At 54.8% G+C, this 115,343-nt stretch carries 104 protein-coding genes, 1 other RNA gene and 1 pseudogene (1 of these 106 running past the window's edge); 36 read left to right on the top strand and 70 right to left on the bottom strand.

Annotated elements, in window-relative coordinates; all coding sequences use genetic code 11:
- On the top strand, window positions 1–68 hold the end of the coding sequence (locus tag ONV78_RS23690; protein WP_279506896.1) for a DUF2214 family protein. The gene continues 379 nt to the left of window position 1, outside the view; only the last 68 of its 447 coding nucleotides appear in the window; the start codon falls outside the window, past its left edge; the stop codon is at window positions 66–68.
- A 6-nt stretch (window positions 69–74) separates the two neighbouring features.
- Here ONV78_RS23690 and ONV78_RS23685 read toward each other — a convergent pair whose 3' ends face one another.
- Complete coding sequence (locus ONV78_RS23685) at window positions 75–509, bottom strand: Lrp/AsnC family transcriptional regulator (protein WP_279506894.1); 435 nt, start codon at window positions 507–509, stop codon at window positions 75–77.
- A gap of 221 nt (window positions 510–730) precedes the next feature.
- On the opposite strand from ONV78_RS23685, the gene yjeH reads away from it, so the two are divergent.
- Window positions 731–1,990, top strand: coding sequence for an L-methionine/branched-chain amino acid transporter (gene yjeH, locus ONV78_RS23680; RefSeq protein WP_279506892.1), 1,260 nt, complete (start codon window positions 731–733; stop codon window positions 1,988–1,990).
- 27 nt (window positions 1,991–2,017) lie between these two features.
- On the opposite strand, the gene glcF is transcribed toward yjeH, so the two are convergent.
- From glcF to ONV78_RS23665, 3 genes are read right to left on the bottom strand one after another with little or no spacing between them, the layout of a single operon-like run.
- On the bottom strand, window positions 2,018–3,235 hold the full coding sequence (gene glcF / locus ONV78_RS23675; protein ID WP_279506890.1) for a glycolate oxidase subunit GlcF: 1,218 nt from the start codon (window positions 3,233–3,235) through the stop codon (window positions 2,018–2,020).
- Between the two features lie 48 nt (window positions 3,236–3,283).
- The gene (gene glcE / locus ONV78_RS23670) at window positions 3,284–4,342 is read right to left on the bottom strand and encodes a glycolate oxidase subunit GlcE (RefSeq protein WP_279506889.1); all 1,059 of its coding nucleotides are present in this window, start codon (window positions 4,340–4,342) and stop codon (window positions 3,284–3,286) included.
- A 40-nt stretch (window positions 4,343–4,382) separates the two neighbouring features.
- Entirely contained in the window at window positions 4,383–5,834 is a 1,452-nt protein-coding gene (locus ONV78_RS23665; protein WP_279506887.1) for an FAD-linked oxidase C-terminal domain-containing protein, read from the bottom strand.
- 389 nt (window positions 5,835–6,223) lie between these two features.
- Here ONV78_RS23665 and ONV78_RS23660 point away from each other — a divergent pair, with 389 nt between their 5' ends.
- The 7 genes from ONV78_RS23660 to ONV78_RS23630 all read left to right on the top strand — a co-directional run bounded on the left by ONV78_RS23660 (window position 6,224) and on the right by ONV78_RS23630 (window position 13,042).
- Window positions 6,224–7,243: an amino acid ABC transporter substrate-binding protein gene (locus tag ONV78_RS23660; RefSeq protein WP_279506885.1), complete on the top strand. Its 1,020-nt coding sequence runs from the start codon at window positions 6,224–6,226 to the stop codon at window positions 7,241–7,243.
- A gap of 95 nt (window positions 7,244–7,338) precedes the next feature.
- Complete coding sequence (locus ONV78_RS23655) at window positions 7,339–8,526, top strand: amino acid ABC transporter permease (RefSeq protein ID WP_216736799.1); 1,188 nt, start codon at window positions 7,339–7,341, stop codon at window positions 8,524–8,526.
- Window positions 8,527–8,531: 5 nt separating this feature from the next.
- Window positions 8,532–9,629, top strand: coding sequence for an amino acid ABC transporter permease (locus ONV78_RS23650; protein ID WP_216736798.1), 1,098 nt, complete (start codon window positions 8,532–8,534; stop codon window positions 9,627–9,629).
- Window positions 9,630–9,650: 21 nt separating this feature from the next.
- Window positions 9,651–10,418 carry an amino acid ABC transporter ATP-binding protein gene (locus ONV78_RS23645; protein ID WP_279506883.1) on the top strand — a complete coding sequence of 256 codons (768 nt, stop codon included), beginning with the start codon at window positions 9,651–9,653 and terminating at the stop codon, window positions 10,416–10,418.
- A 9-nt stretch (window positions 10,419–10,427) separates the two neighbouring features.
- Window positions 10,428–10,862, top strand: coding sequence for a GNAT family N-acetyltransferase (locus ONV78_RS23640; RefSeq protein ID WP_279506881.1), 435 nt, complete (start codon window positions 10,428–10,430; stop codon window positions 10,860–10,862).
- Entirely contained in the window at window positions 10,859–11,659 is an 801-nt protein-coding gene (locus ONV78_RS23635; RefSeq protein WP_216736796.1) for a PhzF family phenazine biosynthesis protein, read from the top strand. Before ONV78_RS23640 ends, ONV78_RS23635 begins: the two co-directional genes overlap by 4 nt.
- A gap of 408 nt (window positions 11,660–12,067) precedes the next feature.
- Window positions 12,068–13,042: an SGNH/GDSL hydrolase family protein gene (locus ONV78_RS23630; protein WP_279506878.1), complete on the top strand. Its 975-nt coding sequence runs from the start codon at window positions 12,068–12,070 to the stop codon at window positions 13,040–13,042.
- A 3-nt stretch (window positions 13,043–13,045) separates the two neighbouring features.
- Here ONV78_RS23630 and ONV78_RS23625 read toward each other — a convergent pair whose 3' ends face one another.
- Together ONV78_RS23625 and ONV78_RS23620 are read right to left on the bottom strand one after the other, a co-directional pair.
- Window positions 13,046–14,785, bottom strand: a complete 1,740-nt coding sequence (locus ONV78_RS23625) for a bifunctional protein-serine/threonine kinase/phosphatase (RefSeq protein ID WP_279506876.1) — start codon at window positions 14,783–14,785, stop codon at window positions 13,046–13,048.
- A gap of 61 nt (window positions 14,786–14,846) precedes the next feature.
- On the bottom strand, window positions 14,847–16,319 hold the full coding sequence (locus ONV78_RS23620; protein ID WP_216736793.1) for a NarK family nitrate/nitrite MFS transporter: 1,473 nt from the start codon (window positions 16,317–16,319) through the stop codon (window positions 14,847–14,849).
- 481 nt (window positions 16,320–16,800) lie between these two features.
- Between ONV78_RS23620 and nirB the strand changes: the two genes are divergently transcribed.
- The 3 genes from nirB to ONV78_RS23605 all read left to right on the top strand — a co-directional run bounded on the left by nirB (window position 16,801) and on the right by ONV78_RS23605 (window position 22,410).
- Complete coding sequence (gene nirB / locus ONV78_RS23615; RefSeq protein WP_279506874.1) at window positions 16,801–19,251, top strand: nitrite reductase large subunit NirB; 2,451 nt, start codon at window positions 16,801–16,803, stop codon at window positions 19,249–19,251.
- Window positions 19,252–19,311: 60 nt separating this feature from the next.
- Window positions 19,312–19,641 carry a nitrite reductase small subunit NirD gene (nirD, locus tag ONV78_RS23610; protein ID WP_127968691.1) on the top strand — a complete coding sequence of 110 codons (330 nt, stop codon included), beginning with the start codon at window positions 19,312–19,314 and terminating at the stop codon, window positions 19,639–19,641.
- Between the two features lie 99 nt (window positions 19,642–19,740).
- Window positions 19,741–22,410, top strand: coding sequence for a nitrate reductase (locus tag ONV78_RS23605; RefSeq protein WP_279506873.1), 2,670 nt, complete (start codon window positions 19,741–19,743; stop codon window positions 22,408–22,410).
- Between the two features lie 236 nt (window positions 22,411–22,646).
- Here the strand turns inward: ONV78_RS23605 and ONV78_RS23600 are convergent, their stop codons facing one another.
- Window positions 22,647–23,033, bottom strand: a complete 387-nt coding sequence (locus tag ONV78_RS23600; RefSeq protein ID WP_279506872.1) for a VOC family protein — start codon at window positions 23,031–23,033, stop codon at window positions 22,647–22,649.
- Window positions 23,034–23,370: 337 nt separating this feature from the next.
- On the opposite strand from ONV78_RS23600, the gene ONV78_RS23595 reads away from it, so the two are divergent.
- From ONV78_RS23595 to ONV78_RS23550, 10 genes are all read left to right on the top strand, one after another.
- Entirely contained in the window at window positions 23,371–24,159 is a 789-nt protein-coding gene (locus ONV78_RS23595; protein WP_279506871.1) for a transporter substrate-binding domain-containing protein, read from the top strand.
- 162 nt (window positions 24,160–24,321) lie between these two features.
- Window positions 24,322–25,935, top strand: a complete 1,614-nt coding sequence (locus ONV78_RS23590; protein ID WP_279506870.1) for an alkaline phosphatase — start codon at window positions 24,322–24,324, stop codon at window positions 25,933–25,935.
- Between the two features lie 553 nt (window positions 25,936–26,488).
- Window positions 26,489–27,250, top strand: a complete 762-nt coding sequence (locus ONV78_RS23585) for a response regulator (protein ID WP_216736788.1) — start codon at window positions 26,489–26,491, stop codon at window positions 27,248–27,250.
- Between the two features lie 3 nt (window positions 27,251–27,253).
- Window positions 27,254–27,616, top strand: a complete 363-nt coding sequence (locus ONV78_RS23580; protein WP_216736787.1) for a response regulator — start codon at window positions 27,254–27,256, stop codon at window positions 27,614–27,616.
- Between the two features lie 28 nt (window positions 27,617–27,644).
- Window positions 27,645–28,265 carry a chemotaxis protein CheW gene (locus ONV78_RS23575; RefSeq protein ID WP_216736786.1) on the top strand — a complete coding sequence of 207 codons (621 nt, stop codon included), beginning with the start codon at window positions 27,645–27,647 and terminating at the stop codon, window positions 28,263–28,265.
- Window positions 28,266–28,443: 178 nt separating this feature from the next.
- Window positions 28,444–29,655 carry an ABC transporter substrate-binding protein gene (locus ONV78_RS23570; protein ID WP_216736785.1) on the top strand — a complete coding sequence of 404 codons (1,212 nt, stop codon included), beginning with the start codon at window positions 28,444–28,446 and terminating at the stop codon, window positions 29,653–29,655.
- 49 nt (window positions 29,656–29,704) lie between these two features.
- On the top strand, window positions 29,705–31,666 hold the full coding sequence (locus ONV78_RS23565) for a HAMP domain-containing methyl-accepting chemotaxis protein (RefSeq protein ID WP_279506863.1): 1,962 nt from the start codon (window positions 29,705–29,707) through the stop codon (window positions 31,664–31,666).
- A gap of 131 nt (window positions 31,667–31,797) precedes the next feature.
- Window positions 31,798–35,253, top strand: coding sequence for a response regulator (locus tag ONV78_RS23560; protein WP_279506862.1), 3,456 nt, complete (start codon window positions 31,798–31,800; stop codon window positions 35,251–35,253).
- Window positions 35,250–35,735, top strand: a complete 486-nt coding sequence (locus ONV78_RS23555) for a hypothetical protein (RefSeq protein WP_216736781.1) — start codon at window positions 35,250–35,252, stop codon at window positions 35,733–35,735. Before ONV78_RS23560 ends, ONV78_RS23555 begins: the two co-directional genes overlap by 4 nt.
- Window positions 35,689–36,180, top strand: a complete 492-nt coding sequence (locus ONV78_RS23550; RefSeq protein WP_216736780.1) for a chemotaxis protein CheW — start codon at window positions 35,689–35,691, stop codon at window positions 36,178–36,180. Before ONV78_RS23555 ends, ONV78_RS23550 begins: the two co-directional genes overlap by 47 nt.
- Window positions 36,181–36,270: 90 nt before the next feature.
- On the opposite strand, the gene ONV78_RS23545 is transcribed toward ONV78_RS23550, so the two are convergent.
- The 13 genes from ONV78_RS23545 to ONV78_RS23485 all read right to left on the bottom strand — a co-directional run bounded on the left by ONV78_RS23545 (window position 36,271) and on the right by ONV78_RS23485 (window position 49,417).
- On the bottom strand, window positions 36,271–37,689 hold the full coding sequence (locus ONV78_RS23545) for an AarF/ABC1/UbiB kinase family protein (protein ID WP_279506861.1): 1,419 nt from the start codon (window positions 37,687–37,689) through the stop codon (window positions 36,271–36,273).
- 33 nt (window positions 37,690–37,722) lie between these two features.
- The gene (gene lipA / locus ONV78_RS23540; protein WP_216736778.1) at window positions 37,723–38,721 is read right to left on the bottom strand and encodes a lipoyl synthase; all 999 of its coding nucleotides are present in this window, start codon (window positions 38,719–38,721) and stop codon (window positions 37,723–37,725) included.
- Complete coding sequence (gene lipB / locus ONV78_RS23535; protein WP_279507039.1) at window positions 38,714–39,382, bottom strand: lipoyl(octanoyl) transferase LipB; 669 nt, start codon at window positions 39,380–39,382, stop codon at window positions 38,714–38,716. Before lipB ends, lipA begins: the two co-directional genes overlap by 8 nt.
- Before the next feature lie 27 nt (window positions 39,383–39,409).
- On the bottom strand, window positions 39,410–39,685 hold the full coding sequence (locus ONV78_RS23530; RefSeq protein WP_127968676.1) for a DUF493 domain-containing protein: 276 nt from the start codon (window positions 39,683–39,685) through the stop codon (window positions 39,410–39,412).
- Window positions 39,686–39,824: 139 nt separating this feature from the next.
- Window positions 39,825–40,985, bottom strand: a complete 1,161-nt coding sequence (locus tag ONV78_RS23525; RefSeq protein ID WP_279506860.1) for a D-alanyl-D-alanine carboxypeptidase — start codon at window positions 40,983–40,985, stop codon at window positions 39,825–39,827.
- Window positions 40,986–41,125: 140 nt separating this feature from the next.
- Complete coding sequence (locus ONV78_RS23520; RefSeq protein WP_279506859.1) at window positions 41,126–42,028, bottom strand: septal ring lytic transglycosylase RlpA family protein; 903 nt, start codon at window positions 42,026–42,028, stop codon at window positions 41,126–41,128.
- Window positions 41,982–43,037 (bottom strand): lytic murein transglycosylase B, encoded by a 1,056-nt coding sequence (mltB, locus tag ONV78_RS23515; RefSeq protein ID WP_279506858.1) that lies wholly within the window; start codon window positions 43,035–43,037, stop codon window positions 41,982–41,984. Before mltB ends, ONV78_RS23520 begins: the two co-directional genes overlap by 47 nt.
- Window positions 43,038–43,092: 55 nt before the next feature.
- Window positions 43,093–44,244, bottom strand: coding sequence for a rod shape-determining protein RodA (gene rodA / locus ONV78_RS23510; RefSeq protein WP_279506856.1), 1,152 nt, complete (start codon window positions 44,242–44,244; stop codon window positions 43,093–43,095).
- 98 nt (window positions 44,245–44,342) lie between these two features.
- Window positions 44,343–46,208 carry a penicillin-binding protein 2 gene (mrdA, locus tag ONV78_RS23505; RefSeq protein WP_279506853.1) on the bottom strand — a complete coding sequence of 622 codons (1,866 nt, stop codon included), beginning with the start codon at window positions 46,206–46,208 and terminating at the stop codon, window positions 44,343–44,345.
- 290 nt (window positions 46,209–46,498) lie between these two features.
- The gene (gene rlmH / locus ONV78_RS23500) at window positions 46,499–46,969 is read right to left on the bottom strand and encodes a 23S rRNA (pseudouridine(1915)-N(3))-methyltransferase RlmH (RefSeq protein WP_279506852.1); all 471 of its coding nucleotides are present in this window, start codon (window positions 46,967–46,969) and stop codon (window positions 46,499–46,501) included.
- 40 nt (window positions 46,970–47,009) lie between these two features.
- The gene (rsfS, locus tag ONV78_RS23495) at window positions 47,010–47,363 is read right to left on the bottom strand and encodes a ribosome silencing factor (RefSeq protein WP_011399554.1); all 354 of its coding nucleotides are present in this window, start codon (window positions 47,361–47,363) and stop codon (window positions 47,010–47,012) included.
- Window positions 47,364–47,470: 107 nt separating this feature from the next.
- On the bottom strand, window positions 47,471–48,130 hold the full coding sequence (gene nadD / locus ONV78_RS23490) for a nicotinate-nucleotide adenylyltransferase (RefSeq protein WP_279506850.1): 660 nt from the start codon (window positions 48,128–48,130) through the stop codon (window positions 47,471–47,473).
- Window positions 48,131–48,160: 30 nt separating this feature from the next.
- Window positions 48,161–49,417, bottom strand: coding sequence for a glutamate-5-semialdehyde dehydrogenase (locus ONV78_RS23485; RefSeq protein WP_279506848.1), 1,257 nt, complete (start codon window positions 49,415–49,417; stop codon window positions 48,161–48,163).
- Window positions 49,418–49,539: 122 nt separating this feature from the next.
- Here ONV78_RS23485 and ONV78_RS23480 point away from each other — a divergent pair, with 122 nt between their 5' ends.
- The 3 genes from ONV78_RS23480 to ONV78_RS23470 all read left to right on the top strand — a co-directional run bounded on the left by ONV78_RS23480 (window position 49,540) and on the right by ONV78_RS23470 (window position 53,175).
- Entirely contained in the window at window positions 49,540–50,544 is a 1,005-nt protein-coding gene (locus ONV78_RS23480; RefSeq protein ID WP_216736769.1) for a GGDEF domain-containing protein, read from the top strand.
- Window positions 50,534–51,520 carry a GGDEF domain-containing protein gene (locus ONV78_RS23475; RefSeq protein ID WP_216736768.1) on the top strand — a complete coding sequence of 329 codons (987 nt, stop codon included), beginning with the start codon at window positions 50,534–50,536 and terminating at the stop codon, window positions 51,518–51,520. The genes ONV78_RS23480 and ONV78_RS23475 overlap by 11 nt, the downstream gene beginning before the upstream one ends.
- Before the next feature lie 221 nt (window positions 51,521–51,741).
- Window positions 51,742–53,175 (top strand): bifunctional DedA family/phosphatase PAP2 family protein, encoded by a 1,434-nt coding sequence (locus ONV78_RS23470; protein WP_279506844.1) that lies wholly within the window; start codon window positions 51,742–51,744, stop codon window positions 53,173–53,175.
- A gap of 35 nt (window positions 53,176–53,210) precedes the next feature.
- Here the strand turns inward: ONV78_RS23470 and ONV78_RS23465 are convergent, their stop codons facing one another.
- Complete coding sequence (locus ONV78_RS23465; RefSeq protein WP_279506842.1) at window positions 53,211–53,792, bottom strand: LON peptidase substrate-binding domain-containing protein; 582 nt, start codon at window positions 53,790–53,792, stop codon at window positions 53,211–53,213.
- 218 nt (window positions 53,793–54,010) lie between these two features.
- Between ONV78_RS23465 and ONV78_RS23460 the strand changes: the two genes are divergently transcribed.
- Window positions 54,011–54,868, top strand: a complete 858-nt coding sequence (locus tag ONV78_RS23460; RefSeq protein ID WP_279506841.1) for a potassium channel family protein — start codon at window positions 54,011–54,013, stop codon at window positions 54,866–54,868.
- On the opposite strand, the gene ONV78_RS23455 is transcribed toward ONV78_RS23460, so the two are convergent.
- Window positions 54,865–56,130, bottom strand: a complete 1,266-nt coding sequence (locus ONV78_RS23455) for an HDOD domain-containing protein (protein WP_216736764.1) — start codon at window positions 56,128–56,130, stop codon at window positions 54,865–54,867. The two genes, ONV78_RS23460 and ONV78_RS23455, sit on opposite strands and share 4 nt — an antisense overlap.
- Before the next feature lie 167 nt (window positions 56,131–56,297).
- On the opposite strand from ONV78_RS23455, the gene ilvD reads away from it, so the two are divergent.
- Window positions 56,298–58,142, top strand: coding sequence for a dihydroxy-acid dehydratase (gene ilvD, locus ONV78_RS23450; protein ID WP_279506839.1), 1,845 nt, complete (start codon window positions 56,298–56,300; stop codon window positions 58,140–58,142).
- A 128-nt stretch (window positions 58,143–58,270) separates the two neighbouring features.
- Here ilvD and hrpB read toward each other — a convergent pair whose 3' ends face one another.
- From hrpB to ONV78_RS23425, 5 genes are read right to left on the bottom strand one after another with little or no spacing between them, the layout of a single operon-like run.
- Entirely contained in the window at window positions 58,271–60,799 is a 2,529-nt protein-coding gene (gene hrpB, locus ONV78_RS23445; protein ID WP_279506837.1) for an ATP-dependent helicase HrpB, read from the bottom strand.
- Window positions 60,750–61,247: a dihydrofolate reductase gene (locus ONV78_RS23440; protein WP_279506836.1), complete on the bottom strand. Its 498-nt coding sequence runs from the start codon at window positions 61,245–61,247 to the stop codon at window positions 60,750–60,752. Before ONV78_RS23440 ends, hrpB begins: the two co-directional genes overlap by 50 nt.
- Window positions 61,248–61,258: 11 nt before the next feature.
- Window positions 61,259–62,053, bottom strand: coding sequence for a thymidylate synthase (thyA, locus tag ONV78_RS23435; protein ID WP_279506835.1), 795 nt, complete (start codon window positions 62,051–62,053; stop codon window positions 61,259–61,261).
- A gap of 10 nt (window positions 62,054–62,063) precedes the next feature.
- On the bottom strand, window positions 62,064–62,885 hold the full coding sequence (gene lgt, locus ONV78_RS23430; RefSeq protein WP_279506834.1) for a prolipoprotein diacylglyceryl transferase: 822 nt from the start codon (window positions 62,883–62,885) through the stop codon (window positions 62,064–62,066).
- Window positions 62,882–63,682: a sulfite exporter TauE/SafE family protein gene (locus tag ONV78_RS23425; RefSeq protein ID WP_279506832.1), complete on the bottom strand. Its 801-nt coding sequence runs from the start codon at window positions 63,680–63,682 to the stop codon at window positions 62,882–62,884. Before ONV78_RS23425 ends, lgt begins: the two co-directional genes overlap by 4 nt.
- A 116-nt stretch (window positions 63,683–63,798) precedes the next feature.
- Between ONV78_RS23425 and ONV78_RS23420 the strand changes: the two genes are divergently transcribed.
- Window positions 63,799–64,587, top strand: coding sequence for an NRDE family protein (locus ONV78_RS23420; protein ID WP_279506830.1), 789 nt, complete (start codon window positions 63,799–63,801; stop codon window positions 64,585–64,587).
- Here ONV78_RS23420 and ONV78_RS23415 read toward each other — a convergent pair.
- The 3 genes from ONV78_RS23415 to pomA all read right to left on the bottom strand — a co-directional run bounded on the left by ONV78_RS23415 (window position 64,529) and on the right by pomA (window position 66,992).
- Window positions 64,529–65,116: a hypothetical protein gene (locus ONV78_RS23415; protein WP_279506828.1), complete on the bottom strand. Its 588-nt coding sequence runs from the start codon at window positions 65,114–65,116 to the stop codon at window positions 64,529–64,531. The two genes, ONV78_RS23420 and ONV78_RS23415, sit on opposite strands and share 59 nt — an antisense overlap.
- Window positions 65,117–65,238: 122 nt before the next feature.
- The gene (locus tag ONV78_RS23410; protein ID WP_279506826.1) at window positions 65,239–66,219 is read right to left on the bottom strand and encodes a flagellar motor protein MotB; all 981 of its coding nucleotides are present in this window, start codon (window positions 66,217–66,219) and stop codon (window positions 65,239–65,241) included.
- 14 nt (window positions 66,220–66,233) lie between these two features.
- Window positions 66,234–66,992, bottom strand: coding sequence for a flagellar motor protein PomA (pomA, locus tag ONV78_RS23405; protein WP_279506824.1), 759 nt, complete (start codon window positions 66,990–66,992; stop codon window positions 66,234–66,236).
- Between the two features lie 245 nt (window positions 66,993–67,237).
- Between pomA and ONV78_RS23400 the strand changes: the two genes are divergently transcribed.
- From ONV78_RS23400 to dxs, 3 genes are all read left to right on the top strand, one after another.
- Window positions 67,238–67,516 (top strand): exodeoxyribonuclease VII small subunit, encoded by a 279-nt coding sequence (locus ONV78_RS23400; protein ID WP_279506822.1) that lies wholly within the window; start codon window positions 67,238–67,240, stop codon window positions 67,514–67,516.
- Complete coding sequence (locus ONV78_RS23395; RefSeq protein WP_216736754.1) at window positions 67,500–68,399, top strand: farnesyl diphosphate synthase; 900 nt, start codon at window positions 67,500–67,502, stop codon at window positions 68,397–68,399. Before ONV78_RS23400 ends, ONV78_RS23395 begins: the two co-directional genes overlap by 17 nt.
- A 131-nt stretch (window positions 68,400–68,530) precedes the next feature.
- Window positions 68,531–70,462: a 1-deoxy-D-xylulose-5-phosphate synthase gene (gene dxs, locus ONV78_RS23390; protein WP_279506820.1), complete on the top strand. Its 1,932-nt coding sequence runs from the start codon at window positions 68,531–68,533 to the stop codon at window positions 70,460–70,462.
- Between the two features lie 84 nt (window positions 70,463–70,546).
- On the opposite strand, the gene ribA is transcribed toward dxs, so the two are convergent.
- From ribA to ONV78_RS23350, 8 genes are all read right to left on the bottom strand, one after another.
- Window positions 70,547–71,170: a GTP cyclohydrolase II gene (ribA, locus tag ONV78_RS23385; protein WP_216736752.1), complete on the bottom strand. Its 624-nt coding sequence runs from the start codon at window positions 71,168–71,170 to the stop codon at window positions 70,547–70,549.
- 132 nt (window positions 71,171–71,302) lie between these two features.
- Complete coding sequence (gene moaA, locus ONV78_RS23380) at window positions 71,303–72,289, bottom strand: GTP 3',8-cyclase MoaA (protein ID WP_279506819.1); 987 nt, start codon at window positions 72,287–72,289, stop codon at window positions 71,303–71,305.
- 105 nt (window positions 72,290–72,394) lie between these two features.
- A complete protein-coding gene (locus ONV78_RS23375; RefSeq protein ID WP_279506818.1) occupies window positions 72,395–72,646 on the bottom strand; it encodes a MoaD/ThiS family protein in 252 nt (83 codons plus the stop codon).
- 3 nt (window positions 72,647–72,649) lie between these two features.
- Window positions 72,650–73,129 carry a cyclic pyranopterin monophosphate synthase MoaC gene (moaC, locus tag ONV78_RS23370; RefSeq protein ID WP_127968646.1) on the bottom strand — a complete coding sequence of 160 codons (480 nt, stop codon included), beginning with the start codon at window positions 73,127–73,129 and terminating at the stop codon, window positions 72,650–72,652.
- Window positions 73,130–73,150: 21 nt separating this feature from the next.
- A complete protein-coding gene (gene mutT, locus ONV78_RS23365) occupies window positions 73,151–73,555 on the bottom strand; it encodes an 8-oxo-dGTP diphosphatase MutT (protein ID WP_279506816.1) in 405 nt (134 codons plus the stop codon).
- A 30-nt stretch (window positions 73,556–73,585) separates the two neighbouring features.
- A complete protein-coding gene (gene argJ / locus ONV78_RS23360; RefSeq protein WP_279506813.1) occupies window positions 73,586–74,806 on the bottom strand; it encodes a bifunctional glutamate N-acetyltransferase/amino-acid acetyltransferase ArgJ in 1,221 nt (406 codons plus the stop codon).
- Between the two features lie 5 nt (window positions 74,807–74,811).
- Window positions 74,812–77,538, bottom strand: coding sequence for a preprotein translocase subunit SecA (gene secA / locus ONV78_RS23355; protein ID WP_279506812.1), 2,727 nt, complete (start codon window positions 77,536–77,538; stop codon window positions 74,812–74,814).
- 318 nt (window positions 77,539–77,856) lie between these two features.
- Window positions 77,857–78,792, bottom strand: a complete 936-nt coding sequence (locus ONV78_RS23350; RefSeq protein WP_279506810.1) for a M23 family metallopeptidase — start codon at window positions 78,790–78,792, stop codon at window positions 77,857–77,859.
- Between the two features lie 172 nt (window positions 78,793–78,964).
- Between ONV78_RS23350 and ONV78_RS23345 the strand changes: the two genes are divergently transcribed.
- Window positions 78,965–79,375, top strand: coding sequence for a DciA family protein (locus tag ONV78_RS23345; protein WP_279506809.1), 411 nt, complete (start codon window positions 78,965–78,967; stop codon window positions 79,373–79,375).
- 5 nt (window positions 79,376–79,380) lie between these two features.
- On the opposite strand, the gene lpxC is transcribed toward ONV78_RS23345, so the two are convergent.
- The 18 genes from lpxC to rsmI form a co-directional block, all read right to left on the bottom strand.
- Entirely contained in the window at window positions 79,381–80,289 is a 909-nt protein-coding gene (gene lpxC, locus ONV78_RS23340; protein ID WP_127968640.1) for a UDP-3-O-acyl-N-acetylglucosamine deacetylase, read from the bottom strand.
- 93 nt (window positions 80,290–80,382) lie between these two features.
- Window positions 80,383–81,546, bottom strand: a complete 1,164-nt coding sequence (gene ftsZ, locus ONV78_RS23335; RefSeq protein ID WP_127968639.1) for a cell division protein FtsZ — start codon at window positions 81,544–81,546, stop codon at window positions 80,383–80,385.
- A 91-nt stretch (window positions 81,547–81,637) separates the two neighbouring features.
- On the bottom strand, window positions 81,638–82,870 hold the full coding sequence (gene ftsA / locus ONV78_RS23330) for a cell division protein FtsA (RefSeq protein ID WP_216736744.1): 1,233 nt from the start codon (window positions 82,868–82,870) through the stop codon (window positions 81,638–81,640).
- Window positions 82,871–82,899: 29 nt separating this feature from the next.
- On the bottom strand, window positions 82,900–83,730 hold the full coding sequence (locus ONV78_RS23325; protein ID WP_279506808.1) for an FtsQ-type POTRA domain-containing protein: 831 nt from the start codon (window positions 83,728–83,730) through the stop codon (window positions 82,900–82,902).
- A gap of 123 nt (window positions 83,731–83,853) precedes the next feature.
- Window positions 83,854–84,801 carry a D-alanine--D-alanine ligase gene (locus tag ONV78_RS23320; protein WP_279506807.1) on the bottom strand — a complete coding sequence of 316 codons (948 nt, stop codon included), beginning with the start codon at window positions 84,799–84,801 and terminating at the stop codon, window positions 83,854–83,856.
- 39 nt (window positions 84,802–84,840) lie between these two features.
- Window positions 84,841–86,259 carry a UDP-N-acetylmuramate--L-alanine ligase gene (gene murC, locus ONV78_RS23315; protein WP_216736881.1) on the bottom strand — a complete coding sequence of 473 codons (1,419 nt, stop codon included), beginning with the start codon at window positions 86,257–86,259 and terminating at the stop codon, window positions 84,841–84,843.
- Between the two features lie 7 nt (window positions 86,260–86,266).
- Window positions 86,267–87,349: an undecaprenyldiphospho-muramoylpentapeptide beta-N-acetylglucosaminyltransferase gene (murG, locus tag ONV78_RS23310; RefSeq protein WP_279506806.1), complete on the bottom strand. Its 1,083-nt coding sequence runs from the start codon at window positions 87,347–87,349 to the stop codon at window positions 86,267–86,269.
- On the bottom strand, window positions 87,346–88,539 hold the full coding sequence (gene ftsW / locus ONV78_RS23305) for a putative lipid II flippase FtsW (RefSeq protein ID WP_279506805.1): 1,194 nt from the start codon (window positions 88,537–88,539) through the stop codon (window positions 87,346–87,348). Before ftsW ends, murG begins: the two co-directional genes overlap by 4 nt.
- Entirely contained in the window at window positions 88,536–89,876 is a 1,341-nt protein-coding gene (gene murD / locus ONV78_RS23300; RefSeq protein ID WP_279506804.1) for a UDP-N-acetylmuramoyl-L-alanine--D-glutamate ligase, read from the bottom strand. The genes ftsW and murD overlap by 4 nt, the downstream gene beginning before the upstream one ends.
- A gap of 7 nt (window positions 89,877–89,883) precedes the next feature.
- A complete protein-coding gene (mraY, locus tag ONV78_RS23295; protein WP_127968633.1) occupies window positions 89,884–90,966 on the bottom strand; it encodes a phospho-N-acetylmuramoyl-pentapeptide-transferase in 1,083 nt (360 codons plus the stop codon).
- 47 nt (window positions 90,967–91,013) lie between these two features.
- A complete protein-coding gene (gene murF / locus ONV78_RS23290) occupies window positions 91,014–92,345 on the bottom strand; it encodes a UDP-N-acetylmuramoyl-tripeptide--D-alanyl-D-alanine ligase (RefSeq protein WP_279506803.1) in 1,332 nt (443 codons plus the stop codon).
- 42 nt (window positions 92,346–92,387) lie between these two features.
- Window positions 92,388–93,905, bottom strand: a complete 1,518-nt coding sequence (locus ONV78_RS23285) for a UDP-N-acetylmuramoyl-L-alanyl-D-glutamate--2,6-diaminopimelate ligase (protein WP_279506802.1) — start codon at window positions 93,903–93,905, stop codon at window positions 92,388–92,390.
- 1 nt (window position 93,906) lies between these two features.
- Window positions 93,907–95,679, bottom strand: coding sequence for a penicillin-binding transpeptidase domain-containing protein (locus tag ONV78_RS23280; protein ID WP_279506799.1), 1,773 nt, complete (start codon window positions 95,677–95,679; stop codon window positions 93,907–93,909).
- Window positions 95,676–96,071: a cell division protein FtsL gene (gene ftsL, locus ONV78_RS23275; protein WP_279506797.1), complete on the bottom strand. Its 396-nt coding sequence runs from the start codon at window positions 96,069–96,071 to the stop codon at window positions 95,676–95,678. The genes ONV78_RS23280 and ftsL overlap by 4 nt, the downstream gene beginning before the upstream one ends.
- Window positions 96,071–97,000, bottom strand: a complete 930-nt coding sequence (gene rsmH / locus ONV78_RS23270) for a 16S rRNA (cytosine(1402)-N(4))-methyltransferase RsmH (RefSeq protein ID WP_279506796.1) — start codon at window positions 96,998–97,000, stop codon at window positions 96,071–96,073. The genes ftsL and rsmH overlap by 1 nt, the downstream gene beginning before the upstream one ends.
- A gap of 4 nt (window positions 97,001–97,004) precedes the next feature.
- Window positions 97,005–97,460 (bottom strand): division/cell wall cluster transcriptional repressor MraZ, encoded by a 456-nt coding sequence (gene mraZ, locus ONV78_RS23265; RefSeq protein ID WP_041598950.1) that lies wholly within the window; start codon window positions 97,458–97,460, stop codon window positions 97,005–97,007.
- A gap of 385 nt (window positions 97,461–97,845) precedes the next feature.
- Window positions 97,846–98,211, bottom strand: an RNA gene (gene rnpB / locus ONV78_RS23260) — RNase P RNA component class A.
- A 72-nt stretch (window positions 98,212–98,283) separates the two neighbouring features.
- On the bottom strand, window positions 98,284–99,132 hold the full coding sequence (gene rsmI, locus ONV78_RS23255; protein ID WP_279506794.1) for a 16S rRNA (cytidine(1402)-2'-O)-methyltransferase: 849 nt from the start codon (window positions 99,130–99,132) through the stop codon (window positions 98,284–98,286).
- Window positions 99,133–99,314: 182 nt separating this feature from the next.
- Between rsmI and ONV78_RS23250 the strand changes: the two genes are divergently transcribed.
- The 3 genes from ONV78_RS23250 to ONV78_RS23240 are packed head-to-tail and all read left to right on the top strand — an operon-like array spanning window position 99,315 to window position 102,187.
- Window positions 99,315–101,171 (top strand): penicillin-binding protein activator, encoded by a 1,857-nt coding sequence (locus ONV78_RS23250; protein ID WP_279506792.1) that lies wholly within the window; start codon window positions 99,315–99,317, stop codon window positions 101,169–101,171.
- Complete coding sequence (locus tag ONV78_RS23245; protein ID WP_216736731.1) at window positions 101,171–101,545, top strand: YraN family protein; 375 nt, start codon at window positions 101,171–101,173, stop codon at window positions 101,543–101,545. Before ONV78_RS23250 ends, ONV78_RS23245 begins: the two co-directional genes overlap by 1 nt.
- A gap of 48 nt (window positions 101,546–101,593) precedes the next feature.
- Window positions 101,594–102,187, top strand: a complete 594-nt coding sequence (locus ONV78_RS23240) for a phosphoheptose isomerase (RefSeq protein WP_279506789.1) — start codon at window positions 101,594–101,596, stop codon at window positions 102,185–102,187.
- 70 nt (window positions 102,188–102,257) lie between these two features.
- On the opposite strand, the gene ONV78_RS23235 is transcribed toward ONV78_RS23240, so the two are convergent.
- The 13 genes from ONV78_RS23235 to ONV78_RS23175 all read right to left on the bottom strand — a co-directional run bounded on the left by ONV78_RS23235 (window position 102,258) and on the right by ONV78_RS23175 (window position 113,275).
- Window positions 102,258–102,680: a ClpXP protease specificity-enhancing factor gene (locus ONV78_RS23235; RefSeq protein ID WP_279506787.1), complete on the bottom strand. Its 423-nt coding sequence runs from the start codon at window positions 102,678–102,680 to the stop codon at window positions 102,258–102,260.
- 61 nt (window positions 102,681–102,741) lie between these two features.
- Window positions 102,742–103,374: a glutathione S-transferase N-terminal domain-containing protein gene (locus tag ONV78_RS23230; protein WP_011399606.1), complete on the bottom strand. Its 633-nt coding sequence runs from the start codon at window positions 103,372–103,374 to the stop codon at window positions 102,742–102,744.
- A 111-nt stretch (window positions 103,375–103,485) separates the two neighbouring features.
- A complete protein-coding gene (locus tag ONV78_RS23225) occupies window positions 103,486–104,244 on the bottom strand; it encodes a cytochrome c1 (RefSeq protein ID WP_279506784.1) in 759 nt (252 codons plus the stop codon).
- Window positions 104,244–105,476: a cytochrome bc complex cytochrome b subunit gene (locus ONV78_RS23220; RefSeq protein ID WP_279506782.1), complete on the bottom strand. Its 1,233-nt coding sequence runs from the start codon at window positions 105,474–105,476 to the stop codon at window positions 104,244–104,246. Before ONV78_RS23220 ends, ONV78_RS23225 begins: the two co-directional genes overlap by 1 nt.
- Entirely contained in the window at window positions 105,476–106,057 is a 582-nt protein-coding gene (gene petA / locus ONV78_RS23215) for a ubiquinol-cytochrome c reductase iron-sulfur subunit (protein ID WP_279506780.1), read from the bottom strand. The genes ONV78_RS23220 and petA overlap by 1 nt, the downstream gene beginning before the upstream one ends.
- Before the next feature lie 248 nt (window positions 106,058–106,305).
- A complete protein-coding gene (gene rpsI / locus ONV78_RS23210; protein WP_127968618.1) occupies window positions 106,306–106,698 on the bottom strand; it encodes a 30S ribosomal protein S9 in 393 nt (130 codons plus the stop codon).
- Window positions 106,699–106,709: 11 nt separating this feature from the next.
- On the bottom strand, window positions 106,710–107,138 hold the full coding sequence (gene rplM / locus ONV78_RS23205) for a 50S ribosomal protein L13 (RefSeq protein ID WP_011399611.1): 429 nt from the start codon (window positions 107,136–107,138) through the stop codon (window positions 106,710–106,712).
- A 230-nt stretch (window positions 107,139–107,368) separates the two neighbouring features.
- Window positions 107,369–108,151: a TatD family hydrolase gene (locus tag ONV78_RS23200; RefSeq protein WP_279506777.1), complete on the bottom strand. Its 783-nt coding sequence runs from the start codon at window positions 108,149–108,151 to the stop codon at window positions 107,369–107,371.
- A gap of 11 nt (window positions 108,152–108,162) precedes the next feature.
- Window positions 108,163–109,740, bottom strand: a complete 1,578-nt coding sequence (prfC, locus tag ONV78_RS23195; protein ID WP_279506775.1) for a peptide chain release factor 3 — start codon at window positions 109,738–109,740, stop codon at window positions 108,163–108,165.
- Window positions 109,741–109,806: 66 nt separating this feature from the next.
- Window positions 109,807–110,466 carry an energy-coupling factor ABC transporter permease gene (locus tag ONV78_RS23190; protein ID WP_279506773.1) on the bottom strand — a complete coding sequence of 220 codons (660 nt, stop codon included), beginning with the start codon at window positions 110,464–110,466 and terminating at the stop codon, window positions 109,807–109,809.
- A 3-nt stretch (window positions 110,467–110,469) separates the two neighbouring features.
- Window positions 110,470–110,904 carry a ribosomal protein S18-alanine N-acetyltransferase gene (gene rimI, locus ONV78_RS23185; RefSeq protein ID WP_279506772.1) on the bottom strand — a complete coding sequence of 145 codons (435 nt, stop codon included), beginning with the start codon at window positions 110,902–110,904 and terminating at the stop codon, window positions 110,470–110,472.
- A gap of 28 nt (window positions 110,905–110,932) precedes the next feature.
- Window positions 110,933–111,709, bottom strand: a complete 777-nt coding sequence (locus tag ONV78_RS23180; protein ID WP_279506771.1) for a hypothetical protein — start codon at window positions 111,707–111,709, stop codon at window positions 110,933–110,935.
- A 21-nt stretch (window positions 111,710–111,730) separates the two neighbouring features.
- A complete protein-coding gene (locus tag ONV78_RS23175) occupies window positions 111,731–113,275 on the bottom strand; it encodes a 2-isopropylmalate synthase (RefSeq protein WP_279506770.1) in 1,545 nt (514 codons plus the stop codon).
- Window positions 113,276–113,830: 555 nt separating this feature from the next.
- Between ONV78_RS23175 and ONV78_RS23170 the strand changes: the two genes are divergently transcribed.
- Complete coding sequence (locus ONV78_RS23170) at window positions 113,831–114,865, top strand: PEP-CTERM sorting domain-containing protein (protein ID WP_279506769.1); 1,035 nt, start codon at window positions 113,831–113,833, stop codon at window positions 114,863–114,865.
- A gap of 43 nt (window positions 114,866–114,908) precedes the next feature.
- On the opposite strand, the pseudogene ONV78_RS23165 reads toward ONV78_RS23170, so the two are convergent.
- Window positions 114,909–115,150, bottom strand: a pseudogene (locus ONV78_RS23165) (integrase core domain-containing protein); the annotation flags it as partial.
- Between the last annotated feature and the right edge of the window lie 193 nt (window positions 115,151–115,343).

The following is a 115,343-nucleotide window of genomic DNA, read 5'->3' as shown; positions in this document are numbered from 1 at the left end:
ATGCGCAAATGCTTTTGGTCCTGCTGATTCCGTTATGCGGCGTGCTCATGGCGCGTGGGTATGGCTAAGCGCCCTCAGGCATTAAGAAATTCATTGATGTACTCGGACATCACAACGTGGGTTTTGATTTTCCCCACCCCCTGAATCGCGGTAAGACGGTCGCGGACTTCATGAATCCGCGCCATGTTCGGCGCCTTCAGGAACAGCATCATATCCGTATCCCCGGCGACCCCATGACACACTTTGATTTCAGGAATGGTTCTGAGTATCTGCGCCATTTCCGTACACTGAATTTCGTTATAGCTGATCTCCAGATACACCGAGACCTGGTCCTCCCGAGCCTGAGTGACGAGCACCTGGTAGCCGCGGATAATTCCCGTCTCTTCCATTTTGCGGATACGATCCGTCACCGCCGAGCGGGACAGGCTTACTTTCTCCGCGATGGCGGATACTGGCTGTCTCGCATTTTCACGCAATGACTGAAGAATTTTTTCATCGAATTTGTCCACAGGCTCTCCCACTAAAATACTCGACAAATCAAATATCAAGCGCCGTTTCACCCGCATTTTGGCGACGCGCCGACGTTATGCCGATCAAACCGGCATTTTGGCGGCGTAAAGCCGCAATTTGCAACGAGGGATTTGATTATTATTACAAAGGTCCGTCGCCGTTTCGTCATTGACAGCACGACGCTGTCCATAGACCCCGCAACACCTCAAGGAAAATTATCATGCAGTCGCTCCACCGCTCGCTCAGTTTCAGTCAGGGTCTTGGCATCTTGGTGTCCGCCCTCTTGGGGACCGGCGTCTTTATCGTTCCCGAGCTCACCGTCAAACAGTCCGGCGCCAACGCGCTGTGGGGATGGGGCTTGCTGGTGTTCGCCATTATTCCCATCGCCTTCGCTTTCGCCAGACTGGGTAAACGTTATCCTCACGCCGGCGGCGCCTCTCACTACGTGCATTCCGCCTTTGGCGCGACTCAAGGCCGCATCGTAGGTTGGGTTTTACTGGCCCTGGTGCCGGTAGGGTTGCCCGCGGCGATGGAAATGGCGGGCTGGTTTCTCACCTCTCTGGTGGCGCTGACGCCGGCGGAGCTCCTCGTCGTCAAACTGGCGCTGGTGGCAGGCATGCTGTGGGTCAACCTGAGAGGCGTCAAGCTGTCAGGCTCATTACAAACCACCATCGCCTTCAGCGTCGGCGGCATTGTGGTGCTACTGTCGGTACTGGCCTGGTTTGACGTCATTCCGCCAATCCCTGCTGAACCGACCTCTTTCAACTGGGGCCAGATTGGCGCGGCGGCGGGACTCGCCTTCTGGAGTTTTATCGGCATTGAAACCCTGGCTCACCTATCGACGGAGTTCAAAAATCCCGAGCGGGACTTTCCTCTGTGCCTGATTATCGGCGTGGCGCTGGTCGGACTGGTGTATTGGATGGGCAGCTGGGTGACGCTGCACTACGCGCTGGGCGCAGATTATTCCGGTCCCGCCATGGTTTATCTGTTCGATGCGCTGATCGGCGGACACGGCAAGCTGCTGATTGGGCTGTTTGGTTTCCTGTCCTGCGTGGCAACCATGAATATCTATCTGGCTGGCTCTTCCCGCATGTTATGGAGCCTGGGTAAGGATGGCGCGACCTATCCCGCTTTGGGCAAGGTCAACCGCCATGGCGCTCCCGCGAATGCGGTGTTCGCCATGTCCATCGCCAGCGTGGCGAGCCTGCTTGTGTTCTCCGTGTTACAGGTTCCGTTGGAAGAGCTGATTCGCATGGCTAACGGCATGATCGTATTGGTTTACCTGCTGACGATGCTGTCCGCCGTGCGCCTGTTTCAAGGCAAGGACCGTGTGTTGCCAGGCCTGGGAGTGTTGGTGTGCCTCTATCTGGCGTATACGCTGATGAGTTCGCTGTGGTGCATCGCGGTGGTTTACACCGGTATCTTCATTGTTCTGAAATTACGTAAACCTAAGCAGACGCTGATGGGAGCGCAGGCGTAACGCCTGCATCCCCACTTTAATTCTGGCTTATCCCAGCGCTTCATCCATGATCTCAATCCAGTGCCTGACCGGCACCCTCGCCTCGGACGCCAGATGCAACTGACACCCCACATTCGCGGTGACGATGGTGTCAGGATCATCCTGCACCAGCGCCGCCACCTTCTTCTTTAAAAGCTGACGGCTCATTTTCGGTTGCAGCAGCGAATAGGCGCCGGCGGACCCGCAACAGAGGTGCTTGTCGCGCGCTGAAGCGAGATCAAACCCTACATCGGTCAGAATCTTTTCTACGATCCCCGGCAATTTTTGTCCATGCTGCAACGTACAAGGACAATGCACGGCGATTTTCGAGTAGTTCCTTTTTATAGACAGGACGGACAGGTCCTCCGCCGCCACCACCTCGCTAAGATCACGGGTCATTTTCGACACTCGATGGGCCTTTTCCGCGTACTCGGGATCATCCTTTAAGATGTGCCCGTACTCCTTCACCAGCTCACCGCACCCTGAAGCAGTAATAACAATGGCTTCCAATCCTGATTCGATGGCCGGCCACCAGGCGTCAATGTTCTTTTTCATCAGACGCTTGCCTTCATCCTGCGCGCCCAGATGATAACTGACCGCGCCGCAACAGCCCGCCTCGTTTGAGGCGATCAGACTGACGCCAAGCCGGTCCAGCACCCGCGCCGCGGCTGCATTGGTGTTGGGCGTGGTGACGCTTTGGGCGCAGCCGTGCAGTCCCATCATCACTCTGGGCTGACGCTGGGGCGGCCAGGTGATCGGCACCTGCTTCTCAGGAATTTTCTTGCGCAGATATTCCGGGAGCGCCGGCCTCACCCATTGTCCGACGACAATCAGGAAGCCAAACCGCTGCGGGTAAGGTAAAAGCAGAAGCAATATTTTGCGCAACAGACGCTCACGCCAGGTTCGGGGCGCTTTCTTTTCCACCACGCCACGGCCGATATCCAGCAGCTTGCCGTATTCAACGCCGGAGGGACAGGTGGTTTCACAGCTTCGACAGGTCAGGCAACGATCCAGATGCAGGCGGGTGCTTTCCGACGCCTCATCCGTCTCCAGCATTTGTTTGATTAAATAGATGCGTCCCCGAGGGCCATCCCGCTCATCGCTCAGTTCCTGATAGGTAGGGCACGTGGCGTTACAAAAGCCGCAGTGCACACAGGAACGAATAATCTTTTCCGCTTCATCGCCTTCTGGCGTGTTCTTATATTTAGCGTGGATTTCGGTTTTCATCAGTGACCTTTGAGTCCCGGACTCGCTCGCTTCAAATCCGGATAAATACTAAAGCCAGGAATACAGCCTGCCTGGATTGAATATGCCGTCGGGGTCCAGCGCCGCTTTTAATCTTTGATGCAACGCCCGCAGCGGCGGAGAGAGCCGGTGATAGACTTCGCCGTTACGGTCGCCATGACGATACAGGCTGGCCTGACCCTGAGCGGAAACCGCATAACGCTCCATGGCCGTTAACGATGATTCAGCCCGCACCCATCTTAAAGCGCCGCCCCAATCCAGCAGCACCGGCGCGTCATTTCCTAACGGCGGCGCGGAAGGTTTGACGGATAAGCGCCATAAAGGCGTCTCGCCTTCAAAGAATTCATGCGTCTGCTCCTGAACCTGGCGCCAGAAGTCCGCCGCCCGCTCCAGCAATTCGCCGCCCCAATAACCGATAGTGCTGGCTACCGCCTGCTCTGCGCCGGACAGGCGCAAGTACAAGCGTCCGCCCGTCCAGCACACGGCTGATAACGGACGCGGCTGTCGGCACAATTCCACCATTTTAGTGATAGCCGTGGCCTCATTGCATTCCTGCACCAGCGTGGTTTCCAGTTCCGGTTTGGGAATCAGCCGGATACTGAGTTCCGTAATGACGCCCAGCGATCCCATGGCGCCGCACTGCGCCCGCGACAAGTCGTAACCCGCGACGTTTTTCATGACTACGCCGCCGAATCGCAGGTGTTCGCCTTTGCCGTTGATAATACGGGTTCCCAGCAGAGCATCTCGTACAGAGCCGCACCAGGGGCGGGCGGGCCCTGAAGTATTGGCGGCCAAAGCGCCGCCCAGCGTCGCGCGTCCCTCATATTCAGGCGGCTCAAACGGCAGCATCTGGCCTTGCTCATCCAGTGTTCGCCTCACGTCAGCGATGCGTGTGCCAGCTCTGGCGGTGATCACCAGTTCAGAAGGCGAGTAATCCACCACGCCGCTATGTTCGCTTAGGTCCATCGCCTCGCCGGCGACGGCGCGCCCCATGAAAGCTTTACTGCCGCCGCCACGTATCATCAGAGGCCGACTCGCCGCTCTGGCGGTCATCACTTGGTCGACCAGTCTGTCAGCTATGTCCGTCATTTATATATGTTCATCCGGGACGGAACTTCCGCCCACACTATTAATTGCCTATCGAGCGATATTCCTGACATCGGCGCAATATGGGAACGCCTTTGCCTGGGTTCAAAACCCCGCCAGGATCAAAGGCTTCTTTTACGGCGTGAAACTGCTCCAACTCCGCCTCTGAAAATTGAGCGCTCATTTGCCGTATTTTCTCCAGGCCCACACCATGTTCACCCGTGATGCAGCCGCCGACGGCGACACACAGTTCCAAAATTCTGCCGCCAAACTCTTCCGTCTTTTCAAACTCGCCCGGCACATTGGCGTCAAACATAATCAAGGGGTGCAAATTACCATCGCCAGCGTGAAATACATTCGCCACGCGCAGCCCATATTCTTCCGACATTTCCCGCATTCGCGTCAGCACATAAGACAACTGACTGCGGGGAATGGTGCCGTCCATGCAATAGTAATCAGGGGAAATACGCCCTACCGCTGGAAACGCGGACTTGCGCCCCTTCCACAACAAAGCGCGCTCCGCATCGCTTTGGGACGTCCGCACGGCGACGGCCCCGAGCTCACGAAACAGGCCTTCCACCTGCTCCACATACTCCACCACCTCTTCTCTCACGCCATCAATTTCACAAAGCAGGAGCGCTTCCGCGTTGGTTGGATAGCCGGCGCGTACGAAATCCTCCGCCGCCTGAATAGCGTAACGATCCATCATTTCCAGCGCGGCGGGAATTATCCCTTTGGCGATAACCCCCGCGACCGCGTCGCCCGCCTTCTCCACACTGTCGAACGCCGCCATGATCACCTGTGCGGCGTCTGGAGAGGGCAGCAGCTTAACGGTAATCTCGGTGATGACGCCCAAAAGTCCTTCTGAGCCAATGATTAACGGCAACAGATCGAAGCCGCAATTATCCAGCCCCTGCCCGCCGACGCGCACTCTTTCGCCTTCTGCGGTGAGCATTTCAAACGCCAGCACGTTATGAACGGTCAGTCCGTATTTAAGACAGTGGGCGCCGCCGGAATTTTCCGCCAGATTACCGCCAATGGTGCAGGCGATTTGCGAGGATGGATCAGGCGCGTAAAACAGCCCCATAGGCTCCACCGCCTGGCTTATCGCAAGGTTCCGCACGCCGGGCTGCACCGTCGCGGTGCGCGCTTCCGGGTCAATGCGCAGTATCCGGTTAAAGCGAGCCAGGGACAGCAAAATCCCATCCGGGCTCGGTGTGGCGCCCGCCGACAAGCCTGTTCCGGCGCCGCGGGCGACCACCGGCACGCCCCAGCGGTGGCAAAGTTTGAGAATCTTTTGCACGTCCTCCACAGAGTCCGGCAATACAGTCAGCAACGGGCGTTCGCAGTAAGCGGACAAGCCGTCGCATTCATAAACCCGCAACGTTTCCTCATCGGCGATGATGGAATCCGAAGGCAAGAATTTCGCCATTTCTTCAATGAGCAATTTTTTGCGGGTTTCAAATGAACTTGCGGAAGTAACGGATGAATACATGGAAAGCCGATTATGATGGAAGGTCTCTCGCCAACAGTTTTCCCTTCGGAAAACACGTATTTTTTAGCATAAAAACGGACTGGCTTGCACCGAAATTTAATCTTTTTCCGTATCGCGCACCAACATTAAGCACAACCGTATTTCATCATCTACACTTTACTTTGGAATTAGTCCGTGGTCTGCAGCCATATTTATGATGCGCCACGATATCAATAAAATCATGGAGTTACGGCATTACAATTGCATTAACCAAGGCGAAGTTCATTGGATACGTAATTACCGAAACGCCGGAATTTTTGTGTTTACGCATTCTCGTTTTTGCGAAAACACTATGCTAAGTTAAATCCGGTAATAACAATGAACAACAAACAACCAACCGAGGGTAAAAAATGAAGAAGACATTCGTTTCTGCAGTTGCAGCGCTTGGGTTTATGACGGCTACCAGTGCAGCGATGGCTGACGGCACACTGGACGCTGTAAAGAAAAAAGGGTTTGTTCAGTGTGGCGTGAGCACTGGTCTTCCCGGCTTCTCCAACCCGGATGACAAAGGCAACTGGATGGGCCTCGACGTTGATCTGTGCCGCGCAGTTGCAGCTGCGACGCTAGGCGACGCTTCAAAAGTTAAATACATCCCACTTACCGCCAAAGAGCGCTTCACAGCTCTGCAATCCGGCGAAATCGACCTCCTCTCCCGTAACACTACCTGGACACTGACTCGCGACGGCTCACTGGGCCTTAACTTCGCTGGCGTCAACTACTACGACGGTCAAGGCTTCCTGGTAAGTAAAGATCTGGGCGTGAAGAGCGCGAAAGAACTGGACGGCGCAGCCGTGTGTATCCAGGCGGGAACCACTACCGAATTGAACCTGGCCGACTACTTCCGTGAGTTCGGCATGAAATACCAGCCAGTGGTATTCGATACTTCCGACCAAACTGTAAAAGGCTTCGAAGCTGGACGTTGCGACGTTCTGACTTCTGACCAGTCTCAGCTGTACGCCCTGCGCATTCAGCTTTCCAACCCAGACAAAGCGATGGTTCTGCCGGAAGTTATCTCTAAAGAACCTTTGGGCCCTGTGGTTCGTCAAGGCGACGACCAGTGGTTCAACATCGTGAAGTGGTCTCTGTTCGCAGCGATTACCGCTGAAGAACTGGGCGTGTCTTCCGATAATGCAGACAAAATGAAATCCAGCACCAACCCGAACGTACAGCGTCTGTTGGGCACTGAAGCCGGCCAGGGCAAAAACCTGGGTCTGGACGATGCATGGGCTTTCAACATCGTTAAGCAAGTCGGTAACTACGGCGAAATGTTCGAACGCAACGTTGGTAAATCCTCTCCGCTGGGCATTGAGCGCGGTCTGAACGCACTGTGGACCAAAGGCGGTCTGCAATACGCTCCACCTATCCGCTAATAAAAGCCTTAGTGTCTGGGCGCACATCCGTGCGCCCTATCCTGTTCTAAACACCCAATTTAATAACTCCTTGCCGATCTTCTGGAGAACATTGAGTGGATATTCAAAGCAAAGGACAGGATAAAGCGAAAACAAAAATCTGGAACGATCCTGCAGTACGCTCTGTATTTTTCCAAGTACTTGCTGTGGGCGCCGTAGTCGCTTTTTTCCTGTACATAATTAATAACGCGCTAACCAATATGGAACAGCGCGGAATAACTACCGGTTTCGCCTTCCTTGGCGACCAAGCCGGATTCGGAATACTTCAATCTCTTATCGATTACGACGAAACAAACTCGTTCGGCCGCACCTTTTTCGTAGGTCTGTTGAATACTGTGTTGGTCGCCGTGCTCGGTATTATCATGGCGACTCTTCTCGGCTTCTTTATAGGTATCGGGCGTCTGTCGCATAACTGGTTAATCTCAAAACTGGCCACCACCTATATTGAGACTTTCCGTAATATCCCTCTGCTGTTGCAGATTTTCTTCTGGTATTTCGCTGTACTGCAAGGTCTTCCGAGCCCTCGCAACAGTATGCAACTGGGCGAATCCGTATTCTTTAATATCCGCGGGCTTTACCTGCCCAAACCGGTTTATGAAGACGGCTTCGGCGTTGTCGCTGCCGCAATCGTCATCGCCATAGCGATCGTTATCGGTCTGGTGAAGTTCGAGCATAAAAGACAGCGTGACACAGGAAAGACATTCCCGTTATTCCTGCCGTCACTGGGCGTGCTGGTCGGTCTTCCCCTGATCGTGTTCTTCATCGCCGGCTCTCCCATGCACTGGGATTACCCTGCGCTGGCGGGCTTCAACTTCAAAGGCGGTTTGACCATCATTCCTGAGTTGATCGCTCTGTTGATCGCTCTGACCGTTTACACCGCGGCGTTTATCGCTGAGGTTGTACGTTCGGGCATTGAAGCGATTCCCAGAGGACAAAGCGAAGCGGCCAACGCACTGGGCCTGTCGAATGGACAGCGTCTGCGTCTGGTTATCGTGCCTCAGGCGATGCGGGTCATTATTCCTCCGATGACCAACCAATACCTCAACCTGACCAAAAACTCCTCGCTGGCTACCGCTATCGGTTATCCCGATCTGGTATCCGTGTTCATGGGCACGACCCTGAACCAGACAGGTCAGGCGATTGAGATTATATTTATGACAATGGCCGTCTATCTGTTCCTCAGCTTGAGCACCTCCGCTCTGATGAACTGGTACAACAGCCGTATTGCATTGGTTGAGAGGTAATCGACATGAGCAATAAATTTGTTCCATTGCCCGACTTGCCCCCTCCATCCAATACGGTGGGAGTCGTCGGCTGGCTCAGAACCAATCTGTTCAGCAGTCCAACGAACAGCATTCTGACCATTATCGCCTGTTATCTGATTTATTCAGCGCTCTCCTGGTTTGTGTCCTGGGGGATCATTAATTCAGACGTTATTGGAACCTCTCGGGAAGACTGCACCTCAGGCGGCGCCTGTTGGGTATTCATATCCGTCCGTTTGCCTCAGTTCATCTACGGCTTCTACCCGTCTGATGAAGTCTGGCGCATCAATCTGATGTTCGCGATCGCCATCATCGGCATCGCAGCGTTAATCATCGACAAGACGCCCAAGAAAGGGTGGATTGCGCTGTTTATGCTGGTCATCTTCCCGATCATTGCGTACTTCCTGTTGTATGGCGGCGCGTTCGGTCTGGAAGTGGTGGAAACCCATAAATGGGGCGGCCTGACTCTGACGCTGGTTATCGCCACCGTCGGCATCGTGGTCTCCTTGCCGATAGGCATCGCGCTGGCGCTGGGACGCCGCTCGGAAATGCCCATCGTGAAGAGCATCAGTGTGGTCTATATCGAGTTCTGGCGCGGCGTTCCTTTGATCACCGTGTTGTTCATGGCGTCGGTTATGCTGCCGCTGTTCATGAGCGAAGGCACCGAAACCGACAAATTGTTACGCGCCATGATCGGCGTCATCATGTTCCAGAGCGCGTACATGGCGGAAGTCGTACGCGGCGGTTTGCAGGCGATTCCGAAAGGTCAGTATGAAGCGGCTCACTCTCTGGGCCTGAGCTACTGGAAAATGATGTTCTTCATCATTCTTCCGCAAGCGCTGAAGCTGATGATTCCCGGTATCGTCAACACCTTTATCGCTCTGTTCAAAGACACCAGTCTGGTATTGATTATCGGCCTGTTCGACTTGCTCGCCATCGTGCAGTCAGCATTGCACGATCCCAAATGGCTGGGCTTCTCCGTTGAAGGTTATATTTTCGTGGCTTTCTTATTCTGGGTGTTCTGCTTCGGAATGTCCCGCTACAGCCAGGCGCTGGAGCGTAAACTGAATACCAGTCACCGATAGGCAAGTTTTCTGGAGTACGACATGAATACGAATACTAACAGCGCAGATTCCCGCAAGAGCATGATCCACCTGCGCGGCGTCAACAAATGGTACGGCAAGTTCCATGTACTGAAAGACATTAATCTGGAAGTGTACAAGGGCGAGCGTATCGTTGTGTGCGGCCCCTCTGGATCGGGCAAGTCCACCATGATCCGCTGCATCAACCGTCTGGAAGAGCATCAGCAAGGGGATATCATCGTAAAAGATATCCCTCTGACCAACGACCTTAAAAACATCGACAGCGTGCGTCGGGAAGTAGGCATGGTGTTCCAGCACTTTAACCTGTTCCCTCACCTGACAGTGCTGCAGAACTGTACGCTGGCTCCAATCTGGGTGCGTAAAGTGCCGCAGAAAGAAGCTGAAGCGACAGCGATGAAGTATCTGGAAAAGGTCAAGATCCCGCACCAGGCGCATAAGTATCCGGGACAGTTGTCAGGCGGTCAGCAGCAGCGTGTGGCGATCGCCCGCAGTCTGTGTATGAACCCTGAAATCATGCTGTTCGATGAGCCTACTTCGGCGCTCGACCCAGAGATGATCAAAGAGGTGTTGGACACCATGATCGAACTGGCGGAATCCGGCATGACCATGATCTGCGTCACCCACGAAATGGGCTTCGCCAAAACCGTGGCCAACCGGGTTATCTTCATGGACGCCGGTCAGATCATTGAAGAAAATGAGCCGCACGAGTTCTTCAACAATCCACAGAACGAGCGGACCAAACTGTTCCTCAGCCAGATCCTGCAACACTAAGGACAAAGCTTGCAAACATTGACGTTGCGCAGAGCGGAGGCGGCTGACGCCTCCGCTCTTCTACCCCTGATCGAGCAGTTGGGGTACTCCCTTACCCTGACTCAGCTTGATCGTACTCTCTCTACTTTAATCCACGATTCCCACGCGCATTTTATAGTCGCCGTCAGCGGCGATGAGCTCCTCGGCTTCATTCAGAGCAACCTCAAGCGCACTCTGGTGGCGGGCGGCTATGTTGAGATCGTCAGTCTGGTGGTTGATGAACGCGCGCGAGGACAAGGCGTCGGCGGAAAGCTGATCGAATCCGTAAAGGAGTGGGCAAAACAACAGGGAGTATTTAAAATTCGATTAGGGTCGCGAATTCATCGGGAGCAGGCTCACCAGTTTTACGAGGGTCTGGGTTTTACCCGCATCAAGACACAACACTGGTTTGAGATCACTTTATGAGTAAGCATCAGTACTTTCAGGTTGACGCATTCACTTCCAACGTATTTTCCGGAAACCCCGCCGGGGTTTGCAGCCTGGACGACTGGCTGCCGGACGATACGCTCTGCAAAATCGCCGCCGAGAATAACTTATCGGAAACGGCGTTCTACGTACCCCGCACCAACGGCTTCGACCTGCGCTGGTTCACGCCGGAAGCGGAAGTGGATTTATGCGGCCACGCTACGCTGGCCACCGCATTTGTTCTTTACGAATTGAAGGGGTTCAAGGGACCTCGCATTCAGTTCCATACCCGCAGCGGCACGCTGGAGGTGTCTCCTCACAAGCATGGCGGCTACGCCATGTTGTTCCCCAGCCGCAAAGGCGAAGTGGTTGAACCGGAGCAGGCCCTGCTGGAAGCGCTTGGCGGCGTAAAACCGCTGGAGGTGCTTAAGTCCAGGGACTATATGGTCGTACTGGAAAACGAAGCCGCCGTACGCGCCGTCTATCCTGACATGCGCATGCTGAAACTTGTCGACTCCCTGGGCGTCATCGTCACCGCCAAAGGCGACAAGGTCGACTTCGTCTCCCGCTTCTTCGCCCCCAAAGTCGGCGTGCCGGAAGACCCCGTCACTGGCTCCGCCCATTGCACACTGACGCCTTACTGGTCAGAAAAACTGGGCAAAGTGGAGCTGACCGCCCGCCAGATCTCCCAACGCGGCGGCGAAGTCATGTGCCACTACCGCGGCCCGAATGTGCTGCTGGTCGGCCAGGCGCGACTCTATCTCGAAGGAGTGATTAACGTTCCTGGCGAGAGTTGATAGCGCGCTTCCATCGCAGTCTTTTTTAACAAAGCCAGCACTCGTCTGGCTTTGTTTTTTACCAGCCAAGGCCGTCTAAGCTCCGGCTATACATGCCCTTCCCATCCTCAACTTCCTTCCAATTCCTTCCAACTTTACAAATTCCAGTAGCCGTTTTTACAAAAAACTGAATAGCGTTCAGTAAAACAAGTTCTTGTTCTTCATCATTAATTTCCTCTCAGCCCAATGATTTCGGGGGATTACAGTCAATCAGTGGGTTATTTCTCATTTCAGGCATGGTTCCTGCGATAAGGGGGTAACGACTCAAGTTCACGCGGAGCGTTGGAATTGAGACGGACGGACGCTGAAGGCCCGGTTTTGGCGGCCGCAGGAATAAAGAGAGCTAACTGTAGAAATAGGATGAGCATAATGAACATGGTGAAAGGAACCTGGAAACAAACTTTTTTGGCGCCGTTGGCGTGCGCAATCGCCCTGTCGGGCTGTCAACTGAGCGATGATGAAGAGAAGGAGACCTCTGAGTCCCGCCCCTACAGCGCGCTCTATGTGTTTGGAGATAGTCTGTCTGATACCGGGAATATCGGCGGCTACCTCTCTCTGGAGACAGACCTGCCTTCCCCCTTTTACAACAACCGGATTTCCAACGGTAAGTTGATTGTGGATTACGTGGCGGAGTCCCTGAACCTGGAGGTGGAGCCATCTCTGTATCTGGGCGAAATCACTGACGGCACCAACTACGCCGTGGCCGGTGGGCAGGCGGACGCAGATCAGAATATCGACCTGGATTTCCAGGTGGACACTTATATGGAGTATCACTCAGAAGAAGCGTCCCCGAAAGCGCTGTACCTGTTCTTTATCGGCGGCAACGATATTCTTGAACAGCGCGGAGAGACCTCCCCTAACAACACTAACGCCCTGAATCTTGCCGCAGACAAAGTGGCCGCCAACGTTCAGGAAGTGATCGACAAAGGCGGAAAAAACATCGTCGTGCTGACGGTCCCGGATGTGGGCAAAACCCCCAAAGTGTTGAAAGAGTCAGCGGAGCCCGGACAGGAAGGCCGTTCGCAACTGGTCAGCGATCTGACGAATTACTTCAACAGCCAGGTGGAGCTGAAACTGTCTGAATTGAATATGGGCGATGCGAAAGTCACCATGATCAACTCTTATCAGATTGCTCTGGATATCCTAAACAACGCCGCCGACTACGGCTTCACCAACACCACCGACGGCTGTTACGTAACGGAAGACCTTGAGTTCAGCGATATCTGTAGCGAAGAGCAGTTCGACAGTTTCTATTACTTCGACAGCATTCACCCTTCTGGTAAAACCCATCAATTGATCGGAGAGAAAGTGGCGGCGGAAATTCCCGCTCCGGCGGGTTCCTGAGCGCTATCGCCACAGATGCAGCAACCACAGTAAAGTGGCCAGCTGTGTAAGCAGTAGAATCCCGCTCAGCGTACGCCAGAAGGCCAAAGGATTGCGCTCGATGATGGGAAGCGCGTTATCCGGCATAAGCCGGGAGTTGGGATGAGTCATGTCCTGCAACCATTCGGAAAAGCTGTCGTAGCGACGACGCGGGTCCAGTTGCAGGGCTTTCTTCAAGGCCCCGTCCATCCACACCGGAACCATCGGGTTGTGATGATAGGCGGGGGTATATTTTAATTTGGCCAACGCCGTCGGCGACGCGGCCTTTTCATAGGCTTCGCCGTACGGCAAATGCCCGGTCAACATTTCATACCCGATTACCGCCACGGAAAACAGCTCGGATCGCGTTGTGGCTTTCGTCCCCAACACATATTCCGGCGCGCTATAGCTGGCGGTGCCCAGCGCCCTTTCCCGGGCAATGGGCAGATACATTTCCTCCACACCCGGAATACGACAGGAACCAAAATCCACCAGCGTGACGTGATCCTCATTAGTAATCAGGAGATTGTCCGGCTTGATATCCTGGTGCAAAGTCTCTTTGCGATGTAACGCCCGCACGCCTTTGACTATCTGTTCCAAAATACGCGTCACCCGATGAATATCCGGGCGGGAGTTGTCGCGAATCCATCGTGACAAGGGCGCGCCCGGCACGAACTCCGTCAAATAATACAAACAGCTGCGCGCTCGTTTGCAGGGAATCAGGCCCGCCACATGGGGATTCTGGACGCGCCGGGCAATCCATTCCTCCATGGTGAAACGTTCGATATAGGCGGGATCGTCCACAAAATTAAGTGACGGGGTTTTCATTACCGCGCGCATCCCGGTTTCTATATCAGTAACCTGATAGACCTGACTGCGCGCGGTTTCGTGCAGAATGCGCTCGACGCGATAGCCGTCCAGACTCTGTCCCACTTCCAACGGCGGGGGAAACGGCAGGCGACTGAGCTCGCGGCAGCAGGCGTCCGCATCGCGCAAGCCGAGGCTGTCCACCCGGAGTATCTGACAACTCAGGTTATCGTCACTGCCCATCTGCAGCGCTGTCTGTATAAGGTCCGCCGCAAGCCCCTGAAACGTCGTTTGCGCTGCGCCTCGCAGCCGCTCCCGCAATTGATTGTGCGAGATAAAATCATGCAGACCATCCGTGCTCAACAAAAACACATCTCCGGCCTGCACGTCCATCACGCGGTAATCGATATCCAGATTGGGGGAAAAACCCATCGCCCGGGCCAGATAAGTGCGCTCTGCATCGACGCGGGCGGTATGATCCGTTGTAATCTGCTCCAGCTCGCCCTGCCGATAGAGATAAATCCGGCTGTCGCCCACATGAAAGATATGCGCCTGCGTCGACTTCAATACCAGAATGGACAACGTGCATACGTAACCTTTGTCGTCATTCAGCGTGCGCAGGCTTTGTCCATAAAGCCAACGATTCAACGCCTGCAGCACTTTCTGCGCGGCGTTTTTCACCGACCAGGAATCCGGGGTGCAGAAGTAATCGCTCAGGAAATTGGTGACGCAGGCTTCGCTGGCTTCCTTGCCCGCTTCCGCCGCGCTGACGCCATCCGCGATGACCGCCACGGCGCCTTTCAGTTGCAACGTTTCCCGGTCAGGAATTCGCACGCCGATGCAGTCTTCATTGCGGGGTTTCACGCCCGCCATGCTGTGTTGATCAACAGATAGCGACAAATCGCTGGCGAATATCATGCGCCACTATTCCAGCTGTGAAAGTTAAAGGTAGTACGCCGCAGCGATACGCCCATGTCAATCAGTTCACTTCAATCAGCTGCACGCTGCCGTCTTCGCCCACTTCGACCATATGACCTTCTGGTTCATCCAGAAACTGCACGGCGAGAAAACAAACCGCCGCCGCTCCTGCGATGACCATAAAGAATGTGGATGCGTCGACGAATGAATACACCGTCAGGAAAGTCACGCCGCCCACATTGCCGTATGCGCCCGCCATGCCCGCGATTTGTCCGGTCATACGGCGCTGCACCAGCGGCACCATGGCGAACACGGCGCCCTCCCCCGCCTGCACGAAGAAGGAACAGAACATCACCGAAGCCACCGCCGCGGCGATCATCCAGGTTGAGGAAATCTGACTCAGCAACAGATACCCCACCGCCAAGCCCGCAATCAGAATGGACAAGGTTTTTTTACGGCCAAAACGATCCGACAACAGACCTCCGCCGGGCCGCGCCACCAGGTTCATCAACGCGAAGGCCCCGCCCAGCAAGCCAGCCTGAACCGGAGACAAGCCAAAGGTCTCCATAAAGAAAGCGGGCAACATCGACACCACCGCCAACTCTGATCCAAAAGTCACGAAATACGCCCAGTCCAGCACCGCCACCTGCTTGAACTTGTAGCGCTGCATTTCCGGCACGCCCTGCTTCAGACGCTCATGATTGACGTTGTAGATCTGCCAGAACTGCACGATGAACAGCGCACCCAGGCCCGCCCACAAGATCAGCGCCGTGGAGTCGGATAGCAGCCCCAGTCCGGCGGGAGACAGCTTCCAGGTCAGCACCGCCAAAGCGATATACATGGGCAGATTCATGGCGATGTAAAACCAGAAGTCTTTCCAGGAGCTGACTTCCAGCCCGCCGCTCTTTTTGGGTTTGAAATAGGTGGAGCCTTTCGGGGTGTTGCGGACTTTGCGATAAAACAGCAGTCCATAGAAGAAAGCGACGACGCCCGTGGTGGCGATCGCATAACGCCATCCTTCATCGCCGCCATAGATATAGGCGGCGATTGAAGGCAACGTCCAGGCCGCCGCGGTGGAGCCGAAGTTACCCCAGCCGCCATAGACGCCTTCCGCCACACCGACGGTTTTAGCGGGAAACCACTCCCCCACCAGACGAATGCCGATGACAAAACCAGCGCCAATAAACCCACACAGAAAGCGGAACAGAGCAAGCTGCTCAAAGGTAGTGGAAAACGCAAATCCCCAGCACAGGAAAGCGGAAATCATCAGCAACAGACTGTACACCGCACGCGGGCCGAACTTATCCACCAACATGCCGATAACGATACGCGCAGGAATGGTCAGCGCCACGTTCAAAATCAGCAGCGCCTTCCACTGCTCATTGGACATATTGAAGGCTTCCACAATGAAAGGCTTCATCGGCGCGTGGGAAAACCACATGACGAACGTGAGGAAAAACGCGAACCAAGTGTAATGCAAGGTTCGGACGCCCCCTTGGGACAGATCCAGAATATTGAGTTTATCGGATGACATAAATCTTCCTGTCTTATTGGCAGTTGAGTTCTTATAGAAAAGCACTCACAGGAACTACAAAAGCTGTGCCAACCGACAAATCGAGCCTGTCCAACCTCCTTTCAACCTGCCTGGATATTTCGTTCGCAACCGGGAAAAATCGTAAATACCTATGTATATCAGATAATTAAATTTATCAGGCAGGGCGTTAGGCGTTTTACCCGCCATAAAAACGCACCAAATATGCGCAACACAAAAACCCCAAGTCGCACCAAATTAATCACTCTTGTTGGGCGCCAGCTAAAATTTGCGCACTTTTTTAGATCAAAACTCGCTCTAAAATCCGCACCATCAAAATGCGCAACGTCCTATAAAACCTCCAAAACCGAAAATTACTCTTTTATTTACAGCCACTTAAAAATCCAACCTGGCCGATTGGCGCCATTCATGCTCTACCAGGGTCAATTAGCCTGTAGCGGATTCAGTGAGCTGGAGAAGGTCCATGAAAGAAAAATTAGTCGTCGTCGGAAATGGAATGGCTGGAATGCGGACGGTCGAGGAGTTGCTAAAAATAGCGCCGGATAAATACGACATCACCGTGTTCGGATCAGAGCCTCACGGCAATTACAACCGCATCATGTTGTCACCGTTGTTGTCTGGAGAAAAGACGCTCGAAGACATCATGATCAACGACATGGAATGGTACAAAACCCACCAGATCACCTTGCACGCCGGCTGGGAAAAACGGGCGTTGAAAGTGGATCGCCGCAACAAGGTTGTGTATGCGGCGGACGGAACGGAAGCGCCCTATGACAGGCTGCTGCTGTCCACCGGCTCCAATCCCTTCATTATTCCTGTGCCAGGCAAAGACCTGAAAGGCGTCATCACCTTCCGGGATATTTCCGATGTAGACACCATGCTGTCCGCCGCCAAATCCAAACAGCACGCTATCGTGATCGGCGGCGGCCTGCTTGGTCTGGAAGCCGCCAACGGATTGTTGAAACACAGCATGGACGTCACGGTCGTGCATAACTTGGAAATTCTGATGAACCGCCAGCTGGACGGTCCTTCCGCCCGCTTTCTACAGGCGGCATTGGAAGAGCGCGGCATGAAATTCCGCATGTCCGCCAACACGTCTTGCCTGGAAGGCGATGAACATGGCGGCGTCAAAGCGATCAAGTTCGACACCGGCGAGACGCTGCCTGCGGATATCGTAGTGATGGCGGTCGGTATTCGTCCCAACACCGAGCTGGCGCAATCCTGCGGTTTGTATTGTGAGCGCGGAGTGGTGGTCAATGACACCATGCAGACCTTCGACCCCAGCATCTACGCCATTGGCGAGTGCGTGCAACACCGAGGGGAATTATTCGGCTTAGTCGCCCCCATTTGGGATCAGGCCAAAGTCTGCGCCAACCATCTGGCAGGCTACGGCATTGGCATCTACAAGCAGAAAGAAGTCTCCACCAAACTCAAAGTCACCGGCATTGATGTGTTTTCCGCCGGCAATTTCCTGGGGGACAACGACAGCGAAAACATCGTGTTTCAGGACCCCAAACGCGGCGTCTATAAAAAGGTGGTGATCAGAGAGGACAAAATCATCGGCTCCGTCATGTTCGGCGACACCGGAGACGGCTCCTGGTACTTCCAACTGATGCGCGACAAAACCAACATCAGCGACTTCCGCGACACCTTGCTGTTCGGCCAACACCTGGTGGGCGATTCCGGCCGCCAGGGCATCAACGCCGTCGCGGAGTTGCCTGACGACACAGAAATCTGCGGTTGCAACGGCGTCTGCAAAGGCGACATCGTCAAAGCCATCACCGACAACAAACTCTACACCCTGGACGACGTACGCGCCGCCACCAAGGCCTCCGCCTCCTGCGGCTCCTGCACCGGGCTGGTGGAACAGGTTCTGGCGGCCACCGTGGGCGGCGACTACAGCACCGCGCCCAGCGAAAAGCCGCTTTGTAAATGCACTGGCTACGGCCATGACACTGTCCGCAAAACCATTCTCGATAACGGCCTGAAAACCTTTCATGAAGTCGCCGCTTTCATGGAATGGGACAAGCCGGACGGCTGTCATGTCTGCCGCCCGGCCATCAACTATTATCTGGTTTGCGCCTGGCCGGACCAGAAAGTGGATGATCCACGCTCCCGCTTCATCAACGAGCGGGTGCACGCCAATATTCAGAAAGACAATACTTACAGCGTCGTACCGCGCATGTGGGGCGGCCTCACTACACCCAACGAACTGCGCGCCATCGCCGATGCGGCGGACAAATACCAAGTGCCCTGCGTGAAAGTCACCGGCGGCCAGCGTATCGACCTGCTCGGGGTCAAGAAAGAAGACCTGCCCCACATCTGGAAAGACCTGAACAACGCCGGCATGGTGTCCGGCCACGCCTACGGCAAAGCCTTGCGCACCGTGAAGACCTGCGTCGGCTCGGAGTTCTGCCGCTTCGGCACCCAGGACTCCACCCGTATGGGCGTCAAACTGGAGAAGATGACCTGGGGCTCCTGGACGCCAGCCAAAGTGAAAATGGCGGTATCCGGCTGCCCGCGCAATTGCGCCGAAGCGACGATCAAGGACTTCGGCGTGGTAGCGGTGGACTCCGGCTGGGAACTTTACGTAGGCGGCAACGGCGGCATGAAAGTGCGCGTATCCGACTTCCTGGTCAAAGTGTCCACCATGGACGACGTCATGGAGTACGCCGGCGCCTTCATGCAGATGTACCGCGAGCAGGGTCACCACAACGAGCGCACTGCGCCCTGGGTGGAGCGCGTCGGTCTCAGCTATATCAAGACCGAGCTGGTGGACAACCCGGAACAGCGCAAAGCGTTTCACACCCGCTTTCTGGCGTCGCAGACACTGGCGCAGATCGATCCCTGGGCGGAACGGGCGGCTCAAGGCGTAGAAAAACAGGAATTCATTCCTCTCACGCAATTGAACTGAAACCGCGCAGATACCTGAATCTGAGTACCACAGAGACGTAAGACAGAAGAGATATCAACTATGACACAGTGGATCGAGGTAGGCAGTCTTGAAGAAATACCGCGTCTTGGCGCCCGCGTAGTGCAATCCCGTTTCGGCGACCTGGCGGTGTTTCGCACCAAGGACGACAAAGTGTTCGCCCTGCGCGACAAATGCCCGCACAAGGGCGGCGCGCTGTCCCAGGGAATCGTGCACGGCGACAACGTCACCTGCCCGCTGCACAACTGGGTGATCAGCCTGCAGAACGGCGAAGCCCAAGGTTATGACACCGGCTGTACGCGCACATTCCAGGTGCGCATGGAAGGCCGGCAAATATTCGTGGCCCTCACCGCCACGGAAGAGAGCGATTGAAAATGGTGAGCTTGGGGACTCTTTTCCCATTGAAACGGCGGGACCGCACTCCCCGCCGCGGTTTCGCCGTTTCACCCTTTTTGCATCAGGCCCGAGTTTATGACTTCTAATCGCACTCTAAACACCACTTGCGCTTACTGCGGCGTGGGTTGCGGCATTAAGGCGCAAGTGCTCGATGCGGCGACGCGGCAGACCCGCATTACCGGCGATCCCAGCCATCCCGCCAACTTCGGTCGTTTGTGTTCGAAAGGCGCCGCGCTGGCGGACACGCTGATCTTGCAGGGCCGCCTGTTGCATCCCGAGGTCAATGGCGAAACCGTATCCTGGGACGCCGCGCTGGACCTTGTCGCAACCACCCTCAGCGCCACCCTGCGTGAACATGGCCCTGAGTCCATCGCGTTCTATCTCTCCGGCCAATTGCTGACGGAGGACTATTACGTCGCCAACAAGCTGATGAAAGGCTTCCTTGGCTCCGCCAACGTGGACACCAATTCACGCCTGTGCATGTCCTCCTCCGTGGCCGGACACAAACGCGCTTTCGGCGCGGATGTCGTACCAGGATGCTACGAAGACCTGGAGCTGGCCGACCTGATTATCCTGACCGGCTCCAATACCGCCTGGTGTCATCCTGTTGTGTATCAACGCATCAAAGCCGCCAAGCAGCAGCGACCGCAAATGAAAGTGGTGGTGATCGACCCCCGTCGCACCGCCACCTGCGACATCGCCGACCTGCATCTGCCGCTGCAGCCGGGAACTGACGCCTGGCTGTTCAACGGCTTACTGGCCTATCTGGCGCGCCTGGGCGCGCTTGATTACGAATATCTTGAGCAACATACCGAGGGATTCGGCCGCGCGATCAAGGCCGCCCGCGCTGAAGACACCGCAGACATTGTCGCCGTGGCGCGACATTGCGGCCTGAAAGAAGGCGAAGTCGCGGCGTTTTACGACTGGTTCCGCAGAACGCCAAAAACCGTGACGGCCTATTCCCAGGGCGTCAATCAGTCCAGCAGCGGCAGCGACAAGGTCAACGCCATCATCAACTGTCACCTGGCCACTGGCCGTATCGGCAAACCCGGTATGGGGCCATTTTCTCTCACCGGTCAGCCCAACGCCATGGGTGGCCGCGAAGTGGGCGGACTGGCCAATCAGCTCGCCGCGCATATGGATTTTACCCCGGACAATGTCGAGCGGGTGGGCCGCTTCTGGAACGCCGCGCGCATGGCCAGTCAACCCGGTCTGAAAGCGGTGGACCTGTTCGACGCCGTGGCGGATGGCCGCATTAAAGCCATCTGGATCATGGGCACCAATCCTGTGGTCAGCATGCCGGATGCGGACAAAGTCGCCCAGGCGCTTTCCCGCTGCGACAAAGTGATCGTGTCCGACTGCATGCAACGCACTGACACCACGGAGTACGCCAACATTCTGTTGCCAGCGCTCGGATGGGGCGAAAAAGACGGGACCGTCACCAATTCCGAGCGACGCATCTCCCGTCAACGCGCCTTCCTGCCCGCTCCCGGCGAGGCCAAAGCGGACTGGTGGATTGTCAGCGCGGTGGCGCAACGCATGGGCTTCGGCGCCGCCTTCAATTATCGCAACAGCCGGGATATTTTCATTGAGCACGCGGCCTTGTCCGGGTTCGAAAATACGCCAGAACAAACAGAGCGCGTTTTCGATATATCCGCTCTGGAAACTCTGACCGACGCCGCTTACGACGCGCTGGAGCCGATACAGTGGCCGGTTAACGCCGCCACGCCCCAAGGCGCCGCCAGATTGTTTGAGGACGGCGGTTATTTAAATCCGAATCACAAGGCGCTGCTGCTGCCGATTACACCGCAACCGCCGCAGGGAAAACGGGATGAGCGCATGCCCTTCGCACTCAACACCGGCCGCATTCGCGATCAATGGCACACCATGACCCGCACCGCTCTGGCGCCGCAACTGAATGCACACCTTTGCGAACCTTATTGCGCCATGCATCCGCAGGACGCGCAGCGACTTGGGGTCGCGCAAAACGATCTGGTCAGACTCCGCTCTCACTATGGCGCTCTAATCGCCAGAGCCGATCTGACGGATGAGCAACAGCCCGGACAGCTATTCGTTCCCATGCACTGGACGGCGCAATTCAGTGCGGCGGGACGGGTCGGCGCCCTGGTTAATCCGGTGACCGACCCTCACTCCGGTCAACCCGAGAGTAAACACACGCCAGTGACGCTGGAACGCTTTGAGGCGGCCTGGCACGGTTTTATTTTCTCCCGGGAAGAATTGAACCTGGAGGGCGCGCCCTACTGGACCAAAATCCGCGGGGCCCGCTTCTATCGCTATGAGATCGCCGGGGTTGCGTCCATTGCAGACTGGAGCCAGTGGGCGCGCGCCCTGCTGAGTCCGTCAGATCAGAGTGAAGGCGAATGGCTGGAGTATCAGGACAGCGCGTCGGGTAAGTACCGCAGCGCCTGTTTTGCCGGCGACCGTCTGACGGCGTGCCTGTTTATCGGCCCTACGCCGGATTTGCCTGAACGTTCCTGGCTGGCGAGTCTGTTCGATCTGGAAGCGCTGACCCACAACGACCGCCTTGGCTTGCTCGCCGGCGTTCCGCGCTCCGACGCCGCCCATGCCGGTCGCACTATCTGCGCCTGCTTCGGCGTAGGAGAAAATACCCTGCGCCAGACGATTAAAGACAAAGGGCTGCAAACGGTGGAGGCCATTGGCCAATGCCTGAATGCGGGCACTAACTGCGGCTCCTGTATCCCCGAACTGCAAAAGCTGCTGTAGCGCGCCCCTCAGGACGGACAAGCTATCGTTGGAAGAGACATTCGGTTTGAGGAGAAACCCTCACCTCGGTTGAGGAGAAGCAAAAGCAACGACCCTTGCTCCTCTGCGTTTGGGAGCCTTAGCGCTCCCTTTTTTAATCTGTTTTAACCTGTTTAGTCTGATTTAACCTGTTTAGTCTGATTTAACCTGTCGCAAACCTGACTTCCCCGCTTTGCATCCATGCCCAGACCACACGCTCAGGCTTCATATAATTCCAGCGGCAGATCATCCGGATCGGCGAAGAAAGTGAAACGCTTGCCGGTGTACTCGTCCACTCGGATCTCCTCCACCGCCACGCCTTGAGATTCCAGATACGCCTTGGCGTCCTCCACCGAGGGCGTGACAAAAGCCAGATGTCGCAGTCCACGCGCTTCAGGATAACTGGGGCGAGGCGGCGCCTCTGGAAAGGAGAACAACTCGACCTGAGAGCCGTCCGGCAGTTGCAGGTCCAATTTGTATGAATTTCGTTGCGTGCGGAAATTCTCAGCCAGGATTTTCAGCCCCAGCACTTCCGTATAAAAACGTTTCGACGCCGCATAGTCCGAACAAATAATAGCGGCATGATGAATGGCGGTGAGTTTCATATAACGCGAAGTCCCGAAATAGAATGTCAGACAAGCCTCTTATTCTCGCGACTTTAGCAACGCTTTTCAAAATTCCCGCCAGCAAGCGTCTTACCCGCGACGCCCTAAACCGGAAGCGCCCTGTCGCCCCTGCCGCGAAAATCTAACGTCCACCCCACGCATTTCATTCAAGGTAACACTGTGTAACTTATCCCCAACAAGCCCTTGCCATTAGACCTACATCAGCTAACATGTCGAAATAAATAATAAAATCAGCGTATGTGCAGAATAATAATCAGATCTCAAAACAGAGCCTGCTAAGACACAATCTGTATTCACTTTCCCATAAGGAAAACATATGTCGACATACAATGCCTTCAGAGCGCTGGCGCTTTTTCTTACTACTCTCTTCCTTTCCAACCTCGCCGCCGCGCAAACAGATATCGTCTTCTGTAGCGACAACAACTACTGGTACCCGTTCACCTACGTTGACGAACAAGGCGAAGCCGCAGGCATGCATGTGGACATCGTGAAAAAAGCCGCCGAAAGCCTGGGCTATAAAGTCGAATTCAAACCCATGCTGTGGCAGGAGTGTCTGGATTCCGCCCGCGGCAACCTGGTGCATGGCGTCGTCACCGCCTCCTACAAAAAAGAGCGCGCGGGATACATGAACTATCCCGCCGACGCCGCCACCGAGCAACGCTCCGCCTCGCGGGTAGCGCAAGTGGAATATATTGTCGTGGTGTCCAGCGACGCCAATTACGAATACAAGGGCGATCTCAATACGCTGCCGGAACCGGTGCGCGTCGCCCGCGGTTACTCCATCGTCAGCACACTGCGGGAGTCCAACCGGCGCATATACGAAAGCCAGACCGGGGAGCTGCGCAACATCGAAAAGCTGGCCAAACTGGGAAGCGGATCGGTGATCACCACCCCGGAGGTCTATCAGCATCTGATGCGGCAGGCGGAATACAAAACCAAACTGAAATCCGACCTCAACCCCCTCAGCAGTAAATCCTACCATCTTACTTTCGCCAAAGGCTCACCCCTCACCACCGCAGAACAAACCGCTATCTGGAAAGAGATTTCGCGTCTGCGGGACGACCCTGAATACATGAGCGCGCTGACGGCCAAGTACCTGAAATAATTAAACCCGATCAACACGCATCAGGATCGACAGGGATAATGTCATCCCGATGCGTGTATGCTGTGACCGGATCATAAGAATTGGGCGATAACAACAAAAACGCCTGACTAAAGGGGCGCAAGCTCCATTATCACATCAATCGACTATGCAATAAGGAAGTCTATGCTAAGAAGAATACATTCTTGGAAATTATTGGCCAGCGCAGCAGCAATTTCGGCCTTGATGGCGGGATGTCAGTCCACCATGGACAAGAAAACCACCGCCAAGGAAACCGAAGTTAAAAACGTGATCATGATGATCGGCGACGGCATGGGGCCGCAGCAGATCGGCTTGTTGCACGAATACGCCATCAATGCGCCGGATTCCATTTACCACGGTCAACTCACCGGCATGCAGAAGTTTATGGACGCCGGCGTGATTGGTCTTTCCCGCCATACCCCTGCTTATAACCTGGTTGTCGACTCCGCCTGTTCCGCCACACAGCTGGCGACTGGCGAACCTGCGCCATCCGAAGTCATCGGCGTGGACAAAGTGGGCAACCACGTTGAAACCGTACTGGAAAAAGCCAAGCGTATGGGCAAATCCACGGGTCTGGTTTCCGACACCCGTCTGACTCACGCCACGCCTGCGTCTTTCGCCGCTCACCGCGCGCATCGCTCCATGGAGAACCAGATCGCGGAAGACATGCTGGCCGACGAGGTGGACGTCATGCTGTCCGGCGGTCTGCGTCACTGGCTGCCCAAGTCCGTGAACGACAAAGGCGAGCTGTATCAGCAGTTGGAGAAAAAAACCGAAGGCGCCGTGCAGTTGAAGTCCAAGCGTAAGGACGACAAAAACCTGCTGGCGGAAGCGGAGAACAAGGGTTACCAGTTGGCGTTCAACCGCCATCAGCTGGACGCCGCCAAAGGCGACAAGCTGCTGGGCCTGTTCAACTACTCCGGCATGATGAACGGCATCCGTTACACTCAGACCAAAGACGATCCCAAGCGCACTGAGCCGTCATTGAAAGAAATGACCATGAAGGCCCTGGACATTCTGTCCCGCAACGAAAAGGGATTCTTCCTGATGATCGAAGGCGGTCAGATCGACTGGGCGGGCCACGACAATGACGCCGGCACCATGCTGCATGAGATGCTCAAGTTCGACGAAACCATCAACTACGTTTACGAGTGGGTGAAAAACCGTCAGGACACGCTGGTCATCATCACCGCCGACCACGAAACCGGCGGCTTTGGTTTCAGCTACTCGCGCTCCAACATCCCGGAAGGCGAGAAGCTGACTGGCGAAGCGTTCAAAGAAGCGGCTTACGCGCCTAACTTCAACTTCGGCTCTTTCGAGACCCTGAGCAAACTGTACCAGCAAAAAATGAGCTTCCCTGACCTGTTCGCACAGTTCGATGGCGGCAAACCGTCCCCAGAAGCCCTGATGAAGCTGGTTAACGCCAACAGCGCCTTCCCTATCACACTGGAGCAGGCCAAGGCGGTTCTGGAGCAAGAGCCTAACTACTATCAGGTTGACGGCCACGACTATCTGAGCGCCAAGATGTTCCCGAAAGTAAATGACTTCAAGTCGTTCTACGTGTACGGCCAGGAAGTGCGTCACGACCTGCTGGGTCGCGCCATGTCCGAAAGCCAGAACGTCGTCTGGGCTACCGGCACTCACACCAGCACGCCAGTGCCGGTGATGGCGTTCGGTCCCGCCAGCGCGACGGAAGGCTTCTCCAAGCTGCTGCACCACACTGACATCGGCAAACTGGCCAAGAGCGCGATTCACTAATTCGCGCTGAGGTTGATAAACCGATAAGGGGACCTTGGGTCCCCTTTTTCATGTCCCTCTCTCCCTTTTTTCTTCTTCGGAATAAGGCTTTTTCCAAGTTTATTTTCGCTTGCCGGCGTCGCTCGTCTGTTCCCGGCGAACGCTAAAAAACCCTCTTCCAAACCTCATTTTCGGGCGAAATCCTGTATTTAATTTTGCAAACTTTTTCACCGCAATGTACGGCGAATTTGGGCGATTTCTCACCCGCCGTTTTCCTTTGCCTTCTCGACTCAAGCAAAATCAGAAGCTTAGCTGCATATGTGAATATGGGCACGCTTTCACCATTCGTAACAATTTTCCCTCTCCAATTACATCCCGCAAAGGGAACCGCGAATTGAAACGTCAATTTGTCGACGTTCATTACTATTGTTTACGAGCATGTTTTTGACAAATTTAACATTCATTCCAATAATCCAGCCAATAGTGATTAGTTTTTAATCACATCGGAGCAGTTCACTTAGTCGTTTCGTAATCAGACCCAAAGGAAAGACCGCAAGGTCGAGGAGAGGGTTTCATGGACAAGATTATTATTTCGCATGTGGGGCTAATGGAGAAAGACTTGGTCCTGCTTCGGAACCTGTCTCATCTGGACGAAACCTGGTTCGGAAACTTCCAGCTGGCCAGCGAGGCCGGCACCATGGAAGGTCAGATTCTACTGGTGGATGTGGATAAGCCAGAAAGCCGCAGCCTTTGGCAACGTATGAAGGCCGCCACCCATTTCGAAAAGACCATCGTCATCAGCCGCAGCAAACAGCCTGTGGACGACGGCGCGATTCATCTGACCCGTCCCCTGATTTTTCGTCGCCTGCGCGAAGCATTGCAGCAGGCCACCCAGTCGGATCAACAAGAAGCGAAGACCCACGTAAAGAACATTCTCGTTGTCGACGACAACTTGCCGGTGCGCACCTTCATGAAACAGAAGTTGCACGAAATCCTGGATTTCGAAGCTGGTGTGGATGTGGCGGAAAGCGGTGAGGAAGCGCTGCTGAAAGTGCGCGACTGCCGCTACGACCTGGTGTTCATGGATGTGATGATGCCTGGCATGGATGGTTATCAGGCTTGCCGCTCAATCAAGCAACAAGTGAAAACCAAAGTGGTGATGCTGACCAGCAAATCATCCACGTTAAACCGCGTCAAAGCAAAAATGTCCGGGTGCGACGGTTATATCACCAAGCCCCCGGAGGACCGGGAACTGGCGGAAGTCGTACGCCGCTATCTCGGCGCAACCAAAACGGAAACGCTCATATTTCCACAATTAGCAGCTCTAGGGAGATAACCTATGAACAAGAAAGTACTTATCGTCGATGACAGCGAAACCGATCTGAAACATTTGGAGCAGATCGTCTCCGGCGCCGCCTATCAAACGGTGACCGCCCGTTCCGGCGAAGAAGCCATCAGCAAGGCGCGCAAAGAAAAGCCCAGCCTGATTCTGATGGACATCATCATGGGAGACATGGATGGATTCAGCACCTGTCGGGAAATCGCCCAGGACCCTGAGCTGTCTAAAATCCCCGTGGTGTTCGTCTCCAGCAAGAATCAGAAAGTGGACCACATCTGGGCGGCCAAGCAAGGCGCCAAGGCGTTGGTGTCCAAGCCTTACAAAAATGAAGAAATCATCAGTCAACTCCACAGCTACGCCTGAAGCCGATTCAGGGACGAGGTGAGACGCAATGAACAGCGTGTCAATCCCGGTAGAGAGCAAGCGAATACTGCGGCCTTCCGAAGCATTCGCCCTGCTCCGGCAAATTAACGCGGAAACCCGGGAGGAAGTCCGCGAAAATCAGGCCACCGCATGGTTCGCCCTGCGGCTGGCCGTCAAGGAAGCCGACGCGGAAACGGCTGATCAGGGCAACCTGGGTCTGCTGATTCGCGAGGACTGCTACAAGGAGCTGCTGGAGTCCCCGGAAATCTGCCCGGTCCCCTACGCTCCCAAGTGGTTGAGCGGTTTCGTGAATGTCCGCAGCCAGGTCACGCCGGTTGTCGACCTGGAGATATTTTTCGGCCTGCGCGAAGACGCGGAAGCCGCCGCGCCGCAACGTAAAGTCGTGCAGCGGGCCAGCCCCTCTTACCTGTTGTATTTCGATCAGGGGCAGGAATCCTTCGCCATAAAAGTGCGTCGTTTTCCCAACAAACTGATGATGACGGCGGATGAGCGCATGACTCAGCCCCCGCCCCTTTCCAACGCTCTGATGGCCTGCGTCAATGCGGTCTACAGACAGAACGGCATTTGGTGTGAATGGAATCTGGAAACATTCAAAAGGAGGCTGACCGATATGCTGAGCACGAGTTAAGCCTTACCCCGATAGACAAGCCTGTCAGCGATAGCAGTAAACATCCGCCCCTCAAGGCGCAGGCTGAACCCTGGTTGCTTAAACGGAATTTCCGGGAAAGTCAGGACCGGAGAGGGTTGGCTACGCCCAAAAACCCACTTCGGAAGCGTTATTAAAAGGAGTCCCATGGGAGGATAACATGAGAAAGACCATCTCACTCTTATTCGGTCTGGCCCTGAGCCAACTTGTCGCCGCACAATCACCCGGCGTCTATGGAGATCGCATTGTCGTCGGCGGCGTACTGGACCTGGAAGGTCAGTCCCGCGGTCTGGGCCTTAACATGCGCGACGGCGTGCTCGCGGCATTCGAAGGCGTCAACATCAAGGGCAGACGCCTTGAGTACGTCACCCTCAACGATTCATACACCCCGGATCTTACCGTTGAGCAGACCAACCGTCTGATCAGGGACGGCGTGTTCGCCATGATCGGCAATGTCGGCACCCCGACCGCACAGGTGGCGCTGCCGATCCTGGCCGATAACAAAGTACCCGCCGTCGGCTTCTTCACCGGCGCAGGTCTGCTGCGTCCCGGCATCGGCGACGTTATCAACTTCCGCGCCAGCTATGTACAGGAAACCGCCAAGGTCATCGAACAAGGTTTCCGCGCCGGTCTGCAAGCGTCTGAAATCTGCGCTTACGTGCAGAACGACGCCTACGGCATGGCGGGGGTGGAAGGCATCAAGCTGGCCCTGCAAAACAATGTTCGCTCCCGCGACATCGTGGAAAAACTGGACACTATCCTGGCCAAATCCGGCGATTCCCCTGAACGCAACGGCATCGGCCCTGTCGGCGTCTATCAACGCAACACTCTGACTTCCCGCGCCGGCTTCGAGTCTCTGAAAGACTGGGAAAAAGCCAGCAACAGCCGCTGCCGTCTGGTGGTTACTGTAGGCACTTACAACGCCATCGGCCGCTTCGCCGCCTACTCCAAACAACGTGGCGAGGACTGGTTGATCAGCGCCGTATCCTTCACCGGCGCGGAAAACCTGCGCGATACCCTGGACCGCTTCGGGGTAACCGACAAAGTCATCCTGACCCAGGTAGTGCCTGATCTGGAATCCGATCTGCCGATCGTCAAAGAAGCCAGATCCGCCCTGGGCGAACGCCTGAACGTGGTGAGCCTGGAAGGCTACATCGTCGGCAAGATGTTCGTGGCCATCATGCAAAGCATTAAAGGCGACCTGACCCGGGAAAGCTTTGTGCGCGCCACTCGCAACGCGGAATTCAACATCGGCGGCGTCGCCCTCGACTTCCGCGGCGACAATCAGGGGTCGGACTTGGTGACGATGACCTATTTCAACAACAAGTCCTACCTCCCCATAGAAGGCTCGCAATTGGCCAGATTGTTCTGAATGGCATGAAGCAACGGGTTATACAGGCTCGATAAGCAGGAGCATTATCATGAAATTGAACCGTACTTTTTCTCTCAGCAAACTCAGCGTCGGCCAACGACTGCTGTCGCAAACGCTGGTTATGGCGTTAACGCTGGTGGTCATCGGATCTCTGGCCTTCTTCGCCCTGACGTATGCAAGAAACTCATCTGAGAAATTACATAACCAGGTCAACGAAACATCACGACTGACGCACTTGATCAACACCCTGCAGGAAGGCATGGTGGAGACCATCAACAGCCTGAACACCGGTGTGGTCACCTGGGCGGACGCCGACGCCAAACTGGCGGTTGCCCGCAAGCAGTTTGAATCGGACTGGCAGGCTTTGAGCGCCTCCACCACCTCACAGGGCGGCGATCAGCAGTCCGGCTTCACCGACATGCAGAGAACCGTCGCTGGCGTATTCTCGGCCTTCGATCAGTTCAAAGCCATGGGCGGCAACCAGTCCCGCGCCGACTTGGAACTGTTCCTGTTGAACGACCTGTCTGAGTTTATCGGTCCCTTCAACGACGCTTCCACCGCTTATGCGGACCAATTGACCCAACAAGCGCAGGTCGCATTTGAAACCTCCGAAGGCGTATTGAACATCGCTCTGATCGCCGGCTCCGCCATCATCCTGTTGAGCCTGGGCGGCGCTATCGGTCTGTCGCAGTACATTCGTCGCTCCATCCTGCGCCCGGTCAACGTCATCGCGGAAACTGTGGACAAGGTCAAGCAAGGCGACTCCGAAGCCCGTACCGCCCTCACCGGCACCGACGAGCTGGTGACTCTGGGCCAGGCCCTCGACCAGCTGCTGAACGAGAAAGTGGCCACGTTGATTCGCATCGAGAGAGAGAACGAAGTCCTCAACAACTCGGTTATCGAGCTGCTGGAAGGCACCTCCAAACTCAGCGATCGCGACCTCACCACCAAACTGATCGTACGCGAAGACATCACTGGGCCGGTTGCGGACGCCTTGAACCTGGTTACCAAGGAAACTTCCGAAGCCTTGGGCAAAATCCGTTACGTCAGTAACCTGGTCAGCGCCTCCAGCGTCATGGTGGATGAGCAGACCCGCAAGGTTGTCGGCGTCGCCGATCAAGAGCGGAAACTGATCGAGCAAACTATCCAGAAACTGGATGGCGTAGCCAAACACATGGCGCAAATCGCCAAGTGGTGTCAGTCCTGTAACCAGATCGCGCAAAGCGCTTCTTCTTCCACTGACAAAGCCTATGAAGCGGTAGGAAATACCGTCGAGAGTATGGACGAGATTCGCGACTCCATCAGCGAAACAGAAAAACGCATCAAGCGTCTGTCAGAACGTTCTTTGGAGATCAGCGGCATCATCGACATCATCAACAGCATCGCGGAACGTACTCACGTACTGGCCTTGAACGCCAGTATGCAGGCGGCGGCGGCAGGTGAAGCCGGTCGCGGATTTGCGGTGGTTGCGGACGAGGTGCAGCGTCTGGCGGAAAGCTCACGTAACGCCACTTCTCAGATCAGCAGCTTGATTCGCAACATCCAGACCGAAACGGCGGATGCGGTGGACACCATGAACAACAGTATCACTCAGGTGGTCAACGGTTCCAAACGCGCCACCCAGGCTGGTTCTCAGATGCAGGAAACGCAGAAGACTACTCGCGAGCTGGTAACAGCGGTAGAGAAGATCGCGCAGAACTCTCTGGCCCAGGCCAAAGAAACCCAGAGTGTGTGTCAACAGACCGGCGAAATCGAAGCCAGCACCCGCGTCACCGACATGGAGCTGAAACGCCAGTCCTTGCACACAGAAAGACTGCGTACTGCTTCTGGCGTACTGCAACAAACGGTGGAATTGTTCACCTTGCCAGCTTCCGTATCCACCAATATCCGGATACCGGAGCTGTCCACAGAGTCGCTGGAAACCAGCGCCTCTGCGCCAAGCAAGCTGATGATTCCCAGCGCAGGCGCTCCAGCGAAAGAAGAGCCGGGACGCCTCAAGCAGGCCAGCTAGGAAGTAGGAGGATTGCGGCTGGCGTTATCGCAAGATGCGCCGGCCGCCGGGAAAAGGTTGCTGTTTAAACCTGATGTTTGGCGCGCTTCCCTTGAAGCGCCCGCAACCACTAACCAGGATGGATTCCGTCTATGCACAAGCAAGACCCTGTTTCACCCACCGTCGAACTCATTCGCACCTTTACTGCGGAACTGGAGGATGTGGCGGCGACGCAACGGACCGTCGATGCGGAATTAGTCTTCGCCGCTCTGGAAAACGTCAATGACGCTTTGGAGATGGCGGCCATGCCGGAATTGCAGGCGCGCCTGCAACGCCTGTATGCGAACATCGCCAGTGACGGCCCCAAAGATCCGCGAAGCAATGAGACCATGCCGAATTTCCCGGTTGAGGCGAAAAAGGTCTGGTCCATCATCGACTGGCTGCACAGACTGGAACCCCTGGCGGAAGAACAATTATCACTGCAAGCGCAGCAAAACGCCGCCGGCCCCGAAAGTTGGAATGACTATAGCGCATCGCAACCAGAGGGCGCCGTAGCGGACACAACCGCCTCCGCCGAGGCTATCCCCTCGATGGAAGTCACGGAAACCGAAACGGACAACGCCGACGAGTTGGTCGCGGAAGTCTATGAAGAAGATTTCGTCGACATTGCGACCGAACTCGGCGTCACCTTGCCGGCGATGGATGTGGCGGAAGTCACGGAAGAGGAACCGGAAATAACATTCGACCTCTCCGACTTCACTCCCCCCGCGGACCTTCCCGAATCTCACCAGGAAATCCTGGCGTCGCTGTGGGAAGAAACTGTCGCCCTGCTGCCGGAATTCGCCAAGCAGGCTGGAAAAATGCGGGATTCCATCAAAGCCCGCCATTGTTATTGCGAGCTGCTGCAAACCCTGGGCGAAACCTGCGCCTATCTGGGACTGTCCGGCCTGCAACTGCTTTTCGATATGGTGGCGATTCGCTTGCAATCCATCGATCAGGTGGACCCGGAACTGGCGGATTTACTGGAGCAGTGGCCCGCCCTGCTGCATGAATATCTGCAAAGCGGCGCGTCAGAAGAAAGCTGCCTGTGTCTGATGCAGTTTATCGACGACGCTACCTGGGGCGAGCGTCTGGACGAAGAGACACAGCAAGCGATTCTGGAAAATCTGGTGGACTTCCAGCTCAGCGACGACGAATTTATGGACGAAGCCGTGGAAGACGCCGTGTTAACGCCTGACGATATCTCTCTGGTTCCGTCTGACGGCGCCAACCAGGAGGTATTCCAGGCGTTTTTGCTGGATTCTCCCAACCATACTCATGCGCTGTTCCATGCGCTGTCCTCCCTGCATGGCGATCTGTCTGACAAGAAAGCCTTCCTGCAGCAGGCCCAACGCGCCAGCCATACCTTGAAAGGCGCCGCCAACCTGATCGGCATCAAGGGCGTCGCCAATATCAGCCACGCCATGGAGGAGATCTTTGAAGCCCTGGCGGACGGCAAGGCGGAGTGGAGCCTGGAGATGAAAGACATGCTGCTCAGCGCCGCGGATTGCGTCAGCAGCATGATCGACCACCTGCTGGGGCGCGATCAACCGCCGGAAGACGCCCTTCCCCTGCTCAACGCGCTGGTGCACTGGCGCTCTCCAGAGAAAGCCGAAGCCGCCTGGGCGGCGATGCAGGAGCATCATGCAGACACTGACGTCGACGCCTCCCCGGCGGATGACAAAGTGGTGGCGCTGCCTTCCCGCGATAACGCTGCGGAACGCGCGCCGGCTGCCCCCGCACAGGAAGAAGCCTCCGCCGCTCCCGCGCAGCAACAGTTTGCCGCGCCTCAGGACAACGCCGGTCTGGAGCAGTTGCTGCAGTTGGCGGAAGAGATGAGCATTAACACCGTACAGGCGCAGGAACTGTACAAGCGCGTGCAGCTCACCGGCTTTGATCTGAAAGGCCACGACACCCGCTTGAACGAAACCCGCCTGGAGCTGGAAGGCCTGATCGACAGCCGCAGCATGGCGCGCAAACTGCGCCCGGACAGCGAACATGCGCAGGATCTCGACCCGCTGGAAATGGACCGCTACGATGACATGCATCGCTGCTCCCACCAGCTGTTCGAAGCGATCGCCGACGTACGCGAGTTGAACCAGAAGCTGCAGGACCAACTGGCGATGATGGATGCGTTGATGCGCCAGCAGCACCGTCATATCGACACCTTGCAGCACCAATTGCTGTCGCGCCAACGGGTCGCCGCGCAAGTACTGAGCGGCCGTCTGCAGCGCTGTGTGCGTCAAGCCTGTCGCGCCGCCGGCAAACTGGCGGACCTGACCATTGTCGGCGAAGACATTCAGGTGGACCGGGAGTTGGTGGAGAAAATGGCCGACCCACTGATGCACCTGCTGCGCAACGCCGTCGACCACGGCATCGAAGACGAACAAAGCCGTCTCAACGCCGGAAAATCCGGACAGGGTTCAATCAATCTGAACTATCGCCAAGACGGACGTTTCCTGGAAATCAGCCTGAGCGACGACGGTCGCGGTCTCAATTTCGACAGCATCTATGAAAAGGCCAAGCAACGTGGCCTGTTGCCCGCCGATGGCGGACGCCCGGACAATCAGTCTCTGGCGCAGCTGGTGTGGCTTCCGGGCTTCAGCACCAAAGACAAAGCCACTCAATTGTCCGGCCGCGGCATTGGCATGGACGCCGTACGCAGCCAGGTTGAACTGCTCGGCGGCACGGTTCGCTTCAGCTTCGATAGCGAAGGCGGCTGCCGCCTGCTGATCCGGGTGCCGGTGAAAGAAATCACCCAGTACATGTTGCTGGTGCTGGTGGGCGCGCAACGCTTCGCGCTGCCCACTGCCGTGCTGAAGCAAATTCTGCCGACTCACACCGGTGAACTGGAAGAAGTGGCCGGCAAGCCCTATCTGGAATATGACGGTCAACTTTACCCTTATATCGATCTGGCGCAACGTCTGTACGGACAGCCTGCGCCGCAGGGCGCCGGTAAGCCGGTGGTGATTGCCGAACTCAACGAGCGCACCGTGGCTATCGCCGTGGACATGCTGCTCACCGGCGAGCAACTGGTCGTGCGGACGCCGGGCAAACTGATCCCCGGTCTGCGCGGCGTCTTCGGCCTGACCATCCTGGGCGACGGCTCGCTGGTGCCGGTGCTGAACCTGTCGGATCTGTTGCAACAGAATCAATCCAAACAGGCTTATCAAACCGCTCATATCATCACCGAGAGCCAGGTTGATTCCCCGAAAATACTAGTGGTGGACGACTCCCTCAGCGTCCGCAGCACCCTGAAGCAGCTGCTGCAGGACTGTGGATTTGAAGTCGTCACCGCCAGCGATGGCCTCGACGCAGTCGAGAAACTGCGGCACATCACCCCCAACCTGCTGTTGGTGGATATGGAAATGCCGCGCATGGACGGACTGGAGTTGACCCGACACCTGCGTCAGCAGCAGGACTGGGCCAACATGCCTGTGGTTATGCTGACCTCACGCAGCCACGAAAAACATCGTAGTCTGGCCCACAAGGCCGGGGTGACGGCTTACGCCACGAAACCCTACAACGACAACGAGCTCATGGATACCATCAGGGAGTTGCTGACATGATTGGAGAAAAGTCGAGCTTAACCGCGTATTACTCATTGGTCGTCGCGGGCAGGACCTTGTACCTGCCCGCCAGCGACATTCTCTATCTGGCGGGAAAGGAAGAAGTGCTGGATATAGAACATATTCCATGTATCCGTTTTAACGGGGAGCTGTATCCCGTCTACGGATTTCGCGAAGGGTTCATTCCCCAGCCCGGGCTGCAAGGCGGCGATTCCCGCGCCGCGTTGATATGCAGCCCCGAAAGTGGGACCGAACCGGCATTGGCGCTGTCCTGCCGCGCTATTTATAAGCTGCGCGCCAACCACCGACCGCGTCGCCTGCCGGACTTCATGGTCGGCTCCAGTCCGATAGAAGGCGTCCTGCGCCACAATACCGGCTGGGAGTGCTACACCAGCGCCCATCAACTGATCGAATACTTTGAGAAGGCATTACGCTATGAACTCCCCCAATTCCAATTTCAAAATGTTCGTTTGGTTAGCTGACGCCGGCGAGCGCCAAAGCATCGCCTTTGTCGCCGATACGCTTTGCGAATATCTGCAGGATGTGGAAGTGCAGGATTTGCCTACTTCTGCGCCGAGCTGCTCGCATGTGGTGGAGTGGATGGGGCATGTGGTGCCGGTGTTTCGTCTGCGTCCCGGCAATAGCAACGAGCACGTCAATGTAGTGGTGCTGCGCGCCGCCGCCAACCAGGAAAACGGCTATATCGCACTGGAAACCCGTAACGCGCCGGTAAAAGTGGAGATCACCGACGGCCAGTTTGAAGCATTTGACGCCAACGAGCGCCCATTGTGGCGGGAGGCGCTGATCTCCGGCTTTGTCCACGACGGCCAATCCATTCCCATCGTGCACCCGGATTTGCTGTGCTCCAAAGGCTTCGTCAGCACCGCTAACTCATACTTCATTAAACATTTGCGCCTGACGGCGTGAAGCGCTTCCCGGCTCCCGCGTTCTATTTTCAGGGTGGACGACGCGGGGGCCTTTTTTACGCCCTGGCTCTGAACTGAATAGAGTTGAGGTTCATACCCCTTGCTCGGCGGTATGCGGATAGAGATAGCGTTCGAGAATGGCGCTGCCGTTGAACTCCGCATCCAGCACAGAGACGAAGGTGTAAACTCCCACCAACTTGCGATTAAGGAAGACAAATTCCTTCGGCGGAATCTGGAAATAACGATTAATCGCCGATTTCGCGGCGCGTTTGGCGATACGGGTCGGCAGGTCGCTGCGTCGCCAGCAGTATTCGTTGTCCGCGTTCAGGGCGAAGTCAGGTACGTCCTCCGCCTCCGCCGCCAACGGCTCCAGCACCGCCATGCAGACTTTGCCGAATTCATCCAGTACGCTGACCGGCCAATCGCGACGCATGAAACGCAGTTTCACCGCACCCTCGATCACCCGTTCAAGGTCCCGCTCATAGGAGGCTCGGATCATGTCGCATACGGGACGGATAAAAGAATCGGGGTATTTCTGCACAGCGCCGAAATCCAACAGCACTATGCGGTCCGGCTCGCCCGGGTTGGCGCCGAGACGAATGCGGTAGTTGCCAAAGTTGGGATCGGTCTGCAACTCGCCCCAGACAAACAGCTCGCGGAAAAATAATTCCAAAGCCGCCTGCGCCAGATGATTGCGCCGCGCCAGGGACAATTCCTGCACCTGCGCATGAGTGACGCCCAGACCCGGCTCATAGGAAGTGGCCATGACGTGAGACGTGGAGTATTCGGGGAAAACCTCGGGAACCACAAAACGGTCGTCATCTTTGAGCATCTCGCCGAAGCGGCGGGTGGTTTCCAGCTCAAGACTGTAATTCACTTCCCGGTGCATCATGACGCGGACTTCTTCCAGCCACTCGTCGAAGTCAGGTCCGAAGGAGACCATGCGGGCGACTTTCAACAAGCGGGCGACGGAATCCAGATCCGAATCCACCGCTTCCGCAACACCGGGATATTGAATCTTAAGACATAGCTCTCGGCCGTCGGACTTGCGCCGCGCCCGATGCACCTGCCCCAGCGAGGCGGCGCCGATGGGCTCATGCTGGATATCCAGCTCCTTGAGCTTATCCGCGCCCAGCTCCTGTAACAGGACTTGATGAATCTTGCTCCATCCCAGAGCGGTAGTGCGGTCTTCCAGAGTATGCAGGGCCTCGGTCACTTCCACAGGCAGGAAGTGTTCCCCATACAACGCCATGACCTGGCCGATTTTAACCACACTGCCTTTGAGCTGTCCCAGCTCCTCCACCAGATACTGAGCCTGACGGGACAGCGCTTCGCGACGGCTTTCCTCACGTTTTTCACGGGACTTGAACAGATTGGCGGCCATATTGCCCGCCAACCGCGATCCCGCGACCAAACCCGCCCGCGTCAGGCTGAGGCGTCGTTCAAAGCTTCCTGTCTTGATACGGTCAACCTCCCGGGCATTGTTCTTGGCGTTTGGTTTATCACTCATGCCGCATTCAATATTCCCTTTAAAAGTTTCGCGTCAGGAGATGCTCTCGCCGGCGGCCTGCTTGTCCGCGTGATAGGAAGATCTCACCAACGGGCCGCTCGCCACCTGCTTAAAGCCGATTTCGTAACCATAATCCGCCAGTTCCTTGAACTCATCAGGATGCACGAAACGCACGACCGGCAGGTGATCTTTGGATGGAGCCAGATACTGGCCCAGAGTCAGCATATCGGTATTGTGCGCGCGCAGATCTCTCATGACCTGCTTAACTTCTTCAATTTCTTCGCCAATACCCAGCATCAGGCCAGATTTGGTCGGCACGTCCGGCGCCGCTTCTTTGAAACGCTTCAACAACAAAAGAGACCAGGCGTAATCAGCGCCGGGGCGCGCCTGCTTGTACAAGCGGGGCACCGTCTCCAGGTTATGGTTGAAAACGTCAGGCGGAGACTCGCGCAGAATATCCAGCGCCACGTCCATGCGACCACGGAAGTCAGGCACCAGCACTTCGATTTTCAGATTTGGGCTGTATTTGCGGGATTCGCTAATGCACTTGGCGAAGTGCCCTGCGCCGCCGTCGCGCAGATCGTCGCGGTCCACCGAAGTGATGACCACGTACTTAAGATTCATTTCAGCAATGGCTTGCGCCAGATGCGTCGGCTCGTTTTCGTCAAGCGCGTTAGGGCGGCCATGGGCCACGTCGCAGAAAGGACAACGGCGCGTACAGATGTCCCCCATGATCATGAAAGTAGCGGTGCCATGGCTGAAGCACTCGCTCAGGTTAGGGCAGGACGCCTCTTCGCAGACAGAATGCAGGTTCAGCTTACGCAGCTTTTGCTTGATGGCTTCCACACTGGGGGAAGAGGACAGGCGCACCCGAATCCAGTCCGGTTTTCTGGGCACAGCGTCAGTCGCGATAATCTTGACGGGATTGCGGGATACTTTGTCGTAACCGCGCAGCTTAACGCCCTGCTCCACCCGCTTGACCGCCGCTTTCGGCGTCTCAGCCAGAGAACCTTGTACGTTGGTTTCACTCATCTCCGGGTAACCCTCTCTGCTCTACAACTGATTGGAAGCCCGCTGCGCGGACAAATTGGCTCAGCCACGCATCGGCGACTGATGCCCAGCTCACATCCGGTACGAATTCTTTTATCTGCGTCATTCGCAACCCCTGATAGCCGCAGGGATTAATGCGCAAAAAGGGCTCCAGATCCATATCCACATTCAAGGCCAGACCATGGAATGAGGAACCGCGTCGAATTCTCAACCCCAGGGACGCTATTTTGGCGTCGCCCACATACACGCCGGGCGCATCTTTGCGGGCATGGGCTTCGATACCGTATCCCGCCAGCGTATCCACCAGCGTGTTTTCGATCATTGTCACCAGATCTCGGGCGCCCATTTTGAGACGCCGCAGATCCAAAAGTAAATACACCATTAGTTGGCCGGGACCGTGGTAGGTCACCTGACCGCCGCGATCCACCTGCACGACAGGAATATCGCCGGGAAACAACACATGTTCGGCGTCGCCAGCCTGTCCCTGGGTGAAAACAGATTCGTGCTGCAACAACCAGACTTCGTCAGTGGTCTCAGCGTCACGCTGTTGCGTAAAGTCCTGCATCGCTCGCCAAACCGGCTCATAAGGCATCAGGCTAAAACGTCGCACGATCAGCGTTTGCGTCGACGCTACAGTTTCCATCTCGACAGAGTCCTGCTGCATCACGACTTACAGCACCATTTGCACAGCGCTGTGCGCTTTCAGGTCCAGGAACAGACGACGAATATGCTCTTCGCTCTGGGCCTGAATACTGAAACGCAATGAAAGATATTTACCGTTGCGGCTGTCGAGCACGTCAATCGAAGACGCATCAAACTCAGGCGCATGGGCGCGTACAATTGTCGCCACGGTTTCCTGAAAATCAGGCCCCGCCACACCGATGACTTTCAACGGATAGTCGCAGGGAAATTCAATTTTGGGAGCCTCTTTTTGGCTATCGGTCATGAGAGCACCTTTAACAGCAACCAAGACAAACCGCCTGGGTTAAAAATGAACAAAACCTCTGGTCGCCACGCGGCCAGAGGTCTGCTTATTATACGCTTTTACAGGGCGTTTTGGCTCGCCCTTGTCCCGGCGTTTGCGCTTATTCAAATAATCCCATAAAGAACAGCACGATAGCATGCCAGATACGCTTGAAGAAGCCAGCTTCCTCAACCGCTTCCAGGGCCACCACCGGCTTTTCCAGCAGCAACTCGCCGTTCAGCTTAACGGTTAGTTTGCCCAGCTCCGCGCCCACTTCAATCGGCGCCTTGATGACTTTGTCGATATCGACCGTGGCTTCCAGCGCGTCTTTCTTGCCGCGTGGGATCGTCACCACAATTTCCTTGCTCAGGCCAAGCGGAACCGTATCGGCGGAGCCGGCCCAAATGTCGCTGTCCACCAGCTTTTGTCCGGCGGAGTACAGCTTATGGGTTTCAAAATAACGGAAACCATAGTTCAGCAGCTTCAGCGTCTCGCGAGCGCGGGCTTCTTCGCTCTTGGTGCCCATCACTACACTGATCAGACGCATGCCGTCGCGCACAGCGGAGGACACCAGACAATATCCCGCTTCTTCCGTATGGCCGGTTTTCAGACCATCCACGGACTTGTCGCGCCACAACAGCAGGTTGCGGTTCGGCTGACGGATATTGTTGTAAGTAAAGTATTTTTCTGAATAAAGCGGATATTGTTTAGGGAAGTCGTTGATAATTGCTTTCGCCAACTTCGCCAAGTCATGCGCGGAGGAGTAATGGTTCTCCGAAGGCAGGCCAGTGGCGTTTTCAAAATTGGTGTTATTCATGCCCAGACGCTGCGCGTGCTGGTTCATCATGGAAGCAAACGCGTCTTCACTGCCGGCGAGAAACTCCGCAACAGCGACGCTGGCGTCGTTGCCGGACTGAATGATAATGCCCTTGATCAGATCACCCAGACGAACGCTGGTGCCCTCACGCACGAACATTTTAGAACCGCCGGTCTTCCAGGCTTTCACGCTGATCGGCGCTTCGTCATTGAAGTTGACGTTGCCCTGATTAACTTCGTAATCCAGCACATAAGACGTCATCATCTTGGTCAAGCTGGCGGGAGGAAGGCGTTCTTCAGAATTTTTCTCAACGATAATGGCGCCGCTTTCAGCGTCCATCAGGATGTATGAAGAGGCTGCGATTTGCGGAGCCGAAGGAATCAGGGAAGCTTGGTCCGCCCAGGCTGCGCTAACGGCCCAGCACAGGAAAAATGCAATATAAACTCGCATCCTTGGTAATGACATGATTGGTTCTCTGGCTTTTACTTGGATTTGTGTGTGATTAGGTCGCGGTTTTGCTGCTGAATAGTAACGGAAAGCCGGGGTTAATTCACCCCGAACTGAAACTCTGTCGCATTAACTTGCGGTAACCCGTAACCCCGCGTTCAAATGCTGGGATTATTCAGCGACCGCTTGATCAGCATGGTTTCCGGATAGGCTGCGCGCTGCAGAATATCCAGAAAACGAGCGGCTTCTTCCTCTTTCACGAACGGCCCTACTCTCACCCGATAGATCGAGTCTGTTTCCGGCTTGCTAACGAAGACCGGCGCATCCAGCAGCGAGCTGATGTGGTTGCGCACTTTAATCGCCCCCAGTTCCGTGCTGAACGCTCCCACCTGTAAAAAATATCCTTGCGCCGCGCCTGAAGATGTTGGTGTTGGCGCTGGCGCCGGAGCCGACGTCACAACGGGCTTGGAAGTCGCCGCGTGCGCTACCTGCGCCGGCGTCGTGGCTTCCGTCACCACTTCCACTCTTACGCGGGCGGTGCCCTTCTTGTCGTAACCCAGCTTTTTCGCCGCCGCGTAGGATAAATCAATCAGTCTACCGCCATGGAACGGCCCACGATCATTCACCCGCACGATCACGCTGCGGCCATTTTCCAGATTAGTCACCCGCACATAAGTAGGCAAAGGCAGGCTTTTATGGGCGGCGGTATAGTCATACATGTTGTATGTTTCGCCGTTGGACGTCTTATAGCCGTGAAACTTGGTTCCGTACCAGGAGGCCACGCCTTCTTCCACATAGCCGTCGCTGGTGTTCATCACGTAGTAGGTTTTACCCCAAACAGAATAAGGGCTTTTGTTACCGCCGCGACTACGCGGCTCTTTGCGGGGAGTCGGCTCTTTCAGGTGGCTCAGGTCCACATCGCCGTCCGGTCCCCGATCGTTCTGAATATGATAGCGGGAGGAAGGCGTCGTGGAGCACCCCGCCGCCAACAGGACCATCAGCAACGTCAGGGCGTTAAGCCCCAGTCGCGTCCGCTGGCCCGTCCGTATTGCTCGAATCATCGTTTCTTATCGCCTCACTGAGTTGGAACACCGCCATGGCGTATAAATCGCTGTGGTTATAGCGGGTTATCACATAAAAATTCTGTAGTCCCAGCCAATATTCCTTGCCGGATTCCGCCTCCAACGCCATCAGTCTGGCGCGAGTTTTATCATCCAATGACTCAGGGACGGGCACACCCGCCTTTTTTAATTTATCGACGCTTTGCGCCGGCTTCTGTTTCTTCGGCAATAACGAGGCTGGCGGCGCTTTTTGCATCTCGACCTGCATCGCCACGCCCTCGCCCTGACGCCAGCCATGCCGCGCCAGGTAATTGGCCACGCTGCCAATCGCATCCGTTTTGTCAGTCAGAATATCAGCAATCTTATCGTCATTAAAATCAACGGCATAGCTGCGGTAACTGCTAGGTATGAACTGCCCATACCCCATTGCGCCCGCATAGGAGCCCGTCAGGCTCATGACGTCGAAGCCCTGCTCCCGACCAAGCAACAGGTATTGCTCCAGTTCGCTGCGGAAGAACTTGCTACGCGGCGGGTAATCAAACGCCAGCGTGGATAAGGCGTCAATAACCCGGTAGCGCCCCTTATGGCGACCGTACAGAGTTTCCACGCCAATAATCGCCGTGATGACCTGCGCCGGGACGCCATATTGCGCTTCAGCCCGAAGCAACGCGTCCTTGTTCTCCTTCATAAACACCTTACCGCCGGCAATGCGCTGGTCGGTGAGAAATATCCGGCGATAATCCTTCCATTCCAGCACTTTCTCCGCCGGCCGCTTCATCGCGTCGATAATGTCCTGCTTTTTCTCCGCACCAGAGAAAATCTGCTGTAGCTGCGCCTTATCAAAGCCATGCTTGCTCGCCATGCTGGCGATAAATTTTTTGGCTTCCGGGTGAGTCTTATAGGCGACGTTTTCTTCCGCCGCATTCGCCACGCCTGCGCTCAACGCACTGAGTACAAGCATCGCCAGCGCGGACTTTTTTATTCTTTGAGGAATGTTCCAGGATTGCATAGATCCCCTTCGTCTCGGAGGAGGCCCCACCATAGAGCAGGACAGCCTTTTGAGTTTATCTGGACAGCATTTTCTTATGAGTATGAATCGACATCAGTATGCCGAACGACGCCATCAGGGTAAGCACGGACGTACCGCCGTAACTGACCAATGGCAAGGGCACGCCAACGACCGGCAGTATGCCGCTCACCATGCCCATATTGACGAAAACGTAAACGAAGAACGTCATGATCAGCGATCCCGCCAGCAGACGGGAAAACGTATCCTGACCGTTAGCCGCGATATATAGCCCGCGACCGATAATCATCATATACAGCGTAAGAATACAGGCCACGCCGATATAGCCGAACTCCTCCGCCAGCACAGCGATAATAAAGTCCGTGTGGCTCTCCGGCAGGAAGTCCAAATGGGATTGAGTGCCTTCCAGCCAGCCTTTACCGCCAAAGCCGCCGGAGCCAATCGCCGTTTTGGACTGAATGATATTCCAGCCTGTGCGTAAAGGGTCCGACTCGGGATCAAGGAACGTCAGCACCCGCTGCTTTTGGTAATCGTGCATAACGAAAAACCACATCGCCGGCGCCAGCGCCGCGACGCCCGCCAGACAGCCGAGAATCCAACGCAGTCCAAGTCCTGCGAATAACAACACGAAAACGCCTGACGCGGCGATCAGGATCGCCGTTCCCAAGTCAGGCTGCTTGGCGATCAAGGCGGCGGGGACAAAAATGATGATCAGCGCCCCGATAATATGTTTGAAAGATGGGGGTAAAATACGATCCGAGAGGTACCAGGCCACCATCATCGGTACCGCCAGCTTCATAAATTCCGATGGCTGCACCCGTACGCCAACGCCAGGAATTTTCAGCCAGCGCTGCGCGCCTTTGGCGTCGCTACCGAACACCAATACCGCCACCAAACCGGCCAGTCCAATAAAAAATACCCATGGGGCCCAGCGGCGAAATACTTGTGGATCAAATCGAGCCAGTATCAGCATCAAAGAAGAGGCGACAGCGAAGTGAATACCTTGTCTGGCCACATCAGACATGCTTTTTTCACTGCCGCTATACAGTACAAACAAACCGCCAAGCACCAGAGTCAGCAGCAAAGTAAATAGCGGAACGTCGATGTGAAGAATGCTGGCAAGCGTGCGAGGTCGACTGAAATGCGCCTCACCGCCGGGTAACTGCCTTACGAAATCGCTGCTTTTCATATCCCAGGTATCGATCTGCGTCGCCCAACTTCGGTCGGGACAAATGTTTATAGTAATAATCGCAACGGGACCCGCCCGCGCATCAATACAAATCTAGTTCAGGGCGAAGCCGCCTGCATCTGCCCTGGCTCCAGCTTAGGCCCAACCAGGTGAGCGTCAAACATCTTGCGCGCCACTGGCGCAGCTGCGCCGCTACCGCCTCCGCCGTTTTCAACCAATACCGCTACGGCGATTTTGGGGTTGTCCACTGGCGCAAACCCAACGAAAAGCGCATGGTCGCGATGACGCTCAGCGATGGCTTCCGCATCGTACACGGCATTCTGTTTGATGCCGATCACCTGCGCTGTCCCGGTTTTCCCCGCCATTTTGTAGGAGGAGTCCTTACCACTGGAACGGGCAGTGCCGTGACGCCCATGCATAACGCCTTCCATCGCCTTGATCACATAGTTCCAGTACCACTCCTGCTTGAGCGTAACGTCAGGAGGCGACTCAATATCCGCCACTTCACTTTCATTGATGGTCTTGATCAAACGGGGACGCACCCACTTGCCTCGATTAGCCAAAACCGCCGTCGCCGTGGCCAACTGCATGGGAGTGGAAAGCATAAAGCCCTGACCAATTCCCATATTCAACGAATCGCCAGGGAACCAGGGAAGTCGCCGCGCCGCACGCTTCCACTCCCGCGAGGGCAAGATGCCGTCCTGGGCTTCGTCGATGTCGTAAACCATCTGCTCGCCGAAGCCGAACTGCGCCATGTAGGCATACATATTATCGACCCCCATTTTGAAGGCCATGTCATAGAAGAAAACGTCGCAAGACTGCTCGATGGAGGCATTGAGGTCCACCCAACCATGGCCGGAGCGTTTCCAGTCGCGATACTTGCGGTCATCGTTTTTAAGTTGATACCAGCCTGGATCCCATACCCGGGAATTGACGTTGATGGTTTCCGTATCCAGTCCCGCCAGACCAAGAAATGGTTTGATGGTGGAGCCAGGCGGATACTGTCCCCGCAGAGCGCGGTTAAAGAGAGGGATGTCCGGCGAATCCTGCAACGCTTTGTAGGTCGCGGAGTCGATGCCGGTGACAAACAGGTTGGGATCAAAACTGGGCGTACTGACCAGCGCGAGAATCCCGCCAGTGGATGGCTCTATCGCCACGACCGCGCCCCGTCGGCCATCCAGCGCTTCGATGGCCGCGCGTTGTAAATTGACATCCAGATACAGTGAAATATCCGCGCCCGGGGTTGGCGCAACACGGTCAAGAACTCTCAGCACACGACCGCGCGCGTCAGTCTCTACCGTCTGATAGCCAACAGAACCATGCAGCAGGCTCTCATAATGGCGTTCCACCCCAAGCTTGCCGTAGTACTGTGTGCCGCTGTAGTTGGCGGGATCGACCTGTTTCAGTTCCCGCTCGCTGATGCGGCCGACATATCCCAGCACATGGGCCAGGGTGTCGCCCAACGGATAATAGCGGATCAACTCCGCCTCGACTTCAACCCCCGCGAGGCGGTGTCGGTTAACGGCGATGCGGGCAATTTCCTCCTCCGTCAGACGCGATTTCAGCGTCACTGACTCATAAGGCCGTCTGCGCTGCCCCATACGTTTTCGGAACGACTCCACATCGTCATCCGTAATCTCAAGAATGTCCTGCAGTTCCGCAATGGTGGCGTCCACGTCTTTGGTCCGCTCTTTCACCAGCGTGAGGGAAAATGTGGGTTGGTTATCCGCCAGCAAAACGCCGTTGCGATCATAGATCAGGCCACGAGTGGGCGTGATGGACTGCAATTGCATGCGGTTACGGTCGGAGAGGGTCTTATAGACTTCGTGTTGACTGATTTGCAGGTAGTAATAGCGGGCAAACAGCGCGATACTCAGGGCGATCACTCCCAGAGCAGCCCAAATGGCCCGATGAAAAAAAATGCGTTGCTCGCGGAAGTGGTCTTTCAGCTCTCGAGAAGCCATGGTTCTATGTGGTCAATACCGTCAGTTGCTGGTTATGTCAGGCTCCGCCGGTAGATATTATTCTGATCGCGGACGCAGGCGCTATTATCTTAGTCCTATCTATCCGAGGACGGTACTTACTATCTTTCCATTTTTCCCATACTTACCTTTTATTTTCCCTCTTCCTTAGCTTCCCTTATTTGAAAGGCAACTCAGCTCAGTCTTCAGTCCAGAATCAGGCTCAAGGGTCGGGGCCGTCAATACGACCCGCCCGCTGTCACCCTCGATCAGGCCAGACGCCAGTATAGCGATTACTCCCGGTGGTAAGGATGTCCTTGCAATATGGTCCAGGCTCGATAAAGTTGCTCTGCGAGCAGCACTCGAACCAACGGATGCGGCAGCGTCAGCGGCGACAGCGACCATTGCTGATTCGCTCTCGCTCGACACGCATTGCTCAACCCGTCCGGCCCCCCCACCAGCAAAGCGACATCCTGCCCGGACATACGCCAGCGCTCCATTTGTTGTGACAATTGAGGGGTGGACCAAGGCTTGCCTTCGACTTCCAATGCGACGACATGATCGCTAGAGCCCAGCGATTGCAAAATGCTCTCCCCTTCCTGGATCTTGAGCTTTTGCGGGTCCGCGTTCTTTTGACGCCTGGGCATGGGGATTTCGATGAGCTGCAAGGGCATGTCACGAGGCATACGTTTAACGTACTCGTTATAGCCCTGCTCAACCCAGCCAGGCATTTTACCGCCCACTGCGATTAGCTTTATCCGCACTGTAATTCTTTAATCGTCAATAAATACTTTATCGCCGGAATTACACGTGATGCGACATGGATTCCGCCACTGGCGAATCGCGCCAGAAGCGCTCCAGATCATAAAACTCCCGGGACGACGGCAGCATGACATGGACCACGATATCGCCCAGATCCACGAGGATCCAATCAGACGCCGCGCCGCCTTCAGAGCCCAGCGGACGGCCGCCGTTGGCTTTGACTTCAGCAATGACGTTATCCGCGATGGATTTAACGTGACGATTCGAGGTTCCGCTGGCGATGACCATGTAGTCCGTTACGCTAGTGCGGTCTTTTACATCCAGCACTGAGATATCTTTTGCTTTGATATCTTCCAGTGCCTTAATGACTATCTCTTTCAGATTTTCAGTCTCCATAACGCCTCATAGAGGGGGGGGTTAAAGAATATTTAAATAATGCGGCGCCCGCCGCCCGCAAGCGGTTTCCAATAACTGTCGCGTTGCAATAATTAAGGAAAAGCGCCCTAGGCATTCACAGCGCCATATAGACGATGCTGGCGAATATATCGCCACACCGAATCCGGTAGTAAGAAACGGGGGGATAGGCGCAAGCCGATTAGCTCACGCACCTTGGAACTGGAAATTCCCATTTGGGTAAGCGTAATAAATCCAACCTTTCCGGCAGGCTGGCGTATCAGGTCGTTATTGCTCTCTGCGGAGTGCTGACGCAAAAAATCTCCCAACTCACCTTGCTCACAAAATGACCAACCAGGTCTGTTAACCACCATTATATGGGCTAATTGAATAATTTCCAGCCATCTTCGCCATTTTGGCAGCGACTCAAAAGCGTCTGTCCCCATAACGAATACCAACGGCCGCTGATTACCGACCTCCTGACGCAGCTCCAACAGCGTATCCACCGTATAGCTGGCGCCGGTTCTGCGCACCTCAACTTCGTCAATGCGCAAGCCTGGTTCTCCTTCCAACGCCAGTCGCAGCATCGCCAGACGATGCTCGCCAGAGGCCTTGGGCGCGGCGCGATGGCGAGGGTCGCCACAGGGAATCAGGCGCACTTCCGCCATCTCGCCGAAGTGCTGCTGTAATTCCAGCGCCGTACGCAAGTGACCGAAGTGTATAGGGTCAAAAGTGCCGCCAAGCAGCACTATGGGAGAATGTTCCTGCATGATCAGGTAGGAAGTCTTTCCTCGCGCCCGTTACTGCCGAATATGGCCATCCCCGAGCACCACGTATTTTTGTGAGGTCAGTCCTTCCAAACCGACGGGACCGCGCGCGTGAATTTTATCGGTGGAAATGCCGATTTCCGCGCCCAGGCCATACTCGAAACCGTCTGCAAATCGCGTGGAAGCGTTGATCATCACTGAACTGGAATCCACCTCCGTCAGAAAACGACGGCCTTTGCTGTAGCTCTCTGTCACAATCGCATCAGTATGTTGCGAGCCATAGTGATTGATATGAGCAATCGCGCCGTCCAGATCTTCCACTACTTTGATGGCCAGAATCGGCGCCAGATATTCCTCAGACCAGTCCGCCTCTACCGCGCTCAACGCCTGTGGCAGGATTTCCCGGGTCCGCTCGCAGCCACGCAACTCAACGCCTTTCTCGGCGTAGGCTTGCGCCAACTGCGGCAAAATGGTTGCGGCGACAGGCGCGTCCACCAATAGCGTCTCCATGGTATTACACGTGCCATAACGCTGGGTTTTCGAGTTAACCGCAATAGTCAGGGCTTTATTCAGATCCGCATCGCGGTCAATAAAAACATGGCAGACGCCATCCAGATGCTTGATGACGGGCACCCGGGCTTCGCGACTGATGCGTTCGATCAATCCCTTGCCGCCACGAGGTACGATAACGTCGACATAGTCTGGCATGGTAATCAGTTCGCCCACAGCAGCCCGGTCCGTCGTCTTAATCACCTGCACCACCGACGCCGGCAAGCCTGCGGCTTTCAGACCTTTCTCGATACAAGCGGCGATCGCCTGATTGGAATGGATAGCTTCGGAGCCCCCACGCAGAATAGTGGCGTTGCCTGATTTCAAGCACAGGCTGGCCGCTTCAACGGTCACATTGGGACGAGACTCATAGATGATGCCCACTACGCCCAACGGCACGCGCATTTTGCCAACCTGAATTCCGCTCGGGCGATAGTTAAGGCCAGTGATTTCGCCTACCGGGTCCGGCAGCGCTGCAACCTGATGCAAACCTTCGATCATGGCGTCGATACGGGCTGGCGTCAGCTCCAGACGATCCAGCAATGCTGCATCCAGTCCATTCGCCCGACCGGATTCCAGATCCTTGCCGTTAGCGGCCATCAGTTCTTCTCGCGCGGCGTCGATAGCTTCCGCAGTAGCGATCAGCGCTTTGTTCTTGACGCCGGTGTCTGCTTTAGCAATCAAACGGGACGCCGAGCGGGCTTCGCTCCCCACTTCGTGCATGTAGGCATTTATATCCATGCAGTCTAAGACCTCTGCTTGGTATTTCCGAAACATGATGTAAACTGGCTATTATACATCAGCAAATGCTGAATAATACTGACAACTTATACTCAAATCCTCGATGCATAATATAAAACAACATGACGCCCGTTGAGCTGAACAACCAACTGCGCAGTAAAGCTTATTCTCTCGCGGCGGTGGTCGCCGCACTTCTGGCGCTGGGCGCCGCACTTTTCGCAGAGTGGTTGATGGCTGGCGTCTCCGGCGTATTCGCTGGCCTGCTGCTGGCCAACGGCAAGCTCAATCAACGCCATGGAGAGCAGCCAGCTCCGTTATGGTTGTCCCATGTGATAGTGGTATTTCTGGTGCTCATCACCCTGGCGGCTATGGTGCGCTACCCGGGCACCGCCGAACAATGGTGCTACATCGTGCCGTTGATCGCCTTTCTGATTTATCGGATTCAAGTGGCGACCATCGTCACTTCTGCTTACTCCATCGCGCTGGCGCTCGCGCTTATCGGCTACTATCAAGGGCCGGAAAAAGTGCAGATCTTCTTCATCTATCTATTAAGCCTGGCGATGTCTCTGGCTTTTGTGTATTTGCGTGAGATCAAAGAGCAGCAGCTCAAACCACTACGCCGTACCGATAACCTTACCCTCGCCTCCACTCGCGAATATCTGACTCAGGATCTCGACAAGGAAATCCAGCGCAGCGAGCGGGAGGGCACCGACTTGTCCATTCTGGCGTTGAGCATCGACAGCAACTCCCTGGAACACGCTTCCGCAGACGATAAAGACCACATCCTGCACAGGCTGGGGCGCATGTTGCACGAGAATCTACGCCTGTTCGACAGCTATTACCGCTATGAAAACGTGGACTTCATTATTCTGCTGCCTCACTGCAATTCCAGAGAGGCGGCGAAGAAGGCGTCACAACTGAGAGTAAAAGCCAAGCAGGCGTTAAGCACGCGCGAGATCACGGTCACCGTTAGCCTGGGGCTGGCGACGCTGAATGTGGGCGATACTCCGGAAACCCTGATCGCCAACGCCCGCCGCGCGCTCACATTCGCCCGTAACAAAGGCGCGAATCAACAGACTGAATTCCTGGAAATGGAATCCGAAGGAGGGGCGACACTTGCTGGCTGAGTCCTATCTACGCACCCGTACGCGTATCGCCTTATATCTGGCGACGTTATTCCTGCTGCTGTTCATGTCCGTGCAAAATGTGCGCTACGGCTTATACGACCTGTTTTACATGAGTATTCTGCTGGCGCCGGCAATGCTGTTCGGCGCTATTTACGCCTGGGCGCGACGCAGCGACCTGAACGCCTACGGCGGCCATCTCGCAGTGTTGACGGTCATGCTCGTCGTGGTCGCGCTGCAGTTAAGCGGCGGTCAAAAAGCGATCGTGCATTGGCTTTATGGCATCGGGCTGTTCAGCTTTCTGCTTCTCCCCTTGCGCCCCGCCTTCACGTTCAACATTGTCACCCTGCTTATCAGCAGCGTCGCCCTGTCCTACAGCGACTCGTTCTACAGCACGCTGCGTTTCGCCACCAGTTATGCGCTGTTAGTCGGCCTGGCCGGCGTTTACGCCTATTTGTATCACCATAAATCCCGCTTTCTGGTGCATGCCTCCATCAAGGACCCGCTCACCGGCGCCTATAACCAAAAGCACTTGGAGTTTTCGCTCAAACAGGAAATTTCCCGCTCGGAAGCCACCTCCCATCCTTTGTCTCTGGTGGTATTGGAAGTCGACTTTTTTGATCAGCAACGAGAAGTGCAAGGACAGAACTTCATTAACGAGCTGCTTTCTCAGTTTGGCGCCCAGCTTCTGCAAATGACCCGGGCTGGCGACAGCATCTATTACGTCGATAACGGCCGCTTTTTCATCATGCTGCCGATGACGCCGGAAGAAGGGCTGCTGGTGATTGCGGAGCGTTTACGCCGCAGTGTGGAGGAGCGCACCTGGCCAATCATCGACAGTCTCACTGTCAGCGTAGGCTGCCTGACGCGTAAATCCGGAGAAACGGATGATCAGGCGCTTACGGACCGTGCGCTGACCGCTTTGAAACAGGCCCAGCAGTCCGGCCATAACCGAGTGGTGCTGAGCAAGTCCAAATAACAGGGGCCGTACAGGCTCCTGCCGCCGCTTGGTAATTAAACCGCCGCCTTTTATTCTCGCCTGCTGCATACGCTTGCGTTGAAGCCGAACATTACCAGTCTTTCAGGGCGGAAAGTTAGAAAAACGGCCGTCTGCGGCATAAAATAGCCCGCCGAAAAGCGCTTTCCTGAAAATCTTACACAGGATGATGCGCCAATAGATTCAGTTGCAAAGGAAACACTGTGTCTCCGAACTCTCTTCTTATTTGGGTGCAACAACATCCTGACTGGTTAGCCATCGCCGTATTCCTGGTGGCGTTTCTGGAGTCCCTGGCTATCGCCGGCATTATTATTCCTGGCGTCGTATTGCTGTTTGGGCTGGCTGCGATTTGCGGCGGCGGCGCGCTCGCGTTGCAATGGACAATCATGGCGGCCTTCCTCGGCGCAGTCCTTGGCGATGGCTTGAGTTTCTATTTGGGTAAATACCTGGATGTCCGCGTTCGCGGGCTGTGGCCTTTGTCGAAATACCCTGACCTTCTGACTCAGGGTGAAAGCTTCTTTCAACGCCATGGCGGTAAAAGCGTCATTATCGGGCGCTTCATAGGCCCGGTCCGCCCCGTCATTCCCCTGGTGGCGGGGATGCTCAATATGAGCGCGCGCCGCTTTTTCACCTTTAATCTGCTGTCCGCTCTGGCCTGGGCGCCCTTTTATGTCGTACCCGGTTTTCTGGTCGGGGCCGCTATCGATACGCGCGCGCCACTGCCTCCACATTTCTACCCGGTATTAACAATCGTCGTTCTCATCCTGGTGAGCCTGGCCAGCTTGTTCACTCAGTTTCATTATCAACTGCGCCCCAGCGGCAAACTTTACCGCTCCCTGCTCCGTTTCGGCGCCAAGCGTCCAGGAGTCAGCCGTTTGTGGGCCAATAGTTACAGCCTTCGCGACGGCGTTAAAGAATATCCCATCAGCTCCTTTTTACTGGGTTCCTGCGCGTTGTTGCTTTTCATACTGTGGACTTTGTTGGTGATGAACACTGACGCAGTGTCGCACCTGAACGCCTGGGTCGCAGAGAATATGCAGCGCCTGCACACTCCTATTCTGGATTATCTCTTCATAGGCATGACGCTACTGGGCGACCCCACATTTCTATATATCGCCTTTGGATTCTTCGGCCTCTTATTACTGTTGCAGAAAAACCTGCGCCTGATGCTGTGTTGCGTCGGCGCGGGTTTGGTCACTCACGCCGCCACCACCGGGCTGAAACACTGGCTGCAGGTCGCGCGGCCGGAGGCGCTGCTGGCGCCGGCGTCTTTCGCCTACCCAAGCGGCCATACCAGCGGCGCAGTACTGGTCTACGGATTAGCGACATCAATGCTGGCGCGGGAGTTCAGTCCACCACGACGCTGGCCGATCTATATTTCCGGCGCGATGGCCGCCTTGCTGGTGGCGTTCAGCCGTCTGTACCTGGGCGTGCATTGGTTTTCGGATGTCGTCGGCGGCGCCTTACTGGGGCTGACGGTCTGTGGTTTCGCCCGGGTGGCGCAGAGTCATTTCGACAGAACTCCCATGTGGCGGGGCGGCTGGCGTTATGGGTTGTTATTCGGATTTGTTCTGGCGGCGTGCGCCTATCTTGGTTGGACCATGCCGGAAGCCGTCAGTATTCAAATGCAGAGATAAAGCAGAAATAAGACAAAGTCAAAAGACACCCTGGGCTACTCCGCCAACGCGTGAATAAGGTAGCGAATTTGCTCAAGCCGATAGATGGGATCGTCAAGGGTCAACAGATACTGTTTATCCTCCATCGCCAGCGGCAACAGTTCCACCAGGCGCCACCCCACATCACGGGCGTCTTGAAAGTCCACGCTCATGCCCAGCGCCTGTATCACTGGATGACGCAAAAGATCTCCCAGAAGGTCCGCCAGCTCGGAGTATTGTTCAGGGGTTTCCGTCGGCGTCTCCAGACCTAACGCTTCGACTTTAGCCACATATAATCCATCGCTTTGCCTATGTGCGTGGGAAATGCTCACCTTGCACTCGCCTTCCGCGGTGATTCCCAAGAAGCCGTTAGGCAGCTGCTGGAAGTCGACAACCCTTGCGTAGGAGCCAACGTCAAAGAAAGTACAGTCTCCGCTCGCCTCCTTGCCGTCTTTGATCAGCACAACGACGAACCCTTCGTGAGATTTCAGACAACGGCTGATCATGGACAGATAACGTTGTTCGAATATCTGCAGCGGCAATCGCCCCTTTGGGCACAACACGGAATTCAGCGGAAATATAGGGAACTCTTTCGTCATTATCGCAGCATCCACCCCGTTAAGCCGGGGAACAGCGCCTGTCTGTTCGCCTTGCGTCGCTCCTTACGCGTCAAAGCGGCCTAATCTCAGATATTAGACCGCCTATGTGAAATGGCAAGTTACTGAAACAAAAGGCCCTGACTTGCGTCGCCACGCTGGCTATATTTGTTTCATAATCATGAAAACAACGCACCAAGCAGAGTTAAACCAAGCCCAACATGTCTTTATCCGATCGCCTCCCTATCGTCACCGGTCTGGCCGGCGTATCCGCCACAGAGAATTCACGCGCCCGATTCTGGGGGCAGATTTTGGAGTGGCCAATGATGCTGTTGGCGATCTGGATCATTATCGAGTGGTATTTACAGGCCAACGATGAGTTGTCCGGCGACGCGCTGCTTATCACAGACTGGCTGATCTGGCTGTTCTTTATCGTGGAGACGCTCCTGCTCACCGCCCTGGTGGACAAAAAAACCTATTACCTGCGCAATAATTGGGTCAACCTGATCATCATTCTGTTCGGCTGCCCGCTGATTTGGTGGTTCTCGCCGCTGGCCGGCGCGTTACGCACCCTGCGGTTGCTGGTTATGTTCAGCCTGTTGCTGCAGATTTCCGGCACCGCGCGACGCCTTCTCTCTCGGCACAATCTAGGCAACACGCTGTTTATCGGTTTTATCGTGATTGTTATGGCGGGGTTTATCATCGCAGGACTGGATCCCGCCATTGAAACGCCCTGGGACGGGGTCTGGTGGGCCTGGGTCACGGTGACGACGGTCGGCTATGGCGATATAGTGCCGACCAGCACCATCGGAAGACTGTTCGCCTCCTTTTTGATTCTTCTCGGCATGGCGTTGTTTTCATTACTGACAGCGGGCTTTTCCGCCTTCTTCGTTTCTCAGGACGAAAAAGATCAAGTACGCCGCGATCTGGAAATTCTGAACAAGCTGAACGATCTGGAAATGAAGATGGAGCGGATGGAGCGCCATATCACCGTGTTAGCGGAGGAAGTTAACGTCAAAAACAATGGTCGTTCCGATGCGGCGGAAGATCCGGACCCGCAACAAACGCCGGACGTTTAGTCCGTCAACAAACGCCGCACGCTGTTGATTTCTTCTTCCGCCATTTGCAGCACCTGCAGGCTACGCTGTGGCGATAATTCACCCAGGGCCAATTTATGGAAGGCGGGAACCTGATCCAAGGGCGGTATGACGCCATGCTCCGGTTTGCCAATATATGAATGGATCTGCGCCACGATCACCAGATCCGCATAGGTGGGCGTCTCCTGGCCGGAATCGTACATGTAGTCTTCGGCATGGCGCGCCGCCGCCACAAAGGCGTCAGGAAACTCCCAGCTCTCCAGTAAGGCGCAACCGATTTCCTGCCGCAGCTCCATAATCAGGCTCTCCAGCATGTCCTCGTGAGTCCGCAGCGCCGGATGTTCTTCCGCGTACATAATCACCGGCACCACGCCGATGTCATGGAGAATGCCCGCCAGCAACGCCTGCTCCGGCTTGATGCCCGGCGTCATGCGCGCCAGCACAAATGAGATCGCGCCCACATCGGAGGAGTGTCGCCAGAGCTTGGTCATGCGTTTTTGCAGCATGGCGTTCTTGCTGCGGAAGATCTCCCGCAGCGTGAAAATCGTAATCAATTGTCGTGTGGTGTCCAACCCCAGGCGCACCACCGCGTCCTCACAGCACTCGATTTCCTTGAAGCCTCTATATAAGGGGCTGTTGGCGGAGCGAATCAATTTCGCCGTCAGCACAGGATCGCGCACGATCACTTTGGATATATCGTTGAGGTGAAAGTTGGGCTGCTCTGTGACATGACGAATACGCATCGCCATATCAGGTAAACTGGGCAAGGTCAGCCGATGCGCATTTAAATCCTGGTAAAACGAGGTGATCAACGAATAGGCCGGATGCTCCGTGCGGTCCACCTGCGACACGCCTTCGCCAATCTGATAGTCCAAAGGCGCGTCCTTCAGCATGCGGGTCAAGGTCGGCTGGTCCACCACCAGCATCACACAGGGCGACTTCGCTTTGACTTCATAGCGGCGAGGCTGCAAATGCGCGACGGGTTGGCGCGCCGCCTGAGACGCAGCAGCGATCAACGCCGTACGTCCATCTTCCGCCGTCAACGCGACTTCGCCTTCCAGCAGAAAATAGTCATAGCTGTCCTGACTTCCCAAGTCGAGAATCTTGGCGCCTTTGGAGTAGCGCCGATAATCCGCTCGGGAGGACAAAACCACCAACTGCGGGTCAGACAGCTTGGCCAGTAGAGAAAAGTGCTTCAGTCGCGACAAGTCAGAGCTTGCCTGATCAAGGGATTCTGATGACATGGGAGGCGCATTCCGGTTGGCTCACACTCTACAGTAGCAAGTCTAGACCTATATCCAAGTTGGGGCGACCTGTATCGGCAAAAGAATTTATGGGGTCAGGCAAGTTTGCTATCCTGTAGCCGATGAGTGCTTTTCGTTAGCTGTTTTAATAACCACGGAGTATAACCATGCCCGAATACCGCTCCAGTACCACTACCAAAGGCCGTAATATGGCTGGGGCTCGCGCTCTTTGGCGCGCCACCGGTATGAAGACCGAAGACTTTTCCAAACCCATTATCGCCGTTGTGAACTCTTTTACCCAGTTCGTCCCCGGGCATGTTCATTTGAAAGACCTGGGCCAGCTGGTGTGCAGGGAAATTGAAGCCGCCGGCGGCGTCGCAAAAGAATTCAACACCATTGCGGTGGACGATGGCATCGCCATGGGGCATGACGGCATGCTGTATAGCCTGCCCTCCCGGGAAATCATCGCCGACTCTGTGGAATACATGGCCAACGCCCATTGCGCTGACGCGCTGGTGTGCATCTCCAACTGCGACAAGATCACTCCGGGAATGCTGATGGCGGCGTTGCGCCTGAACATCCCCACTATTTTCGTTTCCGGCGGACCGATGGAAGCGGGTAAAACCAAGCTTTCCGAGCACAAGCTGGATCTGGTGGACGCCATGGTCATCGCGGCGGACTCCAGCGCCTCCGACGAACTGACCGAAGAGTACGAACGCTCCGCCTGCCCGACTTGCGGCTCCTGTTCCGGGATGTTCACGGCGAACTCCATGAACTGTCTGACTGAAGCCATCGGCCTGTCCCTGCCTGGCAACGGCACCACTCTGGCGACTCACTCTGATCGTGAACAACTGTTCCTGAACGCAGCGCGCCGCATCGTCGACTTGACCAAGCGTTACTATCAAGACGAAGACACGTCTGTATTGCCGCGCTCCATCGCCAGCTTCAAGGCTTTTGAAAACGCCATGACCCTGGACATCGCCATGGGCGGCTCCACGAACACCATTCTGCATCTGCTGGCGGCGGCTCAGGAAGCCGAAGTGGATTTCAGCATGACCCACATCGACCAACTGTCGCGGAAAGTCGGCCAGTTCTGTAAGGTCGCCCCCAACACGCCTAAGTATCATATCGAAGACGTGCATCGCGCCGGCGGCATCATGGCGATTCTGGGTGAGCTGGATCGCGCGGGACTGCTGCATACCGACCTTCCCACAGTGCACAGCGACACGATGAAAGACGCCCTGGACAAATGGGATGTCATGCGCAACAACGATCCGGAACTGCATAAGTTCTTTAAAGCCGGTCCGGCGGGCATCCCGACCCAGCAGGCCTTTAGCCAGTCCACGCGCTGGTCATCGCTGGATCTGGATCGCGAAAACGGCTGTATCCGCAGCGCAGAGCATGCGTTCAGCCAACAAGGCGGTCTGGCTGTGCTGTACGGCAACATCGCCGAAGACGGCTGTATCGTAAAAACTGCGGGCGTCGATGAAAGCATTCTGCTGTTCAAAGGCAAAGCCAGAATCTTCGAGAGCCAGGATGACGCCGTAAAAGGCATTCTGAACGACCAGGTAAAAGAAGGCGACGTGGTGATCATTCGCTACGAAGGCCCTAAAGGCGGTCCGGGCATGCAGGAAATGCTGTATCCCACCAGCTACCTGAAGTCGAAAGGACTTGGCAAAGCCTGCGCCCTGCTCACCGACGGACGTTTCTCCGGCGGCACCTCCGGTCTATCCATCGGCCACTGCTCTCCTGAAGCTGCGGCGGGCGGCGCTATCGGGCTGATTGAGGAAGGCGATGAAATCATCATTGATATTCCCAACCGCGGCATCAACGTCAGTCTGACGCCAGAGCAGCTCAATGAGCGCCGTCAGGCGATGGAAGCCAAAGGCGCCGACGCCTGGAAGCCTGCGCAACCGCGTCCGCGTAAAGTGACAACGGCATTGAAAGCCTACGCGCTGCTGGCGACATCCGCCGATAAAGGCGCCGTGCGTGATAAAGAGCTACTGAAGTAATCTGTAAAAGTTCAGATCTGATATCGCCCCACCCGTGCGGAGCCAGTCTCCGCACGGGCTTCACATTGACGCCGCGTCTAAAGCAACACTGCCTCCCCTCACCAACGCTTCCTTTGTTGTTCACCCTGTCAGAACTGTTGCTTCTTGGTTCCCTGCTTGGCTTCCGCCGTCAGAGGGTCTTCCGGCCAGGGATGTTTGGGGTAACGGCCGCGCATGTCTTTGCGCACATCCGGATAGCTATTGCGCCAGAAACTGGCTAAATCACTGGTCACCGCCAGCGGTCTTTGCGAAGGGGATAACAAGTGAATCACCACAGGTACTTGCCCCCCGGCCACTCGCGGCGTTTCCGTCCAACCGAACAGCGCCTGTAGTTTAGCCGCCAGCACTGGACCGCTCTCCGCCAGATAATCCAGTGTCACTTTTTGCCCGGTTGGAATCGTCAATGCGACTGGCGCCTGAGCGTCGAGAGCCTGTTGTGCGGCGTAGTCGACCAATGTTTTCAGGGCCGACAGCAAGTCCAGTTTTTGCAGTCCCGCCCAGTTGGAGACGCCATTGAGGAAAGGACCGAGCCAGTTTTCCAGGTCCGCCAGTAAGGCGTCATCGCTCAACTCCGGCCATGCGTCAGGTTGTTGCCTGCGCATTAAAGTCACGCGGGCGCGCCATTGCCGTGCGGCATCGCTCCATGGCAGGCTGTCCAGGCCTTTGCGCCGTACAGCGGTCAACAGCGCCTCCCTAATCAGCTCCGGACTCACCGCAACGGGTCGCTCTTCCAGAATCAATGCGCCCAGCCGTTTGACTCGACGCGCCACCACCGTGCCTCGCTGATCATCCCAATCCGCTTGGTCTTCAGTGACGATATGAGCGCTCAAATCCAGCTCAAAATCGCCAGGACTCAAGGCCGCCGCCAAGTATATTCGGGACTCCCGCGCCTGACCATCAAGGTCGGCCGCCACCAGCCAAGTCTCTCGCCCCAGCGAGTCTTCTTCCGCCAGCGCCGCGCCGCGTCCATTACTGAGCTGGTAACGGGGACTTGAGCAAGTGCGCCGTCGGGCGATGCGGTCTGGGTAGGCCAACGCGAGTAGCCGGCCGACCGCATCCATCCCAAGCTCGTCAGAGGCTTTGCCGTCTATAAGCTTGCGCACATCCTGACGTACGCTTTCCAAGCGTCGGCGATCCAGCCCGGCGCCTTTGTATTCCCCGCGCAGGGCTCGCACACGCTGCTGCAGATCTGCGCCGGCATCCCGCCCCAGCAGATCCCGCTCGCCCAGGAGCGCCGCGACTTCCGCCGCAAGCACCGGCGCGCCGATCGCTTTCCCCATCACCACCATATGCGCCAAACGGGGGTGGACGCCGAACTCGCGCAGACTTTCCCCATGAGAGGTAATTGCGCCAGTCTCATCCAGCGCGTCCAACCAGCGCAACATATCGACCGCCTGTCGCCAGTGCGCCATCGGCGGTGGGTCCAGCCAAACTAAGTCCTGTGGCTGACGCGCGCCCCATCGAGCCAGCTCCAGCACCAAGGGAGCCAAATCCGCTTCCAGTATTTCCGCCGGGGTAAAAGGTCTCAATCCCTGCTGCTCCGTCTCCGACCAGAGGCGATAGCATACGCCGGGCTCCAACCTGCCAGCGCGGCCTTTGCGCTGCTCCGCCGACGCTTTTGACACTCTGCCCGTCGTGAGGCGAGTCATGCCGCTGTTGGCGTCAAAGATCGCGCGACGCTGCAGGCCCGCGTCAATCACCACGCGCACGCCCTCAATGGTCAAACTGGTTTCCGCAATAGCCGTGGCGAGAACCACTTTTCGTTCGCCCTCCACACAAGGCAGAATCGCCTGATCCTGCTCTTCCGCTTTGAGGTTGCCGTACAAAGGCGCTAAACGCACCCCGTTTGGCAAGTGCTCCGCCAAGGCGTCATGAACCCGTCGAATCTCGCCTACACCGGGTAAAAACACCAGCAGCGAGCCGCTTTCTTCCGCCAGCGCCTCTCGCACCACCGCAACCGTTTTCTCTACTGGTCGCTGCTCCCGCTGCAAGGGCCGATAGCGCACCTCCACGGGATAGGCGCGCCCTTCGCTGGTCAGCACTGGCGCATTTTCCAGCAGCTTGGCCAGAGGCGCGGTATCCAGGGTCGCGGACATGACCAGCATCCGCAAATCTTCCCGCAGAGCCTGTTGGCTCTCACGCACCAAAGCCAAGCCCAGGTCCGCCTGCAGAGAACGTTCGTGAAACTCGTCGAACAGCACCGCTGCATAGTCTTCCAGGGCGGGATCAGATTGAATCAGGCGGGTCAAAATGCCTTCGGTCACCACTTCGATACGGGTATCGGCGGAAACTTTGGTGTCCTGTCGAGTACGATAACCGACTCGGCGTCCAACCGGCTCTCCCAGTTGCTTTGCCATAAAGCGAGCGGCGGAGCGCGCCGCTAACCGGCGCGGCTCCAGCATCAGAATTTTGCGGTCGTCGCGCCAGGGCGAATCCAACAGCGCCAAAGGTACCCGAGTGGTCTTACCGGCCCCTGGCGGGGCCTGCAACAGTACCGTGGAGTGAGCTTCCAGAGTGGTTAGAAGCTCAGGGATAATGTGATCGATGGGGAGCATGGAGACTGAGGCGTTATGACCGCTCAAAGACGACAAAGTCATGGGGATATTGATTTTTCTCATCCGCCGGATGCGACTCGCGAGAAGTTTCACGCCAGTCAGCAGGGTCAAGCTCTGGGAAAAACGCATCGCCCTGCACTGAGGTCTTCACCTCCGTCAGGTAAACACGCTGAGCCGCCGCCAGTCCCTGCCGGTATAATTCGGCGCCGCCAATCAGCATGACTTCCTCCACGGGCTCGCGCTCAGCCAGAGACACGGCCTCTTCCAGAGAATGCGCCACGCTGACGCCATCATGACGCCAGTCTTTATTGCGCGTCACCACGATATTGGTTCGGCCCGGCAATGGACGCCCGATCGAATCGAAGGTCTTGCGCCCCATAATAATGGGCTTACCCATGGTGACCCGCTTGAAATACTGCAGGTCATTGGATAAACGCCAGGGCAGCGTATTTTCCACGCCAATAGCGCCATTCTCGGCGCGGGCGACAACGATTGATAAAACTGCGCTCATATCTTCGCTCCTTACACTGCTACCGGCGCTTTAATATGAGGGTGCGGGTCGTATCCCGTGATCTCAAAATCTTCAAACTCATATTCAAACAGCGACGCCGGCTTGCGACGAACCTGCAATTTCGGCAGCGGACGTGGTTCGCGGCTTAGCTGCTCATCCGCCTGATTTAGATGATTGTTGTACAGGTGCACATCGCCGCCGGTCCAGATGAAATCCCCCACCTCTAGGTCGCATTGCTGCGCAAACATATGCGTCAGCAGCGCGTAGCTAGCGATATTGAAAGGCACGCCCAGGAAAATATCGGCGCTGCGCTGGTATAACTGGCAGGACAAGCGTCCTTCCGCCACATAGAACTGGAACATGGCGTGACAGGGAGGCAGCGCCATCTGATCCACAAACGCGGGGTTATACGCCACCACCATATGACGACGGGAGTCCGGATTGTTTTTGATCTGCGCCAGCACATTGGAAATCTGATCGATATGCTCACCATTCGGCGCCGGCCAGCTGCGCCACTGATAGCCATAGACAGGCCCTAAGTCGCCGCTTTCATCCGCCCACTCGTCCCAGATACTGACGCCATTGTCTTTCAGGTACTTGATATTGGTGTCGCCGTTCAGAAACCACAGCAATTCATAAATGATCGAACGCAAGTGCAGCTTCTTGGTGGTCACCAGGGGAAACCCCTGCTGCAGGTCGAAGCGCATCTGATAACCGAATACGCTACGGGTGCCGGTGCCAGTGCGGTCAGTTTTTACGGCCCCTTGCTCGCGCACATGGCGCATCATGTCGAGATACTGTTTCATATGACGTCTACTAACTCCGCGCCGCTTTTGCTTCCGCCCCATAAACGGTGCGGCCATAAATAATGAAAGCCACCCCAATCACAATCATCGGGGTTGATAATACCTGACCCATGGTCAGCCAGCCCCATGCAAGGTAGCCTAGCTGAGCATCTGGCTCACGCACGAACTCCACCAGGAAACGGAAGCAGCCGTAGCACAGCAGGAACAGGCCGGAGACGGTCATGCGCGGGCGGGGTTTGGCGGAATAGAACCATAGGATCAAAAACAGGGCGACGCCTTCCAGCGCGAATTGATAAAGCTGCGAGGGATGGCGCGCCAGATGCGTCGGGTCGCGCGGAAACACCATGGCCCAGGGAACATCAGACGCCCTGCCCCAGAGTTCGCCGCCAATAAAGTTGCCCAGGCGCCCTGCGCCCAAGCCGATTGGCACCAGCGGCGCTACAAAATCCGCTACTTGAAAGAAAGACAGTCCCAGTGAACGACCGTAAGCCCACATGGCGATAATCACGCCAATCAGTCCACCGTGGAATGACATGCCGCCAGTCCAGACTTCAAACAACCAGATGGGATCATCCAGAAACTGTTCAAAGTTATAGAAAATGACATAGCCAACACGCCCGCCCAATACGACGCCAAGCGCGCACCAGAAGATCAGGTCCGCCACTTGCTGCTCCTGCATGGGCGCATGCGGCTGGTGCGAACGGTGCTTACCCAGCATCCAGGCCGCGGCGAAGCCCAGCAGATACATCAGGCCATACCAATGCACGCTCAGCGGCCCAACGGCAAAAGCCACCGGGTCGATATTCGGATAGTCAAACCAACGTTCTGTCACAATTGTCCCCACGCTTGATATAGAAACCGGCCGCCCACAACAAACAGCAGCACTGAGAAAATTCGTTTAAGCACGTCTCCAGGCAGACGGTGAGCCAATTTAGCGCCCAGGCTCGCGAAGGGCATGCTGGTGATCGCGATCCCCGCCAAAGCCGGCAGATAGATGAACCCCAGACTATATTCCGGCAGCGACGCTTCGCTCCATCCTTCCCAGATATTAGTGACGGCGCCCATGAGCGCGATCGGCAGCCCACAAGCGGCTGAGGTGCCCACTGCCTGTTGCATGCGCACGTTACACCATGTCAGATAAGGCACCGACAGGGAGCCGCCGCCAATGCCGAATATGGCGGACGCCCAGCCGATGCCGCCGCCAACGCCTGCCAATACGCTATCGCCAGGCAGGCTTCTATGGGGTTTGGGCTTCAACGCCAACGCCATTTGCACGCCGATAGTGATGGCGAATATCCCGATGACCAGTTTCAACTGCGCCGCTGGCATCAATGAGGCCGTCTGCGCGCCCAATACCGCGCCCACCATCAGTCCTACCGCCATGGGACGGAACACGCGCCAATTCACCCCTTGCTTCTGATGATGCGCACGGATCGAGTTGATAGATGTGAAAATAATGGTCGCCAGGGACGTGCCAACGGCCAAATGCGTGGCGACGCTTGGGGCCACATTCTGTAGTTCGAAGCTGAAAATCAATGCAGGGACAATAATCAATCCGCCGCCGATGCCGAACAGTCCGGCCAACACTCCCGCTAGCGCGCCCAAAGCCAAATACGCCAGGAATACCATTTCGCCCCCATAGGATCAGGCCGCTCCGCCAGGAGCCCCGTATAAAGAAGGTGGTATGATACATAAATTAAGGACTCTGTGCTTTTCGAATTCCACGCACGTCTGGGAGCAAGCCTATGTGCCTACTATTTGTCGCTTACCAAGCGAATCCCCGGTTTCCGCTGATCGTCGCCGCCAATCGCGACGAGTTCTACGCCCGCCCCACCCAGCCCCTCACGCAATGGCCTGAGCGCCCGCGTATTTACGCCGGACGCGATTTGCAGGAAGGCGGAACCTGGATGGGCGCAACCACCAACGGCCGTTTCGCCGCCATCACCAATCACCGTTCCGGCCCCCGCGAAGCGGCGCAACTTTCTCGTGGCGCTCTGGTCAGAAGCTTTCTGGAGTCGGAATTGTCAGTGGACGATTTCGCCGCCGCCCTGGAGCCGACCAGTCACTCCTATGGCGGTTTCAACTTGATGATGCTCGCAGGCTCCACTCTGGCTTATTTCAGCAATCGCAAGGAGCCTCAATATCAGCGCTTAACGCCAGGCATATACGGTTTGAGCAACGGATTTTTGAATACGCCCTGGCCCAAGTTAACCGCCGGCAAGCGCCGATTCGCCACTGCGATCAATGGACCGAATCAGGATGAGCTCTGGACGTTACTGGCGGATGACGCCGCCGCGCCGGACTATCTGTTGCCGGATACGGGCGTTGGGGTTGAGGTCGAGCGGTTGCTGTCCTCCGCCTTTATTACCTCGAAGGATTACGGCACTCGCAGCAGTACGCTGCTGCTGCATGATGCCAACGGCGTTACGCAAATGTGGGAAAAGACGTTTGAGAAGGGCGTATACCAGAGTGAAGTCAGCCTTTCTTTTCCTTCTCCTCTCGCCGCTCCCGCAACTGCCGGGTCTGACACTTGAGGACATGCTGAATCAGGATTTCCTGATTCTGTTCTTCAATGTCCGTGAAATCCGCCCGCAGGACAAAGCCGTCTTTGTCCTCGTCGTCAGCTCTGGGCTTGTCGCAGGCAATAACGAGCGCGCGCAGGGACATGGAGATATTGCTGGGATATAAGATCATGTGGAGTTGCAGCGTCACGCCGACATCCAGGTGATCCTCCACCGGAAAAGCAATGCCACAGGCGCTGAGATTGACCCGCTTGGCCCGTCGGGGCTCCGACCATACGCCGTCACTGCGGTTTTCCAGGGTCAGCGCCAGATTGATCTTGCGGTTGAACAGCTCAAGCATGTGAGCCAACCCGGCGTTCGCCGCCCGCATGCTCTCCAGCGCTTTGGAGATATCATTCTCCAGCGTCAACAGAGAGGCCGAACTAACGTGGGATTCCGATGACTCTTTCTCCGCCGCCTCTCCACGCTGCAATACCCGATACGCCAAACCTACTGTATCGCTAATGCGAAAGAAGCGACGTCTTTCATCTAACTCAGACATAGACTCTCACCCGCGCTCATACGCCAATACTCTCATGCGCCTCCTGCTTTTTGCTCCCATCTCGTCTCTCTATTTATACGCTTTCGCCCAATCTAAAGCGAACCGCTCAACTATCAGCCAGATCAGAATATTTCGTCCGGCGCCAAGCCCTGCCACTCTTCCGATTGATCACTGGGCAAAATGCCTGGGGCGACATCTCTCGCCTTCTGAATTTCTTTCTTGGTTTCAGCATCCAGAGGCTGTTGCAGAATAATTTCCACCCGTCGGTTGCGAGCGCGGTTTTCCGCCGAGTCGTTCGGCGCCAGAGGTTTCGTGTCTGCATAACCGGCGACGCTGAAACGGGAGGGGTCCAGCTCTCCCGACTCAAACAACGCATGGGCTACTTCCAGCGCCCGAGCAGCGGAGAGATCCCAATTGGAGCGAAACCGGGCGGTGTGAATGGGAATACTGTCCGAATGCCCTTCCACCGCGATACTGCCGTCCATCGACTTGAGCAGTTCCACCAGCTTGTCTATCACCGGATAAAACTCTGGATTCAAATTCGCAGAACCGCTATTGAACGAGCCTTTCTCCTGCACACGGATGACAATCTTGCGTCCCCGGGTCTCCACTTCAACCTGATTGTTGCGAACCTCCGCCTCCAGCGCAGAAGCCAGGGTGATGGCGTCGTTCTCCGTCTCCTCCACCAACATCTTGATCTTTTCCAGCACAATATCGCTGAGCTCTTCCCCTTTTATCTTCGGACACTCTTCCTTCAAGGCGTCAGCCACCTGCTGTTCGCAGAGCTGCTCCAGGTTGGGCAGTTCCATCTGGGTTTGCTGCATGATGGTCTGCAACGGCGTTGGGTCAGGTTTACCGGGACTGAACTCCTGGGCGATGATGCTGGTGCCTTTGGGAATATTGTCCACATTGACGACAGCCTGCACGCCGAAGGCTTCCCGCATGGAGCCGGCCAGACGTTTGAACTTGAGCGCATCCATCTCCGAAAAAGACAGCAGCAGCACAAAGAAACACATCAGCAAGGACATCAAATCGGCGAAAGTCGCCATCCAGGCAGGCAGCCCGGGAGGACATTCGCACTTTTGCTCTTCTTCGTCACTCATTGGCGCAACTCCCGTCAGGCTTCTTCAGTCTGACGTTTACCTTCAGGCAGATAGGTGCGCAGCATGGTCTCAATCACGCGTGGGTTCTGCCCCGCCTGAATCGCCAACAGAGCGTCGATGATCATGGACTTGATCTGCTCTTCCTCCCCCATTCTCAATTTCAATTTATCCGCAACTGGAATCGCCAACATATTCGCCAACATGGCGCCGTAAAGCGTTGTAAGTAGCGCAACAGCCATCGCTGGCCCGATAGACTTAGGGTCATCCATATTGGACAACATCGCCACCAACCCCACCAATGTGCCGATCATTCCCATCGCCGGAGCCACATCTCCCATGGCGGTGAATACGGATGAGCCTTGCTTATGCCGGTCCACGGTAAGATTACGGTCTTTAGTCAGCAACGCTTTCACCACATCGCCATCGTGACCGTCTATCAGCAGTTGAATGCCTTTGGAGAGAAACGCGTTGGGAATTTCCTTACCTTCCAGAGAGAGCAAGCCGCCTTTTCTGGCGGCGTCCGCCAGTTCCACGACCTGCTCGATCAATTCTTCGGGCTTATCCAGCTTGAACATAAAAGCCTTGGCCGCCACCTTGCCCGCGCTAAGGAATTGACCAAGCGAAAACTTCATCAAAACAACCAATAGCGTGCCGCCAAATACAATGAGAAGCGACGGCACATCAACAAACATTCCAATTGAGCCGCCTAACATCATCGCCATCGTCACGATCGCGAAACCGCCGATGAGGCCCAAAAGCGTAGCTAAATCCACAAAGCGCTCCTTTACGGGTGGACAGTACAGAATAAACCCAGAGGACGCCGGCGCTGGAACAGGCCGCGCCGGGCTTCCCCAAAGTATAGACAGGGAATTTAAAAACTGCTGACTTATCCGGGTGTTAGTTTGTTGAAACGAACGCCTGCAAAGCCCGGCGCGACTGAATTTTAACGGCGACCGATTGACCCTGGCGACGCTCTCAGGTAGGGTGGCTCTGCGCAAAAACCCGGCATAAGAACACCATGACTGAAAAAAACGCCAACTCTGATGTAAGCCCCTCCACCAGCGGCTCAACGCCCGATTTCGAAGACGCATTACAACGTCTGGAAGTACTGGTGAGAAAGCTGGAGCAAGGCGATCTTAAACTGGAAGAGGCTCTGGTCGCTTTTGAAGAAGGCGTCCAACTTACTCGCCACTGCCAAACCGCCTTGCAGACTGCGGAACAAAAGGTTCAACAGTTAATTGAAGAGCGCGGAACCTCGCTAACCAAACCTTTTGACCAGAATGACGCCGAAGACTGATTCTCTCGACGACTTTTTCCAGCGTAACCGCGCCCAGATCGACCAAGCCCTAGCCAACCTGCTCCCCAATCCGGAAGGCCCCAAGGCCAGGCTGAATGAGGCTATGCGTTATTGCGTGCTTAACGGCGGCAAGCGCGTGCGTCCTTTATTATTGCTCGCTACGACGGAAGCGCTGGGGGGAGACCTGCAACAGGCGTTGCCCGCCTGCTGCGCGGTAGAGCTGATTCACGCCTACTCTCTAGTGCATGACGATTTACCGGCCATGGACGACGATTCTCTACGCCGGGGTAAACCCACCTGCCATATCGCTTTCGACGAAGCCACCGCCATCCTGGTCGGCGACGGCCTGCAAACGCTGGCGTTCAGCGCACTCACCGAGCCCTCTGGAGCATCCGCGGATAGCATGCTGCAAATGGTGCGGGAACTCGCCCGCGCCAGTGGACATCTGGGAATGGTTGGCGGACAAGCCATCGATATCTATTCGGAAGGCCATACACTCAAGCTCGAAGAGTTGGAGCGCATGCACCTGGAAAAAACCGGCGCGTTGATAGAGGCGAGCATCGTATTGGGCGCACTGTCCAGCGGTCGGGCTGATGCTGAAACCATTGAAGGCTTACGCCGCTTCGCGCAGGCCATTGGCTTGGCGTTCCAGGTTCGTGACGACATCATCGACGTGGAAAGCGACACCAGCGTATTGGGCAAAACCGCTGGGAAAGACGCGGAGCGTAACAAACCCACGTACACGTCTCTGTTGGGCCTTGAACCGGCGAAACTGAAAGCGCGCCAGTTGTATGACGAAGCCCTCGCGCAGCTGCAGGCGCTGGGATTGCAGAACTCCCGCTTACAGGATCTTGCCAGCTTCATGATCGAGCGCACGCATTGATCGCCAATTGCCCGTGTTCTCCACCCCAACATCGCTTATAATGGCCGATTGCTTTTATAGGCAAATTTTTTGCGTCCGAGGCTATGATCCGGCGGCTAATCCCTTAGAACCGAGCGACTACAACTGCAAGAATGCAAAAACCATACGTATTTCAAGAAATTCCAGTGCACCGGCCCAACACGCCGCTGCTCGACAAAATCGACTCTCCGGCCCAACTGCGTCTTCTCAATGAAGCCGAACTCCTGCAGTTGGCGCACGAACTACGTGCATTTTTGCTGTACAGCGTAGGCCAGTCCGGCGGCCATTTCGGCGCAGGCCTTGGCGTGGTGGAGTTAACCGTAGCCCTGCACTACGCCTTCAACACTCCCGACGACCGACTGGTTTGGGACGTGGGCCATCAGGCTTACCCCCACAAAATACTTACCGGCCGCCGTGAGCAAATGCTCACTATTCGTCAAAAGGATGGTCTCGCCGCTTTTCCTCGCCGCGAAGAAAGCCCATATGACACCTTTGGCGTTGGCCACTCCAGCACGTCTATCAGCGCCGCACTGGGCATGGCGATCGCTGCGCGCATGCAGAACCAGCCCCGGAAAGCCATCGCCGTCATCGGCGACGGCGCCATGACCGCCGGTATGGCGTTCGAGGCTTTGAACCACGCCGCCGACACCAAAGCGGACCTGCTGGTGATTCTGAACGACAACGACATGTCGATTTCCCGCAATGTCGGCGGGCTCTCCAACTATTTCGCCCGTTTGCTGGCGAGCAAGACTTACAACCAGATGCGCGACAGCGGCAAGCGTGTGCTGCAGGGCGCGCCGGGTCTGATGGAGCTGGCTCGCAAAACAGAAGAGCACTTCAAAGGCATGGTCGCTCCAGGCACTCTGTTCGAGGAGCTTGGCTTTAACTATATCGGTCCCATAGACGGCCACGATCTGCCTCGTCTGGTGGAGACCCTGAACAATATCAAGGAACTGAGCGGGCCTCAGTTTCTGCATGTGGTCACGAAAAAGGGCAAAGGCTTCGCCCACGCGGAAAGCGACCCTATTGGCTATCACGCCATCAATAAAATTGAACCTAAGCTCAAGGTGCAGGACACCGCTAAAGCGCCGAAAAAGCCGCGATACTCCAATATTTTTGGGCAATGGTTGTGCGACATGGCGGAACAGGACCCCAGTCTGGTGGGCATCACTCCCGCCATGTGCGAAGGCTCCGATCTGATCGAGTTCTCCAAACGTTTTCCTGAGCGTTATTACGATGTCGCCATCGCAGAGCAGCATGCAGTGACGTTAGCCGCAGGCCTGGCTTGCGACGGAGCCAAGCCGGTAGTGGCCATTTACTCCACCTTCCTGCAGCGCGCCTACGATCAGCTCATTCACGATGTCGCGATTCAGAATCTGGATGTGCTTTTCGCGATTGATCGCGCGGGCCTGGTCGGCGAAGACGGCCCTACTCACGCGGGCAGCTTCGATCTCACCTACCTGCGCTGCATCCCCAATATGGTGATCATGGCGCCGTCGGATGAAGATGAAACCCGCAAAATGCTGACTACCGGGCATCAATTCAAAGGTCCCGCTGCAGTGCGCTACCCCAGAGGCAACGGACCAGGCGCGGAAATCAGCCCAGGGCTTGAGTCATTGGAGATAGGCAAAGCCAACCAGCGTCGCCGTGGCGCGCAGACAGTCATCCTGAACTTTGGCGCTTTGTTGCCTGTAGCTCTGGAAGTCGCGGAAGAGAATAATTTCACCGTCGTTGATATGCGCTTTATCAAACCTCTGGATCAAAATATGATTCTGGAGATGGCGGGAAGCCATGATCTTTTGGTAACCCTTGAAGAGAATTGCATCCTTGGCGGCGCAGGCAGCGGCGTTATCGAGTTTCTCGCTTCGCAAGGCATCGCCATGCCCGTATTGCAGCTGGGTCTACCCGATGAGTTTATCGAACACGGCAAGCCTGCAGAATTGCACAAAGAAGTCGGTCTGGATACGCAAGGCATCGCCGCAGCTATCAAAAAGCGCCTGCAGAGCCTGAATCTGGCGTCGCCCAAGACTGGCGCCATCGCCTGAAAACGCAAACGGGGCGCACTATGCGCCCCGCTCAACCTTTCTCAAAACTGTCTGTCTTGAAGTCTTTTTTACTACCCGTCCGCATTATTTCGCAGCGACAACGTAATCGTCGTCTTGGTGCGTCGTCAGCAAATGCCCTAATTTGCCGGCTTTAGTGGCCAGATAGTTACGATTATGAGGATTTCTTCCCACTTCCAGAGGCACCCGCTCAACCACTTCAATTCCTAAATTAGTCAGCGAATTGACCTTGCGAGGATTGTTGGTCATCAGACGAATACGGCTTATTCCCAGGTGATACAGCATCGGTTTGCACATACTGTAGTCGCGTAAATCCGCCGCAAACCCCAGTTGCTCATTGGCTTCCACCGTATCAGCGCCCTGATCTTGCAGATTATAAGCGCGAATCTTATTCAATAAGCCAATCCCACGGCCTTCCTGGCGCAAGTACAGCAATATGCCGCGCCCTTCGGCGGCGATACTGCGCAACGCTTCGTCGAGCTGATAGCCGCAGTCACAGCGCATACTGAACAGCGCGTCACCGGTCAGGCATTCTGAGTGCGTACGCGCCAACACCGGCGCTCCGTCGCCAATATCTCCCAAAGTCAGGGCAATATGTTCTTTTTGCGTACCGGCTTCCTGGAATCCGTGCATATCGAATACACCAAAGGGAGTTGGCAGCTTGCAACTGGCGACATAGGTGACAGACACTCGATACTCTCTCTAAAACTTGGCGGGGCGGAAATTCTATCAGATGCGCCGCCCCACCCCAACACTTAGACTCATGGGCGCAATCTATGGCGTCAATAACTTACGCCAATGATTCGCCCCATAAGACTGGCGTCAACCGCCGGTCATATTCATAAAGCGTACGATCTGAGGTTCTTCCTCAAGATTAAAATAGTGCCGTTCCGGCTTAATCGCCATGGCGTCAACGATCGCCTGCTTCAATTGATCAGGTCTACCACGCAAAACTTCACGCAAATCAACGGAATGCTCATTGCCCAGACACAGCAACAGGCGCCCTTCCACGGTCACTCGAACCCGGTTACACAAATGACAGAAGTTATGGCTGTGAGGAGATATAAAGCCAATTCTGGAACCGCTATCGGACATTCTGTAATAACGAGAAGGCCCCCCTGTATTTTCACTGCAGGGAAACAGCTCATAATCCTGACTGATACGTTCACGTAATTCAGCGCTGGAAACAAAAGAAAGTTGCCGATTATGCTCTGTAATTGCGCCCAGTGGCATTTCTTCAATGAAAGAAATATCCAGCTTTTCCGCTCGCGCATATCGCACCAGGTCCATCACCTCGTCTTCATTGCGCCCGCGCAGAATCACTGCATTAAGCTTTATTCTCTCTATTCCAGCGGTTTTGGCGGCTTCGATTCCCGCCAACACTTGCTGTAAATCCCCAGTGCGGGTCAATTCTTTGAAACGATCGGGATTGAGACTGTCGAGACTGACATTGATGCGCTTGACGCCAGCTTTACGAAGATCCGGCGCCATTTTGACAAGCTGGGAGCCATTGGTAGTCAGGGTTAATTCATGCAATTCCTGCAGGCGCCCAAGCTTCTCCACCAACTCCAGAATATTACGGCGTACTAGAGGCTCTCCCCCGGTCAGCCGTAGCTTACGAACGCCAAGCTCAACAAACGCTTTGCCCACGTCATAGAGCTCTTCCAACGAAAGGATTTGTTCACGGGGAAGGAAGGTCATATCTTCCGCCATGCAGTACACACAACGAAAGTCGCACCGGTCGGTTACAGACAGCCGTACGTAATTTACTTCACGGCCAAATCGATCAATCAGGCGGGCTGAAGACATAACGAGACGCACTCCCCCTCGATAACTACCAACTCCATTTATACGCCACCTGAACTACCGAAACAAATCCGGCCCAACAGGCGGCGAACTACAAACGACGGACTCTCACCCGCCGGTCACAGGCGGAAAGAATGCGATTTCATCACCGTCTGCAACTGTCGCGCTCAAGGGAGCCATTTCCTGGTTTATGGCCGCCAGGATATTTCCCTGCCTCAAGACAGGCTCGGCTTCTGGAATCTCCGCAACCACCGCATCTAACAGCGCAGCTACATTGCTCCCGAAATCCAAAGCGGGTAACTCTATTTCAGAACGCCCCACCTGCTCCCGCAACTTCGCGAAAAACAATACCTTTATCATGGCTTACTCCTGCACCTGCCAATGGCCGCTGCGTCCGCCTTGCTTCTCCAGCAGGCGCACCGACTCGATCACCATCCCTTTATCCACCGCCTTGCACATATCATAAAGGGTCAGGGCCGCCACACTGGCCGCTGTCAGCGCTTCCATCTCCACACCAGTTTTCGCATCAAGCTTACATATCGCTTCAATGCGCACCAGGGAAGCGCTTGAATCCGCCTCCAGGTTTACTTTCACCGAAGTCAGATTAAGGCTATGGCATAGGGGGATCAGGTCAGACGTCTTTTTCGCCGCTTGAATACCTGCGATACGGGCGACAGCGAAGACATCGCCTTTCTTGTGCCGTCCTTCGGTTATCATGGCCAGGGTTTCCGGCTGCATTCGAATCAATGCCTCCGCTCGCGCTACTCTGGTTGTCGTTTCCTTATCGGAAACGTCCACCATATGCGCCGCGCCCTTCTCATCAAGATGGGTGAGTTCCGCCATCCGCACTCCTCACTCAGGTCACTAACTGGCTTGCTGCAACGCCGCGATGATCTCACGATTAGCGGCGGGAAACGCCTCGGGGTCAAGCTCATTCAGATCCAGCCAAGCAACATATTGACCTTCACGGCCTTGCGCTTCGCCAGAGAATCGGGATACGCGCCACACATCCAGCAATACATGCTTATCGGGATAGTGATGCTCTATTTGGATCAAAGGGTTTGCTGCGTCCTCAGATACATCCACTTGGACGCCAACTTCTTCAAAAAGTTCACGCTGCAACGCCGCCAAAACCGTTTCACCGGGTTCGACTTTACCGCCAGGAAACTCTAACAGCCCCCCCTGATGCAAGTGGTCAGGTCTGCGGGCCACCAACACTCTATTGTGCTGATCGAGAACCACCGCAACCGCGACATGAACAGCCTTCATTCTCCGTCTCCACAGCACCGGTCACAGCGATCAGGTGCGATATTCAGCATTGATAGTGACATATTCATGGGAGAAGTCGCATGTCCAGACAGTATCTTCTACGTCTCCGCGACCCAGATCGACTCGAATTGAAATGTCCTCAAGATCCATCACCGCTTGTCCAGCCTCTTCCGTATATGAGGCCGCCCTGGCGCCGCCCTCAACAATGCATACCTCGTTAAGGTAGATATTGATGCGATCAACCTCAAGATTCTGCAGGCCTGCGCGCCCAACCGCCGCCAGTATGCGGCCCCAATTAGGATCGCTGGCGAATAATGCGGTCTTGACCAATGGAGAATGGGCGATGGTGTAGGCGACATCAAGCGCTTCGCTAAGCGCCGCCGCGCCCTGAACGTTGACGGCGACGAACTTGGTCGCTCCTTCCGCGTCCCTGACAATAGCGTGAGCAAGCCGTTGCATTAAGCCATCCAACGCTTCCTGGAATGGCCGCCAAAGCTCAGCATTCGCCTCAGTAAATCTCGGTGCGCCGGAACGCCCTGTCGCCACCAGTACACAAGCGTCATTGGTGGAGGTATCTCCATCTACGGTGATGCGATTAAAAGATTTATTGGCGGCGGTAGTCAGCATGCGTTGCAGCAGTTCCGGCTCGATATCTGCGTCCGTCGCGACGAAGCCCAGCATTGTGGCCATATTCGGCTTAATCATCCCAGCGCCTTTACTGACGCCGCTGATATGAACCGCCACGCCATCAATTTCAAGACGCACAGTGGCGCCTTTAGGCCGGGTATCCGTCGTCATTATCCCTTGAGCAGCCTCAGCCCAGGCGTTGTCACTGAGATTACCCAGCGCGCTGGGCAACCCTGCTACGATTTTATCGACAGGCAGCGGCTCGCCAATGACCCCCGTGGAAAACGGCAATACTTGCTCAGACGCCACTTCGCCAAGCTGCGCCAACGTCTGACAGCATCGCATGGCGTTATCCAGACCTTGCCGACCCGTGCCCGCATTGGCGTTGCCAGTGTTGATCAGCAAGTAACGAGGCGCGCCCTCAGCAAGGTGACGCTTAGCCAGCGTGACCGGCGCAGCGCAAAAAGCATTATTGGTAAAAACAGCAGCGGTTTGCGCTCCTTCACATAGCTCAAACACCACTAAGTCTTTACGACCCGGCTTTTTAATGCCGGCGGACCCAACCCCGATACGAACGCCCGCAACAGGGTGAAACTCGGGTAAAGGCGCATGCCCCACAGCCATCTCAATTACTCCAGGCGACCATGACACTGTTTATATTTTTTGCCGGAACCACATGGGCAAGGCTCGTTACGGCCGACTTTCTTGTGGTCGCGGACATAAGGCGCGTCAGAGCTTTCATCCTGCTCTTCCGCATCGACATCTTCTTCTGACGCTTCAGGGTGAGTCGCCTGGGCGCGCTGCATTTGCTGCGCCAATGCTTCACGACGACGGCGCTCCAGCTCTTCCATTTCTTCCTGTTTCTGCACCCTGACATGGCAGATCACTCGGACTACGTCATGCTTGATGGTATCCAGCATGTTCTGGAACAGCTCAAAGGCTTCACGTTTGTATTCTTGCTTGGGGTTTTTCTGCGCGTAACCACGCAAGTGAATCCCCATACGCAGCAGGTCCATATTGGAAAGGTGCTCTTTCCACAAGGTATCCAGTACCTGCAGGAATACCTGCTTCTCGAAGTTGCGCATAACGGATGCGCCAACCACTTCTTCTTTCTCCCGATAAGAATCAACTACAGCCTGCAGGATTTTCTCGCGCAAGGTCTCTTCATGCAGACGCTTGTCTTCGTCCAGCCACTGCTGCACAGGTAAATCAACGCCGAAATCAGACTCCAATTGCTTCTCAAGCCCTGGAATATTCCACTGTTCGGCCAAACTTTGCGGCGGGATAAACTGGCTGACCGTAGCGTTGACCACGTCGCCGCGGATCGCATCGATCATTTCCGAAATATCGTCGGTCGCCATAATTTCGTTACGCTGTTCGTAAACGACATGACGCTGATCGTTCGCCACGTCATCATATTCCAGCAGCGATTTACGAATGTCGAAGTTGCGGCCTTCTACTTTACGCTGAGCTTTTTCGATAGCGTTGCTCACCATGCGGTGCTCAATCGCTTCGCCTTTCTGCATACCCAACGCCTGCATAATATTTTTCACCCGATCAGAGGCGAAAATACGCATCAGGTTATCTTCCAAAGACAGGTAGAAACGGGTCGAGCCAGGATCGCCCTGACGACCCGAACGTCCCCGTAGCTGGTTATCGATACGCCGAGACTCATGGCGCTCAGAGCCAACGACATGCAGACCACCCGCCGCGATTACTTGATCATGGCGCTTCTGCCAATCGGCTTTGAGTTGAGCGATTTGATCTGGTGTTGGATCTTCCAGCTCAGCGACGTCGGCTTCCCAGTTTCCGCCCAAGACGATGTCGGTACCGCGACCCGCCATGTTAGTGGCGATGGTGACTGCGCCAGGACGACCCGCTTGCGCAATAACATGCGCTTCACGCTCGTGCTGCTTCGCGTTCAAAACGTTGTGAGCGATGCCTTCTTTTTTCAGCATGGCCGACAAATATTCGGACGCCTCGATAGAGGCCGTACCCACCAACACAGGGCGATTTTGCGTCACTGTATCCTTGATATCGTCGATAACCGCCTGGAACTTCTCATCCACGGACAGATATACCAAGTCATTGTAATCAATACGCTTAATCGGTTTATTGGTAGGAATAACAATGACGTCCAAACCATAAATCTGGCGGAACTCGAAGGCTTCGGTATCAGCGGTGCCGGTCATACCGGCAAGCTTTTCATAAAGACGGAAGTAATTCTGGAAGGTAGTAGAAGCAAGTGTCTGGCTTTCAGCTTGGATTTTGATGCGCTCTTTCGCTTCAATCGCCTGGTGCAGACCTTCACCCCAACGGCGGCCCGGCATGGTTCTGCCTGTATGTTCGTCAACAATCACCACTTGGTCGTTCTGCACGATGTAGTCAACGTCTTTACTATATAAATGATGGGCGCGCAGAGCAGAACTGATATGGTGCAGTAGACCCAGGTTCGTGGCGGCGTAGAGACTGTCGCCTTCTTCCAGCAAACCGTTTTTGGTTAGCAGATCTTCTACATAGGAGTGGCCTGATTCCGACAACTCAACTGAGCGACTTTTCTCATCAACAGTGAAGTGCCCATCAACTGGCTGCCCTTCCTCTGGCTGCTCACCTTTCTTGAGCTGAGGAACCAACTCGTTAATCTTTCTGTACAACTCAGAGCTGTCTTCAGCTGGGCCACTGATGATCAAAGGCGTCCGCGCCTCATCAATCAGGATCGAGTCAACCTCGTCGACAATCGCAAAATGCTGCCCGCGTTGCGCCTTGTCGGTGAGGCTGAACGCCATGTTGTCACGCAGGTAATCAAAACCGAATTCGTTATTGGTTCCGTAAGTAATGTCTGATGCGTAAGCGGCGCGCTTGGTTTCACTGTCCTGCCCGCTCACCACGACGCCAACGCTCAACCCCAAATATTCGTACAGAGGTCTCATCCAGTCCGCATCACGACGCGCCAGATAATCGTTTACGGTGACTACATGTACGCCTTTCCCAGTCAGGGCATTCAAGTATACGGGAAGCGTCGCTACCAGCGTTTTACCTTCCCCGGTACGCATCTCTGCAATTTTGCCTTCATGCAGCACCATACCGCCGATCAACTGAACATCGAAATGGCGCATCCCCATCACACGCTTACCGGCCTCTCGCGCTACCGCAAAGGCTTCCGGCAACACTTGATCAAGCGTTTCTCCCTTCTCAAGTCGAGAGCGAAACTCCTGAGTTTTTGCTTTAAGAGCGGCTTCGTCTAATGCGCTGATTGACTCTTCCAGTTCGTTGATGCGTTTGACAACTTTGCCCATGCGCTTAATTTCGCGGGCATTTTTGCTGCCGAAAATTTTCCTGGCGATAGATGAAAACATAACTAACGAAATTACCTGTCTCTTTGAAGCGTTTATGGAGGCTCCGCTCGTGGCGGAATCGCTTACTCGTTACTTTATGGATTTGGAGCCACCTTGCCGAAGGAGATATAAATTCAGCGGGAGCGTAATTCCAAGCTCCGCATTCTAACCTCAATTTGTTACAGCAATAAAGGGATTAGTGCACACTTGTTACCCCTAGTAACAAGCAATGCGCGCGGTAGGGAGATAGGAACGCCTTAAATTGGCTAGACTGAATGTGGGGGAAAGCCAGTAATGGCATGGCCTTGACGTGGGTTACATCAAGGCCCTGAAAAAGTGTTACCGACTTGCGCGGTGAATAAATTTTGCAGGATTTGCAGAACGCCCATCCTGAAGAACTTCAAAGTGAACATGGGGGCCAGTAGAACGCCCTGTGCTCCCCATCTTCGCCAAAATTTGTCCCTTCTGCACTACATCCCCAGTTTTAACCATGAGTTTGGCGCAATGCGCATAGCGAGTAACCAAACCTCCGCCATGGTTAACCTCAACCAGATTACCGTAGCCGAAGCGCTCTTCCGAATAGGTCACAACCCCACCAGCGACCGCAACGATATCGCTGCCCTCTTTGCCAGCGAAGTCTACGCCAGAATGCCACGCCCGCTTACCAGTGAACGGATCTGAACGAAAGCCATAATGGGAAGACAACCAGCCCTTCTTGATCGGACGACCCGCGACAAACTGTTCTCGTTGAAAGCGTTGGTTGACGAATAGCTCATCCATCACCCGTAATTGTTGCTCACGGGACTCAGCCTGCTGCTCAATGGACTCCAGCACTTGCGTTAACATAGGAACAGAAAAAGATTGCTCCAAGGCAGGCTCTTCTGGCCCACCTAATGCGGGCGAAGATTCGAAGTCAAACTCCCCTTCATCCAGACCAGCGACGTCGGTAAGACGTTGCCCAAGCGCATCAAGGCGCAACAGTCTCGCCTGCAACTCGCCCATACGCAGCGTCAGGGCATCTATATTCTGTTGCGCAAGGGACTTATAAGTGCGGATTTCTTCTTTCTGTTGTTTCAGATTTTCCTGCCAGGTTTTAACCAGTTCAGGAGTGATAGAAGCGTCCGACGCGGCGGATTGCCGTCCAAGCCAAAACGCCGCCGCCGACAATGCAGCCACCAGAGACAACGCAAGGACCGTCGTCAGCACAACTGCGCGCGCGCCCATAGAACGGGCGCGTGACTGACCATGTCCATCTCTCAGGAAGATAATATTCATGCTTTTCCAGGGTTTTGAGTTGCCTGAATTATATAAACGACGGAGGTTATCTAAAAATACTATACTTGTAAATTGTAACAGATGTTGTGATAGTTGATGTCTGCAAATGTAACGAACCTTTAATCTTTGGTTAACTGTAATGCCTAATAGAGATCGAAAGCTGGGAGATATTTTGTCGTCATCCTCCCCTACGCTGGAGTCTCTTTTTCATCGGGCTCTGCATCTGGATAAGCTGCAGCAGATATTCTCACAATGCCTGCCCGACCAACTACGGGGCAAAGTAACTCTGTCATCAGTTAAAGATGGCGTTATTCGCGTAACTGTCCCCGATGCCGTCACCGCAACCCAGTTGCGCATGAATCAACACACGTCCCTGCCGGAACTACGCAAACATAAAGATTTCGATTTTGCTTATCAGTTCAAAATTCGCGTGGAGCCAACGGAAGTTAAAGCGAAGACAAAAAGGAAGGCGAAACCAATTTCGCAAAAGAATGCTGAGCTTCTCAAACAAGAAGCTCAGCTCTGTGACGACCCTGAGTTGAAGAAAGCACTGGAGGCCCTTTCAACTCATACAGCGGACTAGAAATCTTAGGCCAGCACTGGTTTCAGGTAGGAAATCGGCGCTTCACTGGCGTCCTCAAAGGTCACAACCTCCCAAGCATCCTTTTGGGAAATAAGCTCACGAAGAAGTTTGTTATTTAAGCCGTGGCCCGACTTGTGCCCTTTAAACTCACCGATCAGGCTGTTGCCTAACAGGTACAGATCTCCAATCGCGTCCAACACCTTGTGCTTGACGAATTCGTCTTCGTAGCGCAAGCCGTCTTCATTGAGAATTTTGAAGTCATCGACAACGATAACGTTATCCATGCTGCCGCCCAAAGCCAGATTCATTGCACGCAATTTTTCAATATCGCGCATGAATCCGAATGTCCGCGCACGGCTAACTTCTTTAACAAAAGAAGTGCTGGAAAAGTCGATCACTGTCTCTTGTGAGCGGCCTTTGATCACAGGATGATCAAAGTCTATGCTAAAAGTCACTTTGAAACCGTCGAACGGCACAAAGGTAGCCCGCTTGTCTTCGTCAGTCACCGTTACTTCGCGCTTAATGCGGATAAATTTCTTGGGCGCGTCCTGCTCAGCAATGCCCGCCGATTGAATCAGAAATACAAACGGACCGGCGCTGCCATCCATAATAGGCACTTCGGCTGCGCTCAACTCAACGTAGCAGTTATCGATACCAAGACCGGCCAGAGCTGACAGCAAGTGTTCAACAGTTGCTATCTTCACTCCGTTTTTTACGAGAGTCGTAGAGAGAAGGGTTTCGCCTACGTTCTCAGCACGCGCCGGGATTTCCACGATAGGATCGAGATCTGTACGGCAGAATACAACACCCGTGTCCACTGGAGCCGGTTTCAAGGTCAGGTAGACCTTTTCCCCTGAATGCAGGCCAACGCCAGTGGCTCGGATGATGTTTTTAAGTGTGCGCTGTTTTATCATTTCAATGATTTACCAAAATCTGGATAAAATTCGGCCAAATCATACCAGAAAGGTATTAGGTGCACCAACCTAAAAGACCGAACTCATTCTCATTTAATCCGCCTGACGACGCAAAAACGCAGGTATATCCAAATAGTCCACGTTTTGCTCATCCCCTACAGCCCGACGATCCACCGCCGCATTGCCCACAACTGAAGTAGCGCGTTTACGCATCACAGTCGGGCGCTCCAGCTGATGATAATCAGTAGTGCCGTTCATAGTCCGGGAAGAGTTGTCCACCACCTTGGTCGGCCGGTCATGCACACCGCCCAAACCCGTGGCGACCACTGTCACCCGCAACTCATCCTTCATTTCTGGATCGATTACCGTTCCAACAACCACTGTCGCAGCGTCGGAAGCGAACTCTTCAATGGTGGCGCCCACTTCAGAAAACTCGCCCAAAGACAGATCCATGCCTGCAGTAATGTTGACCAGAATCCCACGCGCGCCCTGCAGATTGATATCTTCAAGCAGCGGGCTGCGTACGGCTCTTTCCGCCGCTTCACGAGCGCGATTGTCGCCGCTGGAAACGCCGGTGCCCATCATCGCCATGCCCATCTCGGACATAACGGTGCGAACGTCCGCAAAGTCTACGTTTATCATTCCAGGACGGATAATCAAATCCGCAATTCCCTGTACAGCCCCCAAAAGCACATCGTTAGCCGCGGCGAAAGCATCCAGCAGACTGGTGTTTTTGCCCATGACGCTCAACAACTTCTCGTTGGGAATCGTAATCAGTGAATCGACGTGTTGTCCCAATTCACGCAGGCCGGCTTCCGCAACTTTCATGCGCTTGCCACCTTCAAACGGGAACGGACGGGTGACTACTGCAACCGTCAGGATGCCCATCTCACGGGCGATTTCCGCTACAACCGGCGCGCCGCCCGTTCCGGTGCCGCCGCCCATGCCAGCAGTAATGAAGACCATGTCCGCGCCTCTCAGCGTTTCCGCGATGCGCTCTCTGTCTTCCATCGCCGCCTGACGACCGACTTCTGGATTGGCTCCGGCGCCCAGCCCCTTGGTGACACTGCCGCCGAGTTGAATCACGTGCTTGGCGTCGACATCACGCAACGCCTGAGCGTCGGTGTTCGCGCAGATAAACTCCACGCCTTCCACCGAAGAGGCGAGCATGTGACGAACTGCGTTGCCGCCGCCGCCGCCAACGCCTACAACTTTAATGACTGCATTTTGTGGTACGTTATCTACGAGCTCAAACATTCCCCTTCTCCTTCTTCGTTATAGTACCTGCGACCTGAAACTAATTTCCGCAAGTTGGTATAGACCTTTGAGTTGACTCTATTTGGGCTGATTAAAAATTCCCCATAAACCAGTTCTTCAGCCGTTGGAACAGGTTTTCTGCAGGTTCTCCCCGGTGCTGGGAGCCCCGGCCGAGTTCTTGCTGTTTAAATCCATAGAGCAGTAATCCGACTGCGGTGGAGTACATAGGATTGCTAACCACATCGCTCAGGCCGGTGACCCACTGCGGCACCGCCAGCCTTACCGGCATGTGGAAAATCTCCTCCGCCAACTCCACGACCCCCTCCATACTGGAGGTTCCTCCAGTGAGCACGACGCCAGCGGCAATGAGATCCTCATACCCGCTGCGTCGCAACTCTGATTGGATCAAGGTGAACAACTCCTCATAGCGCGGCTCCACAACTTCCGCCAGCGACTGCCGGCTTAAGTCCCGCGACGGGCGATCTCCCACACCCGGCACCTTGATCGTCTCATCCGCGCCCGCTAGCTGAGTCAGCGCGCAGGCGTATTTGATTTTGATTTCCTCTGCATTCTGCGTTGGCGTTCGCAACGCCATCGCAATATCGTTAGTGACCTGATCGCCAGCGATAGGAATTACCGCCGTGTGACGAATAGAGCCGCCCGTGAATATTGCGATATCAGTCGTGCCGCCGCCGATATCGACGACGCACACGCCCAATTCTTTTTCATCATCCGTCAGCACCGCATAGCTGGATGCGAGCTGCTCCAAAATGATTTCGTCTACTTCCAGACCGCAGCGCTTCACGCACTTTTCGATGTTCTGATAAGCGTTGACCGCACAGGTAACCAGATGAACCTTGGCTTCCAAGCGCACGCCAGACATCCCTACAGGCTCTTTCACGCCCTCCTGGTTGTCGATGACGTACTCCTGCGGCACGACGTGAAGCACACGTTGATCAGCTGGAATCGCCACCGCCTGCGCCGCGTCCAAAACTCTTTCCAGATCCGCCTGCACCACTTCCCGGTCGCGCACCGCAACGATGCCATGAGAGTTCATGCTGCGGATGTGGCTGCCGGCGATGCCTGCATAGACGGAGTGAATGCGGCAACCGGCCATCAGCTCAGCCTCCTCCACCGCACGTTGTATGGCCTGGACCGTTGTTTCTATATTGACGACCACGCCCCGTTTGAGTCCGCGTGACGGATGGGAACCGATGCCAACGACTTCAATCGCTCCTTCCTGATTTCTCTGCCCGACAATGGCCACCACTTTGGATGTGCCAATGTCCAGCCCCACAATCATATTCCCACTCGAACTCGCCATATATTTCGACTCTGTCTTAAAGTTCACATTCAACCTTGTTCCGGAGTAACGTCTGCTTTCCATTTCACCGCCACCCCCCGGGTGTATCGTGCGTCAACACTCGCTATTTTTTCTCGCTCCTGGTGCAGTTTCTTCTCAAACAGCACAGTAAAACGGTGTAGCCGTCCCTCAACATCCTGTTTCCCCAGGTTAAGCTCCCACCCATCCGTAAAGCTGATCAGCCATGCGCCTCTGGACTCCATAATCACGCCGTTCACATCCAGTCCCACTTTGGCCAGCTCCGCCTTCCATTTCTGGAAGTTATCAAAGACCAGTCGTTCGCTGTGCGGCGGTCCAATCAGTGAAGGCAGGCCGTTCACAACGACGCCGGTTTCTTTAACGAACAGTCGCCCGGCTTCGTTGATATAACCCTGGTTGCGCCATCTGACAAAAGGCTCTTCTTCTTCCAAATCCACTTGCACAGCATCCGGCCATAATCTGGAGATGGAAGCCCGCTTTATCCAGGGATGGGTCTCCAAGCCTTTGCGCACGCCTTCCAGATCGGATGTGAAAAAGCTGGCGTTGAGTAACGGAGACAGCAGCTCTTTCACCTCTGCGCGGCTCACGTAATTCAACTCACCGACCACCTGAACCGTGGCGACCGGACGGTCCAACCATTTGACGCCGGCGATCAACGCGCTTAACACCAACAGCCAAAAGCAGAAGATCGATACGTGCAGCAGTACCCGATTCCACGGGATAAAGGCCAGCAGTCGCACGATCGCAGCCGGCCCGGTATTCCGGTTGTCGGCGCGCTCCCTTGCGCGGGTCGCAGTTGCGCCGCGTCGGGAACCAAGCGATTTGTCGAGCTGCTTCTTCATTGGCGTCATTAGCTGTAGCGACTCTCAGTTACTTGCCTTGGCGCAACTGTCGTTACGCACGTCCGTACATTTCAATTTTGTCCAGTCGTCCTTGACTGCCATCCAGGTCGATCGTCGTCCTGGTTACAATGTTGTTCCAAGTATGCTCAAAACCAGCTGTTCAAAGCTTAATCCAGAGGCTTTTGCGGCCATGGGAACCAGACTATGGTCCGTCATCCCAGGCACCGTATTCGCTTCCAGCAGCCAAGGCTGGCCGGATGCGTCGCACATGACGTCCACCCGCCCCCATCCAGAACAGCCAATGGCGCGATAGGCGCGCAGAGCCAGCGTTTTGAGCTCGTCTTCTTTGTCCTGAGGTAAGCCGCAGGGCAGAATGTAACGCGTGTCGTTCACCAGATACTTGGCATCGTAGTCGTAGAACTGGCGGTCTGTCTCCAGCTTGATGGCCGGCAGCGCGTCCTCACCCAGAATAGAGACGGTGTATTCCGCGCCGGTTATCCACTGTTCTGCGATCACGACTGAATCAAATTTCGCCGCTTCCAGATAGGCCGCCTCCAACTCTTCAGCGGACACCACTCTACGCATACCGATACTGGAGCCTTCATGAACAGGCTTCACCATCAACGGATGTCCCGCGCCCACTTCCTGCACGATGGCATTCCAGTCACATTCGGCGTCCAACACGGCATACTTGGGCGTCGGGATACCCATGGTTTCCCACAACTGTTTAGTACGCAGCTTATCCATGGCCAGGGCGGACGCGAGAACGTCGCTGCCGGTGAAGGGCTTGTTCAGCAGAGTTAACAGTCCCTGCATGGTTCCGTCTTCTCCGCCACGGCCGTGCAATACGATGAATGCGCGATCAAAATCACCGTCCAATAAGGGCTGCAAGCCATCGCGCGGATCGATATGAAAACAGTCCACACCAGCGTTACGTAAGGCCGCGAGCACTTGCCCGCCACTTTTCAAAGACACATCCCGCTCAGCGGAAGCGCCTCCGAACAGCACCGCCACTTTGCCGAAATCGGCGGGCGGCAGGTCTTTTACTTTTTCCCAACTGAGGACCGTCATATACGCTTTAATTACCTTGTTGCTTCGTTACGCCAGCCGCTACTGCAGCCCGCCTTCAGCCAATACTCCGGCCACTGAGCCGATGTCTCCCGCGCCTTGCGTCAGTAATAGATCGCCGTCCTGAAGCACGCCGCTCAACACTGCTTTTACATCCTGCCCACGTTCGATAAATATTGGGTCAAGCTGTCCACGCTGCCGGATACTACGACAGAGGCTGCGTCCATCCGCCCCGGGAATTTCTTTTTCTCCCGCGGGATAAACGTCCATCAGCACCAACACGTCCACTTTGGACAACACCTGCACAAAGTCTTCGTACAGGTCGCGGGTGCGCGTGTAACGGTGTGGCTGGAACACTGTCACCAGACGCTTATCCGGCCAGCCGTCGCGAATGGCTTTGATGGTGGCGTCCACCTCTCTCGGGTGATGACCATAGTCGTCAACCAGCATGACCGAGCCTTCGGCCACCGGATAATTTCCGTAGACCTGAAACCGGCGCCCCACGCCCTGAAATTTATTCAGCGCAGAGACAATCGCTTCGTCGGCAATCCCTTCGTCAGACGCTACCGCTATCACCGCCAGCGCATTCAGCACATTGTGCTTGCCCGGCATATTCAGGCTGATGCGCAAGTCGGGCTGATCGCCAGGGCGCTTCGCGGTAAAGGATGTCTGCATCCCCTGCTGTGCGATATCCACGGCCCGCACATCCGCTTTCTCGTTAAATCCATAGGTGATGACGGAACGCCCTACGCGAGGAATAATTTCACGCACCACCGGATCGTCGTAACACATCACCGCCACGCCGTAGAAAGGCAGGTTGTGCAGGAAGTCGACGAAGGTCTGCTTCAGCTTCTCAAAGTCGCCGCCATAGGTGTGCATATGGTCCGCGTCTATGTTTGTCACCACTGACACCATCGGCGTCAGGTGCAGGAACGACGCGTCGCTCTCGTCCGCCTCAGCCACCAGATATCGAGAAGCGCCCAGCTTGGCGTTGGTTCCTGCGCTGTTCAGACGACCGCCTATAACAAACGTTGGGTCCAGACCCGCTTCACCTAAAACGGACGCCATCAGACTGGTTGTCGTTGTCTTGCCGTGGGTGCCTGCGATGGCGACGCCATGTCGGTAACGCATCAGCTCCGCCAGCATTTCCGCGCGTGCGATGACCGGAATACGTTGCTCGTTAGCCGCCGTCACTTCCGGGTTATCTTTGGCCACGGCGCTGGATGTCACCACCACATTCGCTCCAGCAATATTCTGCGCGGTATGGCCGAAGGTGATGATCGCCCCCATATCGCTCAAACGTCTGGTCGTGGCGGACTCTTTCAAGTCTGAGCCGCTAATTTCATAACCCTGGTTCAGCAGCACTTCCGCGATGCCGCACATACCGGAGCCGCCAATGCCCACAAAATGTATGCGTCTGATACGGCGCATTTCGGGCGGTCCCCAAACGGTATTCTTCATAGTTGTCTCAGTCATTGGCGCATGCCTCCCAACAATACTTGACCACTTCTCTGGTCGCTTCGGGCTTGGCTAACGTCCGTGCGGCGTTCGCCATTTCCAGCAGTTTTTGCGGCTGCCCGAGCAGGGAAGTCAAAGTCTCAGCCAATCTTTCCACTGTTAATTGATCCTGTTGAAATATCTTCGCCGCTCCCGCCTGCTCCAAGTGTCGGGCATTCGCGGTCTGGTGATCGTCCACCGCATGTGGGTAGGGCGCCAGCAGAGCTCCCAGTCCCACAGTACAAAGCTCCGCAAGGGTCAACGCCCCTGCTCGACATAAAGCCAGGTCAGCATTTGCGTATACGCTGGCCATGTCTTGTAAAAAGTCGTGGACTTCCACCTCCACTCCCAAGCTCGCATAGAGCTCGCGACAGGCTTGGTCCTTACCCTCGCCCGCTTGATGCACAACTCGTGGACGCAAAGCCTCTGGCAAGGCCGCAATCGCTTTAGGCGCCGCTTCATTTAAAGCCAGAGCGCCGCGACTGCCGCCAAGAATAAGCAGCGTGGGTTTTCTTGAGCCGATTCCCCGCTCCTGCGGCGAGGGCAACGCCGCCAGTTCGTCTCTGACCGGATTACCCACGGTCACAACCGATTGCGCCTGAGCAAAGGTCTGCGGGAAAGCTTCCAATACATAGCGCGCGCCGCGAGCCAGCCAACGGTTAGTCATTCCCGCAATCGCATTCTGTTCGTGAATCACCAGGGGCGTACCAGTCAAACAGGCCACGATGCCGCCAGGTCCTGACGCAAATCCACCCATTCCCAACACACAATCGGGCTTTTCCTTACGGAACACGCTGAATGCCTGCCATAGGGCGCGCATCAGGTTGACCGGCGCCATCAACAATGCAGCCGCGCCTTTGCCCCGCAAGCCGCCAATAGTGATTAAACGCATGGGAATGTCGGTGCGACTGATAATACGCTCTTCCATCCCTCCGCGTGCGCCCAGCCAGACGACCTTCGCCCCCTGTTCGCGCAACGCCAGCGCAGACGCCAGCGCCGGGTATACATGCCCGCCGGTGCCGCCCGCCATAACCAGGAAAGTCTTGTCGCTCATCGCTGGGCGCCTCCCCGGTTTTTCACTTTTGGCGGCGCCTCTTCATTTTGTTCACCGCTCACCGCCTCGGAGCCAATTCGCAGCAAAATCGCCACGCACAGGCTACTGATAATCAAACTACTGCCGCCGTAACTGATCAGCGGCAACGTCAAACCTTTGGTTGGCAACAGCCCTGTGTTCACGCCCAGGTTGATCAACGCCTGACCGCCCAGCAACAGCGTGACGCCATAACCGGTGTAGGCGTTAAACAGCTGACCCGCACGCTCCGCCATCCGCGATACATGCATGCCGCGCCACAGCAACACGCCAAACAACACGATAATCAACAAGCTACCCAGCAGCCCCAGCTCTTCCGCGATAATCGCGAACACGAAGTCGGTATGCGCTTCAGGCAGATAAAAAAGCTTTTGTATGCTGTTACCCAGACCTACGCCGCTCCACTCGCCGCGCCCGAAAGCGATCAGCGCCTGAGTCAGCTGATAACCGCTGTCAAACTGATCCGCCCAGGGGTCGGTATACGCCGTCAACCGCTTCAAGCGGTAGGGCTGTGATACCGCCAACAACGCCACACTGCCCACGCAGAACATCAACAGTGCGGCGAACCGGCTTAACGCCACGCCGCTTAAGAAAATCATTCCGACCACCGCGCACATGGTGACAACCAAGGCGCCGAAGTCTGGCTCCATCAGCAACAGCAACGCCACCAGCGTCAGCACCAGCAACGGCTTGGCGAAGCCCCACCAGCTGCCGCGCACTTCGTCCAGGCGGCGCACCAGATAGCTGGCGGTGTATATTGCCAGACACACTTTGGCGATTTCCGACGCCTGGATATTGATCACTCCCAGACTGATCCAGCGGGTGCTGCCGTTAACTGTGCGCCCGATACCGGGAATCAGCACGGCCACCAGGAAACCCAGCGCCACCACCAGCAGTATCCAGCTTTGCTTGTGCCACCATTGCAGAGGCAGCCGCAAAATTACAAAGCCAACTGCAACGCCGGCCAGCAGGTACGACAAATGCCGCCACATGTAATACAAGGCCTGTCCATTAGCGTCGTCAGCGAAGTCAACCGACGCAGAGGTCACCATGATCAAGCCAATGGCCGCCAACGCCAGGGCGGAGCCCAGCAACGGCATATCCAGCGTCATCGTCTGGGTGTTTTTGGAAGCGGTAAGCGTTAACGTACTCATAACGCCCTCACCCATTGCTTGAACTGGTCGCCGCGATCCTCGTAGTTTTTGAACATGTCAAAACTGGCGCAGGCTGGAGACAGCAACACCAGATCGCCAGCAGAGGATGTTTCCGCCGCCAGCTTAATCGCCTCTTCCATCGTTTCAGCTGACAACGTCATTGCGCCGCCAGCGAGTGCTTCTTTTAATTTGGGGCCGTCTTCACCAATGATGATCAGCGTGGACACCCACTCTTTCACCGCCGGAGCCAAAGGAGCAAAGTCCTGCCCTTTTCCTTGTCCGCCGCAAATCAACACGATTCCACCGTTCGTAACAGGACCCAGTCCGGCCAATGCCGCTTGAGTCGCTCCCACGTTGGTGGCTTTAGAGTCATTGATGTAGGCGACTCCGTCTTTATCGGCCACCCACTCACAACGGTGGGTCAGCCCCGTAAATTCTCTCAACGCCTGCAGACAGGGCTCGCGCTCCAAACCTGCGGCATCCGCCAGCGCCAGCGCGGCCAGCGCGTTGCTCCAGTTGTGCTTGCCGCGAATACGCACCTGCTCCACCGGCAAAAGCTTTTCCGCGCCATACGCCAGCCAGGCGTCGCCATTTTCTTCCAGCACGCCATATTGTGCTGGCTCAGGCTTCTTCAACGTAAACCAGGTAACTTCCGCATCCCGGCTCAGGGGCGGTTGCGCCAACGCATCATCGCGATTCAGCACTTGACGACGGCAGCCGTAAAACACTCTCAACTTAGCGAGATGGTAAGCCATCATGTCCGCATAACGGTCCATATGATCTTCAGACAGATTCAACACGGTGGCCGCCAGTGCGCCCAGGCGATCAGTCGTCTCCAGCTGGAAGCTGGACAGCTCCACCACGTACAGCTCCACCCCGTCCGCCAGCAAGTCCAGCACTGGCGTTCCCAGGTTGCCGCCCACGGCGACATTGACGCCGCAAGCCTTCGCCATCTCACCGACCAGCGTGGTCACGGTGCTTTTGCCGTTGGAGCCGGTGATCGCCAAAATGGGCGCATTGGCTTCACGACTGAATACGTCTACGTCGCCACAGATCTTGACTTGCCCTTTCACCGCCTGCAGGTCTGGATGGCTCAATGGCACGCCAGGGCTCAACCAGATTTCGTCGGCGCGCGCCAACATGTCCTGATCCAGCCCGCCGGTCACCACCTGCACACCCGGATTGATCGCATTAAGCTCCGCCAGCCCAGGAGGATTTTCGCGCGTATCCATCACGCAAAAGCCATAACCGCGCCGTGTCAGATAATCCGCGCAGGACAGCCCGGTCTTACCTAACCCGATAACAGCGATATTACGGTCGCGCGCCAAAATCGACATGAACGAATTACCTGATCTTCAACGTCGCCAAACCAATCAGCACCAGCACTACGGTTATGACCCAAAACCGCACGATAACTCTCGGCTCCGGCCAGCCTTTGAGCTCAAAATGGTGGTGCAACGGAGCCATGCGAAAGATACGCCTTCCGGTCAGCTTGTATGACGCCACCTGTAGAATCACGGACACCGTCTCCATTACGAACACGCCGCCCATTACAAAAAACACCAATTCCTGACGGACAATAACCGCCACAACGCCAAGCGCGGCGCCAAGCGCTAATGCGCCAACATCCCCCATGAACACCTGCGCCGGATAGGTGTTGAACCAGAGAAAGCCCAGCCCTGCGCCAACCAGCGCCCCTAGGAATATCACTAGTTCACCGGTTCCCGGCAGATAAGGAATATGCAGGTACTCTGCAAACTTCACGTGACCGGACAAATAAGCGAACACGGCCAAGGCGCCCCCCACCATGACGGTTGGCATAATCGCCAGCCCATCCAGGCCGTCAGTCAGGTTGACGGCATTACTGCCGCCCACGATGACAAAGTAAGTCAACAGCACAAACCCCACTCCAAGCGCCAGGGTGACGTCCTTGAAGAAAGGAACGATCAACGTCGTTTCCTGCGGCAAATGGGCGGTCTTGAATAACACGACGGCCGCGCCAAAGCCGAACACGGACTGCCAGAAGTACTTCCAGCGCGCCGGCAGACCTTTAGGGTTTCTCTCGACGACTTTGCGCCAGTCATCCACCCAGCCGATGGCGCCGAACAACAGGGTCACGCCCAATGTGATCAGCACGTAGCGATTGGTCAGGTCCGCCCACAACAATGTGCTCACTGCAATCGCCACCAAAATCAAAGCGCCGCCCATAGTCGGCGTGCCGGCTTTGCTGAAATGGCTCTCAGGGCCATCGTCTCTGACCGCTTGCCCGATCTGGTAATAGCTGAGCTTGCGAATCATCACCGGACCCACCAGCAAAGAGATCAGCAGCGCCGTTAAGACACCCAGGATCGCACGCAGCGTGAGGTACTGGAACACACTGAAAATGCTGAAATACTGCGCTAGAAAATCAGCTAACCAGACTAGCATTTAGCCCCGTCTCCCATCGCGTTTGATGAACGGACGTTCATACAATTTCATTTCTCCACAATCTGCTTCACAACGTTTTCCATCGCCGCGCTCCGTGAGCCTTTCACTAGCACCGTAGTGTTAGAATCCAGGCGCTCGCGCAACCATGCGGCGATGTCGTCATGAGTAGTAACAACCGGGGACGCATCCCCGAAACCTTCACGATATTCCGCCGCCCAGCGGCCTATTCCCAATAACATGTCTACGCCATTGTCCCTGGCGTATTGAGCGACCTCCCTATGCGCTTCCTCCGCAACGGAGCCCAGTTCCCCCATGTGCCCTAGCGCAACGATTCGACGCCCTGGATAGCGGGCCAGGACGTCAATCGCGGCCTTCACTGAAGTTGGGCTGGCATTGTATGTGTCATCAAGAATGACACTCCCATTAATTCCCAGTAACTTGTTCATGCGGCCTTTTACAGGAACCGCTGACGCGAGCCCGTCGCGGACTTCATTCAAAGTCCATCCCAGCGCCAGTGCGGCGGCTGCAGCGGCCAGCGCGTTGCGCACGTTGTGCGCGCCCGGCAACGGCAGCGTCGCATCAATGTCACCCTCTGGCGCGCACAACCGGAACGTGGAGCCGTTTAGCTCCAGGTTCACGTCTTGCGCTCTCACCATCGCAGACTCGTCCATACCAAAGCTGATAACTTTGCGCGCCCCCGCCATTTCCACCCATGCGGAGAAGTTAGCGTCGTCTTTGTTCAGCACCGCCACGCCATCTTCAGGTAAACCACAGACGATCTCGCCCTTGGCTTTAACAATGCTCGCCAGATCGCCAAATCCTTCGACATGCACGGCGGCGGCGTTATTCAGAATCGCCACCTGCGGGCGCGCAAGCGCAACTGTGTAGGCGATCTCTCCCACCGCACTGGCTCCCAGCTCAAACACCGCACTCTTGTGAGCGTCAGTCAACTGCAGCAGGCTCAATGGCGCGCCAATGTGATTGTTGAAGTTGCCCTGGGTCTTACAGACCTCGCCGCGCTGGGACAATATAGAAGCCAGCAGCTCTTTCACCGTGGTCTTACCCGCGCTGCCGGTGACAGCCGCCACTGGCCCGTCAAAGCGACTCCGGTTCAGGGCGCCCAGCCGTCCCAGACCGACCAAGCTATCGGGCACGATAATCTGCGCCACGTCCGCCGCCACTTTGTGTTGCGCCAGTACAGCGACAGCGCCCTGAGAAACAGCGGCGTCTATATATTCATGGCCATCGAAGCGGTCGCCTTTCAACGCGACGAACAAAGCGCCGGAGCAATCCGCCCGGGAATCGGTCGTCACGCGCGTGAAAGCAACATTGTCGCCTTCAGCCGTTCCGTCGACCGCTTTCGCTATGTCATCTGTCAACCAGTCTCCGATCATCGTCTCTATCTCTTTTTCATCTCTTCATCAAATTTCGCCGTTGGCGGAGCTTCTCACGCCAGCGACAGAGGCCAAACAGTCGCGGGCTATCTCAATGTCCGAGAACGGCATGCGCCGCCCTTGAATCTCTTGGTAATCCTCGTGTCCTTTGCCGGCCAGTAAAATCACATCCTCCAGGGCGGCATGCTCCACTGCGAAACGGATGGCGTCATTTCGGGGACGCACCACTTGAAAGTGCGCGCCTTGTTCCGCGCCTTTCACAATCTGCGCGACAATACTTTCCGGATCTTCCCCGCGAGGATTGTCATCCGTCAGCACCACCTCATCCGCATATTGCGCAGCGACGGCCCCCATCAAAGGCCGCTTGCCTGGATCTCGGTCGCCGCCGCAGCCAAACACGCACCAGAGACGTCCAGGGCAATGCCTGCGCGCCGCCTTCAATGCAACTTCCAGGGCATCCGGCGTGTGCGCGTAATCCACCACAACGGTCGGAGCCTTATCTTCATGCAGCGGCTGCATACGTCCCGCCACCGGGGTCAATCGCGCCATCTGCTGAAGTACAGCCTGCGGCTCCGCCTTCAATGCCGACATGGCCGCGCAAGCAGCCAACGCATTGGATAAATTAAATTCACCAACCAGCGCCAAGCGTGCGGGTTCGCGGGTTGCGCCAAAATCAAGCTCAAAGCTCATTCCATCGGCGTCAAAATGTACGTCTTCCGCACATACGTTCGCCGCGGACTGATCTCGTTTTCCGACGCTAAACGTCAGTGTTTTCGGCCCTTGCAGCTCTTGCGCCCAGCGCGCGCCATATGGGTCATCCTGATTGAAGACTTTCCAGCGTACTGAGTCCGACAGGAACAGCCGCTTTTTGGCTTCAGCGTACGCCTCTAGCGTGCCGTGATAATCTAGGTGATCCCGAGTGATATTGGTCAACACCGCCACGTCAAAGTTAACGCCCGCCGCTCTGTCCTGATCCAGCGCATGGGAGGAGACCTCCATCGCCACCAGTTCAATGCCTTCATCACGCAACTCCGCCAGCACCCGGTGCAGAGACACTGCATCCGGTGTGGTATGCGTCGTCGCTTTCAGACTGTTTGGGCGACCATAGCCAAGCGTGCCGACTACCGCCGCCGACATGCCCAACCCTTCCGCCAGTTGCGCAACGTAATGGGTGACGGAGGACTTACCGTTAGTACCGGTGACTCCCACCACTTTCATGCGATGCGTCGCCTGACCAAAAAACCGATGCGCGATAATCCCGACCACTGGCCGCACATTATCGAGCTCAATAAAGACTACATCGCCTTTTTCATAAACATGCTGACGCGTTCCTGGCAGCAGCACTGCACGAGCGCCCCTGGCCAACGCATCCTCTACATACTGAGCGCCATTTGAACTGACGCCCTCAGCCGCGACAAATAAAGCGCCACTGGTGACTTTTCTGCTGTCTTGCTGGATATCAGACAGCCAGCAGTCCAAAGCGGCCGGCACTTCCGTGATTCCCTTTAACAGTTCCGCCAGTCGTTGTTGCGCGACACCCGGCATATCAGCCTCCATTCCTTTTGCTATCGGAGCCGCTTGCTCCTGCGACCATAGGGATAGCCCGATCCGGCGCCACATTCAGCAGGCGCAACGCATTGGCCACCACTCTGGCGAAAACCGGCGCGGAGACTTCTCCTCCATAATATTCCGAGCCCTGCGGTTCATTCATCAAGATCGCCATCGCCAGTCTGGGCTTCTCAACCGGAGCCAAACCTGCAAACACCGCGTTATAGGCGTCATCCGCATAGCCATGCTCGCCGACTTTGTGAGTGGTGCCGGTTTTACCCGCCACACGATACTCCGCGACATGCGCCCGGGTTCCTGTACCGCCCTTTAACACCACTGTCTCCAGCATTTCCCTGATGTGCTTGGAAATGCCCGGCGACATAACCTCCTGTGGAGAAACTCCTTGCTGTCCGCCCTTAATCAAACTTACGGGCCTGCGTACGCCATCGGCGGCGATCGCCATGTATGACTGAGCCAACTGCAGCGTAGTGACTGACAGTCCGTAACCGTATGACAGCGTCGCCAGGCGAATCGGCTGCCATTTGGTGAAATTCGGCAACACGCCTACCGCTTCCCCAGGAAACTCAATGCCAGAAGACTGTCCAAAGCCTGCTTGATAGAAAGTTTCAAAAACCGCTTCTCCGCCGATTTTCAACGCCACCTTGCTAGTTCCGACATTGCTGGACTTGGTAATGATAGAAACCAGGTCCAACGTGCCGTAGTCGCGAGCGTCGCGAATAGTCTGCCCATTCAAACGCAGGAAACCCGGACTGGTGTTGATCCGGGTTTCCGTTGTAAAACTCCCTGTCTTAAGCGCTGCGGCTATCGACAAGGGTTTGACGGTGGACCCGGGCTCGAACAAATCCGTCACCGCCCGATTTCGCAACCCCGAGGGGTTCATACTGTCCCGATTATTGGGGTTGAACGAAGGCTGGTTAACCATCGCCAACACCTCCCCGGTCCTCACATCCAATATCACCAGCGACCCGGATTTTGCGTGGTGAGCCTCAACCGCCGCCTTTAATTCCCGATACGCCATATACTGCAAACGCAAATCGATACTGAGCCGCAGGTCAGTACCGGATTGCGCGTCCTGCAGCAGGCTCAAGTCCTTAATCACATAACCGCGACGGTCTTTCAGCACCTTTTTGCTGCCATTAACGCCGCGCAGATACTCATCAAAAGCCAACTCAATGCCTTCCTGACCTTTTTCGTCGATATCCGTAATGCCGACGATATGCGCCGCCACTTCCCCAGCAGGGTAATAGCGTTTGAATTCGCGTTTTGCGTACAGCCCTTGCAGCTTCAGGTCCATCGCCAAGCGCCCGGTTTCCGGCGATAGTTGGCGCTGTACGTAAATAAACTCTTTGCCTTTATGACGGCGCAGCCGCTTCACCATCTCGTCGGACTGCATGCCAAGCAAATCCGCCAGCTTACGCCAACCTTCATCATTCTCCTGCGCTTCTTGCGGGTTCGCCCATAAGGTCACAACCGGCGCGCTGACCGCCAAAGGCTCGCCGTTGCGATCCAGTATCTTGCCGCGGGTCGCCTGAATCGGCTCAACCCGTACTGTGCGCATATCGCCTTGCGAACGCAGGAACTCATGATTAATCACCTGCAAGTCGATAACGCGCCAGACCAGCACGATAAAACACGCGACCAACACGATAGCCACAGCGTAATAGCGCCAGAGCATGGCCGGGGCTGCTTGCCCGCTCTCAGCCTGCTCCATGGCGCCTCGTTGAGCTGCCCGCCGGTCGTTGGCTTTCATCTCACAATCTCTATCTTGGTGGCGTCAGGCACATGCATGCCAAAACGCTGATCCGCAATCTGCTCCACTCGGCTGTGCGCGCTCCAGGCGCTTTCCTCCAGCAATAGCTGGGTCCATTCGCGCTCGTAGCGGTCTTTATCCCGCTGCAGCGTCTGTAGTTCAATAAACTGCTGCCGGTTCAAATGCACGGCGTACACCGTGGCGACGCCGGACACCACCAGAGCCGCCAACAATGACAAAGTGATCAACGCCCGCCCCTTGATCATGCTTGCGGCAAGGCGACACGTCTCACCCCACCACTCCAGTACGACGGGCAAAATCGGCTCACGAACCGTTTTGCTGCGTCTTGTCGTCAGTGGCGTAGCCTGACCTGTAGAACGAATCAAAATCATCAACATTTCTCCAATACACGCATTACGGCGCTGCGCGCCCGTACATTGGCCGCGAGTTCAGTTTCGCCTGCGCGGATTTTCTTACCTACCAATTTGGCTTTTGGCGGCGCATCATCCACCACCGGCAGCCATTTCGGAGTCTTGGGCCCTCGTACAATATCCCGCATGTACTGTTTGACCATGCGATCTTCGAGAGAATGGAAGCTGATAACCGTCAGGCGTCCGCCTGGCTTTAGCACTCCAAACGCCTGCTCCAGCCCCTGGGCCAGATCGTCCAACTCCCTGTTGATGTATATCCTGATAGCCTGAAACGCTCGCGTCGCCGGATTCTTGCCTTTCTCCCAGCGGGGATTAGCCGCCGCGACAATTTCCGCCAGTTGCAAGGTCCGGGTAATGGGCTGAGTCTGACGCGCCGCCACGATGGCCTTCGCCATCCGCCGCGCAAAACGCTCTTCGCCCAGGTCCCAAAGCACCTTGCTAATTTCTTCTTCTTTTGCGGTATTCACCCATTCTGAAGCAGACTGTCCGCTGTCCGGGTCCATCCGCATATCCAATGGCCCGTCCTGCATAAAGCTGAAGCCCCTTTCGGCTTCATCCAACTGCGGGGAGGAAACACCCAAGTCAAGCAGTACGCCGTCAACGCCAGGCCATTGCAGTTCCGCAACAAACGAGGCCATGTCAGCAAAGGAGCCTTGCCGGAATAGAAATCTGTCATCGCCAGAAAACCTTTCCATCGCCGTCCGCCTCGCACGTGGATCTTTGTCGATACCCAGCAGTCGCCCTTGCGGCCCCAGCGCTTTCAATATCTCCGCACTGTGTCCGCCGCGCCCGAAGGTGCCGTCTATATAAAGCCCATCCGCCTTGACGCCCAGAGCCTCAACAGCCTCGGCCAATAAAACCGTTACGTGTCCGTATTGATTACTTTCCATAGTGTTATAGCGCGATGTTCATCAGTTCTTCTGGGACATCCTGACCAAGCGCATCCTCGTCCAGATATTCATCGCGCCGCTTCGTCCAGTGATCTTCGTCCCACAACTCAAACTTCTTACCCTGACCCAATAGAATCAATTTCTTATCCAGATATGCGTATTCACGTAACGGCTGAGACAACAACACGCGTCCCGCACCGTCAATTTCAAGTTCAGTGGCGTGGCCCAACAAGAGCCGCTGGATGCGCCGAGTCGCCGGGTTGTACGCGGGAAGCGCGGCGATCTGGCTTTCAATCTGTTCCCACTCCGGCAATGGATAAATCAGAAGGCAGCGTTCTTGTGTATCAATGGTCGCAATCATTTGGTTATTGCTTATTTCGGCAATACGATCCCGGTAACGCGTCGGCATAGCAAAGCGCCCCTTTGAATCCATGTTGATCGCATTGACCCCTCTAAACACTTATTTGCCCATCTCAGAAGGTTTTCGCCACAAAAAACCACAATCATCCACTTTTACCCACTTTTACACACTATAGAAAGCGGAAGGCAACATTTCAAGATGATTAAGTTACGGATGGGTCAATAATTTCCTCTTAAAAGACAAGTAGTTACAGAAAAAAAGGGGAAAAAATAGACAGATTTGAGACAAAAATAGCTTTGCAATCAAAGCGCTAGAGGAATTTCTTTAGATACAAGCTCGCATCTAAGAATATTTAGCTATAAAGACCGCATTGGTAAATAAAACGAGGTATGTGCACGCCCAATTATCGGCCGCACAGTTTCATTGTTAAGAGAAGTTAACCCTGAAACTCTCATACGCAAGAGTTTCAGGGTTAAAAAGAGAAAAGAAGAGCTTGTCTGTAAGCCGGGTTCTGTCGTGGACAGTCATTCGTCTGGGATGCATGTCGCCATGCACCTCTAGCGACCTACCCGGATCCAGCGTGGGCCACGCCATTGGATCCCTATTTGGTCTTGCTCCGAGTGGGGTTTTCCATCGCCATGGACTGTTACCAGCCATGCGGTGCGCTCTTACCGCACCATTTCAACCTTACCGTTCTGCCAAAGCAGACTTAGGCGGTATACTTTCTGTTGCACTTTCCGTCGACTCGCGCCGCCCAGGCGTTACCTGGCACTTTGCCCTGTGGAGCCCGGACTTTCCTCCATCCCGCGCCCAATAAAGGATGCGAAACAGCGACTGCCTAACAAGCTCTGGCGGCAAGATTAGCGATTTCCCTCTTCCGACACAAGCTTTGCGCCAGCAAGTCATTAAAGAAGTCGCAAACTTACTCGCCCTTTAACGCCAGCGCCTGCTGATAAAGCTCATTCTTACCGACACCCGTCAACGAAGACGCCAACGCCGCCGCCTTTTTAACAGGCAATTCTTTGAGCAACGCCTGCAGCAATTGCGACACTTTGATTTCCACAGAGTCGCCTTGCTCTTTGCGCCCCCCCTTCACCAACACGACGAACTCCCCGCGCTGCTGATTTCCATCCGCCAGCATCCAGACTTTAACCTCCTGAACACAGCCCGCTTTTATCGTCTCGAAGGTTTTGGTCAGCTCTCTGGCGATCACCACCTCCCTGGCGGCCCCCATCACCGCCTCTAAATCTTCCATCATCGCCAAGATCCGATGAGGAGACTCATAGAACACCATGGTCCGGGGTTCGTCAGCCAGCTCCTGCAAACGCCCACGCCGCCCAGAACCCTTGGCGGGCAGAAACCCTTCGAAGACAAACCGTTCACTCGGCATGCCGGAAGCGGATAAAGCCGCCACCAACGCACAGGCGCCGGGAACTGGCGTGACGGCGAAGCCAGCCTCTCTGGTCGCTCGCACCAACGGAAACCCCGGGTCCGATATCAACGGCGTCCCTGCATCAGATATCAGAGCGATGGACTTACCTGCCGCCAGTTCTGACAACAAGCGCTCTGTTTTCGCCTCTTCATTGAACTGATGCAAAGAGGTCATCGGCGCATCAACGCCAAAGTGACTCAACAACTTGCCACTGTGCCGAGTATCTTCCGCCGCAATCAGGTCCACCGATTTCAATATGGCGATCGCCCTGGGAGTCATGTCATCCAAATTACCAATCGGGGTCGCTACAATGTATAAAACACCCTTTGCTTCGCTCATAATTCTTTCATCTTGTTAATAACTGAAATTTCCACCCCAACCTTGGCCTTTGCTAGAATGGCCGTTGCTTTTATATTTACACTCGGCTTCTCGCATATCGCCGCCATTATATAACCGCCGCGGCCGGCCTAAGTTAACCATAAAACCGGCCTGACTTATAACTATTGCTCTCTGGTAAGCGCATGCAGCGAAAACATAATTATCCATTTCACGTCCTGCTTTTAACATTACTCCTGTCTTTTTTAAGCGGCTGTGAGGGCTTATCCGTCAGAGGCGGCGACTCCAGCTCGCAAGGCGCAACCTCTCAGGACGAAGCGGAAAGAGAGCTTCAGCTTGCTCAAAATACGCTACCGCCCGAGCAAGCCAACCACAAATTAAAAGCACTGGACATTTACTTGGCGCGAGGCGACTACGCAAACGCACAAAAAGTGGTGGAGTCCATCAACTCCACCACCCTGACTCAGCCCCAGATGGAGCAGTATATTATCCTCGGCGCGACACTGGCCCTGGAGCAGAATCGACCAGACCAAGCTCTTTCTTATTTCAACGCCGCCCCATCCGGCGCTTTCGCCAGCCGGCCCGTGGATATTCAGCTTCGCGCCAATGAACTGCACGCCAAAGCGCTTATGGCGACAGGCTCCTCATTGGACGCCGCACAACTTCTGGTTTACGCATCAGGTCTCTATACTGGCGAAGAGTATTGGCGGGTGCTGGATGACGTTTGGAACGCCTTGCGCGCCACGCCCAGCCTTGAGCTCAGCCGCGCGCTGGAAACGGCGCAAGACTACGACTGGCGCGGTTGGCTTGAACTGATCACCGCCGTACGTCAGAACCAGTTCAGCCTGGAAATGCAATTGGCGGCGCTAAAAAGCTGGCGCCAGCAATGGGCGGACCACCCTGCAGCCAAAAGACTCCCTGCCGAGCTCAAGATGCTGGCGGAACTGCCCAATGAGCGCCCCAGCAAAATCGCACTACTGGCGCCGCTAAGCGGTAATCTGGCTAAAGCAGGAGAAGCTATTCGTGACGGCTTCCTAGCCGCCTACTATCAAGATATCAACAGCAGCGAGAGCAACGGACAAGGCCCGGAAATTCAGATTATAGACTCAGGCTCTATCGAAAATATCGCCGACCTCTATCTCTCGCTGCAGCTGGAAGGTTACGACCTGATTATTGGCCCTCTGGAAAAAGAGGCCGTCGCCCAGCTTGCCGGCTTCCCTGAACTTGATCCTCCTGTACTAGCATTGAACTACCTGGACGAAGGCGTCACTCCGCCTCCCGGAATGTACCAATACGGACTCGCCGCCGAAGACGAAGTGCGCCAGATAGCCAGAAAGCTGATGTCGGAAGGAAAGCGCGGCGTCGCAGTGATTTACCCTGACTCACCCTGGGCGATAAAACTCGCCAGCGTGCTGGACAGAGAATACGAGGCAGCCAACCTGCCTTTACCTATCCCATACAAATATGTTGAGGGCGAAAATTATTCAGACGGCATCGCCCACCTGTTGCAGATCAACGCAAGCAAGCAAAGAGCCAGAAAGCTAAAGTCAGTTGCAGGCAAATTTGAGTATGAACCGCGTCGCCGACAGGATATTGATGCCATCATCATGATCTCTACGCCATATGTAGCCAGACAGCTAAAACCCTTACTGCTGTTTCACTACGCCAGCGACCTGCCAGTCTACGCTACATCACAAATTTACGGTGGCGTCCCTCAGCCAGATAAAGACCACGACTTGAATGGCATTCATTTTACGGAAACGCCTTGGTTATTGAGCCAGTCATTGCCACTCAAACAAGATATTCGTTATGTCGCAGACACCACGCGCTACGAAAGGCTGTATGCAATGGGCGCCGATGCTTACACTATCGCCCCACGACTCAGCCTCATGCGCCAATTTCCTGACAGCCAGATACAAGGCGCGACAGGCAACCTTTTTATGAATGACGCCCAGCAAATTCGCCGCATACTGGAATGGGCGATATTTGAAAGAGGCGTGGCGAAAGCGGAGTTAAACAGCCCTGAGCCAATCTCCCAATAATGCCCTTTAAGCGCCTGATCAAGTCTATTGATATTGGCCGCGCCGCAGAGAGCCAAGCGGAAAGTTTCGCACGCGCCCAAGGATTCACCATCCTTGAGCGCAACTTCCGCTGCAAAGGGGGAGAGATTGACCTCATCGCCAAACACGGCGAGCACTTGGTATTTATAGAGGTGCGCCACCGCAGCAGCGATAAGTTTGGCAGCGCAGCAGAATCTATTACTCAAAAAAAGCAGCAACGCATTATCCTTGCCGCAAACATATACCTTCAGAAGAAAGGTTTAACAGACATGCCATGCCGATTTGATGTTATCGTGGGAAACCTCAAATCAAATACCGGCTTTCAATGGATACCAGACGCATTTAGCTGCTGGTGACGCCACCTTTCGCACCAACGTACACCACCGTTAATTCCGGATTTTTATATGAACAGTATTGAACGCATCATCCACCTCTTCGAAGAAAGTATTAAAGCGAAGCAAGTCTCCGCACAATCACTCCCCCCACTGATTGAGGCGGCAGGCCAGTTGATGGTTCACGCTCTTCTTAGCGATCACAAAATTCTCTCCTGCGGCAATGGCGGCTCCGCCGGAGATGCGCAACACTTCTCCTCAGAACTGCTAAACCGCTTTGAGCGTGAGCGCCCCAGCCTACCAGCAGTCGCTCTGACGACTGACACCTCGACACTGACATCCATCGCTAACGACTACAGCTACAACGAAGTATTCTCCAAGCAGATACGCGCCCTGGGCTCTGAAGGCGACGTACTCTTAGCTATTTCCACAAGCGGCAATTCTGCGAATGTAATTCAAGCGATACAGGCAGCCCATGACAGGGGGATGAGAGTGGTTGCTTTGACAGGAAAAGATGGCGGAAACATGGCGTCCTTGCTCCAGGCTGAGGACGTTGAAATTCGAGTTCCAATGACCTCCACCGCACGTATTCAGGAAGTACACCTGTTAACAATCCATACTCTTTGCGACTACATCGACCGCGAAATTTTTGGCCCAATAGACTAAAGCAGCAAAAAAGCCGGAAGCACGGCTTTCACCACGCTTCCGGCTCTTCAGACTCTAAAGCTTTAATTGCTTACTTGACTATCTTCAAGCTCGGCTTTGAGCCATCTCGCCCACCACTTTTGGGTGGAGGCGTTGGAGAAGATCCAGGCTTACCCTTATTGCTAGGCGGCTCAGGCGCTCCGCCCGGCTCAGAACCAAAGACCATGCCCTGACCATTTTCCTTCGCGTATATCGCCAGCACCGCCATTATCGGAACGGACACTTGACGCGGCACGCCACCAAAACGAGCGCTAAACTCAAGATAATCATTACCTATGTTCAAGCCGCGCACCGCTTGCGGACTGATGTTAAGCACAATTTGGCCGTTGCTTACAAAGTCACGTGGCACATCTACGCCCTGAAGCGACGCATCCACAACCACGTATGGCGTTAGATGATTATCAAGAATCCACTCGTTCAGAGCTCGCAACAAATAGGGACGACTGGGAGTCATTGGTATTGCCAATTCAATTTGAGCTTTAGGGGCCCTGCATAGACCCCTTCAGTTAGAAGTATCAGCTAAACATTTCCTGTTCGATATCGGACAGGCTAGCTTTGAAGGACTCACGGGAGAACAGGCGGTCCATATACTTGATCAGCGGTTTAGCCGGCTTTTCAGGAAGCTCAATCTTCATGAGCTTCAGACGCCACAACAGTGGAGCGACGCAGCAGTCTACAATTGTAAACTCTTCGCTCATGAAATACGGCTTCTCCGAAAAGATCGGGGCGGCGGCTATCAAACTTTCGCGAAGCTGTTTGCGCGCCTCTTCAACCTCTGCAGTATCAGATTTACCTTGCAGAACGATATCCGCCAGACTGCACCAATCCTTTTGGATTCGATACATCAACAAACGGCTCTGCGCCCGCGCAACCGGATATACCGGCAAAAGCGGCGGATGAGGAAAACGCTCATCCAGATACTCCATCATGATGTTTGGTTCGTACAGCGACAGCTCACGATCCACCAGGGTTGGCAGCGTGTTATAAGGATTTAGGTCGGCAATCTCCGCAGGCTTATCATCAGGATCAACATCGATGATATCTACCGCCACACCTTTCTCAGCCAAAACAATACGGACTCTATGACTGTAGTGGCTCTGCGGATCAGAAAAAAATGTCATTGATGACCGTTTGGTCACGACTCCCATAGAATTACCTCGGTCGCTTGTAACTCAGATTATTCAGAAAGAAAAATTCCAGCATCAGGGCAACCCGATGCTGGAGCTTTTATCCAAGGTCGAACATTATACACGAAAAGACTAGTGAACGTCTTTCCAATATTCTCTGTTGAGGAGGTATGCAGGAACGAACAGAATCACCAGGAACAACAATACAAACGGAGCGATTTCTTCACTTTCAAGTCTTGAAGGCTCACCCACATAGGCCAGGAAATTGACCATGTCGCGAATCGCAGCATCATACTCTTGCGGCTCCATGCTGCCCGTTGTAGCAAATGACTTACAACCTGGCGCACCAACGACAACACCACTTAAAGGGTCTATGCCTGCTTTACTGCCCAGTTCCGGCTTTTCAGCGCACAAGCCCTGCAGACCGACTAAGACATGGGGCATACCAACGTCTTTAAACACAACGTTGTTGACACCCCATGGACGAGACTCATCTTTATAGAAGCCTCGCAGGTAGCTATACAACCAATTTGGTCCGCGCAATCTGGAGATCAATGTCAGGTCAGGAGGCGCAGCGCCAAACCAGCCTTTCGCCATAGACGGAGCCATAGCGATATCCATCAGCTGCCCTATCTTCGCATCGCCGAAGATCAGATTCTCCTCGTAAAGATTGTGCGGAATGCCAATATCATCCGCCACACGCTCATAACGAGAGTATTTTAAAGAGTGGCAGCCCATGCAGTAGTTGGTAAACATGGCAGCCCCTCTTTGCATAGAAGGCTTATCACGAATATCAACATCCACATGATCTAAGTGAACGTCTCCGCCGCCGGACGCGTAAGCAAGAGACGTCACGCACGAGAGAAGCAGAACTTTCAGTATGCTTTTCATTAGTGAGTCACCCTCTCTGGTACAGGTTTAGTCTTTTCAGCTCTGGTATACCAAGGCATCAATAGGAAGTAAGCGAAATACAAGCCTGTAAACAGAGGAGCCATCCAGCTGGGCTGCTCGTTAGCGGGTAGTGCGCCGCAAACACCCAGAATCACAAAGCTCACCGCAAATATCAACAGTGCAACTTTACTCATCACACCTTTGTAACGAATAGATTTAACTGGGCTACGATCCAGCCATGGCAATACGAAGAGAATCGCAATCGCGGCGCCCATGACAACCACGCCCCAGAATTTCGCATCAACGCCAAACAACGGATAAGTAATTGCCCGCAACATGGCGTAGAAAGGCGTGAAATACCAGACAGGGGCAATGTGCTCAGGGGTCTTCAACGGATTGGCCGGCTCAAAGTTCGGCTTTTCCAGGAAATACCCATTCATTTCAGGGAAGTAGAACACTACCACACAGAATACGAAGAGGAAGACAATCAAGGCCACGATGTCATGCACCGTGTAGTATGGATGGAAGGGAATACCGTCTTTCGGAATACCATTCTCATCTTTGTTCTTCTTGATCTCAACGCCGTCAGGATTGTTAGAGCCGACCTCATGGAGAGCAAGAATATGCAGAACAACCAAACCAAGCAGTACGATTGGCAAAGCGATAACGTGCAGAGCAAAGAACCGGTTGAGAGTAATGCCCGAAATCAGGTAGTCGCCCCTGATCCACTGAGCGAGATCTTCGCCCACATAGGGTATTGCGCCAAACAGAGAAACGATAACCTGTGCACCCCAGTATGACATCTGCCCCCAAGGCAACAAATAGCCAAGGAAAGCCTCAGCCATCAAACACAGATAAATTGTCATACCGAAGATCCAAACCAACTCACGAGGCTTTTTATATGAGCCATACATGAGTCCGCGGAACATATGCAGGTAGACAACGACAAAGAATGCTGATGCGCCGGTTGAGTGCATCAATCGAATGAGCCACCCGAACTCCACGTCACGCATAATGTATTCTACTGAAGCGAACGCCCCTTCAGCAGTAGGGTTGTAGCTCATAGTCAACCAAATACCTGTAAGTAGCTGGTTAACAAGTACAACTAAAGACAACGAACCGAAGAAATACCATACGTTAAAGTTTTTAGGCGCATAGTACTTGCTCATGTGCTTTTCGAAGGCATCGACGACAGGCAGGCGATCGTCGATCCACTGGATAAGCTTCTGCATTATGCGTTCTCCTTGTCATCACCTACGATGAGGTTCACGTCGTCAACATACATGTGGGGAGGCACTTCAAGATTCTTGGGAGCAGGTACGCCTTTGAAGACCCTTCCAGCCAAGTCAAACTTGCTGCCGTGACAAGGACAGTAAAAACCACCAACAGTTTCATCAGGAATAACTTCCGGCATGAATTTCGGAGAGCATCCCAAGTGAGTGCAGATTCCTACGAGTATGACGTATTCATCTTTGATGGAGCGGTGGGCGTTTTGAGCGTAAGCGGGTTGTTGCGGCTTTTCAGATTGCGGGTCCTGCAAATCGTCCGCAATCGAATCCAGCCCTTTCAGCATTTCTGGCGTTCTGCGCACTACCCAAACAGGCTTGCCCCGCCATTCAACCGTCATTTGTTGACCGGGTTCAAGTTTACTGATATTAACCTTAACAGGCGCACCAGCGGCTTTCGCTTTAGCGCTTGGGTTCCAGGAAGCGACAAAAGGCACCGCTGCGCCAATGGCGCCGATACCTCCAACGACCGAGGTTGCTCCCACCAGAAAACGACGGCGGCTCTTGTTCACGTCGTCTTTCGTCATACTAGGTTTCTCCCATCAGGCAGCAATTTGAGGCCAAAATCAGGCCATTATGCTCTTATTTCTTCAGGCGTAAAATCCGGCTGACATACTAATTAAAATGCCTTATCGATACAAGGACGACGCGCGTGTGGCATGGCGTTGTCTCAACAATATTGACCCAAGTTAAATATCCGTCGGACGGTTTTCGCTTATGCTCAGCGGAAACAAAAAAGCCCGGATTACCGGGCTTTTTATTTTTAGCGTATCGATTAACGCTTGGAGAATTGCGGACGCTTACGCGCTTTACGCAGACCGACTTTCTTACGCTCAACCTCACGAGCATCGCGAGTAACGTAACCGGCTTTACGCAGCGGAGAGCGATTCGCTTCATCATATTGAATCAGCGCACGAGTAATACCGTGACGAATTGCGCCCGCTTGACCAGAAGGGCCGCCGCCTTTAACGGTAACAAAAACGTCAAAGTTGCCGATAGCCTCTAACAGCTCTAAAGGCTGACGCACGACCATGCGAGCGGTTTCGCGACCAAAGTAAGAATCCAGATCAGTCTGGTTCACAGTGATTTTTCCGCTACCGGGTCTCAGGAAGACGCGAGCAGTCGAAGTTTTACGACGACCGGTACCGTAGTATTGAGTAACAGACATATCCACCTTCCTTAAATTTTCAGTTCAATCGGTTGCTGAGCGGTATGCGGGTGTTCAGCCGAAGCGTATACCTTGAGCTTTTTCAGCATCGCACGACCTAAAGGATTGCGCGGCATCATGCCTTTAACAGCTGTTTCGATAACACGCTCTGGAGCATGTTGAATCAGCTTATCGAAAGACATTTCTTTCAAGCCGCCAGGATAGCCTGTGTGGCGATAGTACATTTTGTCTTGTGCTTTGTTGCCAGTAACACGCACTTTTTCTGCGTTTACTACAACGATGTAATCCCCAGTGTCCACATGAGGGGTATATTCCGCTTTGTGCTTGCCCCTCAAGCGACGGGCGATTTCAGTAGAAAGACGTCCAAGCGTCTTGTCGGTCGCGTCTATAACATACCAGTCACGCTTTACGGTTTCTGGCTTAGCGCTGATCGTTTTCATTTAAATCCCGCCTTACTCTTAAATTCTCGGCTGATTAATCCAAATAAAACGCACGCTGATCCTTTCCTTCGAGGAAATTTACAACGACGTTCTGACTTTTCGGAACTTGGGCTTCGGGGCTTCGCCAAAGTTCCTTACTATATTGCAAATCCGGGCGCAGGATTATATGGCACTTCCTGCTCAATTGCTACTCTAAATCCAATTAATTACACGGTAGCGCAACGCCAAGGTCACACATCAAGATTTGGCAGGCCGAATGTCTCAATTGTGTTTTGCAGAACAATATCGGATATCTGTTCTGGGACTTCTTCTCTCATAGCGCACAACGCATCAAATATTTGAGGAATAAGCTCAGGAGAATTACGCCGCCCTTGCCGACCACATAAAGGCATATCAGGGGCGTCGGTCTCCAACAACAGAGACTTCAACGGCAACCTGGAGATCGCTTTTCTGGTTTTCTGGGCTCGGTCATAGGTGATAACGCCGCCAACTCCTATTTTGAGCCCCAGCTTCACATATTGCATCCCCTCTTCGTAGCTTCCCGAAAAGGCGTGCACCACCCCACTCTTAACGCCAGATTCCTTAACCAGCCTGGCAAGCTGGCTATGGGTCTTTCTTGAGTGAAGAATGACGGAAAGATCACTCGCTTTAGCCATCCTCAGCTGTTCGCGCAAAAAGAACCGCTGCACGTCAAAGCCAATGTCTGCCGTTGCGTCAAGCCCGCACTCCCCGACCGCCGAAATATCCGCACGTTGAGTACGCAACCTCTCTGCCAGTTCGTCCAGATGAAACACGGAATGCTCGTACAGGTATAGAGGATGAATACCCAGCGCAAAATTGAGCTCATCATAATGCGCAGCCATCTGAGATAAACGCGCCCAATTTTGGACGCCTACCGAGGGCGCAATAATGCGCTTTACACCCAACTCCCGAGCTTTGCGCAGAACCTCTTCTCTATCGTCATCAAAGTCGGGAAAGTCAAAGTGGCAATGGCTGTCAATGTAAGTCGCCATCGCCAATGCCCTTAATGTTCCCTTGTCTTCCTGAACTGAACATCTGGATAACGCTCCATCGCCAGCTGCAAATTGACATTCGTCGGGGCCAGATAGGTCAGACTGTCGCCCCCATCCAGAGATAAGTTTTCGGAAACTTTCCGTTTAAACTCCTCTAGCTTTTTCACATCTTTCGCTTCAACCCAACGCGCAGTGGCGACGTTTACAGGCTCATACACCGCGTCCACTTTGTACTCAGATTTGAGACGATGAACCACCACGTCAAACTGCAACATTCCCACCGCCCCGACAATCAAGTCGTTGTTATTGAGCGGCCTGAATACCTGAACAGCGCCTTCTTCAGACAACTGAATCAGACCTTTTTGCAATTGTTTGGACTTCAACGGGTCCTTCAGGCGAATACGGCGAAATAGTTCAGGGGCGAAGTTAGGAATACCGCTAAACTTAAACTCCTCCCCTTCGCTAAACGTATCGCCAATCTGGATAGTGCCGTGATTATGCAAACCAATAATGTCGCCGGCGAATGCTTCTTCCGCCCGAGTTCGATCTCCCGCCATGAATGTCAGCGCATCAGCAATACGAACATCTTTGCCCAGTCGCACATGCTTTATTTTCATGCCCTGCTCGTAGCGGCCTGAGCAGACCCTCAAGAAAGCAATACGGTCACGATGAAGCGGGTCCATATTCGCCTGAATCTTGAATACAAAGCCAGAGAACTTCTCGTCTTCCGCTTCAACAACACGCTTGTCAGTCTCTCTGGGCTGGGGGGATGGAGCCCACGCCACCAAGCCATCCAGCATATGATCAACGCCAAAGTTACCTAGCGCAGTACCAAAAAATACTGGAGTCAACTCGCCTGCCAAAAAGGCCTGATGATCAAACTCATGAGAAGCGCCTTGCAGTAATTCGATTTCACCGCGCAAGTTCTCTGCGTCCGAGCCAAGCACCTGATCCAATTCAGGGTTATCCAAACCCTTAATCGTGCGACCATCCTGGAGAGTATGCCCCTTACCAGTCTGGTATAAAATGACCTCATCCCGAAGAAGGTGATATACACCTCTGAAGCCTTTGCCCATGCCAATGGGCCAAGATATAGGCGCACACTTAATTTTCAGTACGTCCTCGACCTCATCCAGCAATTCCATTGGGTCTCGAATATCGCGGTCGAGCTTATTCATGAAAGTAATGATTGGCGTATCGCGCAGCCGCGTAACTTCCATAAGTTTGATGGTGCGCTCCTCAACGCCTTTTGCGCTGTCTATAACCATCAAGCATGAGTCAACCGCAGTTAAAGTACGATAGGTGTCTTCAGAGAAGTCTTCGTGACCCGGGGTATCAAGTAGGTTTACCAGAGAGTCGTCATAAGGAAACTGCATAACGGATGTGGTTACGGAGATGCCCCGTTCTTTTTCCATTTCCATCCAGTCGGATTTCGCAAATTGACCGGACTTTTTACCTTTTACTGTACCGGCTTTCTGCAGCGCACCGCCATGCAAGAGTACTTTCTCTGTAATAGTGGTTTTACCCGCATCAGGGTGAGAGATAATGGCGAATGTACGACGGCGTTTGATTTCTTCACGAAGTCCCATGACAAACCTTGAACATCTGGCGAATTGAGGGCGAACATTATAGCGCCGCAAACAGAGTGTCAAAAGCTATTGATAGCGACTGGAATCAAAGGTTCTAAGCACGTCCGGGAAATAAACCATCATACCTGTCGCCAACATCCCATTAATTACGCCTTCAGGCAAGGCAATCAAAGGAAGGTAAGCGAACATTAAAGAGTGATCCTGACTCCACTCCCCATCTACTAGCCAGCAGATAGTCATTCCAAACAGAATACTGGCGACTATCGACAGCCCTCCACCCAAGAAGCCGTTCACTAAAGGGTAAGCAAAAAATAACCTTCCGTCAGACTTCTTTTCCCTGTCCACCACCCATTTGGTCACCATAACAGGGATCAGCACCGCCCCTAGAAAATTCAAAGGGAGCAATAGCCAAGGCGTTGCGCCCTGGAGCGCAAGTAGCAATAGCCCAATAAAGCCGGCAAATATCGCCAACTCCCAATCCAGGATCAAGGTCAGTGCACTTAGAAGGAGAAAATGAAGAGAAACGCCAAAATCGACATCAATTCTGAGACGCCAAAACAGCCCCAGGGCCAACGCGCAACCCCAGAAAATATGCTGCAGCTTATTATCTCGCCGCAGATAAACATGACAGCGCCTAACCCACAGCAGAGCAATACAGACAAGCATCGCTCCCCACAGTCCCAGCTCTACAGCTAAAGGCAGCGAATCAACGCGAACATATTCCACGACTTACTCTTCGCGCCCCAACTTCATCGACATCACGATGGCGTCTTCGCGACCGTCGGAGGCCGGGTAATAGGCCTTTCGATAACCAATGTCATTAAAGCCCAATTTTCTGTACAACTGCACGGCTGCGGTGTTGCTAGCGCGCACCTCTAGAAATAGCTCCACCATATTTTGTGTACGAAAGCGCTCCAGCAAAAACGCCATGAAGGACAACCCCATGCCTTTCCCTTGTAACGCGCGCGCGACACATAGATTAAGCAAGTGCGCCTCATCTATAACCATGGAGGTCACCGCGTGCCCGACTACCTCGTCGTTATATACGGCGACCCAACATTCGGAAGCTCCCGCAAGGCACTCTTTAAAAACGCCTTCAGTCCAAGGATGGGAATAAGCCCCACGCTCATTATTTAAGACTAGGGATAAGTCTGCTTCGGTCATTAACCTGAAAGCGAGATCGGGTTTTGGATCAGTCATTGGAGTAGAGATATTGACGAAGCTTGCGCCACACGAGTTTTTTGATAGAGGGGTTATGAAGCATCTCGTCTAGAGACGGCAATTGTAGGAGCCTGTCGCCCTTCCACACAGGGTCTAAACCGCCCAAAGTCCCTGCGATGCCCGCATCACAGAATAGAATGCAATGTTTCATTCCACCGGGAGCTAACCAACGCGCCAGAATTCTAGCCAGCATCGCGTCGTCTTGCATCGGCAACCCTTTACGCTCAAATGGCGGCCAGGCAAAAAGGCTATATGCATCTTTCCACTCCTCCCCCAGGCCAACCGCTAACGCAATATTGGCAAGAAGCTGGCCGCTGGGCGACTCAGGAGTAATATCCACTTCCCCATTAGACAGCGCCACCATACAAATGTCGCCAGCCTTTATACTCATCGCACGTAGCTTATCAACGGTTGCAGGGGATGACTTTACCAATACAGGTGTTGGAGAAGCGTCTTTCTTATCCTGTTCCTGGGCCTTCTTCTGTTTAGCTGGCTCAGGCTGAGCGATAGCGGACATCGTTTGGCGAAGAGCGGCGGCTTGCTGAGCGCTTTTTAATGATGGCGTTTTTGGCGGGCTGATCTTATTCGCGCGTCGCTCTACATCCCGGTTATCTAGCTCCTCTGATGCCTCATCGAATTCAAACAAGTTGGAAGGCGCAGCATTCGGCAACGGGCTGCGCGCATACCAAACCGCAATTCCCATTTCGGTCAAATATGTCTGTCTGTCGTTCTCGTACAAAAAATTCATAATTTTATGCGCAGAAAAGAATCACACTTCACTCTGCGGATGTTGCTTCCTCTTATCTGAAGAGATTAGGTTTAAGGCATTTATATAAGCTTTTGCTGAAGCAATCACAATATCAGTATCCGCGCCAACGCCATTTACAATCCTGCCCCCACGCTCCAAACGGACAGTCACCTCACCTTGTGAGTCAGTCCCGCTGGTTATGTTATTCACCGAATATAACTGCAAGTTCGCCCCGGAAGAGGCGATTTCTTCTATCGCCCGATAAGTTGCATCAACAGGCCCGCCCCCTTCTGCAGAAGCCGTTCGCTCATCACCATTAATCATCAAGGTGACTTTCGAAATAGGCGTAACGCCGGTTTCACTGCAAACAGACATACAGACCAATTTATAAATCTCGTCATCTTCTGATAGCTCTACAGCACTAACCAAAGCCTGCAAATCTTCATCGAAAATTTCGTGCTTCTTATCCGCCAAATCTTTGAAGCGAGCAAAAGCTTCGTTAAGTGCAGTTTCTGAATCAAATTCATAGCCAAGCTCATGCAGCCTGGTGCGAAAAGCATTACGACCAGAGTGCTTGCCCAACACCAGACTGTTCGTGCGCCAACCTACATCTTGCGCCTGCATGATCTCATAAGTTTCCCTATGCTTAAGCACGCCATCCTGATGGATGCCAGACTCATGCGCAAACGCGTTGGCGCCGACTATCGCTTTATTGGGTTGCACAGGAAACCCTGTAATTGTCGAAACTAAGCGAGAAGTCGGCACGATAAATTGCGTATCCAAACGGGTTTCAACAGCAAACAGGTCTTTTCGTGTTCTCACCGCCATAACGATCTCTTCAAGCGCCGCGTTTCCAGCCCTCTCACCCAGACCGTTAATAGTACACTCCACCTGACGAGCGCCGTTCATCACCGCCGCCAGGGAATTAGCTACGGCCAACCCCAAGTCATTGTGGCAGTGCACAGAGAATATTGCTTTATCAGCATTTGGCACCCTCTCCAATAGAATTTGAATTGTTTCGCCAAACTGCTGCGGAATCGCATAGCCTACCGTGTCAGGGATATTAATTGTTCTCGCGCCAGCGGCTATTGCCGCCTCTATGATTCTACAGAGAAAATCTATCTCTGAGCGCCCTGCATCCTCGCAAGAGAACTCAACATCGTCTGTGTACATCCTGGCGCGTTTAACCGCTCTGATTGCCTGTTCCACGACTTGATCAGGCTGCATCTGCAATTTGTACTTCATATGGATTGGGGAGGTGGCGATGAACGTATGAATACGAGCTAACTTAGCGGGCTTCAAAGCCTCAGCTGCGCGATCTATATCCTTATCCAACGCTCTCGCCAAACTACATACGGTGGATTCACTGACAGACTCTGCTATCGCTTTAACCGCCTCAAAATCTCCAGGGCTGGCGATAGCGAAGCCTGCTTCTATGACATCCACCTTCATTTTTTCCAGCGCCTTGGCGATACGCAGCTTTTCATTCTTTGTCATGGAAGCCCCAGGGCTTTGCTCTCCATCACGCAAGGTTGTATCAAATATCACCAAATGTCCGCTGCTCATCGCAACTCTCCCACTTCATTTAAAAGGCGTCCGCCACTATCAGAAAAGTATTATACGCTCAGACATTAACACGACTACTAGTATGTCATAAGAGTCCCAATACAAGCCGAGCCCTGACCTACGCGTATAGGCACAGCTAACAAAAAACACCATACCGTTCAAAGACTTTACACTTTATCAGCGTTTCCTATCGCCCCATCCTTATAATAAATAGGAATAAAAAAACCAATAAAAATGCAGAATGTCTTGAAAAATCTGCTTTATAAAATCAAATCCGAACATTATGACCTAGTCTAGCCTCCTCCCCCCACCATATAGGAATAAGCCTTTAAGAATAACCCGTCATAGATTTGCCGAGAATTCTTCCATTTTTTATGTCCAATGGATTTACATCTGTTTGAAGACAAAACACGAAGAAACTAAACAGTAAGGCATTATCCTAATTAACATTTAAACAAATATGGCTAGGTTTGTGCATATTGGGACATCGAGTCAATTCCAAACACTTCATTTATTAATAAGTTCACTAACTACAATCGACATCAGGAGATAACAATGAAACGATTGGCGTATTCTTTTGCGCTAACGGCGCTATTGCCAATTTCAGCAATGGCGGACTCTATTTCCCCCTCATCCTACTCCGCAACTTTAGGAGTAGGCGAAAGCGTAACTATTACCAAAACCGTCACTATTGATGCAGAAGCCACCACGTCAAAAGTTGACGTATTCTTTCTCATGGATGAAACCGGAAGCATGGGAAGTGATATTGCTGCAGTAAAAGCTGCGGCAAGCTCTATATTAGGTAACGCAGTGAGTTTTGGAGACATTAATTTCGGTGTTGGTGGATACCGCGATACTACTGACGCATTTACCTATCGAACCCTTACAGATATGACAGCCGACACTTCTGCGACACAAGCAGCCATCAATAGCTGGTCAGCAGATGGGGGTTATGACCGACCAGAGGCAAATATCTATGCCCTAGAACAAGTAGCAAACACAATTTCATGGCGCCCAGATGCCGAGCGCATCCTTCTATGGTTCGGCGACGCAACAGGCCATGACCCATCACTGGGCTCAACCGAGGCTAGCGCTACAGCTGCCCTACAAGCCGCCAGCATCCAAGTTGAAGCAATCGATGTAGCTTCAAGCTGTATAGTAGGACACTGCTTAGACGGTACTGGACAGGCCAGCCGCATTACAGCTGCAACTGGCGGCACCTATCATGCCGGCATCGACACCTCCTCGCTAGTTGGCACTATCAACGACGCTATCTCCAATGCTATCTCCACATACACTGAAGTCGCGCTTGATATTTCTGACGCACCTCCAGGTATGGTGACTGTATCTCCCGGTGTATACACTGGCTCATTCACCCGCGATAGCGCTGCAACCTACGAGTTTGAGGTCACCTTTACTGGAACGACTCCAGGAACTCACGATTTTGACATCTATGCCACCGTTGACGGCGGCCGAGTCGCCACAGAGAAAGACCATATTGTAGTAGCCTCTGCAGTTCCAGAACCCGCCAGCTTAGCTCTGATGGGACTTGGTCTGGCAGGCTTGTTGGCTCGCCGTAGAAAGAGCTAGTTTGTCCTGTCTAGTCCTGAAATAGGCTGACACCTTTTTCGTCTCAAAACGCCCGATGCACTGCATCGGGCGTTTTGTATTTCAGGGCCAGATGAGGCCGCTCTCGGTTATAAATATCCACGGATTCATCAACCATCGTTCAGGCCTGCCTTAGATTCCCTGGTCGCATCAGCAGGAACTCCGTTTTCAAGATCCCGTTCACCCGTTCCGCCAACGCATTCTGATAGCAGTCATACCCGTCGGTCATCGAACATTGAAGCCGTGTTGACGGTGCAGTTTCTGGTAGCTGTCGCAGCAGCATTGGATACGATAGCGGGCCTGAGCCTGTTTATAAGTCAGCTCCCCGCCTTCCACTTGATCCACCACTGCCTGTTTAAACGCCAGAGTGTAGCCCCGTTGTGTCCTGGTTAACTCGTTCATTCATTACATTCTCCCAAAATCAGGGCTGGAATGTGTCAGCTCTATTCAGGACTGGTCA

Source organism: Hahella sp. CR1, assembly GCF_029813005.1.
Taxonomy (GTDB): Bacteria; Pseudomonadota; Gammaproteobacteria; order Pseudomonadales; family Oleiphilaceae; genus Hahella.
Note: the sequence above shows the minus strand (reverse complement) of the source record. Positions and strands in the feature narration are given on the sequence as shown.

What these genes read in the sequence shown, in the direction of transcription:
- ONV78_RS23235 (WP_279506787.1), bottom strand. Translation starts at nt 102,680, where the DNA reads ATGACTCCCAGTCGTCCCTATTTGTTGCGAGCTCTGAACGAGTGGATT.
- hrpB (WP_279506837.1), bottom strand. Translation starts at nt 60,799, where the DNA reads ATGAGAAAAATCAATATCCCCATGACTTTGTCGTCTTTGAGCGGTCAT.
- ONV78_RS23455 (WP_216736764.1), bottom strand. Translation starts at nt 56,130, where the DNA reads ATGTCATCAGAATCCCTTGATCAGGCAAGCTCTGACTTGTCGCGACTG.
- ONV78_RS23635 (WP_216736796.1), top strand. Translation starts at nt 10,859, where the DNA reads ATGAGTAAGCATCAGTACTTTCAGGTTGACGCATTCACTTCCAACGTA.
- ONV78_RS23325 (WP_279506808.1), bottom strand. Translation starts at nt 83,730, where the DNA reads ATGAAGAAGCAGCTCGACAAATCGCTTGGTTCCCGACGCGGCGCAACT.
- ONV78_RS23525 (WP_279506860.1), bottom strand. Translation starts at nt 40,985, where the DNA reads ATGTCATTACCAAGGATGCGAGTTTATATTGCATTTTTCCTGTGCTGG.
- ONV78_RS23320 (WP_279506807.1), bottom strand. Translation starts at nt 84,801, where the DNA reads ATGACGGTCCTCAGTTGGGAAAAAGTAAAAGACCTGCCGCCCGCCGAT.
- ONV78_RS23570 (WP_216736785.1), top strand. Translation starts at nt 28,444, where the DNA reads ATGAGAAAGACCATCTCACTCTTATTCGGTCTGGCCCTGAGCCAACTT.
- glcF (WP_279506890.1), bottom strand. Translation starts at nt 3,235, where the DNA reads ATGAAAACCGAAATCCACGCTAAATATAAGAACACGCCAGAAGGCGAT.
- rpsI (WP_127968618.1), bottom strand. Translation starts at nt 106,698, where the DNA reads ATGTCTGTTACTCAATACTACGGTACCGGTCGTCGTAAAACTTCGACT.
- ONV78_RS23600 (WP_279506872.1), bottom strand. Translation starts at nt 23,033, where the DNA reads ATGAAACTCACCGCCATTCATCATGCCGCTATTATTTGTTCGGACTAT.
- ONV78_RS23425 (WP_279506832.1), bottom strand. Translation starts at nt 63,682, where the DNA reads ATGGTATTCCTGGCGTATTTGGCTTTGGGCGCGCTAGCGGGAGTGTTG.
- ONV78_RS23595 (WP_279506871.1), top strand. Translation starts at nt 23,371, where the DNA reads ATGTCGACATACAATGCCTTCAGAGCGCTGGCGCTTTTTCTTACTACT.
- ONV78_RS23485 (WP_279506848.1), bottom strand. Translation starts at nt 49,417, where the DNA reads ATGGATATAAATGCCTACATGCACGAAGTGGGGAGCGAAGCCCGCTCG.
- yjeH (WP_279506892.1), top strand. Translation starts at nt 731, where the DNA reads ATGCAGTCGCTCCACCGCTCGCTCAGTTTCAGTCAGGGTCTTGGCATC.
- ONV78_RS23230 (WP_011399606.1), bottom strand. Translation starts at nt 103,374, where the DNA reads ATGGGAGTCGTGACCAAACGGTCATCAATGACATTTTTTTCTGATCCG.
- moaC (WP_127968646.1), bottom strand. Translation starts at nt 73,129, where the DNA reads ATGGCGGAACTCACCCATCTTGATGAGAAGGGCGCGGCGCATATGGTG.
- rodA (WP_279506856.1), bottom strand. Translation starts at nt 44,244, where the DNA reads ATGAAAAGCAGCGATTTCGTAAGGCAGTTACCCGGCGGTGAGGCGCAT.
- ONV78_RS23465 (WP_279506842.1), bottom strand. Translation starts at nt 53,792, where the DNA reads ATGACGAAAGAGTTCCCTATATTTCCGCTGAATTCCGTGTTGTGCCCA.
- ONV78_RS23175 (WP_279506770.1), bottom strand. Translation starts at nt 113,275, where the DNA reads ATGAGCAGCGGACATTTGGTGATATTTGATACAACCTTGCGTGATGGA.
- ONV78_RS23530 (WP_127968676.1), bottom strand. Translation starts at nt 39,685, where the DNA reads ATGACCGATAGCCAAAAAGAGGCTCCCAAAATTGAATTTCCCTGCGAC.
- ONV78_RS23395 (WP_216736754.1), top strand. Translation starts at nt 67,500, where the DNA reads ATGACGCCGAAGACTGATTCTCTCGACGACTTTTTCCAGCGTAACCGC.
- ONV78_RS23580 (WP_216736787.1), top strand. Translation starts at nt 27,254, where the DNA reads ATGAACAAGAAAGTACTTATCGTCGATGACAGCGAAACCGATCTGAAA.
- ONV78_RS23480 (WP_216736769.1), top strand. Translation starts at nt 49,540, where the DNA reads ATGACGCCCGTTGAGCTGAACAACCAACTGCGCAGTAAAGCTTATTCT.
- ONV78_RS23650 (WP_216736798.1), top strand. Translation starts at nt 8,532, where the DNA reads ATGAGCAATAAATTTGTTCCATTGCCCGACTTGCCCCCTCCATCCAAT.
- ONV78_RS23410 (WP_279506826.1), bottom strand. Translation starts at nt 66,219, where the DNA reads ATGAGTGACGAAGAAGAGCAAAAGTGCGAATGTCCTCCCGGGCTGCCT.
- ONV78_RS23575 (WP_216736786.1), top strand. Translation starts at nt 27,645, where the DNA reads ATGAACAGCGTGTCAATCCCGGTAGAGAGCAAGCGAATACTGCGGCCT.
- ftsZ (WP_127968639.1), bottom strand. Translation starts at nt 81,546, where the DNA reads ATGTTTGAGCTCGTAGATAACGTACCACAAAATGCAGTCATTAAAGTT.
- rimI (WP_279506772.1), bottom strand. Translation starts at nt 110,904, where the DNA reads ATGACCGAAGCAGACTTATCCCTAGTCTTAAATAATGAGCGTGGGGCT.
- ONV78_RS23220 (WP_279506782.1), bottom strand. Translation starts at nt 105,476, where the DNA reads ATGCAGAAGCTTATCCAGTGGATCGACGATCGCCTGCCTGTCGTCGAT.
- ONV78_RS23245 (WP_216736731.1), top strand. Translation starts at nt 101,171, where the DNA reads ATGCCCTTTAAGCGCCTGATCAAGTCTATTGATATTGGCCGCGCCGCA.
- mutT (WP_279506816.1), bottom strand. Translation starts at nt 73,555, where the DNA reads ATGAAGGCTGTTCATGTCGCGGTTGCGGTGGTTCTCGATCAGCACAAT.
- ONV78_RS23555 (WP_216736781.1), top strand. Translation starts at nt 35,250, where the DNA reads ATGATTGGAGAAAAGTCGAGCTTAACCGCGTATTACTCATTGGTCGTC.
- ONV78_RS23550 (WP_216736780.1), top strand. Translation starts at nt 35,689, where the DNA reads ATGAACTCCCCCAATTCCAATTTCAAAATGTTCGTTTGGTTAGCTGAC.
- ONV78_RS23280 (WP_279506799.1), bottom strand. Translation starts at nt 95,679, where the DNA reads ATGAAAGCCAACGACCGGCGGGCAGCTCAACGAGGCGCCATGGAGCAG.
- ONV78_RS23420 (WP_279506830.1), top strand. Translation starts at nt 63,799, where the DNA reads ATGTGCCTACTATTTGTCGCTTACCAAGCGAATCCCCGGTTTCCGCTG.
- ONV78_RS23180 (WP_279506771.1), bottom strand. Translation starts at nt 111,709, where the DNA reads ATGAATTTTTTGTACGAGAACGACAGACAGACATATTTGACCGAAATG.
- ONV78_RS23240 (WP_279506789.1), top strand. Translation starts at nt 101,594, where the DNA reads ATGAACAGTATTGAACGCATCATCCACCTCTTCGAAGAAAGTATTAAA.
- ONV78_RS23225 (WP_279506784.1), bottom strand. Translation starts at nt 104,244, where the DNA reads ATGAAAAGCATACTGAAAGTTCTGCTTCTCTCGTGCGTGACGTCTCTT.
- ONV78_RS23350 (WP_279506810.1), bottom strand. Translation starts at nt 78,792, where the DNA reads ATGAATATTATCTTCCTGAGAGATGGACATGGTCAGTCACGCGCCCGT.
- ONV78_RS23625 (WP_279506876.1), bottom strand. Translation starts at nt 14,785, where the DNA reads ATGATATTCGCCAGCGATTTGTCGCTATCTGTTGATCAACACAGCATG.
- lipB (WP_279507039.1), bottom strand. Translation starts at nt 39,382, where the DNA reads ATGGAAACTGTAGCGTCGACGCAAACGCTGATCGTGCGACGTTTTAGC.
- ONV78_RS23665 (WP_279506887.1), bottom strand. Translation starts at nt 5,834, where the DNA reads ATGTATTCATCCGTTACTTCCGCAAGTTCATTTGAAACCCGCAAAAAA.
- ONV78_RS23645 (WP_279506883.1), top strand. Translation starts at nt 9,651, where the DNA reads ATGAATACGAATACTAACAGCGCAGATTCCCGCAAGAGCATGATCCAC.
- ONV78_RS23400 (WP_279506822.1), top strand. Translation starts at nt 67,238, where the DNA reads ATGACTGAAAAAAACGCCAACTCTGATGTAAGCCCCTCCACCAGCGGC.
- ONV78_RS23375 (WP_279506818.1), bottom strand. Translation starts at nt 72,646, where the DNA reads ATGATAAAGGTATTGTTTTTCGCGAAGTTGCGGGAGCAGGTGGGGCGT.
- rplM (WP_011399611.1), bottom strand. Translation starts at nt 107,138, where the DNA reads ATGAAAACGATCAGCGCTAAGCCAGAAACCGTAAAGCGTGACTGGTAT.
- nirB (WP_279506874.1), top strand. Translation starts at nt 16,801, where the DNA reads ATGAAAGAAAAATTAGTCGTCGTCGGAAATGGAATGGCTGGAATGCGG.
- secA (WP_279506812.1), bottom strand. Translation starts at nt 77,538, where the DNA reads ATGTTTTCATCTATCGCCAGGAAAATTTTCGGCAGCAAAAATGCCCGC.
- murC (WP_216736881.1), bottom strand. Translation starts at nt 86,259, where the DNA reads ATGAAGAATACCGTTTGGGGACCGCCCGAAATGCGCCGTATCAGACGC.
- moaA (WP_279506819.1), bottom strand. Translation starts at nt 72,289, where the DNA reads ATGTCTTCAGCCCGCCTGATTGATCGATTTGGCCGTGAAGTAAATTAC.
- ONV78_RS23545 (WP_279506861.1), bottom strand. Translation starts at nt 37,689, where the DNA reads ATGAGTGATAAACCAAACGCCAAGAACAATGCCCGGGAGGTTGACCGT.
- prfC (WP_279506775.1), bottom strand. Translation starts at nt 109,740, where the DNA reads ATGGGACTTCGTGAAGAAATCAAACGCCGTCGTACATTCGCCATTATC.
- ONV78_RS23605 (WP_279506873.1), top strand. Translation starts at nt 19,741, where the DNA reads ATGACTTCTAATCGCACTCTAAACACCACTTGCGCTTACTGCGGCGTG.
- lpxC (WP_127968640.1), bottom strand. Translation starts at nt 80,289, where the DNA reads ATGATAAAACAGCGCACACTTAAAAACATCATCCGAGCCACTGGCGTT.
- nirD (WP_127968691.1), top strand. Translation starts at nt 19,312, where the DNA reads ATGACACAGTGGATCGAGGTAGGCAGTCTTGAAGAAATACCGCGTCTT.
- ONV78_RS23660 (WP_279506885.1), top strand. Translation starts at nt 6,224, where the DNA reads ATGAAGAAGACATTCGTTTCTGCAGTTGCAGCGCTTGGGTTTATGACG.
- ONV78_RS23460 (WP_279506841.1), top strand. Translation starts at nt 54,011, where the DNA reads ATGTCTTTATCCGATCGCCTCCCTATCGTCACCGGTCTGGCCGGCGTA.
- ONV78_RS23520 (WP_279506859.1), bottom strand. Translation starts at nt 42,028, where the DNA reads ATGATTCGAGCAATACGGACGGGCCAGCGGACGCGACTGGGGCTTAAC.
- rsfS (WP_011399554.1), bottom strand. Translation starts at nt 47,363, where the DNA reads ATGGAGACTGAAAATCTGAAAGAGATAGTCATTAAGGCACTGGAAGAT.
- murG (WP_279506806.1), bottom strand. Translation starts at nt 87,349, where the DNA reads ATGAGCGACAAGACTTTCCTGGTTATGGCGGGCGGCACCGGCGGGCAT.
- rsmI (WP_279506794.1), bottom strand. Translation starts at nt 99,132, where the DNA reads ATGAGCGAAGCAAAGGGTGTTTTATACATTGTAGCGACCCCGATTGGT.
- argJ (WP_279506813.1), bottom strand. Translation starts at nt 74,806, where the DNA reads ATGGCTGTGGGGCATGCGCCTTTACCCGAGTTTCACCCTGTTGCGGGC.
- ONV78_RS23590 (WP_279506870.1), top strand. Translation starts at nt 24,322, where the DNA reads ATGCTAAGAAGAATACATTCTTGGAAATTATTGGCCAGCGCAGCAGCA.
- ONV78_RS23440 (WP_279506836.1), bottom strand. Translation starts at nt 61,247, where the DNA reads ATGAGCGCAGTTTTATCAATCGTTGTCGCCCGCGCCGAGAATGGCGCT.
- murD (WP_279506804.1), bottom strand. Translation starts at nt 89,876, where the DNA reads ATGTCGATTTTGGCGCGCGACCGTAATATCGCTGTTATCGGGTTAGGT.
- ONV78_RS23170 (WP_279506769.1), top strand. Translation starts at nt 113,831, where the DNA reads ATGAAACGATTGGCGTATTCTTTTGCGCTAACGGCGCTATTGCCAATT.
- ONV78_RS23250 (WP_279506792.1), top strand. Translation starts at nt 99,315, where the DNA reads ATGCAGCGAAAACATAATTATCCATTTCACGTCCTGCTTTTAACATTA.
- rsmH (WP_279506796.1), bottom strand. Translation starts at nt 97,000, where the DNA reads ATGGAAAGTAATCAATACGGACACGTAACGGTTTTATTGGCCGAGGCT.
- ONV78_RS23565 (WP_279506863.1), top strand. Translation starts at nt 29,705, where the DNA reads ATGAAATTGAACCGTACTTTTTCTCTCAGCAAACTCAGCGTCGGCCAA.
- mltB (WP_279506858.1), bottom strand. Translation starts at nt 43,037, where the DNA reads ATGCAATCCTGGAACATTCCTCAAAGAATAAAAAAGTCCGCGCTGGCG.
- ONV78_RS23200 (WP_279506777.1), bottom strand. Translation starts at nt 108,151, where the DNA reads ATGGCGACTTACATTGACAGCCATTGCCACTTTGACTTTCCCGACTTT.
- ONV78_RS23620 (WP_216736793.1), bottom strand. Translation starts at nt 16,319, where the DNA reads ATGTCATCCGATAAACTCAATATTCTGGATCTGTCCCAAGGGGGCGTC.
- mrdA (WP_279506853.1), bottom strand. Translation starts at nt 46,208, where the DNA reads ATGGCTTCTCGAGAGCTGAAAGACCACTTCCGCGAGCAACGCATTTTT.
- ONV78_RS23285 (WP_279506802.1), bottom strand. Translation starts at nt 93,905, where the DNA reads ATGCCGGGTGTCGCGCAACAACGACTGGCGGAACTGTTAAAGGGAATC.
- ONV78_RS23585 (WP_216736788.1), top strand. Translation starts at nt 26,489, where the DNA reads ATGGACAAGATTATTATTTCGCATGTGGGGCTAATGGAGAAAGACTTG.
- ftsW (WP_279506805.1), bottom strand. Translation starts at nt 88,539, where the DNA reads ATGAGTACGTTAACGCTTACCGCTTCCAAAAACACCCAGACGATGACG.
- ONV78_RS23630 (WP_279506878.1), top strand. Translation starts at nt 12,068, where the DNA reads ATGAACATGGTGAAAGGAACCTGGAAACAAACTTTTTTGGCGCCGTTG.
- thyA (WP_279506835.1), bottom strand. Translation starts at nt 62,053, where the DNA reads ATGAAACAGTATCTCGACATGATGCGCCATGTGCGCGAGCAAGGGGCC.
- ONV78_RS23560 (WP_279506862.1), top strand. Translation starts at nt 31,798, where the DNA reads ATGCACAAGCAAGACCCTGTTTCACCCACCGTCGAACTCATTCGCACC.
- nadD (WP_279506850.1), bottom strand. Translation starts at nt 48,130, where the DNA reads ATGCAGGAACATTCTCCCATAGTGCTGCTTGGCGGCACTTTTGACCCT.
- lipA (WP_216736778.1), bottom strand. Translation starts at nt 38,721, where the DNA reads ATGAGTGAAACCAACGTACAAGGTTCTCTGGCTGAGACGCCGAAAGCG.
- petA (WP_279506780.1), bottom strand. Translation starts at nt 106,057, where the DNA reads ATGACGAAAGACGACGTGAACAAGAGCCGCCGTCGTTTTCTGGTGGGA.
- ftsL (WP_279506797.1), bottom strand. Translation starts at nt 96,071, where the DNA reads ATGATTTTGATTCGTTCTACAGGTCAGGCTACGCCACTGACGACAAGA.
- ftsA (WP_216736744.1), bottom strand. Translation starts at nt 82,870, where the DNA reads ATGGCGAGTTCGAGTGGGAATATGATTGTGGGGCTGGACATTGGCACA.
- dxs (WP_279506820.1), top strand. Translation starts at nt 68,531, where the DNA reads ATGCAAAAACCATACGTATTTCAAGAAATTCCAGTGCACCGGCCCAAC.
- mraY (WP_127968633.1), bottom strand. Translation starts at nt 90,966, where the DNA reads ATGCTAGTCTGGTTAGCTGATTTTCTAGCGCAGTATTTCAGCATTTTC.
- glcE (WP_279506889.1), bottom strand. Translation starts at nt 4,342, where the DNA reads ATGACGGACATAGCTGACAGACTGGTCGACCAAGTGATGACCGCCAGA.
- ONV78_RS23415 (WP_279506828.1), bottom strand. Translation starts at nt 65,116, where the DNA reads ATGTCTGAGTTAGATGAAAGACGTCGCTTCTTTCGCATTAGCGATACA.
- ilvD (WP_279506839.1), top strand. Translation starts at nt 56,298, where the DNA reads ATGCCCGAATACCGCTCCAGTACCACTACCAAAGGCCGTAATATGGCT.